The following is a 112,060-nucleotide window of genomic DNA, read 5'->3' on the forward strand; positions in this document are numbered from 1 at the left end:
CGCAACCAAACATCAAAAAAGGCTGCTCGAAAGAGTGGCCTTTTTTGTATCTGTGGAAAAAGTCCTTTCGCAACAATGATCTGTCACTGTGCAGTGAACCGCTCAGGATCTTCAGACCCGCCGAGTTGCGACTATGCTTGAGTCGCGGGCAAGACGTCTGCAATCCGAGACCTGCCCTCGCCGATACCCGACGAGAGGCGTAGTATTTTGTGATTATTTTTTTCTACAGGGATTGGTAACTTGGCTGGATACCCCCATCCTGTCGCGCACAATCCAAGAGGTGATTGATGCGCGCCAACTCGTCTGATCCACAAGACACCCTCACCGTGAATCCACCGATCAAGCCTGAGCGCATGCGCTTGCTGGATCGAATCAGCAAATACCGGCAACCGATTGGTCTGGCGGTCACTTTGCTGTTGTTCGCTATCGCGCTGATTGCCTGTCGCCATCTGCTCAGCGAACTCGACCTCTATGCCTTGCACGACTCGATTCTCGATGTACCGAAGCCCGCCCTGCTTGGCGCTTTCGGCGCGACCGTTGTCGGCTTCATCATTCTGCTGGGCTACGAATGGTCGGCCAGCCGCTATGCCGGCGTAACCATCCCGCCACGCACGCTCGCGCTCGGAGGCTTCACTGCTTTCGCGATCGGCAACGCCATCGGCTTGTCGATGCTGTCCGGCGGTTCGGTGCGCTACCGTTTATATGCACGACTTGGCCTGGGCGCTTCGGAAGTGGCGCACATGACCCTGTTCGCCAGCCTGTCGCTGGGCTGTGCCCTGCCGCCGCTGGCAGCGCTGGCGACCCTGAGTGACCTGCCGGCCGCCTCCCAGGCCCTGGGCCTGTCCGAGGGTCTGCTGGCCACGATTGCCTCTGCCGTGCTGTTGCTCGGCGCGATTCTGGCCATCGGCATCTACCGTCGGCGCCTGCCGGAGCAGCCTTACCGTGACAACCTGCTGGTCAAGGTCGGGCGCCGCACCCTGCGCCTGCCGGGTCGACGCCTGACGTTCCTGCAACTGGTCATCACCGCTCTCGACGTGGCCGCTGCCGCCACCGTGCTTTATCTGCTGCTGCCGGAAGCTCCGCCATTCGGCGCGTTCCTGCTGGTGTACCTGCTGGCCCTGGCTGCTGGCGTTCTCAGCCATGTACCGGGCGGGGTCGGGGTTTTCGAGGCGATTCTGCTGGCCGCGTTCGCCGACAAACTCGGCGCAGCGCCACTGGCCGCCGCCCTGCTGCTGTATCGCATGATCTACGTGGTGCTGCCATTGTTGGTGGCCTGCGTACTGTTGCTGATCAACGAAGGTCAGCGCCTGTTCCAGACGCAAACCATGCGCGCCGCCTCCGGCCTCGCGGCACCAATCCTCGCGGTGCTGGTGTTCCTGTCCGGCGTGGTGCTGCTGTTTTCCGGCGCGACGCCTGAAATCGACACCCGCCTGGAACACATCGCCTACCTGATCCCTCATCGCCTGGTCGATGCCTCGCACTTCGGCGCCAGCCTGATCGGCGTGCTGTGCCTGATGCTCGCCCAGGGCTTGCGCCGCCGTCTGTCGGCGGCATGGATGCTGACTACCATTCTGCTGCTGGTGGGCGCCCTGCTCTCGCTGCTCAAGGGTTTCGACTGGGAAGAAGCCACGTTGATGACCCTCACGGCAGCGCTGCTGGGTGTGTTCCGTCGTTCTTTCTATCGGCCGAGCCGTCTGACCGAAGTGCCGTTCTCGCCGCTGTATCTGGTGGCGAGCCTGTGTGTACTCGGCGCATCGACCTGGCTGTTGCTGTTCGCCTATCAGGACGTGCCGTACAGCCATCAGTTGTGGTGGCAGTTCACCCTCGACGCCGACGCCCCGCGCGGTCTGCGTTCGTTGCTCGGCGCCGCGGTGCTGTTGCTGGTGATCGCCCTGACCTGGTTGCTGCGCACCGCACGTCCGGTGATTCATCTGCCGACGCCCGATGAACTGGAGCGCGCCACGAAGATCTTGATGGCCTCCTCGCAACCGGATGGCGGCCTGGCCCTGACCGGTGACAAGGCGATGCTGTTCCACCCCAACGATGAAGCCTTCCTGATGTACGCGCGTCGCGGCCGCAGCCTGGTGGCGCTGTACGACCCGATCGGTCCTGGCCAGCAGCGGGCGGAAATGATCTGGCAGTTCCGTGACCTGTGCGACATCCACCACGCCCGTCCCGTGTTCTATCAAGTGCGCGCCGAGAACCTGCCGTACTACATGGACATCGGCCTGACCGCGATCAAGCTCGGCGAAGAAGCCCGGGTCGACCTGCATCGCTTTGACCTGGAAGCCAAGGGCAAGGAGATGAAGGACCTGCGTTACACCTGGAACCGCGGCACCCGCGACGGTCTGTCGCTGGAGATCTTTGAGCCGGGCCAGGCGCCGATGGATGAGCTCAAGGTGATTTCCGATGCCTGGCTGACCGGCAAGAACGTGCGCGAGAAAGGCTTCTCCCTCGGCCGTTTCAGCGACGATTACCTGAAGCATTTCCGCATCGCGGTGATTCGCTTCGAAGGCCGTCCGGTGGCGTTCGCCAACCTGCTCGAGACTTACAGCCATGACCTGGCCAGTCTCGACCTGATGCGCTCGCACCCGGACGCCCCCAAGCTGACCATGGAGTTTCTGATGGTCGGCCTGATTCAACACTATAAGAGTCACGGATACGCGCGCTTCAGCCTGGGCATGGTGCCGTTGTCGGGGTTGCAACCCCGGCGTGGTGCACCGCTGACCCAGCGTCTGGGCTCGATGGTTTTCCGCCGTGGTGAGCAGCTGTACAACTTCCAAGGCTTGCGCCGCTTCAAAGACAAGTTCCAGCCTGACTGGGAACCCCGTTATATGGCGGTGCCCGCCGGACTCGATCCGCTGGTGGCACTGGCCGATACTGCTGCCCTGATCGCGGGCGGCTTGACTGGATTGGTGAAACGCTGATGATTCAACGCTCCCTGAAGTACATCCTGGCCGCACTGATCGTGCTGGCCGTGATTGCCGGCGGCGGTTACTGGTACCTCAAACGCCCGGCACCGGAACCGACCCTCGAACAGCTCACGCCGGCTGACGGCACCGTCATGACCCGGGTCATCCCCGGCACCAAGCCCAAGGCCCAGGTGCTGGTGGCGGTCGAGGACGACAAGAAACTCTCCGACAATCAGCTGACCACCCTGAGCCGCAGCGCCTCGGCGCAGATCGTCCAGGTGATTCTGCCCAAGGACTGCCTGCTGCAAAGCCGCGCACTGCAAAGCGGTCTGCGTGAACTGAACGGCCCGGCGACCCTGGTCAGCGGCATAGGCCCTGGCGCGGTGCTGGCTTGGCGCTGGCTGTCCGAACAGAAAGACGACAAGGCCCAGGCCGTGTCGGTCGACCTGGCGCTGGAAAAAGGCGGCTGCACCCACCTGCTGCCGAAATCAGCCGCCCACGGCCACTGGCTGGTGGCCTGGAACGACAACCCGGACGACACCAGTGCCGGTTTCGTGCGCGATCAACCGAACGCCGAAACCAGCATCAGCGACTACGACATCAACCTGCCGCAAGTGCTGAACAACGAACTGCGCAAGATCCTCGTCGGTGGCGACAAAGCCGCTGGCGGTCTGCAAATCCCGGTTGTGGAAGTCCCGGCCGGCCAGGCCAAGGACACCGTGACCCTGTTCCTGTCCGGTGACGGCGGCTGGCGTGACCTCGACCGCGACGTGGCCGGTGAAATGGCCAAGATCGGCTATCCGGTCGTCGGCATCGACACCCTGCGCTACTACTGGCAGCACAAGAGCCCGGAACAGAGTGCGCTCGACCTGACCGAACTGATGCAGCACTACCGCCAGAAATGGGGCACCAAACGCTTCATCCTGACCGGTTACTCGTTCGGTGCCGACGTCCTGCCCGCGATCTACAACCGCCTGCCGGACACCGAGCAGCAGCGCATCGACGCAATCATCCTGCTGGCCTTCGCCCGCACCGGCAGCTTCGAAATCGAAGTCGAAGGCTGGCTCGGCAACGCCGGCAAAGAAGCCGCCACCGGCCCGGAAATGGCCAAACTGCCACCGGCCAAGGTCGTGTGCATCTACGGTGAAGAAGAGACGGATGAAAGCGGCTGCACCGACAAGACCGCGGTGGGCGAAGCGGTGAAGCTGCCTGGCGGCCACCACTTCGACGAGAACTACCCAGCGCTGGCCAAGCGCCTGGTGGATCTGATCGAGAAGCGTCAGGCCAAGGATCAGCCGGCAGAGTGATCTGAAGCGCCCCAACGAAAAGCCCCCGCAACCTCACGGTTGCGGGGGCTTTTTCATTCCCGTAGTCACAAAGAGAACTACGCGGGATTCAATTAACTGTCAGCTCTTCCTGCCAGTACCTTGCCCGCATGTCGTCATGACTGATCGCTTGAGCCGGATCGAAATTGATCAGTCGTGCTTTTACTACCGCTTCAATCCGAAGATTCTCAAGTTCATCCAGCATCTCTTGTTCCGGTAATTCCGTCATACAAACCGACCTCGCGCACCGTAATGACTCCGTGAGAACTAGCCTACCAGCTCCCATAGTGGATTGGCGCCTGGAACAGGTTTCGTACAGCGACACAAAAAAGCCCCCGCCAGCCACAAGGCCGACGGGGGCTTTTCAATTAAGGCGGAGCCTACATCTCCACCTGCGTCCCCAACTCAATCACCCGGTTCAGCGGCAGATTGAAGAACCGCAGGTTCCCGTTGGCATTCTTCAACATGAACGCAAACAGCGCTTCACGCCAACGGGCCATGCCTTCGAGTTTCGAGGCAATCACCGTTTCGCGGCTGAGGAAGTAGGTGGTGCGCATCGGGCTGAAGTCCAGGTCATCCAGATGGCAGAGTTTCAGCGCCTGTGGCACGTCCGGCTCATCGGTGAAGCCAAAGTGCAGGATCACCCGGAAGAAGCCTTCGCCGTGGGCTTCGACTTCGAAGCGTCGGGATGGCGGGACGCGCGGGATGTCTTCGTAGACCACCGTCAGCAGCACCACTTGCTCGTGCAAGACCTGGTTGTGCAGCAGGTTGTGCAACAGCGCATGCGGGACAGCGTCGGAGCGCGCAGTCAGGAACACGGCGGTGCCCTGCACGCGGTGTGGTGGCTGCACGCGGATACTGCTGATGAAGATCGGCAGCGGTAATGCGCCTTCGTCCAGGCGCTCGACCAGCAGTTGCTTGCCGCGCTTCCAGGTGGTCATCAGCACGAACAGCGCAATACCGGCGATCACCGGGAACGCACCGCCCTGTACGATCTTCGGCACGTTGGCGGCGAAGTACAGACCGTCCACCAGCAGGAAGCCGATCAGCACCGGCACGGCCAGCACCGGCGGCCATTTCCACAGCAGCAGCATGACCGCCGACACCAGAATCGTGGTCATCAGCATGGTCCCGGTCACCGCCACGCCGTAGGCCGAGGCCAGGGCGCCGGAGGACTCGAAACCGATCACCAGCAAGACCACGCCGACCATCAGCGACCAGTTCACGGCACCGATGTAGATCTGGCCCTGCTCATCGCTGGAGGTGTGCTGGATGTACATGCGTGGAATGTAACCGAGCTGGATCGCCTGACGGGTCAGGGAGAACGCGCCGGAGATCACCGCTTGCGAGGCGATCACCGTGGCCAGGGTCGACAGACCGACCAGCGGAATCAGCGCCCAGCTCGGCGCCAGCAGGTAGAACGGGTTGCGCGCCGCTTCCGGGTTGTCCAGCAGCAAGGCGCCCTGACCGAAGTAGTTGAGCACCAGCGCCGGCAGCACCAGCAGGAACCACGCCCGGGCAATCGGCTTGCGGCCGAAGTGGCCCATGTCGGCGTACAGCGCTTCGGCACCGGTCAGCGCCAGCACCACGGCGCCGAGGATCGCCACGCCCATGCCGGCATGCACCATGAAGAAACGCACGGCCCAGATCGGGTTCAGTGCCTTCAGTACTTCCGGGGAATGGCTGATGCCGTACACGCCGAGGGCGCCGAGCACCAGGAACCAGGTGACCATGATCGGCCCGAAGAGAATGCCGATCCGCGCCGTACCGTGACGCTGGATCAGGAACAGACCCACCAGCACCACCAGCGACAACGGCACGACCCAATGGTCGATCCCGTCAAACGCCAAGCCCAAGCCTTCGATGGCCGACAGTACGGAGATCGCCGGGGTGATCATGCTGTCGCCGTAGAACAGCGCCGCGCCGATCAAGCCGCAGACCACCAGCAGCGAACGCAACTTCCTGCGCTCCCCCGCTGCTCGTCGCGCCAGCGCGGTCAGTGCCATGATCCCGCCTTCGCCCTGGTTGTCGGCACGCAGGACGAACATCATGTACTTGATCGACACGACCCAGATCAGCGACCAGAAGATCAGCGACAGAATGCCCAGCACTCCGTCGTGATTGACCGGTACGCCGTAACCGCCGGAAAACACTTCTTTAAGGGTGTACAACGGGCTCGTGCCGATGTCGCCGTAAACTACCCCGACCGCCGCGACCAGCATACTCAGCGGCTTGGTGGCCGAACCCTCGGCGCCTGCCGCGTGACTACTTGCCTGACCCATCCAACACTCCTGATTTCCAGACCGGCTTCTTTGAACGAAGCACTATGCTTTTTGATGCAGCATGCGCTGTTTTACCTGTTGTTACAGTCGTTTTGTTGACTGTAAAAAATTGGTAAAGCGTCTTGGCGCGAAGCATAGCGCAGCACTCGTCGCATTTCCCTGCATAAAGCTGGTCAAGTGCGCTGCTCATCGCTAGAATTGCGCACTTTTTGATCAGAGGCGCAGTTCAAGCGCCCGTCCGTCGATTCCCGAATCAGGCAATCGATGTCACAAAACACCGAGGTTAGACATGTCCACCACTCCTGCGCCGGCCAATCCAAAGGTTGGCTTCGTATCTCTGGGTTGCCCGAAAGCACTGGTCGACTCCGAGCGCATCCTGACCCAGCTGCGCATGGAAGGCTATGACGTGGTGTCCACCTATCAGGACGCCGACGTGGTCGTGGTCAACACTTGTGGCTTCATCGACTCGGCCAAGGCCGAATCGCTGGAAGTCATCGGCGAAGCGATCAAGGAAAACGGCAAGGTCATCGTGACCGGCTGCATGGGCGTGGAAGAAGGCAACATCCGCGACGTGCACCCGAGCGTGCTGGCCGTCACCGGTCCGCAGCAGTACGAGCAAGTGGTCAACGCCGTGCACGAAGTCGTGCCGCCACGTCAGGATCACAACCCGCTGATCGACCTGGTGCCGCCGCAAGGCATCAAGCTGACCCCGCGTCACTACGCGTACTTGAAGATTTCCGAAGGCTGCAACCACAGCTGCAGCTTCTGCATCATCCCGTCGATGCGCGGCAAACTGGTCAGCCGTCCGGTCGGCGACGTGCTCGACGAAGCCCAGCGTCTGGTCAAATCCGGCGTCAAAGAGCTGTTGGTGATTTCCCAGGACACCAGCGCCTACGGCGTTGACGTCAAGTACCGCACCGGTTTCTGGAACGGCGCGCCGGTGAAAACCCGCATGACCGAACTGTGCGAAGCGCTGAGCACCCTCGGCGTCTGGGTCCGTCTGCACTACGTTTACCCGTACCCGCACGTCGACGAGCTGATCCCGCTGATGGCCGCCGGCAAGATCCTGCCGTACCTGGACATCCCGTTCCAGCACGCCAGCCCGAAAGTCCTGAAGTCGATGAAACGCCCGGCGTTCGAAGACAAGACCCTGGCACGGATCAAGAACTGGCGCGAAATCTGCCCGGACCTGATCATCCGTTCGACTTTCATCGTCGGCTTCCCCGGCGAAACCGAAGAAGACTTCCAGTACCTGCTGGACTGGCTGACCGAAGCCCAGCTCGACCGCGTCGGCTGCTTCCAGTACTCGCCGGTCGAAGGCGCGCCGGCCAATGACCTGAACCTCGACATCGTTCCGGACGACGTCAAGCAGGATCGCTGGGAACGCTTCATGGCGCACCAGCAGGAAATCAGCTCGGCCCGTCTGCAAATGCGCATCGGCCGTGAAATCGAAGTGCTGGTGGACGAAGTCGACGAGCAAGGCGCGGTCGGCCGCTGCTTCTTCGATGCCCCGGAAATCGACGGCAACGTGTTCATCGACAACGGCAGCAACCTCAAGCCGGGCGACAAGGTCTGGTGCAAGGTGACCGACGCCGACGAATACGACCTCTGGGCCGAACAGATCTAAACGCGAAAAATACGAAAAGCCCCGCTCTCTTTTACGAGATGCGGGGCTTTTTTACGGCTATCGTTTGTGGGGGGAAGGACTCCCCTCATTCATGACAAAGAGGCTAACGGGCATGCGTCACCATTCGGTCATCCACACGCCGAAACTCAGCGATTATCAGGAACTGACCCGGGTCTGGGAGGCCTCGGTCCGCGCGACCCATGATTTTCTGCCGGACAGCTATATCGAGCTGCTGCGCAATCTGGTGCTGACCCGCTACCTCGATGCGGTGATGCTGATCTGCACCAAGGACAGTCACCAGCGCATCACCGGTTTTGCCGGCGTGGCGGCGGGCAAGATCGAAATGCTGTTCATCGACCCCGAACATCGCGGCCAAGGCCTGGGCAAAAAGCTGCTCAATTATGCGATGCAGCACCTGAACGCCGATGAACTGGACGTCAACGAACAGAACCCGCAGGCCCTGGGTTTTTACTTCAAACAGGGGTTCGAGGTGATCGGCCGGTCGGAAGTCGACGGCATGGGCCAGCCTTATCCGTTGCTGCACATGCGTCTGAAACAGCCGGAACAGCGCGCCGTACGCGGCTAAAAGCCACACGGTACAAATGCAATCGCGATTAACCGGCGCCAGGCAGGTACAATGCCCACCCCTTTTTTGTTACGGCCCTGTCATGACTGACCCGATTCGCCTCTCCAAACGCCTCATCGAACTGGTCGGTTGCTCCCGCCGGGAGGCCGAGCTGTTCATCGAGGGCGGCTGGGTCACCGTGGACGGCGAAGTCATCGACGAGCCGCAGTTCAAGGTCGGCGACCAGAAAGTCGAGCTCGACAAGGACGCCAAGGCCACCGCGCCGGAGCCGGTGACCATCCTGCTCAACGTCCCGGCGGGCGTGGACATCGACACCGCCATGCAGTCGCTGAACGCCGAAACCCTCAGCGAAGAACACCGCTACGGCAAGCGTCCGCTGCGCGGGCACTTCCTGCGCCTGACCGCCAGCGCCGACCTGCAACCCAAGGCCAGTGGCCTGCTGGTGTTCACCCAGGACTGGAAGGTGCTGCGCAAGCTCACCGCCGATGCGGCCAAGATCGAGCAGGAATACGTGGTCGAAGTCGAAGGCGACATGGTTGCCCATGGCCTCAATCGCCTGCAGCACGGCCTCACCCACAAGGGCAAGGAGCTGCCGCCGGTCAAGGCCAGCTGGCAGAACGAAAACCGCCTGCGCTTCGCCATGAAGAACCCGCAGCCGGGCATCATTGCCCAATTCTGCGAAGCGGTCGGGCTGAAGGTCGTCGGCATCCGCCGCATCCGCATCGGCGGCGTATCGATCGGCAAGGTGCCGGCCGGCCAATGGCGCTACCTGTCCGGCAAAGAGAAGTTCTAAGGCCTCTGTTGCCGCCACACATTCCGGCATCGCGCCTGCGCGGTGCCCACAGCGAAAGATCAGGACTGCAAACATGGTTCATAACGACGTATTGCGCAGCGTGCGCTACATGCTCGACATCAGCGACAAGAAAGTCGTCGAGATCATCAAACTCGGCGGCCTGGACGTGACCCTCGCCGACGTGGTGACCTGGCTCGACAAGAAAGAAGAAGACGAAGAAGGTTTCGTGCGCTGCCCGGACGAAGTCATCGCTCACTTCCTCGACGGCCTGGTGGTGTTCAAGCGCGGCAAGGACGAAAGCCGTCCGCCACAGCCAATCGAAGTGCCAGTGACCAACAACATCATCCTGAAAAAGCTGCGCGTGGCCTTCGAACTGAAAGAAGACGACATGCACGCGATTCTCAAGGCCGCCGAGTTTCCGGTGTCCAAGCCTGAACTGAGTGCGTTGTTCCGCAAGGTCGGCCACACCAACTACCGTCCGTGCGGCGACCAGTTGCTGCGCAATTTCCTCAAGGGTCTGACGCTGCGCGTTCGCGGCTGATCCCTTTCAGAACGGCGACTTCGGTCGCCGTTTTCATGCATGCCCCTCCATTCCCTGCAAAAATAGTGGCTCCGCTTTTCGCGGCCGGCGACTAGGGTGTACTGAACCCTAGCCCTCAGGATTCGCCATGCACCCGTATTTTTCCCTGCAAGGCCGCACCGCCCTGGTGACCGGCGGCACCCGTGGTATCGGCAAAATGATCGCCAAGGCGTTTGTCGAGGCTGGTGCCCGTGTGTACGTCTGCTCCCGAGACGCTGAAGCCTGTCATCAAACCGCTGAAGAACTCGGTGCATTGGGCTCCTGCCAGGGCGTGGCAGCGAATCTGGCGACCGAAGAAGGCGTAAAAGAACTGGCAGCTCGATTGGGCGAACAGATTACCCATCTGGACATTCTGGTGAACAACGCCGGCACCACCTGGGGCGCGCCGCTGGAGAGCTACCCGGTCAAGGGCTGGGAAAAGGTCATGCAGCTCAACGTGACCTCGGTGTTCAGTTGCATCCAGCAGTTTCTGCCTTTGCTGCGCAAGGCTGGCTCGGCAGCGAATCCCGCGCGGATCATCAACATCGGCTCAGTGGCCGGGATCTCTTCCTTTGGCGAACAGGCCTACGCCTACGGGCCGAGCAAAGCGGCCCTGCATCAACTGTCGCGGATTCTCGCTCGTGAACTGGTGAGCCAGCACATCAACGTCAACGTCATCGCGCCGGGGCGCTTCCCGAGCAAGATGACCCAGCACATCGGCAGTGACCAGCAAGCACTGGCCGAGGACACTGCGCTGATTCCGATGAAACGCTGGGGCCGCGAAGAAGAAATGGCGGCGCTGGCGATCAGCCTGGCGAGCACTGCCGGGGCCTACATGACCGGGAATATCATTCCGCTGGATGGCGGGTTCAGTCTGTAGACCGGCGACGCGCCCGGACGGGTTATCATGCCCGCCCTGCTCCGTTTCGAATGCAAACCATGACTTACAGCGTCTCCCCCATCGGTTTCGTCCGCTCCTGCTTCAAGGAGAAGTTCGCCATCCCGCGCCAGCCGCAACTGGCCCCCGCCGCCCGGGGCGTGCTGGAACTGGTGGCGCCGTTCGATCAGGGCGAAGCGGTGCAAGGATTGGAGCAGGTCAGCCATGTCTGGCTGCTGTTCCTGTTCCATCAGGCGCTGGAGGAAAAGCCGCGACTGAAGGTCCGCCCTCCCCGCCTGGGCGGCAACAAGTCCATGGGCGTGTTTGCCACCCGCGCCACTCACCGGCCGAACGGCATCGGCCAGTCGGTGGTGAAGCTGGACAAGGTCGAGGCCAATCGCCTGTTCATCTCCGGTATCGACCTGCTGGACGGCACGCCGATTCTCGACATCAAACCCTACGTGCCTTACGCCGACATCATCGCTGACGCCTCCAACAGCATCGCCAGTGCCGCGCCGCAACTGATCGACGTGCAGTGGACAGACGCAGCGCTGCAACAGGCGCATACGCACGCTCAGCGCCTTGCCGAACCTTTGGTCGAGCTGATCGAGCAATGTCTGGCCCAGGATCCGCGTCCGGCGTATCAGACGCCCGCGCCAGAGCGCGAATACGGTGCGCAGTTCTGGGATCTGGATGTGCGTTGGCACTATCCGACGCCGGAGCAGATCCGCGTCCTGGAAGTCATCCCCGCCAACGACTAAATCCCGGAAACGAAAAAGCCCGCGTTGCCTTCTCAGGCAACGCGGGCTTTTCTTTGGCATCGTCGGGATTACTTCTCGACGAACGCACGCTCGATCAGGTAATCACCCGGCTCGCGCATCCGCGCCGAGATCTTCAGGCCGAAGCTGTCGAGCACTTCGCTGGTCTCGTCGAGCATGCTCGGGCTGCCGCAGATCATCGCGCGGTCGTCCTGCGGGTTGATCGGTGGCAGGCCGATGTCGCTGAACAGCTTGCCGCTGCGCATCAGGTCGGTCAGACGACCCTGATTCTCGAACGGTTCGCGGGTCACGGTCGGGTAGTAGATCAGCTTGTCACGCAGCGCCTCGCCGAAGAATTCGTTCTGCGGCAGGTGCTCGGTGATGAACTCGCGGTAGGCGACTTCGTTGACGTAACGAACACCGTGAACCAGGATCACTTTCTCGAAGCGCTCGTAGGTTTCCGGGTCCTGGATCACGCTCATGAACGGCGCCAGACCGGTGCCGGTGCTCAGCAGGTACAAATGCTTGCCCGGGTTCAGGTCGTCCAGCACCAGGGTGCCGGTAGGCTTCTTCGAGATGATGATCTCGTCGCCTTCCTTCAGGTGCTGCAGCTGGGAGGTCAGCGGACCGTCCTGCACCTTGATGCTGAAGAACTCGAGATGCTCTTCCCAGTTCGGGCTGGCGATCGAGTAAGCGCGCATAAGCGGGCGGCCGTTGGGCTGTTGCAGGCCGATCATCACGAACTGACCGTTCTCGAAGCGCAGGCCCGGATCGCGGGTGCACTTGAAGCTGAACAGAGTGTCGTTCCAGTGATGAACACTGAGGACACGCTCGTGGTTCATGTTGCTCATGTACGTGGGACTCCTGGAGATTGATCTGCGCTTGCCCGGCTGGTCTTGAAGAATGCCGACGGTGCGCAATTGCATCGCATTCTAATAGCGCCGACAATATCTGTTAACTGGATTATTAAGATAAGGGTTATCGGTTATATCGATATGCGATTTACTCTTCGTCAACTGCAAGTCTTCGTCGCCGTCGCCCAGCAGGAAAGTGTGTCCCGCGCTGCGGGTCTGCTTAACCTGTCGCAATCGGCCGCCAGCACTTCCATCACCGAACTGGAGCGCCAGTCCAGCTGCCAGCTGTTCGATCGCGCCGGCAAACGCCTGAGCCTCAACGCCCTCGGCAAACAGTTATTGCCGCAAGCGGTGGCCCTGCTCGATCAGGCCAAGGAAATCGAGGACCTGCTCAACGGCAAATCCGGTTTCGGCTCGCTGTCGGTGGGCGCGACCCTGACCATCGGCAATTACCTGGCGACGCTGCTGATCGGCGGTTTCATGCAACGTCACCCGGAAAGCCAAGTGAAGCTGCACGTGCAGAACACTGCCAATATCGTGCAACAAGTGGCGCATTACGAAATTGATCTGGGTCTAATCGAAGGCGATTGCAGCCACCCGGACATCGAAGTGCAGAGCTGGGTCGAGGATGAACTGGTGGTGTTCTGCGCCCCGCAGCATCCACTGGCCAAACGCGGCAGCGCGACCATGGAAGAGTTGACGCATGAAGCGTGGATTCTGCGCGAACAAGGCTCCGGCACCCGCCTGACCTTCGATCAGGCCATGCGTCACCATCGCAGTGCGCTGAACATTCGTCTGGAACTGGAACACACGGAAGCGATCAAGCGCGCCGTGGAATCAGGTTTGGGGATTGGCTGTATTTCGCGCCTGGCGCTGCGTGACGCCTTCCGGCGCGGCAGCCTGGTGCCGGTGGAGACGCCGGATCTGGATCTGGCGCGACAGTTCTACTTCATCTGGCACAAACAGAAGTACCAGACCTCCGCCATGCGCGAGTTTCTCGATCTGTGCCGCGCCTTCACCGCCGGGGTCCAGCGCAGCGACGAGATCGTCCTGCCGACGATCGCTTAAAGCAGAATCACCGCCCACACCAGGGCAATCATGCTCAGTGCCACGAATTGCGCGGCGCTGCCCATGTCCTTGGCGTTCTTGGACAGTGGGTGCAGTTCCAGGGAAATGCGGTCGATGGCCGCCTCCACCGCGGAGTTCAGCAGCTCGACGATCAGCGCCAGCAGGCACACAGCGATCAGCAACGCCTGCTCGACACGGCTGACATTCAGGAAGAACGTCAGTGGAATCAGCACCACGTTCAGCAGCACCAACTGACGGAACGCCGCTTCGCCGGTGAAGGCTGCGCGCAAACCGTCCAGCGAGTAACCGGAAGCGTTGAGGATGCGTTTCAGGCCCGTCTGGCCCTTGAAAGGTGACATAAAGTAGATAACCGACCAAAAAGAAGTGGGGAAGCTAGATCAACGAAAGTCAAAAAAGCGTGAAGACGCCAGCTATTACTGGCTCGGAATTGACTCAAGTTGTTGCAAGAGTAAAGCTGCCTGAGTCCGGGTCCGCACGTTCAACTTGCGAAAGATCGCCGTGACGTGGGCCTTGATGGTCGCTTCCGACACGCTCAACTCATAGGCGATCTGCTTGTTGAGCAGGCCTTCGCAGACCATGGTCAGCACCCGGAACTGCTGCGGCGTCAGGCTCGCCAGGCCATCGCTGGCAGCTTTGGCCTCATCGGAGACGCTGACCGCTTCGAACGCCTGGGGCGGCCAGAACACGTCGCCGTCCAGAACTTTGCGCACGGCTTCCTGAATCACGCTCAAGTCGCTCGACTTGGGAATGAAACCGCTGGCGCCGAACTCCCGCGACTTGACCATCACCGAAGCTTCTTCCTGCGCCGAAACCATCACCACTGGAATCTGCGGGTACTGCCCGCGCAACATCACCAGCCCGGAAAACCCGAAAGCGCCCGGCATGTTCAGGTCCAGCAGCACCAGGTCCCAGTCAGCCTTTTCGGTCAGGCGGGCTTCCAGTTCGGCAATGCTCGCCACTTCCACCATTCGCACATCCGGGCCAAGGCCCATCGTCACCGCTTGATGCAGTGCGCTACGAAAAAGAGGGTGATCATCGGCAATCAGGATGTCGTATGTGGCCATTTTTCAAATGATCCTGTTTTTGATGGCAGACCCGATGCATTCGAGTCTCACCAAGGCAACTCAAGATGCCGACGCTTTTGCAGCGGCATCCACAGGGGCACGTTCAACGCCAATCACGGACAAAAACGGCGTTTCAAACCTTGGCCGCACCCCAATCGGCGCCAAGCATGCCCAGCGAAGCCGGGGTGGTCAAGCAACACGGCCACTGCTTTAGCAGTATGGGCCAGTATCAGACGGGCACCGGCTGCGCATTTCGAATGAACGGCAGCAACTCGGCATGGGCCGGCGTCGACACGTTCACATCAAGCTGCTGTTTGGCCCCCAGGTAATGCTGGCTGAACACATCGAAATAGGCGTCCAGCGCCGACGCGGCGTCCGTGTCGCCCGCCAGTTCCAGGCACAGCGCCGCCACTTCGGCGGTGCACAGGTGCTCGCTGCGGGTGGAACGACGCAGGCGATAGCGCGACAGTTTGTCGGGCAACAGACTGAGGATCGGCAAGCGGTCGAAGTACGGGCTTTTGCGGAAGATCTTGCGGGCCTCGGTCCAGGTCGCGTCCAGCAGAATGAACAGCGGACGCTTGCTGCTATCGAGATCCACGGTGTTGGTCACCCGCGAAGGCTCGACGTATTCGCCGGGAAACACCAGATATGGCTGCCATTGCGGGTCGTTCAGCAGCGCCAGCAGTTGCTCGTCCGGTTCGGTCCGGGACCAGATGAAGGCGTGATTGTCCTGCACGATGTCGGCAATCAGCCAGCCGGTATTGCTCGGCTTGAACACTTCCTTGCCGGTCATGATCAGGCAGACACCGGAACGGGTGTCGACAGTCGGGCGCCAGGCGCACAGGCAATGGCTGATGATCACCCGACAGTCACGGCAGCGCTCGGAGCGAAAGCCACGGGCCTGAATCGGCTTGATGCCCTCATCCTCGCGCTGATCGCGCAGGCGGGCCACGGCGTTGGGGGCATGGTTCATTGCGGGCGACGCCGACTGACAGGAAAACTCGACACGAACAACTCTCGGCAAGGCAATAAAGGCCGGCAGTTTATCAGAGCGACGGGCACAAGCCTGTACCCTCCCGACCGGCTCCCCTATAATTCGCCGCCACTGAACGCACAGCCACGGGGCTGGTCGAACCACCAGTCACTGAATCAGGAGAGTTTCATGCTGCGCCTTATCGTTCCTACCGCGGCCATTGCGCTGGCGTTGTCCTTCAGCGCACAGGCTGCGTCCCTGAAAGAGCAGAACCTGAACAAGGAACTGCAAAACGTCGCTGCTCAAAGCAGTGCCGGCACGCCACGAGCGATCAACGAAGACATTCTCGATCAGGGCTACACCGTCGAAGGCACCACGCTGATCAACCACCTGAGCGTGCAGGCAAGCCATGCCGACAAGATGCGTGCCGATCCCAAGGCCGTGTATTTCCAGCTGGGCGCCTCGGTCTGCAACAACCCGTCGTACCGCAAGCTGATGGCCAAGGGTGCCGTGATGCGTTACGACTTCAGCGAAGTGAAGACCAACAAGGCAATCGGTTCCGCCAGCTATCAGGAATCGGATTGCCCGAAAGCCGCACCGGCGAAGAAAAAGTAACCTTCCGCAAAAGTAACTATCTGGAATTGGCGCGCCGCTGTTCATCCTCGGCGCGCAGTTCGGCCAACAAGGCCTGCAGATAACGCGAACGGCGATCCCCTCCCGACAAGCGCCGGCAGCACTCCTCTTCGAGACTCACATGATTGGTCTCGGCCGATGCTTTCAGCATTCGATACAGCTGCGTATCGATCTCCAGAATGACTCTGGTCATGTGTCCCGCCTCCTTGCCACCCGCAAATCCTTGAAGAGCGTGCACCTTGCGTACGGTCGTTGACGCAAAGTTGTCGTACGGCGCCTTTAACTTAGTAAATCAGAGCATTCAGCCCTCGACGTGGCATCAGACGAGCGGTGAAAACACTTCGCAAAGCGACAATAAGCAGTTGCCAGGAAAGACTTTGCGGCGCAATGCTCAATGAGCGAGAAATGCTTTGAGGGTCTAGATTCAAAGTATTCCCGATCATTTTATTAACGGCAGGAAAGGAGCTGCCGGCTGTTTGTTTTCTTGCAGCGCGGCACTGACGCCGCACGTCAGGGCCGAAGGCTCTGTGCAGAAGGAGAAGTTGCATGCCTTACCAACCGAATGACCTGCTCAGCCGTCATTTTCAGGAAAGCGGCCACGACCTCACCGGCAAGGTCGAAGAACAACTCAACCTGGTTTCCCCCAACAGTCCGAATATCCCCATTTACCGCGACATGATCCTGACCGTGCTGCGCATGGCCCAGGAAGATCACAACCGCTGGAACGCCAAGATCACCCTGCAAGCCCTGCGTGAACTGGAGCAGGCGTTTCGAACGCTTGAACAGTTCAAGGGCCGGCGCAAGGTCACGGTGTTCGGCTCGGCGCGCACGCCGGTTGAACATCCGTTGTACGCCATGGCACGTGAACTGGGCGCGGCTCTGGCCAGATCAGACATGATGGTCATCACCGGTGCCGGAGGTGGAATCATGGCCGCCGCACATGAAGGGGCCGGTCGTGATCACAGCCTGGGCTTCAACATCACCCTGCCCTTCGAACAGCACGCCAACCCAACTGTGGACGGCACCGGGAACCTGCTGCCCTTCCACTTTTTCTTCACGCGCAAACTGTTCTTCGTCAAGGAAGCCGATGCACTGGTGCTATGCCCCGGCGGCTTCGGCACGCTGGACGAAGCACTGGAAGTACTGACCCTGATTCAGACCGGCAAGAGTCCGCTGGTGCCGGTGGTACTGCTGGACGCGCCGGGCGGCACGTTCTGGCAAGGGGCGCTGGATTTCATTCGTCATCAACTGGAGGAAAACCGCTACATCCTGCCAACCGATCTGAAACTGATGCGCCTGGTCTACAGCGTTGAAGAGGCGGTGGAGCAGATCAACCAGTTCTACAGCAACTTCCACTCCAGCCGCTGGCTCAAGCGTCAGTTCGTGATTCGGATGAACCACAGGCTAAGCGATCAGGCACTCGATCACATGCAGGAAGCCTTCGCCGATCTGTGCCTGAGCGACCGGTTCCATCAACACGCCTACAGCGGCGAGGAACACGACGAGGCGCAATTCAGCCATCTGGCGCGACTGGCCTTCGCCTTCAACGCCCGGGATCACGGGCGCCTGCGCGAGCTGGTGGACTTCATCAACCTGCCGGAAAACTGGGCCCAGTCCAGACCACAAACGGCGCAGCACAACCGCGAACCCTCGAAGGTAATCTGAAGGCAAAAAAAAGCGGCCCGCTATCGAAATAGCGGGCCGCTTTTTTATTTTTTGATTGAAGCTGGAGCCGATTTAATCGTCCATCCCTCTGCCGCTGAACAAGCGGTTGATCATCTCCATCGAGAACCCTCGATACGCCAGAAACCGGCCTTGTCTGGCTCGCTCCTTGGCGTCGACGGGAAGCTGTCCGGAGAACTTCCGTTGCCACGTATCCGTTAGCTGTTCCTGCCAGTTGATACCGCTCTCGCGCAAGGCAAGTTCGATATCGGCACGCTGCAAGCCGCGCTGGCTGAGTTCCTCACGAATCCGTAACGGGCCGTAACCTGAACGGGCGCGGTAGGAAACAAAGCTTTCCAGATAACGGGCTTCGGAAAGCAGACCTTCTTCCGTCAAGCGGTCGAGGGCTGTTTCGATCATCTCGGGTGGGGCGCCGCGCTGACGCAGTTTACGCGTCAGCTCGACTCGACCGTGCTCGCGACGTGCGAGCAGGTCCATTGCGGTTCGCCGCACCGCGACGAGGGTATCGAGTACGGCGGTTGTCATCGGTGCAATCAGATGTCAGCGTCAGCCAGGTCATCTTCGGTCTCTTTGACCGCAGATGCCTTGGAGTCAGCGATCACGGCTGGCGACAGCAGCTTGTCACGCAGTTGCTTCTCGAGCTTGGCCGCAACTTCCGGGTTGTCTGCCAGGAACTTGGCCGAGTTGGCCTTGCCCTGACCGATCTTGGTGCCTTCGTAGGCATACCAGGCGCCGGACTTCTCGACGAAACCGTGCAGCACGCCCAGATCGATCATCTCGCCGTTCAGGTAGATGCCCTTGCCGTAAAGAATCTGGAACTCGGCCTGACGGAACGGCGAAGCCACCTTGTTCTTCACAACCTTGACGCGGGTTTCGCTGCCGACCACTTCGTCGCCTTCCTTCACCGCGCCGGTACGGCGGATGTCGAGACGAACCGAAGCGTAGAACTTCAGCGCGTTACCACCGGTGGTGGTTTCCGGGCTGCCGAACATCACACCGATCTTCATGCGGATCTGGTTGATGAAGATCACCAGGCAGTTGGCGTTCTTGATGTTACCGGTGATCTTACGCAGCGCCTGGGACATCAGACGGGCTTGCAGGCCCACGTGCATGTCACCCATTTCACCTTCGATTTCAGCCTTCGGCACCAGTGCAGCCACGGAGTCGACGATGATCACGTCAACGGCGTTGGAGCGCACCAGCATGTCGGTGATTTCCAGGGCCTGCTCGCCGGTGTCCGGCTGGGAAACCAGCAGGTCGTCGACGTTGACGCCCAGTTTGCCGGCGTACTCGGGGTCGAGGGCGTGTTCGGCGTCGACGAAGGCGCAGGTCGCGCCGGCCTTTTGAGCCTGGGCGATCACGGACAGCGTCAGTGTGGTTTTACCGGAAGATTCAGGACCGTAGATTTCAACAATACGACCTTTTGGCAGGCCGCCGATGCCGAGCGCGATGTCCAGACCCAGAGAGCCGGTGGAAATGGCCGGAATCGCCTGACGATCCTGATCGCCCATACGCATTACGGCACCCTTGCCGAATTGACGTTCGATCTGACCCAGGGCCGCAGCCAAGGCTTTCTTCTTGTTGTCGTCCATTAAAGTCCTCACGTAATCAATAAGGCCTGACGGCCAACACCTGTATAAGTAGCCAGTATTATTCCACAGCGTTCGCGGATCGCCTACCCCTGATTTTCGATTTCTCGTGCCGCTAGTCGCAGGAGCCCCTCTAGCGCGGCCTTCACCGTTTGTCGGCGGACTTCATCGCGATTGCCGGGGAAGTGCTGCACCTCGCTGGAAACCGCATCGCCCACACCCCAAGCCAGCCATACCGTGCCCACCGGTTTGCTCGGCGAACCGCCGTCCGGCCCGGCCACACCGCTGACCGCCACGGCAAATCGCGCACGGCTGTGTTTCTGCGCGCCGCGCACCATCGCCTCGACCACCTCGCGACTGACGGCGCCCACCGTCCCGAAGAGTTCGGCGGGTACGTTCAGTTGCTGGGTTTTCTGTCGGTTGGAGTAGGTCACATAACCGGCCTCGAACCATGCCGAACTCCCCGGAATCCGGGTAATCGCTTCAGCGATGCCGCCGCCGGTGCAGGACTCGGCCGTGGTGACGTGGGCATTGAGCAACTGCAGGCGTCGGCCAAGTTCGGCCGCCAGTTGGGTGAGGTCTTTCACGGCACTCTCCGGATCAGGTGGAATGTCTACCACCGTACACGAGCCGGTTGCGCTTTCAATACACAAGCTTATTCAAAATGTGCAGGCGCCAGCGCCCTGATATAGGCCTGACAGGCTTGCAGGGCAATCAGTCCGCGGTCGCCTTCACCGGTGATGGCGACAATTCGTTGAGCATGCGCCGGGTCAAGTCGGGCGCGTACGGTTGCATGATCCACGCCGCCGGTGCCGGAGGCGGCTGGCACACCGCAGCCTTGGGCAGCGTCGCCTGCGTCGATGAGGACTGACAGGCGCAGATCAGCAGTGGCAAGGCGATCGCGCAGGCGATCCTGATCACGTTGGGCATCGCTGAGTGCTCGATAGTGGGTTTGCTCACTGGCCGTGAGCCGTTGCTCCAGGGCCAGACGCTTGTCCTGCTCGGCCTGTTGCGCAGTGGCGGCCGCCAGGGTCATTTGGTTGAGGGTTTCGGCGTGCAGCCGCGCCCGTTCAGCCAGTTGGCGGCCGTAACGCCAGTCCTGGAATTGCCAGGCCAGCGCCGCCGCTCCCGCTGCCAGCAGCACCAGGCCGAGCAGCCGCCCGATACTCAGACTGAAGGCAGGCATAACACCGCCCTCGCCCGCCCCCAAAGCTCCAGCCGATCCTGCAACCCGTTCAACCCGCCGTTGATGCGCCGGGTGATGCTGTTGAACTCATCACGGTCGGCCAGTGCGTTCAGGCCGTTCTGCTCCCAGAACCACGCCGCGGACTCGGCCGCCCATTGCGGTTGTTCCAGCAGCTCCGGCAAGGCCAGCAGTCGTTCATCGCCGAACAGCCCGAGGCTGCACTGGCGATAGTTGGTGCGGCCGGTGATCTGGATCAGCCCGCGGCCGCGATACTTCTGCCCGTCGCCATCGACTTCCGGTGTATTGCCAAGACGCAAGGCCAGCGTACCGGTGTCGTACTTGCTCAGGTATTGGTTGTTGCCCAGTTCACGCACGTACTGCAATTGGCCGGACTCATGCCCGACCTGGGCGAGAAACGCGGCAATGCGCTTGGGTGCGTCGATGCGATGGCGAGCCATGGCGTCGTTGAGCGGTGAAACAAAAACGCCCGCTTGGGAGCGGGCGTTGGGCATGATGGTTTTAAGGTTGTCTTCTGTAATTTGCATAATGCGTAATCCTCCCTGGATGCTCCGATTGAATCACGACTGACGACCGAGACCGGTCAGCCATTTCTTTGCCAGGGTTTTCAGGGTGCCATCAGGGGCACTGTCTTCTTGCGACGAAAACACCCAGCCGAGGGTGCCGAAATTCGCCATCCAGTCGATTTGCGGTGTTGGAGTGATCTCGGTGATATCGACCCAGAGCAGATCCGGGTGAAACATCTCGACCATGTTTCCGTCAGTCGAGAACAGCTCGACCACCGTGTCATTGACGATGCGGGCGTAGGTTTTCATCAGGCGTACTCGTAGATGATCACGACACCAGGGGCACCTGATGTTCCTGATTTGCCAGCCAGATTGGGGCCAATTGCGACCCCGCCGCCGCCGGATCCATATCCCGAGCCGGAGTAGCCGGGGAAGCTGGTAATGACGGTGGTGCCGAACCCGAGGCCACCACTGCCCAACGGAGAGCTGCCACCATGCCCCGCCAGCGTCGAACTATTGACCGAGATGCCCGGTGATCCCGGGGCCCCGGCTGAGTTGACGATGTTCCCGCCGGACGCAATTTCACCGGGATACCCGCCCACACAAAGTCCTGCCGACGATCCGGAAACAACACCGACCCAGAGGGAACCCTGACCTCCCGGTGCCGATACCAGCGAGCCCAGCGAGCTGGTTCCCCCGACGCCGCCGTTCGTCTGTGCGGCTCCGGCAGCCCCACCGGCACCGATCGTGACGATCTGGCTCGCACCGATCCTGTCGCTCGGCAACCGGGCCTCGGCGTAACTGCCGGAAGCACCACCACCGGAGACGGCATATTGATTCGCACCGGTCGCTGCAATACCCGCACTCCCGCCACCGCCGCCCACGACTTTGACCAATACGGATCGCATCCCCACGGTCGGCGTATAAACACCACTGACAGCAAATGTCTTCACATTCAACAAACGACCACTCAAGGCATTGCCACCGCTGGCATACACCAGCAACCAACTGTCCAGCGCGGCGCTATACACCACCGAACACACACTGCCGCCAATAATCTCGGCTGGCCGTAATGCACTCTGTGCCAGACTCAATAGCGGTTTGGGCAGAAGACCATTCGGTGCAAATGTGCTCGCTCCGGTGTTGGCATTGCCTGCGGTGAAACGCAGCGCCAGAGCGTCCTTCAACGTCGTGATGGCCGGCACATAATTGGCCATGTAGAGATTGGCAGCGCCGATATCCGCTGCGTGTTTATCTGCACCGGCCTGGCTGATTTTCCTGATCGCCTGCAGCAACTGCGTCGCATCGCTTTCGCTCGGCTCAAGTCCCGCAGACTTGACGACATTCAACAGCTCATCGGTGATGCCATTGCCCCAGGTCGCGGGGATCAACGACCCCGGCAACCCGCCAACGACGTCTTCATTGACGAACTTGCCGTTCACCAGCCCTATGCCGGGAACGCTTTTCGGGTAATCCACGTTTGTATCTCCTCAGTTTCCGTTGTGCAGCAAGCCTTCAAGCCAGTCGGGCTCTACCGGACGAGCTTGCGGATCAGGAAACTCCGGATCGTTGGGCCAGTCGCGCAATGCCTGCCGATAGGCGAGAAGCTGTTTGAACTCTTCGGCGCGCAGGGTCGTGCCGTCGCCGACTTCCAGCTCCTCAGCGTCACGCCATACCAGCCATTGGGTGTCGCGAAGAACAGCATTGCGCCATGCGCGTTCATGAGTGATCGCAGCCTCAGGGGAGATGACCGGATCGGTCAGTACGGGTTGCCCACTGGCACTGGCGCTGATGACCTTGCCCGTTGCCTGCCCGGCAAACAATTCGGCGTATTGGGCGTGGGTGATTTCTACGGCGCCTTCAGGTAACTCCGGAGAAGGGCTTTCGACCCGATCAAATCCGAGTGTCTGTGCAAAGAAATAGATCTTCATCGTTATCGCCCCCAAACCAGAATGCGGCCCATGATGCCGGGTGCCGGTCTCACACTCGTGCCGTCGACATTCCTGACCCGCGCCGCAGCTACCGATGTTGTTGAAAGGGTCGAATCAAACGCCCAGACAGTCGTGTTGCCCGCGCTCCAGCCGGACGGGTTCCCCTCATCGGCCACTCCGCCGACGATCGCCGTCTGGAACCTGACCGGCAAAGACAGGCTCATGATGCCGTTGGCGTCAGAACCACCCACAACCCATTGCAGAATCAAACCGCTGGGCAGTTTTTGATAACCGGCACTGGCTAGCTGCAAGGTAAAGGCGTTTGAATATTTCAGGCTCGCAGTGCCATGGACCGTCCAGATGCCATAGCCCTTCACGAACTGCGCGCTTTCACCGCCGTTGATCGTGATCGAACTCAAGTAAGCACCCTGCGGGCAGATTTGTGTTCCGGTTTTACTGGCGATCGTGATGACTGAGTTGCTGAGGCAATGAAAACTGAGAGTGGCACCATCGGGGACACTGGAAACCTCAGGCAGTGTCACGGTGTAAGCCGCGCTTCCACCCAGTCCGAATGCGCACCCCACATCTGCAGCCGTGAGCTGTGTCGTGTCGACCAGGCTCCGGGCACTGGCATGGTTACCCAACGCACGTTGCACGAACTCAGGCGTGGCCACCGCTTTTCCGGTATCGAACTGCGGCGGAGTCGCAAACAATCGGGAACTGCGCAACGCACCCAGCAACTGATTGTTCGACGCCTCGCTGGGCGTCATGCCAGCGGCTTGAACAACGCTGAGAATTTCCTGCGTGACACCATTGCCCCACGCCGCCGGAATCAGCGAACCGGGTTTTCCGGCAACCGGATCCTCATCGGCAAACTGTCCATTGACCAGCCCGACGCTGGGTACACTCTTGGGATAGTCCAAGGCTTATCTCCTTATCTGAAAACATGGGTTGCGTGATGGCTTCAGCCAATCGCGCCGGCCAGCCACTGCGGTGCTGAGGGCCGCGAAACGGATGACGGATATGCGCCGGAACCAGGCCAGTCGCGCAATGCCTGGCGGTACTCGAGCAGCTCCAGGTACTGCTGGGCCTTGAGCGTTGTCCCGCGTCCCAATTCCTGCTCATCGCGGTGGCGGGTGACCCGCCATTCGGTGGCTGCGAGAGCCGACTGACGCCAGGTACGCTCCGCCGCCAGAGGCTGGTTTTCCTCAACCTCGGGGGCCTTGGCGACAACAGGGTTTTGCGGTTCGTACGCAGGCTCGATGGCGGGAGCTGTCTCGTCCATCGACGCGCCGATTTCGACGTTGACGCCTTCGGGCACCGGTACCATCGCCGCGACAAACGCAGGCGCGAACAGTTGTTCGATCGCGAAGTCACCGGTGTCGATCACTTCGACCGCGACACCGTTTTCAATACGTGCATAACGGGCCATTACTCGTACTCCCAGATTTCACAGAAGGCGTTGCCACCGGCGCCGCTCACGACTGATGCGGATGCATTGTTCGAGCACGAACCACTTCCTCCCGAGCCACGAACACCGGCAATACCAATGCTGTTCACACCTATCAGCGGCGCACCGCCATCGAACGGGCTGGGGCCTCCGCCCCCGCAGAGCATTCCCCAGTTGCCGTTGTACATCGCAAAGGTGCCGGTGATGCCCCGAGCACTGCAGAGGTTGCCGCCCGTAACGACTTGCCCTCCCGAACCGCCTTGCACAAAGCCGGACGCCGTTGGGGACGTCAGGACGGTAATCGTCTGCCCGCCCATGCCTCCCGAAACACTCAGGTAGGAACCGAAAGAAGCGCCGCCACCGGCCAGGCCAACCGCGTTACGTGGGGCACCGCCGGCGCCCAGAGTGACCGGAACACCGGTCAGCATTTCCGGCGTGACGTCATACAGGCTTTCCCCATAAGCGCCCGCCCCGCCGCCACCGCCAATGCCTAAATTAGTCGCCGGGATGGGTGCACATCCGCCCCCCGAACCACCCGCCCCGACCAGCCGCACGCGAATCCGTCTGGCTCGCGGGTTCGGCTTGTAAACCGTGATCCCGACCGCGTCGATCTGCCGGACCGCCAGCAACCGCCCCACGGCATCGGTGATGCCGTAGCCCGCCAGCGTGGTCGGGGTGTTCTTCAGTTTGGTGAAGTCGACCAGGGCGCCAATGGCCGTTGCCAATTGGTTGGTCTTGGTCTCGTCCGGCGTCAGTCCGGCCGCCTTGATGGCGTTGAGAATTTCTTGCGTGACACTGTTGCCCCAGGCGGCGGGGATCAACGACCCGGGCGTGCCGGCAACGGGGTTTTCATCGATAAAACCACCGTCGACCAGGCCGACGCCGGGAATGCTTTTCGGATAGTCCATTGCGCTGCTTCCTGTGCTGCAATCAGCTGGTGACGGTTGTGCCGGGCACAGCCGGCCAGGTGATTTCGCCGGGGAAACCGGTCTGCTTTTCGATGCGGTTCAGCTCGACGCTGTAGAGCTTCCACTCAAGCAGTTGCAACTGTTCTTCGTGGCTGGCATCACCGATGTCTTCGGCGTATTGCAGGGGGGCAATGCGCAGGACGGCGTCGCGCAGCAGCGTGTCGCGTTGATTGAGGACTTTGGTAGTGAGATCCGTCCGGTGTCGTTGCTCATCGAGCACCCACGCGTTGTCCTGCCAGACATGAAACTCGTCCGGGCAAGGTTCCGCGGTGAACTCATCCGTCAGCGCACCCAATTCGCTCCAGGTCTGCTGGGCACCGTTGTCCTTGCGGTACACGATGCCGCGCAGATCAATCAGTTCACGCGGAACGCCGTTGGCCATCGCCCACGTGCGCCCCTGCTCTGCCGCCGGCAACTCGTAAGCCAGTTGAACGGCATTGGCAGGTAATTGAACGCCGATTCCGGGCGTCACGAAAAACTCCACCGGCCCCACCAGAGCGCCAGCGTCATCGACCAGATAATTGAACATTGAAAAGACCTCAGATGACTTTCATGCGGCCGGGATAGGCAACGTTGCGGGGACGAGATGAGAAGGAATACAAAAGCGTGTTGGCCGTATCCATCTGATAGCTGGTGCCGGCGGGGTAGATCGGGCCTCCGTTGGTAGGCGTGGAGTAGGTTTTCGTTTCGTGAGTCTGCGCGCCGACCGCCGCCAGACTGTCAGACCAACGTGAGCCAATGGCTCCCGCGCCCTGAGCCCCCATGGCATACGAGTGCACCGTACCCGCCTGGTTGCTGCCCATCATGCGGCCCGAGTCGACGTTGCGGCCTTCGTCCAGTACGCGCAGGAACTCGCCACGCAACTCCGGGCCTCGAAATGTCAGAGCACCATCACCCGGCGTCCAGTTGCCCTCGTTGCCCACGCGGGTGGCTTCGGTATTGAGCATTCCGGAGCGCTGCGCGTGGTCCCACAGCCAGGGCCATTCGGCACGATTCATCAGCGTGCCGTTCAGCGCGCCGTATCCACCGGGACTGAGCACGATGGTGGTTTCAAAAAACGGCCGCCCCAGTGGCGTGTTGTCGAAGCGCCCCACAGGCCACCAACTGCCAGCACCGTCGCTGCGCAAATGCCACCAGTCACCGCCGCCCATCAATACGAAGAATGGATAACCACTCGGCGAGAGATGGGTGTGAAAGCGTATGCGGTCAGTGCCGGAGGCCTGGATGACCATACGGTTTCCGCTGTTGTCCACGCGACGAACAATCACGTCACGCACGCCAAGAGCGACGTCGGCGGGAGGCAACACCAGCGTCAAGGCACCGGGACTGCCGTCGATCAGCACCAGGCCAAGCTCTTGCCCGGTCAGTGTTTTGGAAGCAGCCAACCGTGTGATGACCGAACGCATCGGACTGGCATTACCGACAACCGACTGAATGGCCTTGAACAACTGCCCGGTATCAGCCTCGGCGGCAGTCATCCCGGCGCCGGTAATCACGCTGAGAATTTCTTGTGTAACGCTGTTGCCCCACACCGCCGGTATCAACGACCCGGGCGTTCCCGCCACCGGGTTTTCATCGACGAAGCGGCCGTCGACCAGGCCAACGCTGGGGACGCTCTTTGGATAATCCATTGGATGTTCGTTCCTCTGTCATGACAAATGAAACGTGGCGGCGCGAAGGCTTTCGCAACGGCGCAAACGCTTCTGTTCCTGAAAATAAAAAGCCCACAACGAAGTGGGCTTGGGTGCAGCAAGTTGCGATTACCGGGTCGAGTTGCCGGTCAATTCGCGAATGGCCAGCAGTGCCTCATCAGCGGCAGCGCGAGCCTGATCCATCTGGCCCTTGCTCGCGTACGCGCGGATCTGGGTCTTGGCTTTCAGGCGCAAGGTGCGCAAGGTCAGCAGGTTCTCGCTGAGTTGGGCAGCCTTGTCGAGGATCTGCTCGGCCGACTGTTTTGCCGACCGACCCTTGGCGACCCAAGCAGCGACGGACAGCGGCACTTCCTTTTTCGGGTAACCGGCGTCCTGATAGGCCTGAGCGTCGATCGCCGCCTGGGCGTACTCGAGGGCTTTGAGCGGGTCACCGGCCAGTGCGGTGCGTGCGCTGTCGGCGACTGCATCGAGATTGACGCACAGACGTTCGGTTTCTTCCTGCTGCAGTGCGGCGACTCTGTCGTCACTCAGCTCCCACTTCTCGCCATCCCAGACATGTGCGGTGGAGGGTTGTGCAGGACGCAAGCCTTCCTCGAACTGATGCAGTTCATGAATGATGATCATCGGATCAACTCCCAGGAAAAATTCACATTGACGGCGGCGGCAAAGTTGACCGCGATGCCGCTGGCGTAATCGGCCGGACCGACGCTCTTGAGCCCCATGCTGAACAGCAATTCGTCACTGGCGGCATTGCCCGCGCCCCAGGTATGTTCGGCCTGATACGCCTGCCACAGTGAGCGCAATTCGTTATGGTCGAAGCTGGCGGTCAATGTCGAAACCGTCGTATCGCTGACCACGTTGCTGGAGAAAATAAGCGCGGCGCCACCGGCCGTTGCCCAGCCATCCCAGTTGCTGGAGGTGCCCACGGTCGGGTTGAGGAAGCAATAGTTGCCACCCAGCCATCCGCCCGGCGCGAAGTTCACACTGGTGATGCCGGTCGGGTGCGGCGTGGGATTGCCCACCACCAGACGCGCCGCTCGCGCATGTGGATCCAGCGGCAGATACACCACTCCATTGCCATTGACCGTCTGCGTCCACGACAACCGGCTTCGGTTGTAGATCAGCCTGACAGTCGGCACCGAACCGGGTCCGGCGGTGACAACCCAGGCCAGACAGATATCCAGCGGCGTCGACTGGAAGCCACCACCCGCTGCGCCATTTACCGTGCCCTTCAAACCTTCCGGTGTCGCGTCATAGACTGTGCCGCGCTGCATGTAAAAGGTCAGCGCACCGCCAATCACCTGAGCGCGCAGAAAGTAACCCGAACTCGGCAGCAGGTCGGCACTGCTCCAGGCCTGAGTGGTGAACGTACGCGAACGCCCCAACTGCCCTGCCACGACTTCCTGTCCGAGGCTGACCAATACGCCTGCCGGGATCGATACTCGGCCGCCACTGGTCGACACCGCGGCTGGCGTCACCGCCAGACGCCCGTCCGCTGTGGCCACGGTTGCCGCAGGCAAAGACCCGATCGGCAACGCCGAATCCAGATTCCAGCCCTTGGCCGTCACCGTCTGAATAGCCTGCAGCAACTGATCGTATTTCTTCTCGTCCGGGGTCAGATCCCCGGCCTTGATCACGCTGAGGATTTCCTGCGTGACGCTGTTGCCCCAGTCCGCCGGAATCAACGATCCCGGCGTTCCGGTCAGCGGGTTTTCATCGACAAACTTCCCATTCACCAGACCGGCGCTGGGCACACTCTTCGGATAATCCATTGCGTTATTCCCTAGTCATAATTGATGTGCACCTTGGTGTGCGCCGGTGCTGCCCGATGGATCATGCATTCGAGCGCCGAGCCCGGGTTCACGCCGAAGCGCTCGCCCCAGTAACTCGCACCGAAACGCCGACCGAGCAGCAGGCGGCCGCCGGTGTTGAGCGTCCACATGAACTGCGCTTCCCAGGTGCCCCAGTGCGCGGCGCCGAAACGCGAACGGCCCATGCGCGGGGCTTCGAGCTCGGTGATGGTGGCGTTGGGGTAACCCTGGCTTTTGGCGATTTCCAGGTAGTAGCCGACGGCTTGGCTGCCGACCGCCAACAAGCGGCGGCGTACAGCGAGGCGACGGTCGTCGAACAGCGGTGTGGCGCCCAGGCACGGGTCGGGCAGGTTCATCACCTGCTCCCAGTCCGGCACCAGTTCGCTGACACCGGCCGGGTCCATCTCGTTGAGCAGGTCGGCCGCGCGGGCGTCGAGGCGTGCCAGTTCGACGGCGACGCCTTGCAGCACTTCATCGAGTTCCGGCACTCGCTCCGGATCCCACGCAGGTCCCGAAGGCAGCAAGGCACGCAATTGCGCCTGGTATTGCGCGGCGGTTCTTATGCCCCCCATACGCAACCTCCGAAGGTGAGCAGTTCGCTGTCGCCTGCCGCGACGTTCGCCACCGGGGCCGAAAGCACGTGATCGGTTTCACCCGCCGCGCTGCTGATCGCTTCGCGGATATGACTGATCAACAGATCCGCGCCGAGGTCAGCCTCGCGGTTGTGCAGGTCGCGCAACTGGGTTTCGACAGCGGCGCGCACCGCGGTGGTATCGGGCGTCAGCTTCAGTTGATAGGTCACCGGTTTCTGCACTGGCGGGAGCACATGCACTTCGGCGGTCACCGGGCGCAGCGGCTCGATGTAAGCCTGCACTTCGGCCAGTTGATCGGCATTCGGCACCGGTTGCGGATCGTCGTCGCGCATGATGTAGACGCCAACGGTGCCTGGCCCGAGAAAGCCGCCCCGGCACCAGGCGCGCGTCACGCCCGGCACTTCCAGCGCCCAGGTCTCATAGTCGCTGGCCGAACCACCGTGGGGGATGACGCGATAGGAGCGGATCACCCGCGAGCGCAGCGACTCCAGGCTTTCCCGCGCCACCCCGCCATTGAGCCCCGGCGCCAGCACCACAAAGCTGTTGCCAACCACACCGGTGATCGGCTGCACTGGCGTCAGCGCCAGACCGGCCTCGACATTGCCAAGACTCCCGGCATCAAGCGCTGCGATGGAGGTGCTGTTGACGCCATTGACGGTAGTGCGCGCGGCAGTGACTTTGAAGGTGCGACCGTCGCTCGACTGCAGCAACGTATCGACGTCCAGCACCGCGCCCGCCGTCGCGTTGAAGCTGACGTTGCCGGTGGCCACCTGTGCCGGTTTGCGCGGCTGGTTCAGGCGCAGCGCGGCGATGCGTTCCAGGGTGGATTCATCGGCGGTGTCGGGCAGGATCTGCTCGGCAATCCAGTCGAGGTAGCCGTACAGGCCATAGGCGGCGCCGCCGAGTGTGCGGGCCAGGACTTGCGCATCGGACTGGCGCAGCGAATCGCCGGCCAGGTCGCTTTGGGTGCGCTTGATCAGCACCGGCAGCGAAGGGGTTTCAAACGGCATAGATCACCTGCCAACTGTTATCGGGGTTGATGTCCAGACGTTCGCCGTCGGCCAGGGTCAGGACCGTACGCAGGTTCAGGCGCTGGGCGTCGAGGCGTTCGCTGATGATGTCGATGGCGCTGCAATGGCCGTCGTCGATCAGCCACTGCAAGGCTTCGCGGGCATAAAACTCGGCGTCCATCTGGGTCTGTCGGGTCAGCTTGACCCGGCGCAGCAGCCACAACCGCGAACCGATGCGGTCGTCGGCTACGGTCGGAAAGGTGTCGCCCCACCAGCCGTAACGCTCCTCGTCGTCGAGGGCATCGTCGTCGGCCGCACGGCGCCAGGAGAACAGGCTGATCAGCACTGAACGGGTCAGCGCGGCGTGAAGGTTCTGACTGAAAAGCATCACTGACCTCCCGCCGGCGCGCCGGTCTGGCCGCTGCCCGCCTGCACGCCAACGTGCACGTGCTTGATCTGGCTGATGCCGCCAGCCAGCTGATCGCCTTTGGAAACGATCTTGCCGGTCTGGTTGATCACCGGCGTCTCGAAGTTCACGGCGGTGCTGGCGCGGATGTTGAGGGTGGAGGTTTCGATGTCGATGATCCGACCACGCTTGAAGTGAATCTTGTCGCCTTCGTCGGTGTAGATCGCCACCTCGCCGGCCGCCAGCGATTGAAGGCGATAACGGCGGTCGGCGACCACCAGGGCAATGGCGTGGGAACGATCACCGCCCAGAAACGTGACGACGCCTTCGGCACCGGCCAGCGGATGGCTGGTGAAGCCGTAGGGTTCGAAGTGCTCCATGTCGTCATTCACTTCACCGGCGGTGAGGCGCATTTGCAGCGATTGCAGCTTGGAGGCCGAACTGGCGAGCACGACAGTGCCGCGCGCCAGCAGGCGTGTCAGTAGGCTCATAGGGTTTCCTTGGAGGGCGGGGTCGGGCTCAGGTTTTTTTCGGAGGCATCGGATTGGCATCGAAGGTATGCGGCGGCGCCACTTGCAGGGTGGTCACCGAGCCTTGCGCCGACAACGAGTACGTCACCTTGGAAATCAGCATGTCTTCATCGAACCCGAGCACCGGATCCTTGACCCGCACCAGGGTGTTGTGACGCCACAGGTCACCGTTGGACTGACGCCAGCCCTGCACCTGATAAGTGGTGGTCAGCGCCCGGCCCATACGGGTTGCGCTTTCCCATTGGGCCCGTTGCTGGGCCAGTTCGAAGGTCAGTTGCGAGCCTTCGTTGATGATCGTGGTACGCCGGCGCTTGAAGCTCAGGTCGGCCGCCACCGATTCCACTTCGCTGACCGCTGCCCCGCTCTTCTTGTCGTTGCCCTTCTGCTGGCCGATCACCCGGTATTCAGAGAACACCTGGCTGAAATCCATCGGTGCATTGGCCGAGAGAATGTTCTTGCCCAGCTCCAGTGCATCGCTGGCGCGGCCGCCGCTGCCCGGTTTGGCGAGCACCAGCCGGCCTTCGGCGTCATCGGTGGAAAACACCCGGTACAGCGAGAGCAAACGGTCGATCGACTGAAACACCGTTTCACCCGGCACGATCGTGTGTTTGCTCAGGCGTGCGGTCTCGGGAATTTCGTTGACCACCATCAACGCGTACTCCATGGCCAGGGCCTGGACGATGTTCAACAACGACTGATCCTGCCATTGGCCGGGGTTGTTTCGCGCCGCACAATCCACCAGATCCTGGGTCTTGGAGCTGCCCTCGATACTCAGGCTGATCTGCCGTCCGTCATAGCTGATCGGGGCCTTGAACACATAACCGGTGAGCACCAGATCCTTGCCGATCCGCACTTCGCACGGGTCGCCGGCCTTGATCCGCTGATCCACGGTCTGCCCCGGCCATTGCCAGGTGATGTCGAGTTTGAAGGTGCGGAACTGGCGCTCCAGGTCCGCGGTGATCTGCACGCTTTTCCAGCCGCCGTATTCCATGTCGCCGACGGTCAGCGTCACGCGATTGTCAGTCTCGTTCATGGCTCACTCCCTGGAAACTTTGACTTCGTTGGGTGCGAAGCTCGGATGAGACAGACCGTTGCGCTGAATGACCTCGGTCACCCGCGTGGCGTCGCCAAACTGTTTGTAGGCCACGACCACCGCTGGAAAGGTTTCCTGGAAAGTTTTGCTGACCAGTCGCACACCGGATGAAGCCACAGCCTTGAGGTGCGCGATCAGCGCTTCCTTCACATCGGCGATGGCCTGGTAGTGCGCGGGGTCGGCCTTGTCCTGGGCCTTTTGCAGCGCTTCATTCAGCTCTTTTTGCAGCGCTTGCAGATCGTCGGTGACCGGGACTTCCTGACGAGTGATCGGCTGCTTCGATTGCTGATCCAGCGAAGGTGTCGAGTTCAGTTTCACCGGCGTCGACGCCACTGGCATCGAGGCAACCCACTGCGCGACTTTGACGATCAGGGTGTCCTGCACCAGGTTGGCCATCGCTTGCGCGGCAGCGTTGGTGTCCTTGCCGGTGGTGATTTTCGGTGCATCAGCCTTGCGGATGGCTTCGAGTTGTTGGGACACGTCGGCAATCACGCCACGGTAGCCCTCCTTCGCGAATTCCTTCAGCTCTTTGATATCGCCGAGCAGCCCCTTGAATTCCGCCGCCACTTCCTTGGGCAGTTCCTTGACGGCCCTGACCAGTTCGGTGATCTGCTTGTACTGCGCGATCAGCGGTTTGAGCTGCTCCTTGATCACGTCATACACGCCGGTCAGGCTGTTGCGCAGATTGGCGATGCCGATCCGCGCCGCCTTGATCAGGGTCATCGCCTGTTCGAAGCGCGCCACCGCCGAACCGAGCAAACCGTCGGCCTTGATCAGCAGGACTTTTTGCGTGCTGACCGTCGCCGTGGGAAACGGCAGCGGCCGGTCCGGGTAGAACTTCAGGCTGAAGGTCACCATCCCGCCATCCTGGCGGGTGTGGGTCATGTCGCACTCGCCGACCTTGACCTGCAAACGTCCCAGCCACGGGTGCACCAGTTCGCCGCTACCCTGTTCCAGCGCCTGGAGCAGCTTGTCGCGCTGCTCCAGGCAATCGGCACCGATGATGAACGCCGTCAGGTCGTGGGTCTTGGCCTGCTGGCCGAGATCCTCGAAAAACGGCAGGTCGCGTTGCGGGTATTCGTGCAACTGCCCCTTGCGACCGACCGGGGTTTTCGCCTGGTCGATCCAGAAGCCGACACCGCGAAAGGATGCCGGCAACAAACGGTCACGCCAGTTCATTGGAACCTCCTGCCGATAGCGAGCGATAGCCGATGCGCGAACTGAGCGCCAGCCCCGGTTGATTGGTTTGCGGTTGATCGGTGCGCAACCCCGCCGGTGCATTTTCGAAGCGCACCGTCAGGCCGCCTTCGAGCTGCGTACGGTTGTTGGCAGCGCTTTGCTGGATCAGTGCGCCAGAAGATTGCGGCAAAGAACCGCCCTGCAACGCACTGCCGCCCTCGGGTTTCGAGCTGGCTCCGAAGAATGCCGGCGCCAGTTCACCCTTGCCTTCGGCATTGGTCTGGCGTTGCGCCTGGGTCAGGGTTTCGACCTTGCCGGTGACCTTGGCGATCAGCCCGGCGAAGCCACCGTCGAACAGTTCCTTGATCGGAGCGATGACGGTTTGCAGCTTTTGCCACAACTCGCCGAACCACTCGGTGATCGGTCCCCAGTTCTTGATGATCTGCCCCAACGGTGTCCATTCGAACATGTTGTGCAGGAACTCCAGTACCGGTGCGGCCAGCGCCTGCACCACGCCCCACAGCGCCGAAAACACTTCGCTGATCGGCTGCCAGTACTGGGCGATCTGCTCCAGCGGCGACCATTCGAACAGGCTCTGGAAGAAGCTTTTGACCTGCTGTGCCGAGGCTTGCAGCGTGGCCCAGATCGGTTCGAAGAACGTCACGATGGCGCCCCAGTTGTTGACGATCATCCCCAGCGGGGAATAGTCGAACAAGGTGCCGAAGAAATCCTTGATGGCTTGCGCCGCCGGTTGCAGCGAGGCCCAGATCGAGGCGAAGAAGCCGGTGATCGCGCCCCAGTTGTTGATGATCATGCCCAGCGGCGTCCAGTCGAACAGACCTTTGAGGAACGACATCACCGGCACACTCAAGGCCTTGAGCAATTCCCAGATCGCCGAAAACAGACCGGTCAACGGCCCCCAGTTTTCCAGGATCAGGCCTGCGGGCGACCACGAGAAAACCGACTTGAAGAAGTCGATCACAGGCGCGGTCACAGCCTTGACCTTGTCCCAGATCCCCGAGAAGAAACCCGTGACCGGTTCCCACAGCGCCGCCAGTGCCTCCAGCGGCCGCCAGTCGAGCACCGAACGCAACGTCGCCATTGCACTCGCCCCGGCGTTTTTCACGCCCTCCCACAATCCGGTGAAGAACGCGGAAATCGGTGTCCAGTTGGCCACGATCAAACCGGCCGCCACGGCAATGCCCATGGCGATCAACATGATCGGATTGGTCTTGAGCACCATGCTCATCACGTCGAACACCTGTGTCGCACCGGTGACGGCGGTTTGCATGGCAGAAAACGCAATCGCCCCCGCTGCCAGCCCTTCGACCAGTTTCGGGTTGTCGGCCAGCAGGCTGCCGACCTGGGTCAGCACCGGTTCCAGCCCGACCACCAACGCCCCCACGGCCGGCACCAGTGCGGCGTCCACCGCGGCGGAGACCTTTTCCATCGACGCACTGAACACGTTCATGTTCTGCGCGGCGGCTTTCGGTGTTTCCGGCAGATCGACGGTTTTCGCCGTTTCGCTGACTTCGGTCAACTTGCCCTGAAACGCAGCAGCCGATTTGATGCCGTCCACGAACGGCGTAATCACGCTGCCGCCCTTGAACAGACCGCTGATGTCCAGTTTGCCGAGGCCGGTCTGTTCGAGGTTTTTCTTGAAGCTCTCGACCTTTACTCGCAGGGCACCGAGCTTGGGCGACAGTTCATCGATGCCCGTCAGCAGCACCGAGGTTTTCTCTTTCTTTTCTTCGTCTGCCATCACTGCACCTGCTGCATCGCATTGATCCGTTGCGCGTGCTCCAGCGATTCGCGGAGCACATCCAGTGGCCTGGCCATCATCTGTTCGGGGTCAACCTTCCAGAACCAGGCCAGGTCATAGGCGACCGAAATCAGGTCGGTGATGGCTCCGACGCCGCACTCATGAAAAAACTCGCAACGGCCCAGCTCAACGCGTTGAGGTCAGCCAGATCCAACTGGTTGACCGACGACGGCGGAATGCCGGCGCACACGGCGATGTATTTGGCCGCCACGTCCATGTCGAGGCTGACCTCTTCGCTCTTGTCGATCTTGTACGGCAGCGCCTTGATCGCTCGCACCTCCTGCACCGTCGGACGGCGCAGGACGAGTTCGGTCAGGGGCTCGCCGTGAGCTTCGATCGCAACTTGAAGCTTCACGGCGCCGCTCATTGCCAGGTCCCCTTGATGCCTTCGAATTTCAGTTCGATGGTGGCGTCATCGCCTTTGGAGACTGGCTCTTCGACCAGGTAGGCACCGGCCAGCACATAGACTTTGCCGTTGCTGAATTCGCAGGTGACGGTGATGTCGGTGCCTTCGATCAGCTTCTTCAGCGGGAAGTCGGCGGTGTGCAGCGCGGTCACTTTGAACGACGGCGCGATGTCGGTTTCCTTGTAGAAACCCGGCACGACGGTTTCACGTTTGACGGCCATCAGCGGGGCTTCGCAGCCGCCGTTGATAGTCAGTTGTGCACCGTCGACCTTGACGTAGCAGGTGCCTGCAATCAGTTGACCCATGGTGTTACTCCCTTCAAATAAAAAGCCCACGCGAGGTGGGCTGAAATCACAGTGTCAAACGGGCCGATCAGGCGACGTCGTCGTACTGCAGACGGAACTGGTTGAGCAGTGCGAACACGCGCAGACCGTTGATGTAATCCGGCGGGAACAGCACGTTCACGCGGCTCGGGTCCTGCACGTCGCGCTCGACGATCAGGTGCTCGGCGAACAGCTCGGCGTTTTCCACGTGGCCTTCCAGTTCGAGCTTGGCGTACTGGGCAATCAGCTCACCGCGAATGGTCGCCGGGGTGACGATCGGCTGGCCGGCGCCGAAGCGGGTGCCATCGGAAGCCAGTTTGTGGCGACCGTACTTGCTGGTGATCACGCTTTGCAGACGACGCACGATGAACGCCGACTGGTGCATGGTTTCGCTGTCCAGGTACGAGTTGTCGGCCTGGCCGTAAGCGTTCTTTTGATAGGTTGTGATCGAGCGCTGGATACGCACGTAACCGCCTTCGTAGTACGCGGTGGCGATGCCGTAGTTGAGCAGCGACTGACGCTCGGTCAGGGTGAAGCGCTCGCTGGCCGGTGCCGGATCGACACCCGGCAGGCTGCCGCTCTGGGTCGGGCGGCTGGCATCGGCCGAGATGAACACCGAAGTGCGTGCAGCCAGTGCCGCAGCTTGTACCCACACCGGTTGCGGAACGCCCGGCTCCAGCGCCTGAATGGTCATGTGCTGGTCATTGCGAGCTTGACCGGCTGCCACCAGAGTGCCGACGGTGCCGCGCTTGGCGCTGTAGACGTGACCGAACAGTTGCTTGGCCCACGACCAGCGACCGGTGCTGTCATCCATCACCGCTTGCCAGGTGTTGAGGGTCGCCAGATCGGACCATGGCAGCGTGATGAATTCGAACGGCTCATCACCCAGTGCCGCAACGGCAGCCACTTGATCCGGTACACCGACGCCGCCGGTCATGGCGGTGATCGCGGTGGTCAGACCGGCCGGGGTTTCTTCGCCGTTGCTCTTGCCCAGGCGATTGAATTGCAGGCTGATGTCGTTGCCGCTCTCGCCGGTCCATTTGGCGTTCAGGGTGACCACGCCTTCAGCGGCTGCAGCGCTCACCGGCAGATCGGCGGTGGCGTTGATTTTCTGTGCCAGGGCGGTGGCCGCCTGGGCAGCAGTGGCACCGTTGACCACGGTGGCCTGTACACGGACGCCGCCGACATACAGGTTGAGCACGCCAGCCTGAGTCGCGGTGCCGGTCAGGGTCAGCACGCCTTTGGCGATGGCACCGGTGGCGTTGTGCAGCGGCAGGCACCAGATCTCACCGATCGGGTCGGCCTTGCGGAAGGTCTCGTACATCGAGGCCAGCATCGAGCCCTGGCCGCCAATGCTCTTGGCCAGTGCCACGCTGGAAACCAGCACCAGTTTGCCGACTTCGCTCGGGGCGATGTTGTCGTTGACCTGCGCCACGATCAGGCGGCGCATGGACGAGGACGCGCTATTGGCGGCCGAGTTGTCCATTTCGGCATAGAACAGCGGTACACGAATGTCCGCAGGAATGTTGCTGAATCCGATCGCCATTATTTGGCTCCCTTTTGTTTAGCTGTTGCGGTTTTGAGGGTGATATCGCCGTCGGCCAGACGCCGGCGCCACCAGGCGCTGTCCAGCACTTCACGGCCTTCCAGTGGCAGCAGGTCGCCTGCTTCCGGGTCCGGCACGGCACGGCCAGCGGCCGGCACTACGGTGATGCGGTTGCTCATGGGGTTACGTCTCCAGAGAAAGTCATTTCCACGCGCCCGTCAGGGCCCGGGTGTTTCAGGTTGGGGTCGGCCGGGTCGATCGCATCGACCCGCACGGTGACCCCGGTAAAGGACGACAAACCGTCCAGTTCACGTTCGTGCCAACTCTCCGCAGGCTGACTTGGCAGATTGCGGCCCAGCTGGAACTCGGCAAAAAAGCGCAGCCGGTAGAACGCGCGGCTGCTGTTGATCGAGACCGTTTCGCCGCCGTCATAAACGATGGCGCTGTAGTCGGAACCGGGCTTGAAACCCACCAGCGCCCGCCACACTTCGGCGCGCAGGTCGTGCAACAGATCCAGCGCTTTTGTGGCGTCCGTGGCATCAAGCACCAGGATGATTTCGAAGCGGTCGCGGATCGGCTGGCTGGCAGAGTTCTGTGCGGTGCTGGCGCTGGCCAGATCGGCCAGCGGTAAAACATGAGCCGACGGTGTCGGCAGATTCGGGTTGCCTTGCAGAAGCGCCAGGTCGACACCTGTCGCGATATGGCCGGCAAGGCTTGGGCATTGCGCACGCAGCTGCGTGAGGATCGGGGAGATCTTCATGGGGAGCGTTCCAGGATGTGTGAGTGGCCACAGTGATGCGTGTGGCGGTGAGACCGGGGGATCAGTCCTTGGCTTTTGCCTCGGGATCCCGGCCGTTGGCTTCGATCAGGCAGCGATAGCTTTCTTCGGGCTTGCCGCTGGCAGTCACCTTCTCGATCGACCAGCGACCGCGCATGAAGTCGGGCCAGGTGTCATCGAGCACCAACAGACCTTCGGCCACCAGCAGCGGATCACCCGGGCAAGTAACTTTCAGCTTGTATTTCTCGCGCAGCATCTTGCGCACTTCGGCTTCGCCGATGGCTTTGGCTTCTTCCACACTGGCCTGTTTCTGACGAATGACCTTGTAGGGCGCCGAGCCGGTTTTCACCTCCACCTGCTTGCCGGCATTGGCGTCCCAACAGCAGACTTTGCAACCCTGATTCTGGGTGCGGGCGGTCTCTTCCAGCGTGGCGCTGATGAAGGCGTGATCGCCCGGCCGATTGTTGTGGGTCACCGACAGCCTGACGTTCGGTATCACCTGACCCGACAGGGTTTTGAGCTGCGCCGGTTTCGCCAGTACGTAGAGGTCGTTGAACGGTTTGGCTACCGCGTCGTACTTTTTCGCCAGTCGCGTGATGAAGCTCATGTCGGTTTCGTTCGACTGGTCGACATGAGCGATCCTGATCAGCGCCAGTTCGGGATCGACGCGCGGGGAGAAACCGTGCGGCTCAACCAGTTTGCGAAACAGCCCGCCAAGCGTCGTGGGGCCATGACTGGCCGTGCGCCGTTCCTTGAATCCGGTTTCGTCCTTGCCGCTGAAAGGCGCGGCGGTCGCGACCAGCGTCAGGCGCAGCGGGAACAGCGTGGGTGTCAGTCGAGTGACCTTGAAATGGCCCTTTTCGACCAGCCCGGTCTCCAGATAGCCCACCCGCAAGCCTATGATTCCGCCCAGGGTCGGCAAGCCTTCAAGGCCTTCCAGGTCGAGCACCAGCGTCAGTTGATCGGACTCCATTCCGGCGGCATCGATGTGTTCCCAACTGATCAGGCGCTGGTTCAGCAGGTCCTTGTTAGCGCCGTAGATTTCGATCGCCGGTGTAAATCCCTGTGCCATGCAGCCTCCTTAATCCCAAGCCAGAACCGGTTTGATCGCGGCCGGTTTCGAGTCGAGCTCCGGCAGCGTCACCCAGACACCGGCCGGCAGGATCGGGCCGTGCTCGGCCAGGGTCGGGTTGAGTGCCCACAGGGCTTCTTCGGCGCTGTCATCGCTGCGACCGGTTTCGCGGTAGAGCAACAGATTCACCGAATCACCGGCCACGCTTCGTACCTTACGCATTGTTGAACTCCGACAATCCGATGACCCACTTGATCACCATCGCGGTGCCGTCATCGATGACCTCGCTCTGGTTTTCGTCGATGCTGTTGATCCGCCATAAACCCCAGTTGCGACCAATGCCGTCAATCAACGGCAGCGGTACTCTCAACGCTTGCAGCGCACGCAGCTCATCGAGCCGCTCCATCGCCACGGCGTACATCGAGGTGCCGCCGATGGTCAGGGATTCGGGCTTCTGGCCTGTCTGGTGGGACCTGGGTTTGCTGTTGAGGATCTGCAGATCAGTCCAGCCACCCTCGGATTTGCGCGACAGCGTGCTGTACGCAAAGTCCCGGGACAGTCCGAAGATGAAACTGCCCAGTGCCATTTGTTGTTTCATTGGGCGACTCCATCGGTCAGGGCTGCGTCACGGCGTATGGAGAGGGCATTGCCGGCCACACCCGGGACAAATTGGGACGTGAAGTGCGACTCAAGCACCTGCGAAAGCATCGTGCCGAGCTTCTCGGAGTTGAGCATTTCGCTGCCGCTGACATGAACTGAAGGTGCGTAGGTGAATTGCGGAGGTGGCGTTGGTGTTTGCATTTGCGCCGCGGACAGGTCCTTGGCGACTTCCGCTGGCGGGGCGAGCTTGTCCTCAGGCGGCGTCGCCTGATGCTCCCCCACATAGGACCCGATTATTCCACCCAACGTGCCACCAATGAAGGTTCCGATGCCAGGCGCAATGAACGTACCGATCGTAGCGCCAATCGCCGTTCCGGCCAGTTCACCGGCCGCGCCCTTTACCGCTTTGTCATCACCTTCGCGCCAGCCTTTCAACCCTTTATAGGCAGCGTGAGCAATGGCCAGAGGTGCACCAACCTTGATGGCAGGCAATGCCTTGACAACCGACGGCATGAGCTTGCCCCCCAAACCCTCTGCCAATGACATGACTTTCGCGCCAGCCCCGCTCAGCCGACTCGGCATGGCGCTTTTGACAACATCGCCAACCATTCTGAATCGGGTGAGCGCATCGTCGAACATGGGTGCGACTCTGGCCGTCACACCACTCAAGCGACTGCTCCTGCGGGTTATGGAAGCGGTGCCGGCCGACCGTGCAGCAGAAGGGGTGCGTCGGCGTGATCCACGCCCCTTCTTCCTGCTTTTGCGACCGTCGCCATCGTTGTCATCACCGCCTATCACATTGGCAATATCCGGCGGCAGTCTCGCCGATGCCAGGCGCAATAGTTTCGTGGAAACCACGTCGAGCACCGAGGCCACGCCGGACTTCAACGCCCCCCCCACAAACGGCATGGCTGCCACGCCGAGCAGAACCAGCCCTGCCGTGAGGGCCGGGAACGTTTCTGCCGCTGCGCTCACACCGTTGACCAGTGCGGTGAGCACTACGGCGGCACCGTCAGCCAAGGGCGCAAGCGCCGTACCGAATGCAGTGGTCAACCGGGTTAGACTTGCGTCCAGCGCATTCCAGCGACCCTGCGAAGTATTGCCAAACGCCTCTGCGGACTTCGCCGCAGCACCTTCGCCCGCGCCAAGCTCCGTTGTTGCGTACTTGTGCTTGTCGGCTACCAGCGAGAAGGCGTTTTTTACATCGTCTGGCTTCTTCAGCAGTTCGAGAACTCGGGTGTCGTTTTCGCCGAACAGCGTCTTCGTCAGTGCTGCCCGCTCTTGCACAGGCTGCTCGTTAAGTGCAGCAAGAACCGAGTTGATGACAGCAGGTGCATCCTTCCTCATACCCTCAGACAGCGATTGAGGATCAAGCCCTAACTGAGTCAAGGCTGTTCGCTGCTCAGTCGATACCGCCCCGCCTTTGGCCAGCATCGAGGTGATGCCCTTAAGCGCGGCGCTGGCGCCCTCCTTGTCCGCACCACTATTGAGTAGAGCCGCCGCCAATGCGGCGACCTGTTCGGGCGTCAATCCGGCGGCAATCGCACTCTCGCCGGAACGTTGCACCACCGAACCGATGTCGGCGGCCTTGGCATCCAGACCGCTATTGCCGAGGTAGGTCGTTGCATCCGCAAGATCCTGGCTTTGATACTGATCCAGCTTCAGCGAGGAACGCCACGCAGCGAGCATTTCGCCAGCCGTCTTGACGTCCATCCTGAATGCCGATGCGTTGATTGCGGCATCATGGGAGAACCACTTCAGTTCGTTCGCCCGCTGGTCACCTTTGGCACCATCGGCAATGCCGGATCTGGCTCCGGCAAGCTGCACTTGCAACAGATCCGCGTTGGTCGCACCACTGGCGGATATCTGTTTCTCGCTGGCGAGTTCCAGAGTGCTCTGCGAGTGCGCTTGAAGCTGATCACTGCTCAGCTTGAGCAACTGATTGAGTTCGACAAGCGCCGTCTCGTTGGCCATGGCTGGTTGCATGAGCTTAGGAGGTGGACGCTGCTCGATCTCGGCCTTGAGTTTTGACTTTGGTTCGGCGCTTGCAGCCGGGGATGCAGCACTCACCTTGAACAGCGACTGCTGATTGGCCAACAGCTCTCGAAGCTTGATCTGTTCCTGGGTCAGTAAACGAATATCCGCACTGGCCATAGCCAGTGCCAGACTCAAATCCACCAGCGGTGTGCCGAGGCTGTCGGGCGCTATCGATCCGCCCGCCAGTCTGGCGTTGCCGAACGCCATGCTTCCAGTCTCGCTGGCGAGCATCGGCGCATACTTCGTATCTGCCATGCCGCTCTACTCCTGTTTCACGCCAAGGCGAGTGATCGCTATGTCGTAGCGGCGCAACGCCTTTTCGGCGTCCCACTCCAGAATTTCCGCCTCACTTACCGGGTAAATGAGCGGCACGATATCGAGGATTACTTCGATGTCGCGCTCTGAAAGAAGGCCGCCGGCTGGTTTAAAAAATCGTCGATGCGCACCTGCAATTGTGTCCAGTCCGGGACGGTCATCAGGGCCAGATCGGGGATCATCAGGCCGGTGCAATGGGCGGTGATGAACTCGGCGCGTTCCTTGGCCGTTTTCAGTTTCTTCATCACTTTGGTGGCACGCAGCGCCGGCATTTCCAGGCTCAACGAGGTGACGGTGCGGCCGGTGACGGCGAGCGGTTGCAGCAGTTGCACCTGGTCGGGATCGTCGGTTTTTTCCGCGTCTTCGACCTGGTCGAGAAAGTACGACGCCGGACGGGTCGACATCTCGTGCACGTACTGCGCAATGGTTACGTAGTCCGGACGTTTGAGCTGGTCGAGTTCCTTGACCGACAACCCGGTGGCCAGCAGCGCCAGTTCGAAGAACTGATCGTCTTCGTCATCACCGGCGCGTTCCAGCGCGTCTTTCTGGGCGGCGTAGAACAAAGGCTTGAGCTGGATCGTTGCGATCTGCGAGCCGTCGTCACCGGTGATCGGCGACAACAGGTCATGCTGGGGTGGCATCCACGACATGAAAGGAATTCCTTGGGTGTTCTTGAAGATCCCTGTGGGCGTGAGCGCCCACAGGGTGTGTGCTTGATGCGCCGAAAAGGCTTACGGCATCAGCACCGCACGACGGGCATCACCAAGGATGTCGACGCCGTTGAGCACGAACTTCTGGGTGCGCACGTCGATGTCGATCACCGGAATGCCGTTTTCCAGACGGTTGTAGGTGCGGCAGGAGAGTTCCAGCGTGGTGATGGCTTTACTGCCCATTTTCAAGGCATCTTCAGCCAGAGATTTCAGCTTGCCGCCGACGGTGTGATAGGTGAACCAGGTGTTGCCGTCCTGATCCTGACCGGCTTCACGCACGTTCAGCAGAATGTCGTCGCCCAGCTTCACGCCCATCGCCAGCAGCACTTCTGCGCCGGTGCCTTGCAGCTTGAGCGTGGCATTCAGCGGCTTGGCGCTCTTGGCCATTTCCTCGACGATGAAGCGCCCGCCCGTCATGCCTTCCATCTCGAAATCGATCTTCGGCGGGGTGAACTCTTCCACGGTCGCCGACAACGGCAGGCCTTGCAGGGTGGCCGCGATGGCCTGTCTTACGCGGTTGGTAAACATTAGAGAACGTCCTCCAGGAACTGCTCGATGATTTCATCGCGGGCGTTGAGTTGATAAACCATGTGTTCGTTCGGCGCGTAGCGACCGTAGTCGATGACCACGTACCAAGTGCCGTTCTTGTACTTCTCGACGCTGTTGAGTTCCGGGTGCAGGTAGACGCTGCCGCCAGGAATGGTTTCGTCGGCGACCAGGGTTTGCAGCCAGTCGTTGATGCGTTTGACTTCCTGATCCATGAACGACTTGGTCAGGTTCTTGGCCATGGCTTTCTGGCCGGCCTTCACCAGCTTGCGGCTGATGGCGTCTTCCAGACCGACGTAGCTGATGAACTTGCCGGTGATCGAACGGTTGCCCAGCAGCGAGAAGCCACCCAGCACGGTGCGGGCGTAGTAGCTGACGCCGTAGCGGTTGAGCAGATCGCCTTCGGTGGAGGTGTCGAGGATGTTGTACTCAACGACGCGGGACACGTCTTCGGCGTAGGTCACCTGGTTGCCCGGGCTTTCCCATTGCTTGACCTTGGCCAGCGCGGCAATCGCCAGGCTCGACGGCGCGAGGAAGACGTTTTTCTTCGCCGCTTTCGAGTACACGGCGGGCATGTTGTGCACCACCAGGCAACGGTCGAAACCGAGGTCGGCGCCGCCCAGATCCTTGCTGTACAACACTTGGTCAGCGACCGAAGCATCCTTGCCGTCCAGTACCACACGGGCCTTGATGCGCTTGCCGAACGAGGCGAACTCGCTGGCCACCGCCTTGGTGCCGGTGAAGCCCGGCGCGCCGATGATGGTCAGGTCTTCCGGGACGCTGCCCAGTGCAGCGAGACCGAGTTTGCGGCCGGTGGCCGGCTCAACGCCGCCGATTACCGCATTGACGGTATCGGCCGGGGTTGCGCCCGCTTCGACGATCACCACGTACACCGGCACCTTGACCACTTTGAGGATCTGGTAGACCGCGTGGTACAGGGTGCCCTCTTCCGAACCAGTCGGGTCGAGCAGCGCGTGGGTGGTGAAGCTATTGATGCGAAACGGTGCGTTACGCGGAATCAGCGGATCGGCCTTCGGCGCAGTGCCGACCAGACCGATGACGTTGTCACCCAGGCCACCCATGGCCTCGGGGGATTCGGTGGCATTGACGGTAATGCCGTTGTGCTCGAAGTTCAGAACCTCAGCCATAGTCAGTCAGCCTTCTTGGCAGCGGCCTTGACGGCCTTGGTGGTAGGTGTTTTCAGCTCCAGTCGACCGGCGCTGTGCAGGGCACTGGCCTCGACATCGAGCAGATCGAGTTCCTGGCCGACGCTCGACCAGTGCCCACCGCCGGTGGGGAATGGAACGAGCACGGTGTAGGTTTGGCGGGTTGCCATTTTTCGTTTCTCCATAAACGGGAAAGCCCCTCAAAGGGAGGGGCTTGGCGGGTGTTGAATGTATTGGGCGGATAAGAAAACGCCCCGGAGTGCGGGGCGTTTATTTCAGAGCTGCGAAATCAGCCTGCAAGGAATCCGGCCAGCCCTCGGCCAGCATTTCTTCTCGGTAGGTACCCGCAGAGACCGAATCAAGCAATGCTTTCTCCCGGTCAAAGCAGGCCTGTACGTGCGCTCGGACGGTCGTGGCAATCGCAATGATCTGCGTCGCGCTGATCTCGACAAAGCCGGTCATGGTCTTGAAGTTGCAGCAGTATTCAGGATTGAGGACGGCAGATAGACCGGTGCCGGCAATCAAAGCCTGGCTGTCTCGCGTCGTACCAATCGACAGTCCATCGACAACAACGCCGGTACCCTCACGTCGGTAGCGCTCTTCTGCGATCAGCAGCGCCAGTCGACTGCGCTCTACTTGCGCTGCGTCAAATCCAAAAGCGGCTTCAAGCTCTTGAATGGTGGGCTCGTGATCAAACAGAACTTCGCTTTCACTTAATACCCAGTCAGGCTCGACAAAACGCAACGACGCACCATTATTTGAATATGCTCGATACATAAGTAAATCCTAGAAAGTATAAGAGGTCACGTAGCAGTAATTGTTCGACGGGGCGTTGGTCACCGAGTAGTAGAGTGTCTGCCCACTCGTCAACACCAGGCCGGAATACGCTGCAACACTTCCCATGTTTGAAGCCCCACCAGAACCAAATAGAACTGAGCCAGAGCCTGCCGAATCCGAACACAGCGTTATATAACTACCCGCAGGATTGGTTAAGCTGGTGATCACATGGACATACCCGCCAACCGTTTTGGCATTTCGCGGAACAAAACCGATCAGCGAAAGCGCTGTGAATACGGACGCCAAACCATTGGTTAAAAATTTCTTTGCCTCAGTTGCAACCGAGCGGTCAATCTGAGTACCTGCGACCAACTGACCACTGGCATTAGTCTGCCAAACGCTAACCAACGCGCTGGAGGTATATCCCGCGGGCATATTAGTGCCGCCGTAAACTTCTGGTAAAACTGCAGTTGTCGCATTGACCCCGAGCAACTTGGCAAGCTTTGTATCCGGGTTGTAAATAACGTAGATGCCAATGGTTCCACTTATCGGGGCTGCCCCCGTGTCCATTCCCCCCGCACCGATACTTGCCAAATTGATCGAAAGATTGAGATCCGACAACTTGTATTGGGCAATGCCCGGTTGCTCGACAATCAGTTGATCAGCGGTAAGCGTTGCAACCGACGCGGCAGCAGGCAGCGATACTCTCAGGTTACGCGCGGCACCTACTTCTGCACCGTTGAGCCGAGTCAGTCTGGTCTCGGCAGCCAATGCAGCAATATCAATGCTTCCCTGATTGACCGGTGCGTTCCAGGCTTTGATGCACCACATCACCGCCAGGTTGCGCGGGCGCGCCACACCATAGTGCGCTTGAGTAAACAGCGATCCGGGAATTTGAACTCCGCTTGACGTGTACCCGCTGCTCCCAGAATAGTCAGCCATCGCCGGAAGATCCCAGCCCAAGCCAGCACGACTAGCATTGATATTATTGAGCCCGTGAACCTCGGCACCAGTGTCATCATTACCGTGAAGCAACGAACCTTTCTGATAAGTGCCAATGGCGCGACCCGCGTCAACCCCGCGACCATGATCCCAGCCACGCAGGAACTCACCGCGAGACTCCGGCAACCGGAAATTCCCGGTCCCCTCATCGCCCTTGTTGAATTTCGCACCGAGATACGCCGCCAAATCCGGATAGGTCGCAGTGCTCTGCACGCTGCCATCCAGTTCAAGGTAACCGGCAGGAACGACACCCGTCGGAAACGACAGAACAGCACCCACCGGAACAGACGATTTCAGCTGTGCGACTTCCTTGGCCAGCGCGGCTACGTCGATGTTTCCCTGATTGATCGGTGCGTTCCAGGCTTTGATGCACCACATGACGGCGAGGTTGCGGGGGCGGGCTTCGCTTCCACCGGAATTAACTGTGTTAGTGGTTGCGACCAACTGGGCGTTGTCAGCACCTGCGGAGCTCAGAAAGCCACCTTCAGCGATTGGCTGAGTGACACCATTGACGACGCCTAGTGCTGATGCCCCATAGGGGTCAATGTTGGCTCTTGCAGTGTCAAAATAGCGGTGATTATGGCTTTCGTTCTGGCCCAGTTGATAGCTGCCAATATCGCGTCCCGCGTCAATGCCGCGGCCATGGTCCCAGCCACGCAAGAACTCACCGCGAGACTCCGGCAACCGAAAATTCCCGGTTCCCTCATCGCCCTTGTTGAATTTTGAACCGATATAAGCCGCCAGATCCGGATAGGTCGCAGTGCTCTGCACACTGCCATCCAGCTCTAGAAAACCAGGAGGCACGATCCCTGTAGGAAACGCCATGACGGCACCCACTGGAACCGCAGATCCGAGGCGTGACACTTCCTTGACCAGTGCCGCTACGTCGATGTTTCCCTGATTGACCGCTGTGTTCCAGGCTTTGATGCACCACATGACGGCGACGTTGCGTGGACGGGTTTCGTTACCGCCCCGTACGCCGGTAGTGGCCATCTGTTGCCCCTCTCCGGAATACGATGGTGTGCCCGAAGAGTTAGTGCCGTGGTATGCCTGAACAACAGGGTATTCGTTACTCATGAAGCCTGGGCGATTGTTCCCGGGCGGATGGTTGTGAGACTTGAAATCGTCTGCCTGAAAGCTGCCGAGACCACGCCCGGCATCCACCCCACGCCCATGATCCCAACCACGCAAGAATTCCCCACGTGCTTCAGGCAACCGAAAGTTCCCGACACCCTCATCACCCTTGTTGAACTTGCCGCCCAGATAGGCGCTCAAGTCCGGGTAAGTCGCGCTGCTCTTGACGCTGTTGTCCAGCTCCAGGAAACCCGGTGGCGGCGTATCAACGGGGAACGCCACAATCGACCCCACCGGCAACGCCGATGCCTTGGCAATCAGTGCTTCGACTTCAGCCTTGGTGTAGGAGTCCTTGATGCCGAAACCGGCCAGCGTGTCGGGATTCGAGCCGGCCGTCGCGCGGCCGTATTCGTCGACGCTCAGACTCTTGTAAGTACCGGCAGCAATCCCCGTGCGCCCGGCCAGCATCTTGAATGTCAGCGCGGTGGTGCCGAGGGTGATCGGCGCGTTGGTGGTCAGGTGCCACAGCGAATCGCCGTTCAGCGCGCCCTCTTCCACCATCACTGTCAGGCCCGGTGTGACCTTGGCGCTGACGTTGGCATCGTTGGCCCGAACCCAGTCGCCGTTGGCGACGATCCACAGGCCGTTGTCCTTGGCCAGAGTCTGATTCGGCAGCAACACGCGGTCACCGGCAACCACCGCCACACCATCGATCTGCTGCGCACCGTTCAACACCACGTTGGTGATGGCGGCGACGCGAACCGATTGCTTGCCATCGAGTTTGCCGAGTTCTTCGGCGAGGTAGCTCATGACCCAGGCGCGGGTGGCCTTGACCACGGTGTCGTCGATCAGCAGCGTCACCAGCGAAGCATTGCTGGTCTCGAAAATCGAGCGGATGTAGAACTCTTTGCCCGAGCCGGACGTGGCCAGCACCGGTTTGAACGACTCCGGGTATTTGACGATGGCGTAGAGAATGCCGGTGTCGGTCCACAGGCCGGCTTCACGCACATACCAGCCGCCGACGGCCGGCGGAATGGTGACTTCGGCGAGCAGCCAGCTCGGATTTTTCTCGTCCTGGAACAGCGCGTTGAGCGGTCCGCGCCAGACTTCGCGCTTGAGCGCGGTAGCCGTCGCGGCCGGGTTGTAGACCGCGCCACCGCCATCACCGACGGAAATCTGCGTCAGCTTGATCGGCACGCCCGCTGCCTTGCAGGCGGTTTCGTAGGCAATCCCTGCGTTGGTTAGCAGGGTGTAATAGTCAGCCATTCAGGCCCCCTGAGGATAAATAGTGGATGTTTCGACGGTGTACAGACCAGCGGCCTTGAAGGACTCGCCGGATGTCTCGAGTCCTTCGAGGAACACCGGGTAGACCGTGGTCAGTTCGCCGCAGAACGTCGCGGCACCGATCACATGAGAGCCGAAGGCGCTGAGGCCGACGGACACCGACAGCACGTCCCGTTCGCTCTTGGCATCGGCCAGGCGTCGGTCGAGACGGGCGTCGATTTCTTCGCTGTAGGGTTGTTCGCTGAAGGCCCGCACGGAGAAGCTGTAAGGCGCGCCCGGCGGAGTCTGTTCGTACCAGGCGCGAATCTCGGGTCTCAGTTGCAACCCCTTGGCGGCGTTCTCCAGCGCCTTGCGGGTGCCGGCCTGGCGCGCGGTGGGCCAGGCCAGTTCGACGGTCAGGCGTTTTTCGGCTTCCGGTGCGTCGGTGCTCCATTCGGCCACCCCGCGATCCGCCGCGAGATACGGCAGGAACGCGACGGGCGTCGAACTCGGGTTCATCAGCTCGGGAAACGGTGGCGCGATGCGGTCAAGCAATGTGCTGAAGCCGATGTCGAGTGCCCGCTCCAGCGCCGAGCTGTTGGCCGGCAGCAAGGTCGGACGCGGTGTCTGGTCCGTCATAGTGTCTGAACCTCAACCTCGACCGCCGTGCAGTACGGCGCTTGAAACGCGGTACATACGATCGGCGTCAGCGGTTCAAGAATCTGCAATTGCACGGCACCGGCGCTGTGCAGCGTGTAGTCGATCCAGCTCGGATCGACCCGCCCTTCCAGACGATGGCAACTGTCGGCGTAGGCCTGCAAATGCTGTTGCGCGGCGACTTTGGTCAGGCCCGAATCCGGGCCGGAGTTGATCTTCGCCACGACGCGGATCTTGTAACGCTGAATGTCCGCAGCTTTGACGGTGACCTTGTCGGTTTCCGGGCAGACATCGGGCCGGGCGAAGTGGTGGCGTACGCCGTCGAGCAATGCGGCGGATGGTGTGCCGTCGGCGTCGCGGGACAGCACAGTCACCTGCACTTCACCGGGTGCGGTGCGACGACCGTTGCCATCCTTGACCTGTGCGGCGAGGCCGTCCGGGGCAAAGGTGTAGGTGACGTCGACGACGCCGGCATCGGTGGATTCGACTTTCACCGCCGGCCGTTCGCCGAGGGTGAAGACTTCGCGGCGGTACTGCATCCGCGAACCCGCCGCTGGCGCATGGGGCGCCAGGTAATAGCGCAGCCGGGCGTCATCGTCGCTTTCGTAAATCGCTGGCACCGGCGGGAATGCCGCCGGGTCGCCCGGGTCGAGCAACTGTCGCTCCAGCCCCATGTCCGCCAGCCGTGCATCGAGATTGCTGCCGGTCGCCCACCACGCCAGCATCTGCTTGATGCGGGCGTTGTATTTGCGTTCGTGGGTTTGCAGGCGAACGCAGAAAGCCTCCAGGGCCATGGTCAGCAGTTCGCTTTCGTTTTCCAGGCTGGTCTTGAGTTTCGCCGCGCTGTCCGGCGAGCGGGTGCCGACGTACTCGAGGACGAAGGCCTTGAACTCGGCGAGCAGATCCTCGAAGGCCTCGACCTTGATCAGTGAGGGTTCGGCCAGTTGGTTCTGACCAGGGATCAACATGCTCATGTCACGACCTCGAAAGTCTGTTGGCGGTTTTTCCAGGTGCCGGCAAATCGCAGCAGCAACCCTGCGCCCTGACGGCTGGCGACGATCACTTGCGGCTGGAAATCGCCGATGCCGTTCTGTGCGTTGTAGAACGCTTGCGCGGCGTGGCTTTGCGCCAGAAGCAGAACGTCATCGCCGAGGTTCTGTCCCAGCAGCGTGGGGATCAGCGACCCGTACAAGGGCCGCTTCTGCCGTGTGCCCAAAGGCGTGGTCAGGGCCCGGGTCGCGCGCTGCACGAACTGCAGCCAGTCGTCGACCGTGGCCCCGGTGTTTCTATCGATTCCGATCATGGGAGGCTCTTGATTCAGGGGCTGATGACGCGACCCTGGTGATCCACCAGCGGGCCGCTGAAGTGCACGCCCGAGGCGTCGATCGTCAGGCCGACAGCGCCCAGTTGCAGGTTGATCGCTTGCGGCGTCATCACCAGCCGTGCGGGGCCGATGCTCAGCTCAAGGGATTCGCGAGAACCGCTGAAAGCCACAGGACCGTTTTGCCAGTGCAGGGTGTGAGAGGCATCGTCGTAGCCACTTTCGCTGCCATCGACATGCACCCGTCGCGTCAGCGTGGGGACGGTGGCAGCGGGTGGAAAACGGTCACTGTTCAAGCCGAACAACGCCACGCTTTGCGCACCGCTTTCGCCGCTGCCGTAGTTGAACAGCAGGCACTGTTCGCCCACGCTTGGAATCCGCGACTCGCTTTGCGCACCGGCACTCGGGTTGAAGAACTTGATGGCCGGGGTGAGCAATCCTCCATGGCTGACCTTGCAGGTATTGCTCGCCGCATCGACTTCCTGACAAATGCCAATGCGGCAATAACTCTCGGCGCGTCGGTGCAGGTCTTCGATCTCCGCTTCCATCTCGGCCAGACGCTCGATGATCGGGCCCAGTTGCATACGCAGTAATGCGTCGAACATCGGTCAGGCCTCCAGCGAGGTGTATTGGTCGGGGTCGTCGATGTCGCTGACTTCCCAGGTGCGGGCGAATTTCGGTGTGCCGAGTGGATCGTCGAGCAGGGTCGTGCCCAGATAGAGGGTCTGGTTGAACGACAGCGTCCAGGCTTTGCTCTGTTGATCGGCACGGGTGAGCAAGGACGGCAATCCATCGATGTTCATCGGCAGATCACATTGATCGCCGGGCAGGCCCCAGCGGTTGTCGGTGATCAGGTTTTTCAGTGCGGCGATCAGGTCGCAGGCAACAAACGCCGTGGCGGAAACTGCCGGAATGACCTGCAGCGACAGCGTCAGCACATGGGCAATCCGCCCGTTGGCTGCCCGCTCTCCCGGTGCATTTCGTTCGATATCGATCAACACCCAGGCCTTGTCGCCGGGTGCCGTAAAGTCATCGCGATTGCCGACTTGCACGTTCAGGTCAACGTTATTGCGCAAGGCTGTCGCCATCGCCGTGAACAGCTGCGATGGCTGCCGGATCGGTGCGGGCATGCATGACCTCCTTTTCAAATGTCCACGCGCAGTCCCGCCGCACGGCGTGCAGCGAGACAAGAAAGTGAAGGGGTTACTGTGGGTCGCGCGGAGGTACTTCGCAGACGCCGATGCGCTTGGCGGCCCAGCGTTCGTAGAGACCGATGGCGACGTCGGCACCGGCCATGGCGGTCAGGCAGCCAAACGCGCCGGCGGCCCAGATCGACATGCCGGCGGCGTACAGCAGCATGATCGCCGAGACGCCGCAGATCATGCAGGCGCCGGAGCGCAGGGCCAGCCGTCGCAGCAGTGGCCAGCCGCGGGCGCCGTCCTTGTCGGCGCGCCACATTTCGCCGGAGACCCCGCCCGCCACGGCAAGCAGGATGACCAGCCAGATCGGCATGTCCGCCAACGCTTGTTGCTCGTTTGTCATGTCACGCCTCCTGGTGTGATGGATGAGTGGTGTGTGTTGGGTTCAAACGTTTTCTCTCGAGGCAGGCATTCCAAAAAGCCCGGCGCGGTGGCCGGGCTTTTCAGCAATGCGTTCTCGATAACTGAGCTGACAAAGCGCTTGGGACAGTCGCACCCGGCCAGTTAACATCGCAAGGCTGTCAGTAAGGAGCTACTGGCCAGACAATATTTGCCGGATAACCCGGCTGCTTATCGATGTCGCTGACGGCAATCGAGTACTGCTTGTGCGCCAACAACTGAGCCTCGTCCGCGGCCGAAGCGACGCCGAGGTCCACTTTGAACTGCAGGGAATTCATTAGCAGCCAGTTGGCGGCGAAATTCAGCAGTTGCCATTTCTGTTGCTCGGCTTCGTTGCGCAGGTCTTCGTCGGAAGGTGGGGTAAATGTCCAGACCTCATTAAAGGTCGCCGACCAACCCACGCGAATTTCGCTATTACCGGTGACATCAACCCAAAAGGACGTCGGCGAAGCTGGCGCTTCCGGGATGACCTCACTTTCTCTCAGTTGGGTGACTTTGTTGTATTCAACCAGTGCATAGAGATTCATGGTTTAACTCCTTGGTTTTTTGTTGATCCAGATGAATGCCGTGATGAAACCTGGCAGGCATTCCAAAAAGCCCGGCACTTAGGCCGGGCTCTTCAGTTGCGCACGCGCTGAGGCGAGTGACTCAGAAAGGAGCAACCGGCCAGTGGAGCGCCGTTGGATAACCGGCCTGATTGTTAATCTCGGTCAGGTCGACGATGTACTGTTTGTAGGCTTGCCACTGCGTCACCTCTGCCGGGGTTGCGGCACCCAGCTCTACCCGGTATTGCAGCGGGTTATACGTCAGCCATTCGGCTGCGGTAATAAAACGCTGCTTTTTGCGTGCAGCGGCAATGGCCAGGTAGTCCCCGTAAACAGGTTCAAAAAAGCCCGGGGCCGAGCCGGAGTACCTGTATATCAAACCAACCTGAACCTCTGGATTTGCGGTGACATCCATCCAGTAGTCCATCGCTCCTCCCTGTGTAGGAAATGGCGGTTGACTTTCAGCCTCCACGATTTGGTTGACCACATAAAAGCTGTACCCAGCCATCAACTCCATAAATGCATAACGATTCATTCCAATTTCCCTTTGTCTGTTTAACCAGGCCCTGCTCTGCACAATATTCATTGCAGGTGATCTGCTCAGAGGAGCATTCCAAAAAGCCCGGCAATGCGCCGGGCTTTTCAGTAATGCACTCCTTTGCCTTCCTTCAATCCTGTGTACGTGAAGGACGCTGACTTTTCGGCGCTACTGGCGCGGTACGAGTCCGTTCAAATTGTTTTTCCGACCGCGGTCCCTGCCCGCCGGATAACTGCTTCTGGTGCTTTACGCTGCACACCCGGGTCAGTTGCCAACCCTCTGAACCGTTGAGGCCGGTTCATCGCTGCCTGTTCTTGTGGAACTAAAGAGCTGTTGTTGCCAGCCGCTTTGTCGAGCGGCTTGGTGGCAAGAATATGCATGCATGCATATCCAGTCAATGCGTAAATGCATTTATTTGTGCACAAGAAATGCGCGGATGCATGGAAGCCCCGCCAATCAAGGGTTGTCCGCTTTTCTACTGGCGAAAAAAAACCCGCCATGGGCGGGTTTTGTCTGAGAGAGGGGTCGTTATCGGGCGTACATGCCCCACCAGAAGACGTGACCGAGGATGACAATCTGCTCCTCCTGCATATCCTGGAAGCTGTAGTCCTCGTCCGGATGCTCATCGCGATTGAAGCTGCGCAGGCGGATACCGGTAGGCAGGCGATAGAGCTGCTTCACCCGCAATTGACCATTGTGATTGATCGCATAAAGGTCGCCATCGACAATGTCGCCGATCCCGCACTTGCCCGCGTTGACACCGACAGTGGCGCCGTCACGCAGCACCGGCAACATGCTGTTGCCCCGTACGGTCACGCATTTGGCCTGGTCGAACTGCACACCATTATGGCGCAGGCTGCGCTTTCCAAAGCGCAGGCTAGAGCGTTCGCTCTCTTCGATGACGAATCTTCCTGATCCAGCAGCCAATTCAACCTCGCGAAGGAAGGGCACCGACACCTCGTCGTCATCGACGGGCGTGTCATCGTCCCACAGGCTTATGTCCTTGAGTTCGGAATGCAACTCCTCGCGCCCGCCGCCGGCGACCGGCGCAACATCTGCGCGCCCGCGCAACTGATCGGTGCTCACGGCGAAGTACTCGGCAATCTTCGAGATGTGTTTATCCGAAGGATCGACGATCTTCCCGCTGAGAATCCGCGAGAGAGTGGATTGAGGCACGCCGGTGCGACGGTGGAGCTCCGTGGGGGAGATCCCGTGCTGATCGAGCAGTGCTCTTAAGACGGAGGATACGTTGCGTTTTTGCATAACGCGCATAGTGCTTGAAGTTTTTCGGGAAGACAAATGCTGATTTGCATAAATCGTGCATAATCGAGCTTTTTGCGCCAGATAGCTGTCACCCGGCCGCGATGCCTGCGTCCGACAGACCGCCCATGGTAACCTTGCGTCCATCGCGGAAAAGCCCGGCGACTGCCCCGCTTTTGCCCCACACCTTCCAACGAGTTACCTGACAATCCGATGAATAAAGCCGTCTCCGACCTGTCCTCCCACACCCCGATGATGCAGCAGTACTGGCGCCTGAAGAATCAGCACCCGGACCAGCTGATGTTCTACCGCATGGGCGACTTCTACGAGATCTTCTACGAAGACGCGAAGAAGGCGGCCAAGTTGCTGGACATCACCCTGACTGCCCGTGGGCAATCGGCGGGGCAGGCTATTCCGATGTGCGGGATTCCGTATCACGCCGCGGAAGGCTATCTGGCGAAACTGGTCAAGCTCGGCGAGTCGGTCGTGATCTGCGAGCAGGTCGGTGATCCGGCCACCAGCAAGGGCCCGGTGGAACGTCAGGTGGTACGGATCATCACCCCGGGCACGGTCAGCGACGAGGCACTGCTTGATGAGCGTCGCGACAACCTGATCGCGGCGGTGCTGGGGGACGAGCGTCTGTTCGGTCTGGCGGTGCTGGACATCACCAGTGGCAACTTCACGGTGCTTGAGATCAAGGGCTGGGAAAACCTGCTGGCGGAGCTTGAGCGGGTCAACCCGGTCGAGCTGTTGATCCCGGATGACTGGCCAAAAGATCTGCCGGCGGAAAAACGCCGTGGCGTGCGTCGCCGCGCGCCGTGGGATTTCGAGCGTGATTCGGCGCTGAAAAGTCTTTGCCAGCAATTCTCCACCCAGGACCTCAAAGGCTTCGGCTGCGAAACCCTGACCCTGGCCATCGGCGCCGCCGGTTGCCTGCTGGCGTACGCCAAGGAAACCCAGCGTACCGCCCTGCCCCACTTGCGCAGCCTGCGCCATGAACGTCTGGACGACACCGTGGTGCTGGACGGCGCCAGCCGTCGCAACCTGGAACTCGACACCAACCTGGCCGGCGGCCGCGACAACACCCTGCAATCGGTTGTCGACCGTTGCCAGACCGCCATGGGCAGTCGCTTGCTGACTCGCTGGCTGAACCGTCCACTGCGCGACCTGACTGTACTGCTGGCGCGCCAGACCTCGATCACTTGCCTGCTCGACCGCTATCGCTTTGAAAGCCTGCAACCGCAGCTGAAGGAAATCGGTGACATCGAGCGGATTCTGGCGCGGATCGGGCTGCGTAACGCCCGCCCTCGCGACCTTGCCCGCCTGCGTGATGCACTCGGCGCCCTGCCTGAACTGCAAGTGGCGATGACCGACCTGGAAGCGCCGCACCTGCAACGTCTGGCCACCACCACCAGCACTTACCCGGAACTGGCAGCGCTGCTGGAAAAAGCCATTATCGACAACCCGCCGGCGGTGATCCGTGACGGCGGTGTGCTGAAAACCGGCTACGACAGCGAACTCGACGAGCTGCAATCGCTGAGCGAAAACGCCGGCCAATTCCTGATCGATCTGGAAGCCCGGGAAAAAGCCCGCACGGGCCTCGCCAACCTGAAGGTCGGCTACAACCGCATCCACGGCTACTTCATCGAGTTGCCGAGCAAGCAGGCTGAATCGGCACCGGCGGATTACATCCGTCGTCAGACCCTCAAGGGTGCCGAGCGCTTCATCACGCCTGAGCTGAAAGAATTTGAAGACAAGGCGTTGTCGGCCAAGAGCCGCGCCCTGGCTCGCGAAAAAATGCTCTACGAAGCGCTGCTGGAAGATCTGATCAGTCAGTTGCCGCCGTTGCAGGACACCGCTGGCGCGCTGGCTGAACTGGATGTGCTGAGCAACCTTGCCGAACGAGCACTGAACCTCGACCTGAATTGCCCGACTTTCGTCAGCGAACCGTGCATGCGCATTACTCAGGGTCGTCACCCGGTGGTCGAGCAGGTACTGACCACGCCGTTCGTGGCCAACGACCTGAGCCTGGATGACAACACCCGCATGCTGGTGATCACCGGCCCGAACATGGGTGGTAAATCCACCTATATGCGCCAGACTGCACTGATCGTGTTGCTGGCCCATATCGGCAGCTTCGTGCCGGCGGCCAGCTGCGAACTGTCGCTGGTGGACCGGATCTTCACCCGGATCGGTTCCAGCGACGACCTGGCCGGCGGGCGCTCGACCTTCATGGTGGAAATGAGCGAAACCGCCAACATTCTGCACAACGCCACCGAGCGCAGCCTGGTGCTGATGGACGAAGTGGGTCGCGGCACCAGCACGTTCGACGGTCTGTCCCTGGCCTGGGCGGCAGCCGAGCGACTGGCGCACCTGCGCGCCTACACGCTGTTTGCCACGCACTATTTCGAACTGACCGTGCTGCCGGAAGCCGAGCCCTTGGTGGCCAACGTGCACCTCAATGCAACCGAGCACAACGAACGCATCGTGTTCCTGCACCACGTGCTGCCAGGGCCGGCCAGCCAGAGTTATGGTCTGGCCGTGGCGCAACTGGCGGGTGTGCCGAGCGAAGTGATCGTGCGCGCCCGTGAACACCTGAGCCGCCTGGAAGACACTGCTTTGCCGCATGAAGCGCCTAAACCGGCCGCCAAGGGCAAACCGGCGACGCCGCAACAAAGCGACATGTTCGCCAGCCTGCCGCATCCGGTGCTGGATGAGTTGGCTAAACTGGACATAGACGACATGACACCGCGCCGTGCGCTCGAAATGCTCTATGCACTAAAGAACCGGATCTAAGCACCGACGAACCGGATATAACGCAAAAGGCTTCAAGCTGTTAGAATCTCGCGCGGTTTGGGATGCTGCTGGCTAATAGCCTGGCTGGCAGACATCGCTCCCGAACCTGGCGACCCCAACCGTGAAGGGGCAACGCTGCCGCCGCCTGAGGAGAAAATTAGAAATGACCTTCGTCGTCACCGACAACTGCATCAAGTGCAAGTACACCGACTGCGTAGAAGTCTGTCCGGTGGACTGCTTTTACGAAGGCCCGAACTTCCTGGTGATTCACCCGGATGAGTGCATCGACTGCGCCCTGTGCGAACCAGAATGCCCGGCCGTAGCCATTTTCTCCGAGGATGAAGTCCCGGAAGAGATGCAAGAGTTCATTCAACTGAACGTCGAGCTGGCGGAGATCTGGCCGAACATCACCGAGAAGAAAGAATCACTGCCGGATGCCGAAGAGTGGGATGGCGTCAAAGGCAAGATCAAAGACCTCGAACGCTGATCTGTCCCGCGTTTGAAGAAAAGGCCCCTTGCGGGCCTTTTTGCTTTTCCGGGTTTTGCTTTTCTTCAGGCAAAAAAAAGGGGCGGTTTGACCCGCCCACATTTTTTCCCTATTCCCTGTGTTCCTTTTCATCGTCCTGATGAATCGCGTCCTGCGATGTCCTTTCCCCTCTTCCTTGAAGGGCGTGTCTGTCCGTCGACACAACCCAGATACTAGAGATTTCCCTGACAGCCGCAACCGGCCTGCTCAGCTAAAACACACTGTCATAAGCACTTAATATTTAAAAATAACCATATAAATCAATCAGTTGAACATATTCAGCAAGCATAATGGACGTCTGCCGCAGTGTAAAAATAGCGAACACTTACGAAAGAGTAAGCCAGGGCTTACAACGCGAGACTACAAACCCGGGGAAGCAAACCGCTTTGCCGCAGAAAACAAAAAGCCCCGAACCAGTCGGGGCTTTTTGTGGCGATCACGCAAGGCGCTTATTGAAACAGCGACTCGCTCGACAGGCCGTTTTTCTCGAGGATTTCACGCAGGCGCTTGAGGCCTTCCACCTGGATCTGTCTCACCCGTTCCCGGGTCAGGCCGATCTCCAGGCCTACATCTTCCAGCGTGCTGCTCTCGTGACCGCGCAGGCCGAAGCGGCGTACCACCACTTCGCGTTGCTTGTCGGTCAGCTCCGAGAGCCATTGATCGATGCTCTGCGACAGATCGTCGTCCTGCAGCAGTTCGCATGGATCGGTCGGACGGTCATCCGTGAGGGTGTCCAGCAGGGTTTTATCCGAATCCGGACCCAGCGAGACGTCGACCGAAGAAACCCGCTCGTTCAGGCCCAGCATGCGCTTGACCTCGCCCACCGGTTTTTCCAGCAGGTTGGCGATTTCTTCGGGTGAAGGTTCGTGATCGAGTTTTTGCGTCAGCTCCCGTGCAGCCCGCAGGTACACGTTGAGCTCCTTGACCACATGGATCGGCAGCCGGATGGTCCGGGTCTGATTCATGATCGCGCGCTCGATGGTCTGACGGATCCACCAGGTCGCGTAGGTCGAGAAGCGGAAGCCGCGCTCGGGATCGAACTTTTCCACCGCCCGGATCAGCCCGAGGTTGCCCTCTTCGATCAGATCCAGCAGCGACAGCCCCCGATTGACGTAACGCCGGGCGATTTTGACCACCAGCCGCAGGTTACTTTCAATCATGCGCTTGCGCCCGGCGGGATCGCCACTTTGCGACAAGCGCGCAAAATGAACTTCTTCTTCCGGGGAGAGCAATGGGGAAAAGCCGATTTCGTTGAGGTACAGCTGCGTGGCATCGAGTGCCCGGGTGTAGTCGATGTACTTGTGTTGCTTAAGTGAAGCGGAGTGTTTGGATTTGGCACGAACGGAAGGTGGAGCAGCCCCTTCATCATTCGACATCGAATCCGAATCGATGCCGGTCTCCATCAGGAGAACCTCATCGTCGATGTCAAACTCCGGCACTTCTTTACTGAGAGCCATTGTTATAGTCCTTTGGTGAGTTCGACCCCAAGCTCAAGCGACGCCTTTATCCTTGGCAACGCTGGAGCCTGTCCCCTCTACGCGACGGAACAGGCTGGTCTGCAAATCAACGTCTTGGCAGGAACTGCAGCGGATCTACAGGTTTACCTTGTCGGCGAATCTCAAAATGCAGTTTCACCCGGTCTGTACCCGTTGACCCCATTTCGGCAATTGTCTGTCCGACTTTGACCTGCTGCCCCTCCCGTACCAACAGCCGACGGTTGTGTCCGTAAGCACTGACGTAGGTTTCACTGTGTTTGATGATGACTAATTCGCCGTAGCCCCTTAAGCCACTCCCGGCGTAAACCACCGTCCCATCAGACGCAGCTAAAACAGGCTGTCCCAAATCCCCGGCGATATCAATTCCTTTATTCAAACTACCGTTTGAAGAGAATTTACCAATCAGAATGCCATTAGATGGCCATCCCCAGCCGGTCGGGGCCGGGCCCGGTGGAGGCAATGGAGCCGGTGCCGGCTTGTTGGCGACGGACGGTACAACGGCCGCAGAAGTCGCCCCGGAACCGGTGGTTGTGGTGGTCGTCGTGCCATTCGCCTGGCGCCGGATTATCGTGGTTTTGCTCGACGAAGACGGCGCAGAACCGCTGTTGCTCACCACCGCGGTCGACGTTGAACCAGGGCGGCCATCGAAGCGAATCGTCTGACCCGGATGGATCGTGTACGGCGTAGGAATATTGTTCCGGGCAGCGAGGGCTTTGTAGTCCCAGCCGTAGCGAAACGCGATCGAAAACATTGTGTCGCCCGGACGGACTACATACTGCCCGGTCGTCACTGTAGGACGCTGGGCCACCGCATTGTTGCGATCGACGACCCGCACGTTGCTCGATTTGGTGCTGGAGCAACCGACCAGCAAGGTGCTCAAGACAAGGCCAGTCACCAGGCGCTGAAAGCTCGTGTTACCCATACGCTGCGCAATGACTGTGAGACTCACCCGCCGCTCCCTTTGTGGTGGCTGAAAAATGTGGAATGCCGATTCCGGCATGTAACTTCGCAAGTATAACGGGCGAAACAGGCTTTACCTTTAATGAAGCGATATCGCTCGACGCACACGTTTGCTCATGGACGATAAATCCTGTTTATACAATCGATGCCGCTGTAAGACAGGCGCTCTCGCAAGGAATTCAGCGCCGGCAAACAAATGCTCAGGCCAGCGGCCCGTTGAGCAATGGCACGAAGCGAACCGCCCCGAGAACGTGTCGGGAGAAGCCGTTTTCTTCGCGCACGATCAGCATCAATTGCTGCACTTCTCCTGAGCCGACCGGAATCACCAGCCGACCGCCGGGCGCCAGTTGATCGAGCAAGGCCTGTGGCACATCGGTCGCCACGGCCGTGACGATGATGCCGTTATAAGGCGCCAGCGCCGGCCAGCCTTCCCAGCCATCGCCCCAGCGGAACACCACGTTGCGCAGGTTGAGTTCGACCAGACGCTCCTTGGCCCGATCCTGCAGTACCTTGATCCGCTCGACAGAGAACACCCGCTCGACCAGTTGCGACAACACCGCCGTCTGGTAACCGGAACCGGTACCGATCTCCAGCACCTTGTCCAGCGGCCCCGCCTCGAGCAGCAACTCGCTCATGCGCGCGACCATATAAGGCTGGGAGATGGTCTGGTTGTGGCCGATCGGCAGCGCGGTGTCTTCATAGGCCCGGTGCGCCAGCGCTTCATCGACAAACAGATGACGCGGCGTACGGCGGATCACTTCCAGCACATTGGCGTTGGACAAGCCTTCTTCATATAACCGCTGAATCAGGCGTTCACGGGTGCGCTGGGAAGTCATCCCGATGCCGCTGCGCAACCGGTCGTCTTGTTCACGAGCCATCAGTTGAGCCCCTCCAGCCAGCCGTCGAGATTTCTGAAGGCATCATTGAAGGTGCGATCGAGCTGCAACGGAGTGATGGAAACGTAGCCCTGCATCACCGCATGGAAATCAGTGCCCGGCCCGCCGTCTTCCGCATCGCCGGCGGCGGCAATCCAGTAACCGGCCTTGCCACGGGGATCGACCACTTTCATCGGCGCTGCCGCACGGGCGCGATGCCCCAGGCGAGTCAGCTGAATGCCACGAATGTGATCGATGGGCAGATTGGGAATGTTCACGTTCAGTACCGTGCGCGGTGGCAGATCGAGCCCGGCGTGGGCCTCGACCAGTTTGCGCGCAAAGTAGGCAGCAGTGGGCAGATTGTCCACCTGCCGGGAGGCCAGCGAGAAGGCAAACGACGGGCGTTCGAGAAAACGGCCTTCAAGGGCCGCCGCCACTGTCCCGGAATACAACACGTCGTCGCCCAGATTGGCGCCGAGGTTGATGCCCGAAACCACCATGTCCGGCTCGCGCTCCAGCAAACCATTGAGCCCCAGGTGCACACAGTCGGTCGGCGTGCCATTGAGACTGATGAAACCGTTGGCCAGGTATTGCGGGTGCAGCGGACGATCCAGCGTCAGCGAACTGCTGGCACCGCTCTTGTCCTGTTCCGGGGCGATAACCACGCATTCGGTGTAATCCGCCAGCGCAGCATAAAGCGCGGCAAGACCGGGTGCGGTTACCCCATCGTCGTTAGAAATCAGAATACGCATGGGCTGTCCGTCTGCCCCACCGGCACCAGATCAACGAGTTCGCGCACCAATACGGTGGCGAAGCATCCGGCCGGGAGGACGAATTCCAGTTGCAGAATGTCAGGCTCGGGATAATGCCACGTCAACCCGCCAATGGGCAGTCGAAGGATGCGACGTTCGTGGCTCATACCGGCATTAATCAACCAATCGCGCAGATCCGCCTCGCCTGCGGCGATTGCCTGCTCCAGATCATGGACAGCGCCGGCGGCCGGTGAGTCACCTTCGCCCCACTGCGGACCGGTCGGATGCAGATCGAGAATCGCCAGGCGCGGGTCGCTGCACTCGGCTTCACCTGCCGGGAAAAAGCTGCGGCTGTCGGTGAACGCCAGCAGATCGCCGACTTGGGCGCGCTGCCAGGTGCCATCAGCCACTCGTGCCGCCAGCACCTGGTTGAACAGAAAGCTGCGTGCAGTCGACAGCAGGCGCGAACGTACATTGCGCTGCTCCGGCAGGGCCTTGCGCGCCGCCCATGAACGGGCATCGACGACGTTACCGCCATCATGGCCGAAACGCTGGGCGCCGAAGTAGTTCGGGATACCTTGCTTGGCAATCAGTTGCAGGCGCTCGTCGATGGCAGCCTTGTCACCATTGAACTGGGTCAGGCGCAAGGTGAAACCATTGGCCGAATGCGCGCCGCGTTGCAGCTTGCGCTTGTGGCGCGTGGTCTTGAGGATCTTCAGCGTGTCGTTTTCCGCCGCCGACAGATCCGGATCGGCCTTGCCCGGCAGTTGCACGCTGAACCACTGACGTGTCAGCGCCTGACGGTCTTTAAGGCCGGCATAGCTGACCGTGCGCAACGGCACACCGGCCGCCTTGGCAATGCGGCGTGCCGCTTCTTCGGTGTTCAGACCGCGCTTTTCCACCCAGACCCACAGGTGCTCGCCGTCACCGCTGAACGGAATGTCGAGGACTTCATCGACCTGGAAATCTTCGGCGATGGCTTTCAGTACCGCGGTACCGAGCGCGTCGCCATAGGCCCGTGGGCCGAGCAATTGCAGTTCGTTCATGCGCGCAGCAACAAGGCAACGGAATGCACGGCGATGCCTTCTTCGCGACCGACGAAGCCGAGCTTCTCGGTGGTGGTGGCTTTCACGTTCACTTGATCCAGTTCTACTTGCAGATCCGCGGCAATCAGCGCGCGCATCGATTCGATATGGGGGGCCATTTTCGGTGCCTGGGCAACGATGGTGTTGTCGACGTTGCCGACTTTCCAGCCTTTGGCGTGGATCAGGCTGACCACATGACGCAACAGCACTCGGCTATCGGCGCCCTTGAATTGCGGGTCGGTGTCCGGGAAGTGCTTGCCGATATCACCCAGCGCAGCCGCGCCGAGCAAGGCGTCGCTCAAGGCATGCAGCAGGACGTCACCGTCGGAGTGAGCGAGCAGCCCGAAGCCGTGTGCGATTCGCACGCCGCCCAGAGTAATGAAATCGCCTTCAGCGAAACGGTGCACATCATAGCCGTGGCCAATACGCATAAAAAAAACGCCCCGAATTTTGTCAGGGCGTGATTCTACCTGCATTAGCCCTTGAGGGCGCGTGCGTGATGCTGCAAGTGGTCGTCAATGAAGCTCGCGATGAAGAAATAGCTGTGGTCGTAGCCCGGTTGCAGGCGTAGCGTCAGCGGATGGCCCGCCTGTTTTGCCGCTTGTTGCAGCGCTTCGGGTTTGAGCTGGGTGGCGAGGAAGTCGTCGCGATCACCCTGATCGACCAGCAATGGCAGTTTCTCGTCCGCCTCGGCGATCAGCGCACAGGCATCCCACTCGCGCCACTTCGAACGGTCTTCGCCCAGATAACGGGAGAACGCCTTCTGGCCCCACGGGCAATCCATCGGATTGTTGATCGGCGAAAACGCCGACACCGATTGGTAACGCCCAGGGTTGCGCAATGCACAGACCAATGCACCGTGACCGCCCATGGAATGGCCACTGATGCTGCGCTTGTCCGAAGCCGGGAAATGCGCTTCAACCAGTGAAGGCAATTCCTGCACGACATAGTCATGCATCCGATAGTGCCGCGACCACGGTTCCTGCGTGGCATTCAGATAGAACCCGGCACCGAGGCCGAAATCCCACGCGCCATCCGGATCACCCGGTACATCGGCGCCACGGGGACTGGTGTCCGGCGCCACGATGATCAATCCCAGTTCAGCCGCCATGCGCATGGCGCCGGCCTTCTGCATGAAGTTCTCGTCCGTGCACGTCAGGCCCGATAACCAGTACAGCACCGGCAGCTTGCCGCCCTGCTCTGCCTGCGGCGGCAGGTACACGGCGAACACCATGTCGCAGCCCAACACATCGGAACGATGGCGATAGCGCTTGTGCCAACCGCCGAAACTCTTCTGACAGGAGATGTTTTCCAGACTCATGTAGGACTCCTACGCAGCCACGGCTGCACATTGGCTGCCGTGGCATCGCGATTGATCAGAAATGAATGACGGTGCGGATGCTCTTGCCTTCGTGCATCAGATCGAACGCCTTGTTGATGTCTTCCAGGCCCATGGTGTGGGTGATGAAAGTATCCAGCGGGATCTCGCCGCTTTGCGCCATGTCGACGTAGCTTGGCAGCTCGGTACGGCCACGCACGCCGCCGAACGCCGAGCCGCGCCAGACGCGACCGGTCACCAGTTGGAACGGACGGGTGGCGATTTCCTGGCCGGCACCGGCAACACCGATGATCACCGACTCGCCCCAACCTTTATGGCAGCACTCGAGGGCTGCGCGCATCAGTTGCACGTTGCCGATGCATTCGAAGGAGAAGTCGACGCCGCCGTCGGTCATGTCGACGATCACTTCCTGGATCGGACGATCGAAATCTTTCGGGTTCACGCAGTCGGTAGCGCCCAGTTGCCTGGCGATTTCGAACTTGGCCGGGTTGATGTCGATGGCAATGATGCGCGAGGCCTTGGCCTTCACCGCGCCAATCACAGCCGACAGACCGATGCCGCCGAGACCGAAGATGGCCACGGTGTCACCCGGTTTGACCTTGGCAGTGTTGATCACAGCACCGATACCGGTGGTCACGCCGCAACCAAGCAGGCAGACCTTTTCCAGCGGTGCATCCTTGGAGATCTTGGCCACGGAGATTTCCGGCAGCACGGTGTACTCGGAGAAGGTCGAGGTACCCATGTAGTGGAAAATCGTTTGGCCCTTGTAGGAAAAGCGCGAAGTGCCGTCCGGCATCAGGCCCTTGCCCTGAGTGGCGCGAATCGCCTGACACAGGTTGGTCTTGCCCGATTTGCAGAATTTGCACTGGCCGCATTCCGGGGTGTACAGAGGGATCACGTGGTCGCCGACGGCAACGGAGGTCACGCCTTCGCCGATCGCTTCAACAATGGCACCACCTTCGTGGCCGAGGATCGACGGGAAGATACCTTCCGGGTCAGCACCGGACAGGGTGTAGGCGTCAGTGTGGCAAACACCGGAAGCCACCACGCGCAGCAACACTTCACCGGCCTTGGGCATGGCGACATCGACTTCTACGATTTCCAGCGGCTTCTTGGCCTCGAAGGCAACGGCGGCGCGCGACTTGATCATGCTGACTCTCCAGTGAATCCATTGAATAAAAACCAGACAGGGAGTGTAGTCCAGCGCTGACTGATGAATAATCAGGACAAAAGCAAAACATTATTGCCATACAGGGATAATCCCCATGTCCGAAAACCGCTGGGAAGGTATCGACGAGTTCGTCGCCGTTGCCGAGTGCAGCCAGTTCACCGCCGCCGCCGAACGCCTGGGTGTTTCTTCCTCGCATGTCAGTCGACAAATCGTACGACTCGAAGAGCGACTGCAGACACGACTGCTGTATCGCAGCACCCGGCGTGTCACCTTGACCGAAGCCGGCCAGACCTTCCTGCAACATTGCCAGCGTCTGCAGGATGGTCGCGAAGAAGCACTGCGTGCGGTCGGCGACCTGACCAGCGAACCCAAAGGCATGCTGCGCATGACCTGCGCCGTGGCCTATGGCGAGCGCTTCATCGTGCCGCTGGTGACGCGGTTCATGGGGCACTATCCGCAACTGCGCATCGATATCGAACTGACCAACCGGCAACTCGATCTGGTGCACGAAGGCCTGGACCTGGCGATCCGCCTCGGGCGTCTTCAGGATTCTCGGTTGGTGGCGACCCGGCTGGCACCGCGGCGCATGTACCTCTGCGCGTCGCCGTCCTACCTCGAACGGTACGGTCGGCCACACAGTTTGTCGGAACTGAGCCGGCACAACTGCCTGATCGGCAGCTCGGATATCTGGCAACTGGAACAGAACGGACGGGAATTTTCCCAGCGGGTACAGGGAAACTGGCGCTGCAACAGTGGGCAAGCGGTGCTGGATGCGGCGCTACAGGGCGTCGGCCTGTGTCAGTTGCCGGACTATTACGTGTTGAAGCATCTGCACAGCGGCGCGTTGATTTCTTTGCTGGAGGCGCATCAACCGCCGAATACGGCGGTGTGGGCGTTGTATCCGCAACAACGGCACTTGTCGCCGAAGGTGCGCAAACTGGTGGATTTTCTCAAGGAAGGCTTGGCCGAACGGCCGGAGTATCGGATTTAACGACGGTTGGCCCAGCGCTGGCGCAACCATTCGAGGTCTTCCGGGCGGGTGACTTTCAGGTTGTCCGCGCGACCCTCGATCAGGCGCGGCGCCATGCCGGCCCACTCCATCGCCGAAGCTTCATCGGTGATCAGCGCATCGGCCACCAGACTGTCCGCCAATGCGCGGTGCAATGCTCCGAGGCGGAACATCTGCGGCGTGTAGGCCTGCCAGATCACGCTGCGATCCACGGTTTCGACCACGCGACCGTGCTTGTCGACCCGTTTCAGGGTGTCGCGCGCCGGCACGGCCAGCAAGCCACCGACCGGATCGCTCGCCAGCTCAGCCAGCAGTTTATCGAGATCGTCACGGCTCAGATTGGGCCGTGCCGCATCGTGCACCAGCACCCAATCCTCATCGTCGGCACCTTGGGCGTGCAGGTGCAGCAAAGCGTTGAGCACCGAACCTGAACGCTCGGCGCCACCCTCGACCCGCTGAATCCGCGGATCACTGACGCAAGCCAGGTTCGGCCAATAAGGATCATCGACAGCAAGACTGACCACCAGGCCCTTGAGGCTCGGGTGATCGAGGAAACAGCCGAGGCTGTGTTCGAGAATTGTGCGCCCGCCCAGTTGCAGGTATTGCTTGGGACGGTCCGCGGCCATACGGGCACCGACGCCCGCGGCAGGAATCACGGCCCAGAAGGCCGGCAGGGAATCGATCATTGGGCCAACTGGTAAAGGGTTTCGCCGTCCTTGACCATGCCCAGTTCGTGACGAGCCCGCTCTTCAACGGTCTCCATGCCTTTCTTCAACTCGCTGACTTCAGCGTCCATCACCCGGTTGCGCTCCAGCAATGCTTCGTTCTCGGCGTGCTGATCAGCAATCTGCTGATTCAGTTCGGCAACTTGCGCCAGACTGCCATTGCCCACCCACAGGCGGTACTGCAGACCAGCCAGCAGCAAGAGCAAGACGAGAAACAACCAGTAAGGACTGCGCATCGAATATCAGGTATCCAGTGAAAAAAGACAGCCACGCCAAAACTTTGAAGCATCTGATAGCACGAAGCCTGGAATATCCAGGCTTGTGCATATAAGGCATCAGATTAGTGGCAAATCCATCGCTGTCACGACTTTTCCGACACAATCCGGTGTCTTTTTACCATCTACAACTTAACCGCGAAACTCGGAGCGACCGTTGTACTTGGCTTTGCCATTCAACTGCTCTTCGATACGCAGCAGTTGGTTGTACTTGGAAACGCGGTCGGAACGGCACAGCGAACCGGTCTTGATCTGGCCAGCCGAAGTACCCACAGCCAGGTCGGCAATGGTCGAATCTTCGGTTTCGCCCGAACGGTGCGAGATCACGGCGGTGTAACCGGCAGCCTTGGCCATCTGGATGGCTTCCAGGGTTTCGGTCAGGGTGCCGATCTGGTTGAACTTGATCAGGATCGAGTTGGCGATCTTTTTATCGATGCCTTCTTTCAGGATCTTGGTGTTGGTCACGAACAGGTCGTCGCCTACCAGTTGGGTCTTCTCGCCGATCTTGTCGGTGAGGATCTTCCAGCCTGCCCAGTCGGACTCGTCCAGACCGTCTTCGATCGAGATGATCGGGTAACGCTCGGTCAGACCTTTCAGGTAGTCGGCGAAGCCTTCAGCGGTGAACACCTGGCCTTCGCCGGACAGGTTGTACTTGCCGTCTTCGAAGAATTCGCTGGCTGCACAGTCCAGAGCCAGGGTCACGTCGGTGCCCAGCTTGTAACCGGCGTTGGCAACAGCTTCGGAGATCACTTTCAGTGCGTCTTCGTTGGACGCCAGGTTCGGCGCGAAACCGCCTTCGTCACCGACAGCAGTGCTCAGGCCACGGGCCTTCAGAACAGCTTTCAGGTGATGGAAAATCTCGGTGCCCATGCGCAGACCTTCCGAGAAAGACTTGGCGCCAACCGGCTGAACCATGAATTCCTGGATGTCGACGTTATTGTCGGCGTGTTCGCCACCGTTGATGATGTTCATCATCGGAACCGGCATCGAGTACACACCCGGAGTGCCGTTCAGGTTGGCGATGTGTGCGTACAGCGGCAGGTCTTGATCCTGCGCAGCAGCCTTGGCCGCAGCCAGGGAGACGGCGAGGATGGCGTTGGCGCCCAGGGTCGCTTTGTTTTCAGTACCGTCAAGCTTGATCATCGCGTGATCCAGGGCTTTCTGGTCGCTTGGGTCGGTGCCCAGCAGCAGATCGCGGATCGGACCGTTGATGTTGGCTACCGCCTTGAGCACGCCCTTGCCCAGGTAACGGCTCTTGTCGCCATCACGCAGCTCGAGCGCTTCACGCGAGCCAGTGGATGCACCGGACGGCGCGCAAGCGCTGCCGATGATGCCGTTGTCGAGAAGCACGTCCGCTTCCACGGTGGGATTGCCACGGGAGTCGAGAACTTCACGACCTTTGATGTCGACGATTTTTGCCATTGTTGTAAACACTCCAAAGTTGACGAAAACGACGCAGCTAGAGGAAATCTTTTTACCGTCGGCAAGTGGTGTGCAGCGGGCAGCTTGCAGACGACAACGCTCATACCCGAGGGCATGAGCGACAAATCGTGCGGTACTTTACCGGAGAATTGAGGTTTACGCGGTTTCTACCGTCGGAAAACTCTTCACCAGTTCGTCCAGGGCTTTGAGCTGGGCCAGGAATGGCTCCAGTTTGTCCAGACGCAAGGCGCAAGGGCCGTCGCATTTGGCGTTGTCCGGATCCGGGTGCGCTTCGAGGAACAGGCCCGCCAGCGACTGGCTCATGCCAGCCTTGGCCAGGTCGGTGACCTGGGCGCGGCGACCGCCGGCGGAGTCGGAACGACCGCCAGGCATTTGCAGCGAATGGGTCACGTCGAAGAATACCGGGTACTCGAACTGCTTCATGATGCCGAAGCCGAGCATGTCGACCACGAGGTTGTTGTAGCCGAAGCTCGAACCGCGCTCGCAGAGGATCAATTGATCGTTACCCGCTTCCACGCACTTGTTCAGGATGTGTTTCATTTCCTGAGGCGCGAGGAACTGGGCTTTCTTGATGTTGATGACGGCATTGGTCTTGGCCATGGCGACCACGAGGTCGGTCTGGCGCGACAGGAAGGCCGGCAGCTGGATGATGTCGCAGACCTCAGCGACGACCGCGGCCTGGTCAGGCTCGTGGACGTCGGTGATGATCGGCACGCCGAAGGCTTGTTTGATGTCCTGGAAGATGCGCATGCCCTCTTCCAGGCCAGGACCGCGATAAGAGGTCACAGAAGAACGGTTGGCCTTGTCGAAACTGGCCTTGAACACGTAAGGGATACCGAGTTTTTCGGTGACCTTCACGTACTCTTCGCAAACCTGCATGGCCATGTCACGGCTTTCCAGCACGTTCATGCCGCCGAACAGCACCATGGGTTTGTCGTTGGCAATCTCGATGTCGCCGACGCGGATGATCTTCTGTGCCATCGGGGTTACGCCTTCTTCTGGTGTTGAGCCAATGCCGCTTTGACGAAGCCGCTGAACAGCGGATGGCCATCGCGTGGCGTCGAGGTGAACTCTGGGTGGAACTGGCAAGCGACGAACCATGGATGATCCGGTGCTTCGACCACTTCAACCAGCGCAGCATCAGCGGAGCGACCGGAAATCTTCAGGCCGGCCTCGATGATTTGCGGCAGCAGGTTGTTGTTCACTTCGTAACGGTGACGGTGACGCTCGACAATCACATCCTTGCCGTAGCAGTCGTGCACCTTGGAGCCGGCTTCCAGCAGGCATTCCTGAGCGCCGAGGCGCATGGTGCCGCCCAGATCGGACGATTCGGTACGGGTTTCGACTGCACCGGTGGCGTCTTCCCACTCGGTGATCAGACCGACAACCGGATGGCCGCTGGCACGATCGAACTCGGTGGAGTTGGCGTCTTTCCAGCCCATCACGTTACGGGCGAACTCGATGACCGCCACTTGCATGCCCAGGCAGATACCCAGGTATGGAACCTTGTTTTCGCGAGCGTATTGAACGGCAGTGATCTTGCCTTCCACGCCACGCAGACCGAAGCCGCCCGGTACGAGGATCGCGTCGACGCCTTCCAGCAGCGCGGTGCCCTGGTTCTCGATGTCTTCGGAATCGATGTAGCGCAGGTTGACCTTGGTGCGGTTGGTGATGCCGGCGTGACTCATCGCTTCGATCAGCGACTTGTAGGCGTCCAGCAGCTCCATGTACTTGCCGACCATCGCGATGGTGACTTCGTGCTCTGGATTGAGCTTGGCATCGACGACCTTTTCCCACTCGGAAAGGTCGGCGCCATTGCATTGCAGGCCGAAGCGCTCGACGACGAAATCGTCCAGACCCTGGGCGTGCAGCACGGCCGGGATCTTGTAGATGGTGTCGACGTCTTCCAGGGAGATCACCGCACGCTCTTCAACGTTGGTGAACAGCGCGATCTTGCGACGCGACGACACATCCACCGGATGGTCGGAGCGGCAGATCAGCACGTCTGGCTGCAGGCCGATCGAACGCAGCTCTTTTACGGAGTGCTGGGTCGGCTTGGTCTTGGTCTCGCCGGCGGTGGCGATGTACGGAACCAGAGTCAGGTGCATCAGCATCGCGCGCTTGGAACCGACTTCCACACGCAGCTGGCGGATGGCTTCGAGGAACGGTTGCGATTCGATGTCGCCAACGGTACCGCCGATTTCCACCAGAGCCACGTCGGCATCGCCGGCGCCCTTGATGATGCGACGCTTGATTTCGTCGGTGATGTGCGGAATCACCTGGATGGTTGCACCCAGGTAGTCACCACGGCGCTCTTTGCGCAGCACGTGCTCGTAGACACGGCCGGTGGTGAAGTTGTTGTTCTGGGTCATGGTCGTGCGGATGAACCGCTCGTAGTGGCCCAGGTCCAGGTCGGTCTCGGCGCCGTCGTGGGTGACGAACACTTCACCGTGCTGGAACGGGCTCATGGTGCCCGGGTCGACGTTGATGTACGGATCCAGCTTCAGCATGGTGACCTTAAGCCCCCGCGCCTCCAGGATGGCCGCCAATGAAGCCGATGCAATGCCTTTCCCCAAAGAAGAAACAACACCGCCCGTGACGAATATGTAGCGCGTCATGAAAAACCCTAGAAGTCTGCGTTAAAGCGGTCCGAGCCGCCGGGGAAAGCGAAGGAAGGCCGAAGCCCCCGATCACCTGCATTAATCACAGTGCACCTTTCAAAAAAACCGCCGCGTTGGGACAGACCGGAAGTGAAAACACCGGTACGTTGCTCGCTACACATTTTTTGGAATCGCCCAGCAAAGACTGCTTGGTAATCGGCAACTCCTGCAATTCAGGCGAATCCACAGAAGTTGTATCAAGAAGGGAGCGTAGTCTACCGGAATGCCCCCTTCATCTCAAACCTTGATCTTCGTCAGATGGCTGCCAATGCAAACGCCAGCCTTCCAACGCATTGCCGTCGAGCCCCGGCAGGTTCGCCACGGCGAGCAATTCTTCACCGCGAAACAGCAGCGGCAATCTGCCACGCACGAAGCCCGGCACCGCGCGCTCATTGAGCAAGCGCTTGAGATCGCGATGACCGCGATCCGCCAGATGCATCACCTCGCCGCCCTGCCGATAGCGGATGCGCAGCGGCCCTGCGGGAGTCTGACCGCTGAACATGACACGCCCGTTATCGGGCAAGCGTAGCGCCAGCGACGGCTCATGCCAGTCGCTGCTGACCACTGGCGCGCGCAACCATTGCCCGCTGAGCCACCACAGACGACCGGCGCTGCGGTGCAGCTCGCCATCCGCCAGACGCCAGACCGGCGAGGCATCGTTGCCGGCATCACGCAAATCGAGCCAACCCGACCAATGGTCGGTATCCGGCAGTCGGGTGAGCGGTTCCAGCCAATGACTGAGTGCATTTCTCTGGCGGGCATCGGACAACCCGGCGATGGCCGCAAACGCCAGCGATGGCAAACCCAGCCACTCGAAATCATCGGACAAGGTCGCTTGAGCCAGATCAATCTGCGCCAGCTCATCGAGCAAACCTTGCGCCTCACGCAAATGTGCCGCACTGCGGGCCATGCTGGCGTGAGCCTGCGGCCAGCGACCGGTCAGCAGCGGCATGACCTGATGGCGCAGGTAATTGCGCGAGAACTGTCGATCCTGATTCGACGGATCCTCTACCCAGCGCAGGCCATGGTCCCGCGCATAGACTTCCAGCTCGGCGCGCGTGACGTCGAGCAAGGGCCGAACCAGACTGCCCTGCCCCAACGTTCGTTGCGCCGGCATGCCGGAGAGGCCTCGGACCCCGGCGCCGCGCAACAGACGGAACAGCAGTGTTTCAGCCTGATCATCGCGGTGTTGTCCGGTCAATAACACATCGTTGGCCTGAATCGCCGCACTGAACGCCGCATAACGCGCATCCCGCGCCGCCCGCTCCAGGCTCGCCCCCGGCTGCACCTGCACACGCACCACCTGCAACGACACCGCCAGCCCATCGCAGACCACCTGGCAATGCGCCGGCCACGCGTCGGCCGCAGCCTGAAGGCCGTGATGGACATGGATGGCGCCTAGCGCCGGAAGGGATTCGGTTTTGGCGAGACCGGCCAGAAGGTGCAGCAGGACGGTGGAATCGAGTCCACCCGAGTAGGCGATGCGCCAATGGGAAGCACCGAGCCAGGGCTTGAGATGGCGCAAAAGCCTGGAAGGCAAATCAATCGTCGACTGATCCATTTCTTTCCCTTGGCACAAATCAAATGTGGGAGCGAACCGGCTCGCGATAGCGGTGCAACAGCCAACTCATTGGTTGAATGTTACCCCTCATCGCGAGCAGGCTCGCTCCCACATCGGGTATTGCGCGGTCGACTTAGAGGCCGTAGCTCATCAGACGATCGTAACGACGCTTGAGCAGCGCTTCGTTGTCGAACTTCTTCAGCATCGCCAGTTGCGAGCTCAGCTCGGCACGGATCGAGGCCGCAGCAGCCGCCGGATCACGGTGGGCGCCGCCCAGAGGCTCGCCAATCACTTTGTCGACGATGCCCAGGCCTTTCAGACGCTCGGCGGTGATGCCCATCGCTTCAGCGGCATCCGGCGCCTTTTCTGCGGTTTTCCACAGAATCGAAGCGCAACCTTCCGGCGAGATCACCGCGTAGGTCGAGTACTGCAGCATGTTCAACTGATCGCAGACACCGATCGCCAGCGCGCCGCCGGAACCACCTTCACCGATCACGGTGGCGATGATCGGGGTTTTCAGACGAGCCATGACGCGCAGGTTCCAGGCGATCGCTTCGCTCTGGTTGCGCTCTTCAGCGTCGATGCCAGGGTAGGCACCCGGGGTGTCGATGAAGGTCAGGATCGGCATCTTGAAGCGCTCGGCCATCTCCATCAGGCGGCAAGCCTTGCGGTAGCCTTCCGGGCGCGGCATGCCGAAGTTGCGGCGTACCTTTTCGCGCACTTCACGGCCCTTCTGGTGACCGATCACCATCACTGGCTGGTCTTCCAGACGTGCCACGCCGCCCACAATGGCCGCGTCGTCGGAGAAGTGACGATCACCGTGCAGTTCGTCGAACTCGGTGAAGATGTGCTCGATGTAGTCCAGGGTGTATGGACGTTTCGGGTGACGCGCCAGACGTGCGATCTGCCAGCTGGTCAGCTTGCCGAAAATGTCTTCGGTGAGCGTTTTGCTCTTGTCCTGCAGGCGGGAGATCTCATCGCCGATATTCAGCGAATTGTCATTACCGACCAAGCGCAACTCTTCGATCTTGGCTTGCAGGTCGGCGATCGGCTGTTCGAAATCTAGAAAATTCGGGTTCATAGGCGTCCGTCTAGGGTCGTGTCCCAAGTGAGCTTGGGCCGGCCGGTTGTCTATTCGCGCCCTACCTTAAGGGAGAGGCGCGCTAAGGTCGAGATTAAAAATTCAGGTTGCGGGCAGGCGGTTTGATATCACCTGCCGGTCAACGGTATTGGAGGAAGACGTTGTCTCGCCCGAACTGGTCACGCAGGGCTTGAATCAAGGCATCCGCCGGGTCGATCCGCCAGGTCTCGCCAAACTGCAGCAAGGTCTTCGCATCAGGGCTGGTGTACTCCATGGTGATCGGGCATGCCCCGCGGTGACGCTTGAGCAAATCACCCAACCAGCGTAGCTGATCGCCTTTCAGGTCCTGGGTCTGCAACTTCAGGCGCAGGCTCTCGGCCAGGTTGGTGCGCGCATCTTCCATGCTCATCACCCGCTTGACCCGCAGGCGCAGACCGCCGGAGAAGTCATCGTTGCTGACTTCGCCTTCGACCACCACCATCGCGTCGGTCTGCAGCAGCGATTGCGCGGAGTGGAACGCCTCGGCGAACAGTGACGCCTCGATCCGCCCGGAGCGGTCGTCGAGGGTGATGAAGCCCATCTTGTCGCCCTTTTTGTTCTTCATCACCCGCAGGGCAATGATCATCCCCGCCACGGTCTGGGTATCCCGGGCCGGTTTCAGGTCGATGATGCGCTGGCGGGCGAAACGGCGGATTTCACCTTCGTATTCGTCGATCGGGTGGCCGGTCAGGTACAGGCCAAGGGTGTCTTTTTCACCCTTGAGTCGTTCCTTGAGGGTCAGTTCCTTGGCCTTGCGATGCAGCGCGTAAACGTCCGCATCTTCCTCGACGAACAACCCGCCGAACAGGTCGGCATGGCCACTGTCGCGGGTGCGTGCAGTCTGCTCGGCCGACTTGATCGCCTCTTCCATCGCCGCCAGCAATACCGCGCGATTGCGGTCGATGTTGGCCTGATAAGCCTTTTGCTCGTCATGGAAGTACGGGCCGAGGCGATCCAGCGCGCCGCTACGGATCAAACCGTCCAGCGTGCGCTTGTTGATGCGCTTGAGGTCGACTCGGGCACAGAAGTCGAACAGGTCCTTGAACGGGCCTGCCTGACGGGCCTCGGTGATCGCTTCCACCGGGCCTTCGCCGACGCCTTTGATCGCGCCCAGGCCATACACGATGCGCCCTTCGTCGTTCACCGTGAACTTGAACTCCGAGGTATTCACGTCCGGCGCGTCGAGGCGCAGCTTCATCGTGCGCACTTCTTCGATCAAGGTCACGACCTTGTCGGTGTTGTGCATATCCGCCGAAAGCACCGCCGCCATGAACGGCGCCGGGTAGTGGGCTTTCAGCCAGGCGGTCTGGTACGACACCAGGCCGTAGGCGGCGGAGTGGGATTTGTTGAAGCCGTAACCGGCGAATTTCTCTACCAGGTCGAAAATGTTACCGGCAAGGTCCGCGTCGATATTGTTGGTGGCGCAACCTTCAATGAAGCCGCCGCGCTGCTTGGCCATTTCCTCGGGCTTTTTCTTACCCATGGCCCGCCGCAGCATGTCCGCACCACCGAGGGTGTAACCGGCCATGACCTGGGCAATCTGCATCACCTGTTCCTGATACAGGATGATGCCGTAAGTCGGTGCCAGGACGGGCTTGAGGCCCTCGTACTGGTAATCCGAGTGCGGATAGGCCAGTTCGGCGCGACCGTGCTTACGGTTGATGAAGTCATCCACCATGCCCGATTGCAATGGGCCCGGACGGAACAAGGCCACCAGCGCGATCAAGTCTTCCAGGCAGTCGGGCTTGAGCTTTTTGATCAGCTCTTTCATACCGCGGGATTCAAGCTGGAATACCGCAGTGGTTTCAGCTTTTTGCAGCAGCTGATACGTCGGTTTGTCATCCAGCGGGATGAACGCGATATCCAGCGGCGGTTCGTTGACCTTGGCGCGGTCGCGATTGATCGTTTTCAGCGCCCAGTCGATGATCGTCAGCGTTCGCAGGCCGAGGAAGTCGAACTTCACCAGACCGGCCGCCTCGACGTCATCCTTGTCGAACTGGGTTACCAGGCCGTCACCGGCCTCGTCGCAATAGATCGGCGAGAAGTCGGTCAGCTTGGTCGGTGCGATCACCACACCACCGGCATGCTTGCCGACGTTACGCACAACGCCTTCGAGCTTACGCGCCATCTCCCAGATTTCCGCCGCCTCTTCATCGACCTTGATGAAATCGCGCAGGATTTCCTCCTGCTCGTAGGCTTTTTCCAGGGTCATGCCGACTTCGAACGGAATCATCTTCGACAGGCGATCCGCCAGGCCGAACGACTTGCCCTGCGCCCGCGCCACGTCGCGCACCACAGCTTTCGCCGCCATGGAACCGAAGGTGATGATCTGGCTCACAGCGTTACGGCCGTACTTTTCGGCCACGTAGTCGATCACGCGGTCGCGACCGTCCATGCAGAAGTCGACGTCGAAGTCGGGCATGGATACCCGTTCCGGGTTAAGGAAACGCTCGAACAGCAGGTCGTATTCCAGCGGATCGAGGTCGGTGATCTTCTGCACATAGGCCACCAGCGATCCGGCACCCGACCCCCGGCCCGGGCCCACCGGCACGCCGTTGTTCTTGGCCCACTGGATGAAGTCCATCACGATCAGGAAGTAACCGGGGAACCCCATCTGGATAATGATATCCAGCTCGAAATTCAGTCGGTCGACATAGACCTGCCGCTTGGCTTCGTAGTCTTCAGTCGTGTCCCTTGGCAGCAGAACGGTTAACCGCTCTTCCAGACCTTCGAAGGACACCTTGCGGAAATACTCATCGATGGTCATGCCATCGGGGATCGGGAAGTTGGGCAAAAAGTGCGTGCCCAGCTTCACTTCAATGTTGCAGCGCTTGGCGATCTCGACGGAGTTTTCCACCGCATCCGGCAGGTCGCTGAACAGCTCGGCCATTTCCTCGGCGCTTTTCAGGTATTGCTGATCGCTGTAGTTCTTCGAACGACGCGGATCGTCAAGGGCCCGGCCCTCACCGATGCAGACGCGGGTTTCGTGGGCGGCGAAGTCTTCCTGCTTGATGAAACGCACATCGTTGGTCGCGACCAGCGGCGCACCGAGCTTGTCGGCCAGGGCCACGGCGCCGTGCAATTGTTCTTCGTCATTCGGACGATTGGTACGCTGGATCTCCAGGTAGAAACGATCCGGGAACACCGCCATCCATTCGCGCGTCAGGACCTCGGCCTCAGCGGGGTTGCCGCCGATCATGGCCATGCCGATTTCGCCTTCTTTCGCGGCGGACAGCATGATCAGGCCTTCGTTGGCCTCGGCGACCCATTCGCGCTCGATGATGATCATGCCGTTGCGCTGACCTTCGATGAAGCCACGGGAAATCAGCTCGGTCAGGTTGCGATAACCCAGGGCGTTCATGACCAGCAGGCTGATCCGGCTCAGCGGACCCTCCGGGTCCTTGTTCGACAGCCACAGGTCGGCGCCGCAGATCGGCTTGATCCCGGCGCCCATGGTGTTTTTATAGAATTTGACCAGCGAACACATGTTGTTCTGGTCGGTAACCGCAACGGCCGGCATGCCCATGCCGGTCAGGGCCTTGACCAGCGGCTTGATCCGCACCAGCCCGTCGACCAGGGAGTATTCAGTGTGCAGGCGTAGATGAACGAATGAAGCCGGCATAGTGATCCTGTCCAGTTACATAGAGACAACAAGGCCCGGATTGTACCGGGCCCTGAACAAAACATCAGCCTCGCCGCTAAACCTGCGTGAGGCCTTCCAGCGCTTCATAAGCCTGCCGCACCGGGGCAAACGAACGCCGGTGAATCGGCGTCGGCCCGAGGCGCACCAACGCTTCCAGATGAACGGGCGTCGGGTAGCCTTTATGGCCACCGATGCCGTAACCCGGATAGATCAATTCGAACGCCGCCATCTCGCGGTCGCGACTGACCTTGGCCAGAATCGACGCGGCGGCGATGGCCGGCACCTTGCTGTCGCCCTTGACCACGGCTTCGGAACGCATCGGCAGTTTCGGGCAGCGGTTGCCGTCGATCATCGCCAGCTTCGGCTGGATATGCAGACCCGCCACCGCGCGCTGCATCGCCAACATGGTGGCGTGGAGGATGTTCAACTCGTCGATCTCTTCGACTTCGGCACGGGCGATGCACCAGCTCAGTGCCTTCTCGCAGATTTCGTCGTAGAGCTTTTCACGCTTGGCTTCAGTGAGTTTCTTCGAGTCGTTGAGACCGAGTATCGGACGGTTCGGATCGAGGATCACCGCCGCCGTGACGACCGCACCGCACAACGGGCCACGACCGACTTCATCAACGCCGGCCACCAACTCTTCGACTTCGGCAACCAGGGTGAAATCCAGGCCCATCTGCATGCTTGTCTTGCTCATCGTGTTTGACCGATCAGGTTCAGAACGGCGTCAGCCGCTTGATTGGAAGCGTCCAGACGCAGGGTGCGGTGGATCTCGTCGAAGCCGCGTGTCTGCTCTTCGCCACCGTCGATCAGCGGCGACAAGGTCTGGGCGAGCGCTTCGACCGTCGCATCATCCTGCAACAATTCCGGTACCAGCAGTCGCTGGGCCAGCAGGTTCGGCAGGGAGACGTAAGGGCTCTTGACCATGCGTTTGAGAATCCAGAACGTCAGCGGTGCCAGACGATAGGCCACGACCATTGGTCGCTTGTACAGCAGCGCCTCGAGGGTCGCAGTGCCTGACGCGATCAGGACTGCGTTGCACGCCGCCAGCGCCAGATGGGATTTGCCATCGAGCAAGGTCACCGGCAAGTCGCGACCGGCCAGCAGCTCTTCAAGCTGGGCCCGACGCTCGGGATTGGCGCACGGTATGACGAAGCGCAAACCCGGGCGCATGGCGCGCAGGCGTTCGGCGGTATCGAGGAACAGCGCACCCAGACGACTGACTTCGCCGCCGCGACTGCCCGGCATCAACGCCACCAGCGGGCCGTCCGGCAGTCCCAGTTCGGCGCGCGCAGCAGTGCGATCGGCTTCCAGTGGAATGGTATCGGCCAGCGTATGGCCGACGAACCGCACCGGCACGCCTTTCTCTTCGTAGAATCTGGCTTCGAACGGCAGCAGCGTGAGCATCAGGTCGCAGCCTTCGCGGATCTTCAGCACTCGCTTCTGCCGCCACGCCCATACCGAAGGGCTGACGTAGTGCACGGTCTTGATCCCGGCCTGACGCAGCTTGAGTTCGATATTGAGGTTGAAATCCGGGGCATCGATGCCGATGAACACATCCGGCTTTTCAGCGATCAGCTTGGCGATCAGGTCCTTGCGGCGCTTGAGCAGTTCACGCAGTCGCCCGAGGACTTCCACCAGCCCCATGACCGACAGCCGTTCCATGGGGAAGTAGGAGCTCAGGCCTTCGGCCTGCATCAACGGGCCGCCGACGCCAATGAACTCGACAGCGGGATGCTGTGCCTTGAGGGCACGCATCAGACCGGCGCCCAGAATGTCACCGGAAGCCTCACCCGCCACCAGCGCAATACGCAGATTGGCCATGATCAGCGGGTGATGCCGCGAGACGACGACTGGATGGAGTCACGGAACACCGCGACTTCCGGGAACTGGGCGGCAGGCTCGGCCAGTTCGGCCAGGGCTTGCTCGACAGTCAGTCCCTGGCGGTAGACGGTTTTATAGGCGCGTCGCAAGGCATGAATGGCATCCTCGCTGAAACCACGACGGCGCATGCCTTCGAAGTTCATGCTGCGCGCTTCGGCCGGGTTGCCGAACACCGTGACGAACGCCGGAACGTCCTTGCCGATGGCGGTGCCCATACCGGAAAAGCTGTGGGCGCCAATGTGGCAATACTGATGCACCAGGGTGAAACCGGACAGGATCGCCCAGTCCTCGACGTGCACATGCCCGGCCAACGCGGTGTTGTTGACCAGAATGCAGTGGTTGCCGATGACGCTGTCGTGGCCGATGTGGGCGTAAGCCATGATCAGGTTGTGATCGCCCAGGGTGGTTTCCGAACGATCCTGAACGGTGCCACGGTGAATCGTCACGCCTTCACGGATAACGTTATGGTCACCGATCACCAGACGGGTTTCTTCACCCTTGTACTTGAGATCAGGCGTGTCTTCGCCTACCGAGGAAAACTGGTAGATGCGATTGTGCTTGCCGATTCGGGTCGGGCCTTTGAGGATCACGTGCGGCCCGATCACTGTCCCCTCGCCGATTTCCACACCTGCGCCGATGATCGACCACGGGCCGACCTCGACACCTTCAGCCAGTACGGCCGAAGGATCGATGATTGCGCGAGGGTCAATCAAACTCATACTTTTTGTTCCGCGCAGATGATCTCGGCGGAGCAGACCGGCTTGCCATCAACCGACGCCTGGCATTCAAACTTCCAGATCTTGCGCTTGCAGCTAATGAACGTGGCCTCAAGAATCAACTGATCGCCAGGCTTGACCGGCTGGCGGAAACGCAGTTTGTCGGAGCCGACAAAGTAGTAAAGCGTGCCATCAGCGGGCTTCACGTCGAGCATCTTGAAACCGAGAATCCCGGCTGCCTGAGCCATCGCTTCGATGATCAGGACGCCCGGCATGATCGGATGCGCAGGGAAGTGACCATTGAAGAACGGTTCGTTGATGCTGACATTCTTGTAGGCGCGAATTCGCTTGCCTTCAGTATCCAGTTCCACCACCCGGTCCACCAGCAGGAACGGGTAACGGTGAGGCAGGTATTCGCGAATCTCGTTGATGTCCATCATTTCGGGGGGAAGCCTATGTAAAGATTGGGAGCGCGACTGACGCGCACTCCTCTAGCAAATCAAGGAGGCAGTCCAGAGGCTGTGCACTCTTGATATGGAAATGGTATCAGCCTTCAGATGAAGCATTACCGCCAGGGGTCACTTCCCCTGCCCGCTTTTCCAGCTGTTTCAACCGTCGCGCGAGGTCATCGAGCTGACGGATGCGTGCCGCGCTTTTGCGCCATTCGGCAGCCGGCTGCATGGCTGTACCGGAAGAATAGGCACCCGGCTCGGTAATCGAGTGAGTCACCATGGTCATCCCGGTCAGGAAAACGTTGTCGCAAATATCGATGTGCCCTACCAGGCCAACACCGCCGGCGAGCATGCAGTGCTTGCCGATCTTTGTGCTGCCGGAAATCCCCACGCACGCCGCCATGGCGGTGTGATCACCGACCTGAACGTTGTGGGCGATCTGAATCTGGTTGTCGAGCTTCACACCGTTGCCGATCACGGTATCGGCCAACGCACCGCGGTCGATGGCGGTGTTCACGCCAATCTCCACATCGTCGCCAATGGTCACGCCGCCGATCTGGGCGATTTTCTGCCAGATGCCTTTCTCGTTGGCAAAGCCGAAGCCTTCACCGCCGAGCACTGCACCGGACTGGATCACCACCCGCTTGCCGATGCGCACATCGTGATACAGCGTCACCCGCGGAGCCAGCCAGCCACCTTCGCCGACTTCGCTGCGGGCACCGACAACGCAATGTGCGCCGAGCGTCACGCCCGCACCGATCCGGGCACCGGCCTCGATCACCACAAAGGGACCGATGCTGGCAGTCGAATCGACCACGGCGTCCGAAGCAATCACTGCAGTCGGATGGATACCGGCCGCGGATTTCGGCTTCGGATCGAACAGGTGGGAAATGCGTGCGTAAGCCAGATAAGGATCGGGCACCACCAACGCATTACCGGCATAACCTTCGGCATCAGCCGCTTTGAGCAGCAGTGCCGCCGCCTGCGAGCCAGCGAGGTATTTGCGGTATTGGGGGTTTGCCAGAAAGCTCAACTGAGCTGGGCCAGCCTCCTGCAAGGTGGCTAGCCCAGTAATTTGCTTCTCAGGGTCGCCACTCAGGGTGGCACCGAGGAACTCGGCCAACTGGCCGAGTTTGATAGTCACGGTCATGGGTTACTTCAGCTGATTCATGCGCTCGATAACCTGGCGCGTGATGTCATATTGAGGTTTGACATCGATCACTGCGCCACGCTCGAACACCAGGTCAAAACCACCTTTCTTGATGACTTCTTCCACTGCGCTATCCAGTTTCGGCTTGAGCTGCTTGAGCATTTCGCGGTCAGCAACGGCTTTGGCTTCGTTCAGTTCCTTGGACTGGAACTGGAAGTCACGGGCCTTTTGCTTGAATTCCAGCTCCAGACGCTCACGCTCGCCCTGCTGCATCTTGTCGCCACCCGCCATCAAACGATCCTGAATGCCCTTGGCGCTGCTTTCCAGCGTCTTGAGCTTGGTCAGTTGAGGGCCGAACTTCTTCTCGGCATCCACAGCGTATTTCTTGGCTGCGTCGGATTCCAGCAGTGCCATCTGATAGTTCAGAACAGCGATTTTCATGTCGGCAAATGCCGGGCCTGCCACCAGTACGGAGGCCAGGAGAACCAATTGAGTCAACTTACGCACGATGCACTCCTACAAAATCCATTGTCGTTATCTTGGGTCAGACGCTTAGAACGTCTGGCCGAGGGAGAATTGGAACACTTGAGTTTCAGCGTTATCCGGTTTCTTGATCGGTGTGGCCAACGCGAAGCTCAAAGGACCCAGTGCGGTAACCCAGGTCACGCCGACACCGACGGAACTGGCCATGTTGCTCAGGCTGATGTCGTTGCACTTGGTGCTGGACTTCGAGCCATCGGCGTTCACAGTATCCTTGCACTGCGAGTCAAACACGTTACCCACATCCCAGAATACCGAAGTACGCAGGGAGCGCTGATCCTTGACGAATGGCAGCGGGAACAGAACCTCGACACCGCCCTGAATCAGGACGTTACCACCGAACGGAAGCGGATCCTGGTCCGGGTCTGCCAAGGTGCCAGGGTTGGTACCCTTGCTTGGCGTACTGCGTGGACCGAGGGTGCTGTCCTTGAAGCCACGTACCGAGTTGAAACCACCAGCATAGTAGTTTTCGTAGAATGGCAAGCCATCAGTCGAACCATAACCGTCGCCGTAACCCAGTTCGGTATGCAGACGCAGTGTGTAGTTCTCGGTGATCGGCTGGAACAGCTGGCCACGGTAATCAAGCTTGTAGAACGACAGGTCGCTGCCAGGAATGGTCGATTCCAGGGTCAGACTCTGGGAACGGCCACGGGTTGGCAACACGCCTTTGTTCAGGGTGGATTCGGACCAGCCGGCCGACGCCTTGAAGTTCAGGTATTGGTCGCCTTCCTTCTTGACGAAGTCGAAAATCTCGTCAACGGTGTAAGTACCGGTCTTGATCTTGTCCTGCTGAGCGGACAGACCGAAGGTCAGACGCGAAGTCTCGCTGATCGGGTAGCCAACGTTCACACCGGCACCCAGGCTGTCTACCGCATAACTTGCTACGTCGACGTCGAGGTCTTTGTAGTCGGTGGTGCGATAGAACGCGTTGTAACCCAGGCTCACGCCATCGGCGGTCCAGTAGGGGTCAACGTAGCCGAAGTTGTAGCGGCTCTGGTATTCGCTTCGGGTCAGACCGACGCTGACGCGGTTACCAGTACCCAGGAAGTTGTTCTGGGTGATCGAACCACCGAGGATCAGACCGGCGCTCTGGGCGAAACCGACGCTGGCGGTGATCGAGCCGGAAGCCTGCTCTTCAACGCTGTAGTTCACGTCAACCTGGTCGTCGACACCCGGAACGGCCGGAGTTTCAACGTTGACTTCTTTGAAGAAGCCCAGACGCTCCAGACGGGTCTTGGACTGGTCGATCAGGTAGGTCGAAGCCCAGCCACCTTCCATCTGACGCATTTCACGGCGCAGCACTTCGTCTTCGGACTTGGTGTTGCCACGGAAGTTGATGCGGTTGACGTAGGCACGCTTGCCTGGATCGACAGCGAACAGGATGTCCACGGTGTGGTCATCATCGTGCGGCTGCGGAACACCGTTGACGTTGGCGAAGGTGTAGCCCTCGTTACCCAGACGACGAGTGATCAGTTCCGAGGTGGTAGTCATCAGCTTGCGCGAGAACACCTGGCCTTTCTGCACCAGCAACAGCGACTTGACCTGATCCTCAGGGACTTTCAGGTCACCGCTGAGCTTGACGTCACGAACGGTGTACTTCTCGCCTTCGGTCACGTTGACGGTGATGTAGACGTGTTTCTTGTCCGGGGTGATGGACACCTGGGTCGAAGCGATATCCATGTTGATATAGCCGCGGTCCAGGTAGTAGGAACGCAGACGCTCCAGGTCACCGGAAAGCTTTTCACGGGCGTACTTGTCGTCGTTTTTGAAGAACGACAGCCAGTTGGTGGTTTTCAGTTCGAACAGGTCGGTCAGGTCTTCTTCAGGGAAAACCGTGTTGCCCACCACGTTGATGTGCTGAATGGCAGCTACGGTGCCTTCGTTGATCTTCACTTTCAGGCCGACACGGTTACGCGGCTGCGATACCACTTCGGTATCGACGGTGGCCGAGTAACGACCTTGCGCGACGTACTGACGTTGCAGCTCGTTACGCACGCCTTCGAGGGTCGCGCGCTGGAAGATCTCGCCTTCGGACAGACCGGATTGCTTGAGGCCTTTCATCAGGTCTTCGGTGGAGATCGCCTTGTTGCCTTCGATCTCGATGCTGGCGACCGATGGACGTTCGACGACAGTGATCACCAGAACGTTGCCTTCGCGGCCCAGCTGGATATCTTGAAAGAAACCGGTTTTGAACAACGCACGAGTGGATTCCACCAGGCGACGATCATCCGCCTGCTCGCCGACGTTCAACGGCAAGGCACCAAAGACGCTACCCGCGGAGACCCGCTGGAGGCCATTGACGCGAATATCAGAGATAGTGAAGGACTCGGCGTGAACTTCGGCGATCATCAATACGGTGAGAACCGCAGTTAGCAGCAGACGTTTCATGAAGTCCTTTCTTATTCCAACTGGCAATAAACAAACTGCCGCAAAATGCGGCAGATTCGCAATTCAGCGAAGCGTTACAGTCGACCCAGATCGTTGACCAGAGCAAGCAACATCACCCCGACCACCAAACTGATACCGATCTGTATCCCCCAACCTTGCACCCGATCCGACAAGGGACGACCACGCGCCCACTCGATCAGATAAAACAACAAATGCCCCCCATCCAGTACAGGAATGGGCAGCAAATTCAGAACCCCCAGGCTAATACTCAGATAAGCAAGGAAATTCAGGAAATCAGCGACACCCGACTGGGCAGAAGCGCCCGCCACTTTAGCAATGGTTATCGGTCCACTCAAGTTTTTTACCGAGAGCTCGCCGAACAGCATTTTCTTCAGTGAATCCAGCGTCAGGACACTCATGGTCCAGGTACGCCGGGCACCCTCGCCAATCGCGGCCAAAGGACCGTAACTGACCTCGCGGATCATCTCCGGCGGCCAGTCGACAGCTTTCACTCCCGCCCCCAGATAACCACTTGGCGATTTGCTCTCGCCGCGCGCAGCCAGGGTCACAGGGACGTCGATTTGAGCACCGTCGCGCTCAACGTGCAGCATGATTTTGGTATCAGGACGCGTACGAACGGTGTCGACCACTTGCTGCCAGTCATCCAGTGCCTTGCCATCCAGCGCCAGCAGACGGTCGCCGGTTTTCAGCCCGGCTGCCTGAGCCGGGCCTTTCGGATCGAGTTCAGCGAGAATCGGCGGCAATGCCGGACGCCACGGGCGAATACCCAAGGAGCGAATCGGATCCGGCTCGTCGGCACCCTTCAGCCAGTGATCGAGTGCAAGTTCACGTGGCGAATCGGCCGTGGAGCCCTGCTCGCGCACCAGCACCTGCAAGGAACCACTTTCCCCCAGACGACGCACCAATTGCAGATTGACCGCAGCCCAGCCAGAAGTCGGCTCGCCGTCGATGGCAATGATTTCCTGGCCCGCACTCAGCCCGGCCTTTGCCGCGAGACTGCCGGACTCGACCGCACCGATGACCGGACGCACCTGTTCGCTGCCCAGCATGGCCAGCACCCAGAAGAACACCATGGCCAGCAGGAAGTTGGCGACCGGGCCAGCTGCAACGATGGCAATACGCTGACGAACGGACTTGCGATTGAAGGATTGATGAAGCTGATCAGCGGGCACTTCGCCTTCACGCTCGTCGAGCATCTTGACGTAGCCACCCAGCGGAATGGCCGCGACAACAAACTCGGTACCCTGCTTGTCATGCCAGCGCAGTAATGGCATGCCGAAGCCTACGGAAAAGCGCAAAACCTTGACGCCACAGCGACGCGCGACCCAGAAGTGGCCGAATTCGTGAAAGGTGACCAGCACACCCAAGGCGATCAGGGTGCCGGCAATCATATAGAGCGCGCTCATCTACTTTCTCCGCAATCCTGTTCTATGCCGCGTGGAGCCTGTACCGCAGGGTCTATCGACCGTGACGGGTCAACCATTGCCCGGCCAGAGCGCGTGCTGCCGCGTCCGCCGTGAACACCGCATCGAGATCATTCAGAGCAACCACTGGCTCGAGATTCAACACTTCCTCGATGATACTCGCGATTTCCAGGTAGCGAACCCGCCCGTCGAGAAACGCTGCCACTGCCACTTCATTCGCGGCATTGAGCATGGCCGGAGCACTGTTGCCGGCCTCAGCCGCCTGACGCGCAAGTCGCAGACACGGGAAGCGCTCTTCATCGGGCGCTTCGAAGTCCAGGCGCGCGATGGCAAACAGGTCCAATGGCGCCACGCCGGAATCGATGCGCTCAGGCCAGGCCAGCGCATTGGCGATCGGGGTGCGCATGTCGGGATTGCCCAACTGCGCCAGCACCGAGCCGTCCACGTAATCAACCAGAGAATGAATCACGCTCTGTGGATGGATCACCACTTCGACTTGCGACGGCCTGGCATCAAATAACCAGCAGGCCTCGATCAATTCGAGGCCCTTGTTCATCATGCTGGCCGAATCCACGGAAATCTTGCGGCCCATGGACCAGTTCGGATGAGCACAGGCCTGGTCGGGTGAAACATGCACCAGTTCGGCCATCGGCGTCTGCCGGAAAGGACCGCCGGAGGCTGTCAGCAAAATCCGACGTACGCCGACAGTACTCAAGCCACGGGCAAAATCCTGCGGCATGCACTGGAAAATCGCATTGTGCTCGCTGTCGATTGGCAGCAGGACCGAACCGCTCTTGCGCACAGCGTCCATGAACAAGGCGCCGGACATCACCAGCGCCTCCTTGTTGGCCAGGAGGATCTTCTTGCCTGCCTCGACCGCCGCAAGGGTCGGACGCAGACCGGCGGCGCCGACGATGGCAGCCATTACGGCATCCACCTCAGGGGCAGCCGCGACCTGACACAGGCCCTCCTCCCCCACCAGCACCCGAGTCGACAGCCCCGCGGCACGCAAGTCGTCCTGCAAGCCACGAGCGGCGCCGACTTCCGGCACTACAGCAAACTGAGGGACATGGCGCACGCACAAGGCAAACAGCTCACTGAGACGAGTAAAGCCGCTCAGTGCAAAAACCTGATATCGCTCAGGGTGACGAGCAATGACATCGAGGGTGCTCAGACCGATCGAGCCGGTTGCCCCCAGCACGGTAATCTGCTGCGGGCGACTCACGGCGCAGCCATCCACAGCAACACCGCGAATACCGGGATCGCCGCTGTCAGACTGTCAATGCGATCCAGTACGCCGCCATGACCAGGCAGCAGATTACTGCTGTCCTTGATGCCGGACTGGCGCTTGAACATGCTTTCCGTCAGATCGCCCACCACCGAGATGAACACGATCAGCGCAGCGCCGATCAAACCCTTGAACAACTGCGCCACCGTCCAGTCACGAAACAGAGCGACCAGCGTGGTGATCACCAGGCTCAGCGCCAGACCGCCATACACGCCTTCCCAGCTCTTGCCCGGGCTGACTTGCGGGGCCAGCTTGCGCTTGCCGAAAGCGCGGCCGGAGAAATAGGCACCGATATCGGCGCCCCAGACCAGCACCATCACTGCCATGATCAGCCAGTTGCCCAGCGGGTATTGCTTGATCTGGACCAGCCCTTGCCAGGCCGGCAGCAGAATCAACAAACCGATCACCAGTTTGCTGGCGGCGCTGGCCCAGCGCTCACTGGAGCGCGGATAGGTCAGCACCAGCCAGGTCGCCACCGCCCACCAGATCACCGAGGCGCCGAGCACCCAAGGCGCCAGCCCCGGCAGGATGTACATGACGAACAACATCAGCGCGACCACTGCCGCATAACCGACGCGGAACGATTGCGCAGTAAAGCCGGCCAGGCGCGCCCATTCCCAGGCACCCAGACTCACGACCAGCCCGATGAACAGCGCAAAACCGGAACCCTCGAGCAGGAAAAACCCGCCCAGGGCGATCGGCAGCAGGATCAGCGCAGTGATGATTCGTTGTTTAAGCATTAAACCCGGGCTCCAGCTTCGATCTGCTCGCTCGTTTTACCGAAACGACGCTGACGCGAAGCGAAATCGGCCAGCGCAATACGCATGGCATCGTGTTTGAAGTCCGGCCAGAACAGGTCGGAGAAGTACAACTCGGCATAGGCCAGTTGCCACAGCAAGAAGTTGCTGATGCGGTGCTCGCCGCCAGTGCGGATGCACAGATCCGGCAGCGGCAGGTCACCGGTCGCCAGACAGGTTTGCAACAGATCCGGCGTGATGTCTTCCGGACGCAGATGCCCGGCCTGAACCTCACGAGCCAGACGCTGCGCCGCTTGCGCGATATCCCACTGACCGCCGTAGTTGGCAGCGATCTGCAGGACAAAACGATTGGCGCCCGCGGTCATGGCCTCGGCTTCGCGCATGGCAGCTTGAAGCTCGGGATGGAAACGCGAGCGGTCGCCAATGATGCGCAGACTGATGTTGTTGTCGTTGAGGCGCTTGGCCTCACGACGCAATGCCTTGAAGAACAGATCCATCAAGGCACTGACCTCATCGGCCGGGCGCTGCCAGTTCTCACTGGAAAAGGCGAACAGGGTCAGCACCTCGACCCCGGCCTCGGCACACACCTCGATCACCGCCCGAACAGCGTCCACGCCCGCTTTATGCCCGGCGACACCCGGCATAAAGCGTTTTTTCGCCCAGCGATTGTTGCCATCCATGATGATCGCGACATGGCGCGGCACCGCGGACGGCGCAGTCTGCTTGGTCTTATCCATTTAAAGCTCGACCCTTATACGGCCATCAGGTCTTTTTCTTTCTCTGCCAGCTTCGCGTCGATTTCAGCCACGAACTTCTTGGTCAGGTCGTCGATTTCGCCAGTGGCACGACGTTCTTCGTCTTCACTGATTTCTTTCTCTTTAACCAGATCCTTCAGCGAGCTGTTGGCATCGCGACGAATGTTGCGCACGGCAACACGAGCATCTTCAGCCACGTCACGCGCCTGCTTGGTGAAACCACGACGGGTTTCTTCAGTCAGGGCCGGCATGCTGATCAGCAGCAGTTCACCGAGGTTGGTCGGGTTCAGGTTCAGACCCGCGCTACCAATCGCCTTGTCGACAGCACCGAGCATGTTGCGCTCGAACGCAACCACTTGCAGGGTACGGGCGTCCTTGACGGTGATGTTGGCCACTTGCTTGATCGGGGTATCGGAACCGTAGTACGGAACCATTACGCCCTCCAGGATGCTTGGGTGCGCTTGACCGGTACGAATGCGGCCGAAGTTGTGAGCCAGAGACTCGACGGACTTCGTCATGCGCTCTTTAGCGTCTTTCTTGATTTCGTTGATCATTGTTGACCTTCCTCGATCAGGGTGCCTTCAGCGCCGCCATGGACGATGTTCAGCAGGGCACCAGGCTTGTTCATGTTGAATACGCGCAGCGGCATCTTGTGGTCGCGGCACAGGCAGATGGCCGTCAGATCCATTACACCCAGCTTGCGATCCAGTACTTCATCATAAGTCAGATGATCGAACTTCTCGGCATGCGGGTCTTTGAACGGGTCGGCAGTGTAGACGCCGTCGACCTTGGTCGCCTTGAGCACGACGTCCGCATCGATTTCGATTGCGCGCAGGCAGGCTGCCGAATCCGTGGTAAAGAACGGATTGCCGGTACCGGCCGCGAAAATCACCACGTCCTTGGAGTTCAGGTGACGCATGGCCTTGCGACGATCATAGTGATCGGTCACACCGACCATGGAGATGGCCGACATCACGATGGCCGAGATATTGGCACGTTCCAGCGCATCGCGCATGGCCAGGGCGTTCATCACAGTGGCCAGCATGCCCATGTGGTCGCCCGTGACCCGATCCATGCCGGCCTTGCTCAGCGCTTCACCGCGGAACAGGTTGCCGCCACCGATCACCAGACCGACCTGAACACCGATACCGACCAACTGGCCGACTTCCAGCGCCATGCGATCCAGCACTTTCGGATCAATCCCGAACTCTTCCGAGCCCATCAGGGCCTCGCCGCTAAGCTTGAGTAGAATGCGTTTATAGCGAGCCTGATAACCACTGCCCTGCTGAGCCATTGCGAATCTCTCCTGCGGCGTATTTAAAAATTCTTTGCGAGCTGTTTACAGCTGGCGTTCACTCTAGCTTGGCGCTGCTTCAGCGCCATCGGAACATGGCTTTGTAAGTCAGTTCCAAGGGGAAACCAATTAAAAATTGGTAACCCTATCTGAAAAGAGGCTGCGCGCGTGAGCGGGCAGCCTCTTTCGGGCGACAGTTGAAAAACCGTCTTATTGCTTGGCGGCAGCCAGCTGGGCAGCAACTTCTTCAGCGAAGTTGTCGACCGGCTTCTCGATGCCTTCGCCTACTTTGAAGTAGGTGAAGGAAACGATTTCAGCACCGGCTTTCTTGGCCAGATCGCCAACCTTGACTTCAGGGTTCTTGACGAACGCCTGCTCAACCAGGCTCGCTTCTGCCAGGAACTTGCTGATACGGCCTTTGACCATGTTCTCAACAATGTTTTCTGGCTTGCCTTTGATCTTCTCTTCGTTCAGCTGCAGGAACACAGCCTTCTCGCGCTCGATCGCTTCGTCGGAGACTTGCGAAGGCAGCAGGAACTCAGGGTTGCTTGCAGCAACGTGCATCGCGATGTCTTTGGCCAGCTCGACGTCACCGCCTTTCAGGACAACAGCAACACCGATCTTGTTACCGTGCAGGTAGGTGCCGACAACGTCACCCTCTACGCGTACCAGACGACGGATGTTGACGTTCTCGCCAACTTTGGCAACCAGAGCTTCACGAGCCGATTCCTGAGCGGCGATCAGCGGAGCTGCGTCGGTCAGTTTTTCGTCGAAGGCTTTTTCTACGCTGGCAGCAACGAAGTTTTTGAAGTCGTCTTGCAGGGCCAGGAAGTCGGTCTGCGAGTTGACTTCCAGCAGTACGGCTGCCTTGTCGTTCGACTTGATGGCGATTGCGCCTTCAGCGGCAACGTTGCCAGCTTTCTTGGCAGCCTTGATCGCGCCCGAAGCACGCATGTCATCAATGGCTTTTTCGATGTCGCCGTCAGCCTTTTCCAGGGCTTTCTTGCAATCCATCATGCCTTCGCCGGTACGCTCGCGCAGTTCTTTAACCAACGCTGCAGTAATTGCTGCCATTTTCAAATTCCTCTTGGATAGGTTTTCAACCATTCCACCCGATCGAACGGGCGTTCAATTCTTCCCGAGCCACCTTGTAGCCGCTGCACGTTACAAATGCTGTAGCTGCGCTGCCGACAAGTTGGTTTTCGAGGTGGCAAAAAGGGGGCCAAGCCCCCTTTTTGCTTACTGAGTCAACGCCAGGGCGTCAATTACTCAGCTGCAGCCTGAGTTTCTTCAGCTGCGAACTCAACAGTACCGCCAGCAACGTTGTTGCGACCGCGGATTACTGCGTCAGCCATCGAACCCATGTACAGCTGGATAGCGCGGATTGCGTCATCGTTGCCTGGGATGATGTAGTCAACGCCTTCCGGGCTGCTGTTGGTATCGACAACGCCGATGACCGGGATGCCCAGCTTGTTGGCTTCGGTGATCGCGATGCGCTCGTGGTCAACGTCGATCACGAACAGTGCGTCTGGCAGACCGCCCATGTCCTTGATGCCGCCCAGGGAGCGATCCAGCTTCTCAAGATCACGGGAGCGCATCAGCGCTTCTTTCTTGGTCAGCTTGGCGAAAGTACCGTCTTCGGCTTGTACTTCAAGGTCACGCAGACGCTTGATGGAAGCACGGATGGTTTTGAAGTTGGTCAGCATGCCGCCCAACCAGCGGTGATCGACGTACGGCGAACCGCAACGTGCTGCTTCTTCAGCAACGATCTTGCCAGCGGAACGCTTGGTGCCGACGAACAGAATCTTGTTTTTGCCCTGGGCCAGACGCTCTACGAAAGTCAGAGCTTCGTTGAACATTGGCAGGGTTTTTTCAAGGTTGATGATGTGAATCTTGTTACGCGCGCCGAAAATGTATTTACCCATTTTCGGGTTCCAGTAACGGGTTTGGTGACCGAAGTGCACACCGGCCTTCAGCATATCGCGCATGTTGACTTGGGACATGATAGTTCCTTGATAAGTCGGGTTGGGCCTCCACGTATCCCAATGACCAACCCCTGATCCGAGGATCAAAGGCACCCAGGTCATCGTGTCGACACGTGTGTGGGTTAATGCTCCCGGAGCTATCCCCGGAAAGCGGCGCATTTTATATCACAGGAAGGGCGCAAACGGAACCCGGAATCTGTAATCGCGTCAGGGACATGGGCGCCAGCCCCTTGGAATCGCCCTGCCGCGCACTATTGTATAGGTCGAAGCGATGCACGCAGGCGCGGATTTGCGCCTTTGGTCTGTTAGAATCGCGTTTTTCAGGGCCACCAGGCGAAAACCGCCGCCCTGCCCGTATCAACAAGCGCCGCCGAGCGCAGAGAGAGCCTGTATGACCGTCACCCTCAAAACCCCCGAGGACATCGCCGCCATGCGTGTCGCCGGCAAACTGGCCGCCGATGTGCTGGAAATGATTGCCGAACACGTCAAGCCGGGCGTGACCACCGATGAGCTGAACCAGATCTGCCACGACTACATTGTCGACGTGCAGAAGGCCATCCCTGCCCCGCTCAACTACAAGGGCTACCCGAAGTCGATCTGCACCTCGATCAACCACGTGGTCTGCCACGGCATCCCGAACGACAAGCCACTGAAAAACGGCGACACCCTGAACATCGATGTCACCGTAATCAAGGACGGCTACCACGGCGACACCAGCCGCATGTTCCACGTCGGCACCGTGCCGGTCTGGGCCGAGCGCCTGTCCCAGGTCACCCAGGAATGCATGTACAAGGCGATCGAGATCGTCAAACCCGGCTGCCGTCTCGGCGACATCGGCGAGATCATCCAGAAGCACGCTGAAAAGAACGGCTTCTCCGTGGTGCGCGAGTTCTGCGGTCACGGCATCGGCAAGGTGTTCCACGAAGAGCCGCAGATCCTGCACTACGGCCGCGCAGGCACCGGCATGGAACTGAAGGCCGGCATGACCTTCACCATCGAACCGATGATCAACCAGGGCAAGGCCGACACCAAGGTACTGGGCGACGGCTGGACCGCGATCACCAAGGATCGCAAGCTGTCGGCACAGTGGGAACACACTTTGCTTGTCACCGACACCGGCTATGAGATCTTCACCCTGCGCAGCGATGACACGATCCCGCGCGTATCGGCCTGATCCCGACACCGCTCCCAGCCTATAGAAGGAAAGCCAATCGATGCCGCAGGTGGATCCCGAACTCTTCGACCGCGGCCAGTTCCAGGCTGAACTGGCCCTGAAAGCGAGCCCTATCGCCGCCTTCAAGAAGGCGATCCGCCAGGCCCGCGAAGTGCTCGACGCACGTTTTCGCAGCGGCCGCGACATCCGGCGACTGATCGAGGATCGCGCCTGGTTCGTCGACAACATCCTGCAAAAGGCCTGGGACCAGTTCAACTGGAGCGAAGACGCCGACATCGCGCTGGTCGCGGTCGGCGGCTACGGTCGCGGTGAGTTGCACCCCTATTCCGATATCGACCTGCTGATCCTGCTGGACAGCGCCGATCACGAAATCTTCCGCGATTCCATCGAGCGTTTTCTCACACTGTTGTGGGACATCGGCCTGGAAGTCGGTCAGAGCGTTCGTTCGGTGGACGAGTGCGCCGAAGAGGCCCGCGCCGACCTGACGGTGGTCACCAACCTGATGGAAAGCCGCACCATCTGCGGCCCCGAGCGTCTGCGCCAGCGCATGCTCGATGTCACCAGCACCGCCCATATGTGGCCGGCCAAGGAGTTCTTCCTGGCCAAGCGCGCCGAGCAGAAGGCCCGCCACCACAAGTACAACGACACCGAATACAACCTGGAACCCAACGTCAAAGGCTCGCCCGGCGGACTACGGGATATTCAGACGATTCTGTGGGTTGCCCGTCGCCAGTACGGCACCCTGAACCTGCGCGCCCTGGCAGGCGAAGGCTTCCTGGTCGAGAGCGAAAACGCACTGCTGGCGTCGTCCCAGGAATTCCTGTGGAAAGTGCGCTATGCCCTGCACATGCTGGCCGGCCGCTCCGAAGACCGCCTGCTGTTCGATCATCAACGCACCATTGCGGGGCTGCTGGGGTTTGAAGGTGACGACGCCAAGCAGGCCGTCGAAAACTTCATGCAGCAGTATTTCCGCGTGGTGATGAGCATCGCCCAGCTCAGCGACCTGATCATCCAGCACTTCGAGGAAGTCATCCTCGCACCGGAAGACGAAGCGCCACCGCAGCCGATCAACTCGCGCTTCCAGCTGCACGACGGTTACATCGAGGCACGCAACGACAACGTGTTCCGCCGTACGCCGTTCGCCATGCTCGAGATCTTCGTGCTGATGGCTCAGCAGCCGGAAATCAAAGGCGTGCGCGCCGACACCATTCGTCTGCTGCGGGAAAACCGTCACCTGATCGACGACAACTTTCGCAACGACATCCGCAATACCAGCCTGTTCATCGAACTGTTCAAGTGCAAGATCGGCATCCACCGCAACCTGCGGCGAATGAACCGCTACGGCATTCTCGGGCGCTACCTGCCGGAGTTCGGCTTCATCGTCGGGCAGATGCAGCACGACCTGTTCCACATCTATACGGTCGATGCGCACACGCTGAATCTGATCAAGCACCTGCGTAAATTGCAGTACACCCAGGTGTCGGAGAAATTCCCGCTGGCCGCCAAGCTCATGGCCAAGCTGCCCAAGCCCGAACTCATCTACATGGCAGGCCTGTATCACGACATCGGCAAGGGCCGGCATGGCGACCACTCGGAGATCGGCGCGGTCGATGCCGAGGCGTTCTGTCAGCGCCACCAACTGCCGGTGTGGGACAGCCGCCTGATCGTCTGGCTGGTGCAAAATCACCTGGTGATGTCGACCACCGCCCAGCGCAAGGATTTGTCCGACCCGCAGGTGATCCATGACTTCGCCCTGGCGGTCGGTGATGAAACCCGTCTGGATTACCTGTACGTGCTGACCGTGGCCGACATCAACGCGACCAACCCGACCCTGTGGAACTCCTGGCGCGCGAGCCTGTTGCGCCAGCTCTACACCGAGACCAAGCGCGCCCTGCGCCGCGGACTGGAAAACCCGGTGGATCGCGAAGAACAGATCCGCCAGACCCAGAGCGCAGCGCTGGATATTCTGGTGCGCGGTGGCACCGATCCGGACGATGTCGAGCAGTTGTGGGCGCAACTGGGCGATGACTATTTCCTGCGCCACACTGCCGGCGACGTGGCCTGGCACAGCGATGCGATTCTCCAGCAGCCGGCCGACGGCGGGCCGCTGGTGCTGATCAAGGAAACCACCCAGCGCGAATTCGAGGGTGGCACGCAGATCTTCATTTATGCGCCGGACCAGCACGACTTCTTCGCTGTGACCGTGGCCGCGATGGACCAGCTCAACCTGAACATTCACGACGCCCGGGTCATCACCTCCAGCAGCCAGTTCACCCTCGACACCTACATCGTGCTCGATACGGAAGGCGAATCCATCGGCGACAATCCGACCCGGGTCAAACAGATTCGCGACGGCCTGACCGAAGCCCTGCGCAACCCGGACGATTACCCGACCATCATCCAGCGTCGGGTGCCGCGCCAGCTCAAGCACTTTGCGTTCGCACCACAAGTGACGATCCACAACGACGCCCAGCGTCCGGTGACGGTGCTGGAACTCACCGCACCCGACCGTCCGGGCCTGCTGGCACGGATCGGCGGGATTTTCCTGGAGTTCGATCTGTCGCTGCAGAACGCCAAGATCGCCACCCTGGGCGAGCGGGTGGAAGACGTGTTCTTCATCACCGACGCCCACAATCAGCCGCTGTCCGACCCGCTGCTGTGCAGCCGTTTGCAGGATGCCATCGTCGAGCAGCTCAGCGTCAATCAGGAACCCGATATCAAACTGTCGCGTATCAGCATTTGACTGAGCGCCCGGATTCAACCGCTTTGCACGAGACCCAGCACCGATGAACAACGCTCTGACCCAGTTGCAGCCCTACCCGTTCGAAAAGCTCCGCGCCCTGCTCGGCAGCGTCACGCCGAACCCGGACAAGCGCCCGATCGCGCTGTCCATCGGTGAGCCGAAACACCGTTCGCCAAGCTTTGTCGCCGAGGCGCTGGCCAACAATCTGGATCAGATGGCGGTGTACCCGACCACCCTCGGCATCCCGGCCCTACGCGAAGCTATTGCCGCCTGGTGCGAACGTCGCTTCAACGTACCGGGCGGCTGGATCGATCCGGCGCGCAATGTGCTGCCGGTCAACGGCACCCGTGAAGCGCTGTTCGCCTTCACCCAGACCGTGGTCAACCGTGGTGACGACGCGCTGGTGGTCAGCCCGAACCCGTTCTATCAGATCTACGAAGGTGCGGCGTTCCTCGCCGGCGCCAAGCCGCACTACCTGCCATGCCTGGATGAAAACGGCTTCAACCCGGACTTCGACGCGGTGTCGCCGGAGATCTGGAAACGCTGCCAGATCCTGTTCCTGTGCTCGCCAGGCAACCCGACCGGCGCGCTGATTCCGGTCGACGTCCTGAAAAAGCTGATCGCCCTGGCCGACGAGTACGACTTCGTGATCGCCGCCGACGAGTGCTACAGCGAGCTGTACTTCGACGAGCAAACGCCACCGCCGGGCCTGCTCAGCGCTTGCGCCGAACTGGGGCGCAAGGACTTCAAGCGTTGCGTGGTGTTCCACAGCCTGTCCAAGCGTTCGAATCTACCGGGCCTGCGCTCCGGTTTCGTTGCCGGCGACGCCGATATCCTCAAGGGCTTCCTGCTGTATCGCACTTACCACGGCTGCGCGATGCCGGTTCAGACGCAACTGGCCAGCGTTGCCGCGTGGAACGATGAAGTGCATGTACGCGCCAACCGTGCGCTGTATCGCGAGAAGTTCGACGCCGTGCTGGCGATCCTGAGCCCAGTGATGGATGTGCAGCGTCCGGACGGCAGCTTCTACCTGTGGCCGAACGTGCAAGGCGATGACGCAGCGTTCTGCCGGGACCTGTTTGCCGAAGAACACGTGACCGTGGTGCCGGGTTCGTACCTGTCCCGGGATGTCGACGGGGTCAACCCCGGTGCCGGTCGTGTACGCATGGCGCTGGTTGCGCCGCTGGCGGAATGCGTGGAAGCGGCCGAACGCATCCGCGATTTCGTCCTGCGCCACAAGTAATGCCTGAACGCCCGCGCCGGGCAATCCGGCACGGGCGCCTCATACAACAAGTTACAGATCCTCCAACTATTTACCCCACTTGCCGTCCGGCCAGACGTTAGTCTTGAGCCGCGCATATCTCTGCGCCTAAAACGAACTCAAGACTTTAACTTCAAGGAAGAAGTGAACATGAACAACCTGCTGGATTGCCAACTTATTCAATGGCCCGATGATCAAGCTGCGTACACGGCGGCCATCAATGAAAACCCCACCAATGCAGGCGCAAATACTGGCACCCGACGCAAACGTTCCGTCATTGACTATTCAAAGCTATGGGCCAACGGCCGAACCTTGAAAGTGGCTTTCATGGATTCACCCGATACCGATCACAAGAACAGGATTATCGCTGCGGCCAGGCAATGGCTGCCGTACATCAACCTGAAGTTTGAATTTGTCGACAATTTGAAAGGCGACATCCGTATTGCAACAAAGAACAATGACAACAGCTCGATGCTGGGCACCGATGCCCTGTTGATCCACCCCGACCATCCCACCATGAACCTGGGGGTCAAACCGGAACATGAAGACTTCGAGGTGATCGTGATCCACGAATTCGGCCACGCATTGGGTGCGATGCACGAACATCAGCACCCCAAGGCCAATATTCCGTGGGATAAGCCGAAGGTGTACGAGTTCTACAAGAACCGTGAAATGAACCCGCTGACCGAGGAACAGGTCGACAGGAACCTGTTCGCATCCTTCGACACACTGGACGCGATCTATACCTCCTACGACCGAAAATCGATCATGCATCACCCGGTGGCAAACACATTGACAGTGGGTAACTGGGAGGTGCCGATCAACCGCAAGATCAGCAAGAAAGACAAACGTCTGATGAGATTGCTCTATCCCAAGTAACGCTTTTCCTATTTGACCTGCCCCAGATTCGCCTCACTCAAATCCAGCTCGCCCAACACTTCACGCAGCACGTCATCGCCAATCTGGTGCTGACGGCTGAGGCTGTACAACTCAAGGCGTTGCGCGCGCAGCGCCTTGAGACGCAAGCGGCGCTCAAGCAGATCCATCTGGAATGCCAGCGCCTGGGCTTCAGCCGAATCGTTGAACACCTCCAGTTGATGGCGATACTCGGACATGATCCGCGCCTTGAGCTCCGCCGACAGTGCCGCTTGCGCAGCATCCTGTGGGTTGACCTCCTCGACTTCCAGCGCGTGGATCGCCGCTTCGGCGGTCTTGCGCCAGGCGTCACGGACTTCCTGGCGGCGTTTGTCGTCGGGGCTTTTCTGGATTCCGCGCAGCAGCAACGGCAAGGCGATGCAGGCTGCAACCAGCGACATCAGAATCACCCCGGCGGCGATGAAGATCAGCAAATCACGCTCGGGAAACGCCTCGCTGCCCATCAGCATCGGCACCGACATCACGCCCGCCAGGGTCACCGCACCGCGCACACCGCCGACGGTCAGCAGCCAGCAGGACCGGGCAGTCGGCACTTGTGTCAACTCACCCTTGCCGCGCAAGCGACGCAGCAGCACCGACAGGCGCCAGATGCTTTGCACCCAGATGAAACGCAACAGCACCAGCGCCAGGAAAATCGCCACCACGTCGAGGCAGCGGTAGAACAGCGTCGGCCACAACGAGGTTTCGTGGCTGACCACAGCCTTGATGATGTCCGGCAATTGCAGGCCGAGCAGCAGGAAAATCAAACCGTTGAAGGCGAACTCCAGCAACGACCAGACGCTGCGGTTGAGCAAACGGGTGCTGGTCTGGCGCGGCAGCAGATCGAGCCAGCTCTGCATCATCCCCGCCGCCACCGCCGAAAGAATGCCCGAGGCGCCGAGCCGTTCGGCCAACACGTAAGCGGCAAACGGCAGCAGCAACATGAACACCACGTGGGTCGCCGGGTCGTCCCAGCCCCGGGCGATCATCCATGCTCGCAATCGGCCGACCAGCCAACTGAGTGCCACACCGACCGCCAACCCGCCGACCGCCACCAGCACGAACGTCAGACTGGCGTTGGCCAAGGAAAACGCGCCAGTGACCGCCGCCACCAGGGCGAACTTGAACGTCACCAGGCCCGAGGCATCGTTCATCAGCGCTTCGCCTTGCAGCATGTGCATCAACGGCGTCGGCAAGCGGTTCTGCGAAATGGCCGACACCGCCACGGCATCCGTCGGCGACAACACCGCCGCCAGCGCGAACGCCACCGGCAATGGAATCGTCGGCAGTAGCCAATGAATGAAGTAGCCGGCACCGACCACGGTAAACAGCACCAACCCGACCGCCAGCGTCAGCACCGGCCCGCGCAGACGCCACAATTCGCGCTTGGGCATGCGCCAGCCATCGGAAAACAGCAGCGGCGGCAGGAACAGAAACAGGAACAGCTCGGGATCCAGAGCCACGTGCAGGCCGAGAGTCGGCCAGGCCAGCAAAGCCCCGGCGGCGATCTGTACCAGCGGCAGCGGCAACGGGATGACCCGTCCGACCAGACGCGAAACACTGACCAGCATCAGCAGGATCAGGACCGTATAAGCGGTTTGCATAAAGCGGAAATCTCAGACAATCGACAGCGTTGAACTGCCATATTAGCCGCTTAGGCTGTGGCTGACCGTTGCACCTATGTCGCAGCCCCCGTCCGGGAAATCAACCTCGGCCGCCGCGAAACGGTTTGGTCATGGCATAATCCGACACCATTTTTCTCCAGCACCTGTAAAGGGGGCGATTCCTTGACCGTTTCAAGCAAAACGTTGCACCTTTTCGGCATCAAAGCCTGCGACACCATGAAAAAGGCACGCACCTGGCTCGATGAACACGCTGTCAGCTACGACTTCCACGATTACAAAACCGCCGGCATCGACCGTGAACACCTGACCCAATGGTGTGACGAACACGGCTGGCAAACGGTGTTGAACCGCGCAGGCACGACCTTTCGCAAACTCGACGACGAACGCAAAGCCGATCTCGACCAGTCGAAAGCCATCGAACTGATGCTCGCTCAACCCTCGATGATCAAGCGCCCGGTGCTCGATCTCGGTGACCGAACCCTGATTGGCTTCAAGCCAGATATCTACGCGGCCGCCCTCAAGTAAGCAGCCCGTCACTTTTTGCAGAGGTATTCACATGTCCAATTCCCTGTTCAGTATTGCCTTCGGCGTCGGCACCCAGAACCGTCAAGGCGCATGGCTGGAAGTGTTCTACGCTCAGCCGCTGCTCAATCCTTCGGCCGAGCTGGTCGCCGCTGTTGCACCGATCCTCGGTTACACCGAAGGCAACCAGGCCATCACCTTCACCACCGCACAAGCCGCCCAACTGGCTGAAGCCGTGAAAGGCATCGACGCGGTACAAGGCAAGCTGCTGACCCGCCTGGCCGAAAGCCACAAGCCGCTGGTCGCCACCCTGCTGGCCGAAGACGTGCAACTGACTTCCACGCCTGAGGCTTACCTCAAGCTGCACCTGCTGTCCCATCGTCTGGTCAAGCCGCACGGCGTGAGCCTGGCCGGGATCTTCCCGCTGCTGCCAAACGTTGCCTGGACCAGCCAGGGCGCGATCGACCTGAGCGAACTGGCCGAGCTGCAACTCGAAGCCCGTCTGCGCGGCGAGCTGCTGGAAGTGTTCTCGGTGGACAAGTTCCCGAAAATGACCGACTACGTGGTTCCGGCCGGCGTGCGTATCGCTGACGCCGCACGTCTGCGTCTGGGCGCCTACGTGGGCGAAGGCACCACCGTGATGCACGAAGGTTTCATCAACTTCAACGCCGGTACCGAAGGCCCGGGCATGATCGAAGGCCGCGTCTCCGCTGGCGTGTTCGTCGGCAAGGGTTCGGACCTGGGCGGCGGCTGCTCGACCATGGGCACCCTGTCGGGCGGCGGCAACATCGTGATCAAGGTCGGCGAAGGCTGCCTGATCGGCGCCAACGCCGGTATCGGTATCCCGTTGGGCGACCGCAACACCGTCGAGTCGGGCCTGTACGTGACCGCCGGCACCAAGGTGGCGCTGCTGGACGAGCACAACAACCTGGTCAAAGTGGTCAAGGCCCGTGAACTGGCCGGTCAGACCGACCTGCTGTTCCGTCGCAATTCGGAAACCGGTGCCGTGGAATGCAAGACCCACAAATCGGCGATCGAACTGAACGAAGCGCTGCACGCTCACAACTAAGCGCCGCGTAATCCTTCTGTGGGAGCGGGCTTGCTCGCTTCCACAGGGTTTGGCGTACACCCGCCCAAGTTCACCAGGGCTCGAAAGCATGATGATTCCCTCCCCCTGGCGCGCCGATTTCCCGGCCATCGCCGCCCTGCAACGGCAAGACCAGACCTATCTGGACAACGCCGCCACCACGCAAAAACCCCAGGCCCTGCTCGACGCGCTGGCGCATTACTACGCCAATGGCGCAGCCAACGTGCATCGTGCCCAGCATCTGCCCGGCGCCCATGCCACGCAGGCGTTCGAGGACAGTCGCCTGAAGGTTGCCCAGTGGCTGAATGCCGGTGACAGCGGGCAGATCATCTTCACCCACGGCGCCACCAGCGCGCTGAATCTCCTGGCTTACGGCCTGGAACATCTTTACCATCCGGGCGATGAAATTGTCATCAGCGCCCTGGAGCATCACGCCAACCTGCTGCCTTGGCAGCAACTGGCACAACGTCGCGACCTCAAACTGGTGATCCTGCCGCTGGACGATGATGGGGTGATCGACCTCGCCGCCGCTGTGCACCTGATCGGCCCGCGTACCCGGTTGCTGGCGGTCAGCCAGTTGTCCAACGTGCTCGGAGCCTGGCAACCCTTGCCGGCATTGCTGGCGATGGCCAAGGCGCAAAACGCGCTGACCGTGGTCGATGGCGCTCAAGGCGTGGTCCATGGTCGGCATGACGTGCAGGCCCTGGGTTGCGACTTTTACGTATTTTCCAGCCACAAGCTGTACGGTCCCGATGGCCTTGGCGTGCTGTTCGGGCGCAACGAAGCGCTCGAGCGACTGCGCCCATGGCAGTTCGGTGGCGAGATGGTGCTGGAAGCCAATTACCACGACGCGCGCTTCCGCCCTGCCCCGCTGGGCTTCGAGGCGGGCACACCGCCGATTGCCAGCGTGATCGGCCTTGGCGCGACCCTCGACTACCTCGCCGGTCTGGATCTGGACGCCGTAGCCGCCCACGAAGCCGCGCTGCACGATTACCTGTTGCGTGGCCTCGCCGCCCGCAATGGCATCCGTCTGCTGGGCAAGCCACAACTGGCGCTGGCCAGTTTTGTCGTCGAAGGCGTGCATAACGCCGATCTGGCGCATTTGCTGACTGAACAGGGCATTGCCGTACGTGCCGGGCACCACTGCGCGATGCCGCTGCTCAAACGCTTTGAGCTGGCCGGCGCGATTCGTGTGTCGCTGGCGCTGTACAACGATTCCGAGGATCTGGAGCGGTTCTTTGAAGCGCTGGATCAGGCACTGGAGTTGTTGCGATGAGCCTGCCGGCCGAGGCCACCGAAGCCCTGCAAACATTTCAGAACGCCGCCGGCTGGGAACAACGGGCGCGGCTGTTGATGCAGTTCGGGGATCGTCTGCCGCCGTTGAGCGATGCGGACAAGTGTGATGCCAACCGGGTGCATGGCTGCGAAAGCCAGGTGTGGCTGGTCGGCGAGTTACGCGACGGTCACTGGCAGTTCGCGGCGAGCAGCGATGCGCGGATGATTCGCGGGTTGGTGGCGTTGTTGCTGCTGCGGGTCAACGGTCTGACCGCCGGCGAGTTGCAGCAGGTCGATCTGCCGGACTGGTTCAATCAGCTGGGGCTGTCGCGACAGTTGTCGCCGTCGCGCAGCAATGGCCTGAATGCCGTACTGCAGCGGATGCGTGAACTCGCCCCTGACTGATCGTTCCCACGCTCTGCGTGGGAATGCAGCCCGGGACGCTCTGCGTCCCATGCCGAAGCGGACGCGGAGCGTCCGTTGAGGCATTCCCACGCGGAGCGTGGGAACGATCAGTCAGGCGGGTTTCACTCGATCCGCCGGGCGCCGGACGCCCGCCACAATCTTGTCCACCGCCTTGGTCGCCGCGACCATGCCGAACGTCGCCGTCACCATCATCACCGCGCCAAACCCACCGGCGCAGTCCAGCTTCACGCCGTCGCCGACAAAACTCTTTTGCAGGCAGATGCTGCCGTCCGGTTTCGGATAACGCAGCTGTTCGGTGGAGAACACGCACGGCACGCTGTAGTGACGGGTCACGGTGCGCGAGAAGCCGTAGTCGCGGCGCAACGTAGAACGCACTTTCGAGGCCAGTGGATCGTTGAAGGTGCGGTTGAGATCGCAGACCTGAATCAGCGTCGGATCGATCTGCCCGCCGGCACCGCCGGTGGTGATGATCTGGATCTTGCGGCGTTTGCACCAGGCAATCAGCGCCGCTTTGGCGTTGACCGCATCGATGCAGTCGATCACGCAGTCGATGTTCGGCGTGATGTATTCGGCCATGGTGTCGCGGGTGACGAAGTCCGCCACGGCGTGCACCTTGCAGTCCGGGTTGATCCCGCGCAGACGCTCGGCCATCACCTCGACCTTGGGTTTGCCGACCGTGCTGTCCAGCGCGTGCAGTTGCCGGTTGGCGTTGCTGACGCAGACATCGTCGAGGTCGAACAGCGAAATCTCGCCCACCCCGCAACGGGCCATGGCTTCCGCCGCCCAGGAACCGACGCCGCCAACGCCGACAATCGCCACGTGGGCGGCGCGCAAACGCGCCATCCCCTCAACGCCATACAAACGGGCGATGCCTGCAAACCGCGGATCTTCTGTACTCATGACCATTACCCCAAAAACCGGCGCGCATTATAGGGCCGTCGGCGGCCAAGAGCATCTTTGCGCTATGAACGGTGAGCCTGCCTGCTTTAATTAAAGCTGCACGTAACAAAGATTTGCCTTACATGCTGAAACGAAAGAACTTAAGTCGGGTTGGATTGCCCAACGTCCGGCATTTCCCTGTCTGTTGTAGGACTCGGCGAACTGCCGGTGTAGGATGCGCGCCCTCAGGCGTCAACCAGCCGACCCTTCGTTCCACAGACCTTGGAACCCGACACAGCTATGTCATCGCGTAAATTTGGACTCAACCTGGTGGTGGTTCTGGCAATCGCCGCCCTGTTCACCGGTTTCTGGGCGCTGATCAACCGCCCCGTCTCCGCGCCGAACTGGCCGGAGCAGATCTCCGGCTTCTCCTATTCACCGTTCCAGCAAGGACAGTTCCCGCAGAAGGATCAGTATCCGTCCGACGATGAAATGCGCCGCGACCTGGAGATCATGAGCAAGCTGACGGACAACATCCGCATCTACTCGGTCGACGGTTCCCTGCAGGACATCCCGAAACTGGCTGAAGAGTTCGGCCTGCGCGTGACACTGGGGATCTGGATCAGCCCGGACCAGGAACGCAACGAGCGCGAAATCACCCGCGCCATCGAACTGGCCAATACCTCGCGCAGCGTGGTGCGCGTGGTGGTCGGTAACGAAGCGATCTTCCGCAAGGAAATCACCGCCGAACAACTCAGCGTGCTGCTCGACCGCGTACGCGCAGCGGTGAAAGTGCCGGTGACCACTTCCGAACAGTGGCACGTCTGGGAAGAGCACCCGGAGCTGGCCAAGCACGTCGACCTGATCGCCGCGCACGTTCTGCCCTACTGGGAATTCATTCCGGTGGACAAGGCCGGGCAGTTCGTTTTCGACCGCGCCCGCGACCTGAAAAAGATGTTCCCGAAAAAACCGCTGCTGCTGTCCGAAGTGGGCTGGCCGAGCAACGGCCGCATGCGCGGTGGCGCCGATGCGTCGCCGGCGGATCAGGCGATCTACCTGCGCACGTTGGTCAATAAGCTCAACCGCCAGGGCTTCAACTACTTCGTGATCGAAGCATTTGACCAGCCGTGGAAGGCCAGCGACGAAGGTTCGGTCGGCGCTTACTGGGGCGTGTTCAACGCCGCGCGCCAACAGAAATTCAACTTCGAAGGCCCGGTGGTGGCGATCCCGCAATGGCGCGTGCTGGCCATCGGTTCGGTGGTGCTGGCGCTGTTGTCGCTGACCCTGCTGATGATCGACGGCTCGGCCCTGCGCCAGCGCGGCCGGACCTTCCTGACCTTTATCGCGTTCCTGTGCGGTTCGGTGCTGGTGTGGATCGGTTACGACTACAGTCAGCAATACAGCACGTGGTTCAGCCTGACGGTGGGTTTCCTGCTGGCGCTTGGTGCGCTCGGGGTGTTCATCGTGCTGCTGACCGAGGCCCACGAACTGGCCGAGGCCGTGTGGATTCACAAACGTCGCCGTGAATTCCTGCCGGTGGTCGGCGATTCCGACTACCGCCCGAAAGTCTCAATCCACGTGCCTTGCTACAACGAGCCGCCGGAGATGGTCAAACAGACCCTCGATGCCTTGGCCAACCTCGACTATCCGGACTTCGAAGTCCTGATCATCGACAACAACACCAAGGATCCGGCGGTCTGGGAACCGGTGCGCGACTACTGCGAAACCCTCGGCCCGCGCTTCAAGTTCTTCCACGTCTCGCCCCTGGCCGGCTTCAAGGGCGGTGCGCTGAACTACCTGATCCCGCACACCGCCAAGGACGCCGAAGTGATCGCGGTGATCGACTCCGACTACTGCGTGCACCCGAACTGGCTCAAGCACATGGTGCCGCACTTCGCTGACCCGAAAATCGCCGTGGTGCAGTCGCCGCAGGACTACCGCGACCAGAACGAAACCACCTTCAAGAAGCTCTGCTACGCCGAATACAAAGGCTTCTTCCACATCGGCATGGTGACCCGCAACGACCGCGACGCGATCATCCAGCACGGCACCATGACCATGACCCGTCGCTCGGTGCTCGAAGAACTGGGCTGGGCCGACTGGTGTATCTGTGAAGACGCAGAGCTCGGTCTGCGGGTATTCGAGAAAGGCCTGTCGGCGGCGTATTACCACGACAGTTACGGCAAGGGTCTGATGCCGGACACCTTCATCGACTTCAAGAAGCAACGTTTCCGCTGGGCCTACGGTGCGATCCAGATCATCAAGCGTCACACCGGCAGCCTGCTGCGCGGCAAGGACACCGAGCTGACCCGTGGCCAGCGTTACCACTTCCTCGCGGGCTGGCTGCCGTGGGTCGCGGACGGCATGAACATCTTCTTCACTGTCGGCGCGCTGTTGTGGTCGGCGGCAATGATCATCGTGCCGCAACGGGTCGATCCGCCGCTGCTGATTTTCGCAATTCCGCCGTTGGCGCTGTTTGTGTTCAAGGTCGGCAAGATCATCTTCCTCTACCGTCGCGCCGTGGGCGTGAACCTGAAGGATGCGTTCTGCGCGGCACTGGCCGGTCTGGCGTTGTCGCACACCATCGCCAAAGCGGTGCTGTACGGCTTCTTCACCAGCAGCATTCCGTTCTTCCGCACGCCGAAAAACGCTGACAACCATGGCTTCTGGGTGGCGATTTCCGAGGCCCGGGAGGAGCTGTTCATCATGCTGCTGTTGTGGGGCGCGGCGCTGGGGATCTTCCTGGTGCAGGGCCTGCCGAGCAACGACATGCGCTTCTGGGTGACCATGCTGCTGGTGCAGTCGCTGCCGTACGTGGCGGCGCTGATCATGGCGTTCCTGTCGTCGCTGCCGAAACCGGCGCCGACGCCTGAACCGGCACCGGCCGTCTAAATCCTCTGCGATGCACTAAACGGCGGCCAATGGTCGCCGTTTTGCTTTAAGATAACCGCCATTTTGCGGGGCTTGGCGTGATATCCAACCCTGTGAGAGCGAGCCTGCTCGCGATGGCAATGTAACAATCAGCCTTTATGTTGACTGACACACCGCCATCGCCAGCAGGCTGGCTCCCACATTGGCCCTTGCCCAATTTCAAGCATCCGGAGTTTTCCATGACGGCCCACGCCGACCTTTCGCCGACCCTCCAACTCGCCATCGACCTGATCCGCCGTCCGTCCGTGACGCCGGTCGACGCCGATTGCCAGAAGCAGATGATGCAGCGCCTGGGCGATGCCGGTTTCACCCTGGAGCCGATGCGCATTGAAGATGTGGATAACTTCTGGGCGATCCACGGCAAACACGACGGCCCGGTGCTGTGCTTCGCTGGTCACACCGACGTGGTGCCGACCGGTCCGGTGACGGCGTGGCAGATCGACCCGTTCAACGCAGTGATCGACGAGCACGGCATGCTCTGCGGCCGTGGCGCGGCGGACATGAAAGGCAGCCTGGCATCCATGACTGTAGCCGCCGAGCGCTTCGTCGCCGACTACCCGGATCACAAGGGCAAGGTTGCGTTCCTGATCACCAGCGACGAAGAAGGCCCGGCGCATCACGGCACCAAGGCTGTGGTCGAGCGTCTGGCAGCCCGTAACGAGCGTCTGGACTGGTGCATCGTCGGCGAGCCATCGAGCACTACCCTGGTGGGCGACGTGGTGAAGAACGGTCGTCGCGGCTCCCTCGGCGCCAAACTGACCGTGCGCGGCGTGCAGGGACACGTGGCCTATCCGCACCTGGCGAAGAACCCGATCCACCTCGCTGCCCCGGCTCTGGCCGAGCTGGCCGCCGAGCATTGGGATCACGGCAACGACTTCTTCCCGCCGACCAGTTTCCAGATTTCCAACGTCAACTCCGGCACCGGCGCGACCAACGTGATTCCGGGCGATCTGGTGGCGTTGTTCAACTTCCGTTTCTCCACCGAATCGACGGTCGAAGGCCTGCAAAAGCGCGTCGCCGACATCCTCGACAAGCACGGCCTGGACTGGCACATCGACTGGGCGCTGTCCGGTCTGCCGTTCCTCACCGAGCCGGGCGCGCTGCTCGACGCGGTGTCGTCGAGCATCAAGCAGATCACCGGTCGCGAGACCAAGGCGTCCACCAGCGGCGGCACCTCCGATGGCCGTTTCATCGCGACCATGGGCACGCAGGTTGTTGAGCTGGGCCCGGTCAACGCGACCATCCACCAGGTCAACGAGCGCGTGCTGGCGGCCGACCTCGACGTGCTGACCGAGATCTACTACCAGACCCTGATCAAGTTGCTCGCCTGATGCTCGCGTGCCCGATCTGCAGTGAACCGCTGAACGCGGTGGACAATGGCGTGGTCTGCCCCGCCGGCCACCGCTTCGACCGTGCGCGCCAGGGTTACCTGAACCTGTTGCCGGTGCAGCACAAGAACAGCCGTGATCCCGGCGACAATCAGGCGATGGTCGAGGCTCGCCGCGACTTCCTGAACGCCGGCCATTACGCGCCGGTAGCCAAGCGTCTGGCGGAACTGGCGGCGAGTTATGCGCCGGCCCGCTGGGTCGATATCGGTTGTGGCGAGGGTTATTACACCGCGCAGATCGCCGAGGCCTTGCCGGATGCTGACGGTTACGCGCTGGATATTTCGAAGGAAGCGGTCAAGCGCGCCTGCAAACGCAATCCGGCGCTGACCTGGTTGATCGCCAGCATGGCCCGGGTGCCTTTGGCTTCCGGCAGTTGCCAGTTTCTGGCCAGCGTCTTCAGTCCACTGGATTGGGAAGAAGCCAAGCGTCTGCTCAGCGTCGGCGGCGGCCTGATGAAAGTCGGCCCGACCAGCGGCCATCTGATGGAACTGCGCGAGCGCCTGTACGACGAAGTGCGCGAGTACACCGACGACAAGCACCTGGCCCTGGTGCCGGAAGGCATGGCGCTGGCGCACAGTGAAACCCTCGAATTCAAGCTGACGCTGGACAAGCCCGAGGATCGCGCCAACCTGCTGGCGATGACACCCCACGGCTGGCGCGCCAGTGCCGAACGCCGTGCCGCAGTGATCGAACAGCCCGAGCCGTTCGTGACCACTGTGTCGATGCGCTACGATTATTTCGTTCTTCAATAACTTTTGGTCCCGGGCAACGACCCGGGGCCGGCTAAATCCGCGAATGGATTTTTCAGACCCGCAGTGAGGATATCCATGCGCCAACCGGACATCGAGATTTACCTGAAAGACGCCGACGTCGACCACAAGGCCATTTCCGCCTGGCTGGGCGCCGCCCTTGGCCCGTGCAGCGACTGGGTACAGAAAGGTCAGACCTACAAGTGCAAGGCCGGCAACATCCCGGTGACCTGGCTGCCAAAAGCCGTGGGCAAGTGGAACAGCCTGTACCTGGAAAGCGATGCGACCCCATGGGACGACGACATCGCCTGCGCCCGCGCAGCCTTTGCCGCGCTGAACGTCGAAGTGCGCTGCGCGCCGGGGACGTGGGTCGAGGAAGAAGGTGAGGAAACGGCGGATCGCTGGATTCGGATCAGCACCGATGGTGAAGAAGAGATCACCTGGAAAACTGCCTGAACAATCGGGCGCCATGTCTATCCTGCGACGGACACGGCGCCTGATTTTTGTCCTAGATCCCTTGATCGCCAGCGGAGTAACTGAAAATAGTTGCTGCGTTAGGTGAGACTTTAATGACAGGGATACGCCTGCCTGTGCTTTTCAGAAAGTCCCGCTGAATATTCTTCGCTCCTTCCACACCGACCGCCCTGCTTGCCGTATTGAAGTAGATGAACGCCTTGATCGGCAGATTCGAAGTGTTCTGCGGCCAAGTCTGAATCATCACCTCGTTTTGTCGCCACGCGGCCAGTTCACCCGCTGGATTTTCTCGCGAAAGCAAACTGAGTTCGAACCCCGCCTTATCCACACCAAAACTGCATTGATGGTGATAGCGGTTAGTGCTGTTGGCTGGATATTGCTGAAAATGCGCACGCCAGCCCGCCAGCGTGGTGAGACCTTGAGCGGCACATGGGCCACTGTTGCTCGGGAAATTGCTCGCGGCCCCGCAGCCGGCCGCGCCGCGAATCAGAGTTCCCGCATCATAGGGATATGAACACAGGACTCGAAGCGGATAGCCCCCATTGGCGGTAAAGTTCTGCCCCGTTTCCAGGACAAAACCCTGGGTTCGGCTGCCTTGCAGTTGATTCATGCCAATACCCGTCTTCATGTAACTGAATGACACCGCGCCTAATTTGACGGCACCCGGACTAGGATTCCAGGCTCGAAATGCCGTCGAATCATCGACGGTGCGGATCAACACACCGCTGCAGTACCATGCGCCCTGGTTCGGACTATTTGGACAGGTATTGCTAACTGTTGAATATTGCGCGTTCAACTCATTGGCGACACGTTGGCCGTCGCCCGGAGCGGCAACCCCTGTCACCTTGATCGGTAAGGGCGATGAAGTGATCAGGTTCCCGACGCCTGCAACTTTATAGGTGTACGTCAGGCTGACCGTGCGCCCCTTGTTCTCAACGAGCCATGCCTTGGGCAGCTTGAAGGTCTGAACGCCCACAGTGGAAACCGTCTGAATGGGCGCGTCATGCAATGCCACACCTGTCAGTCGAATGCCGACGGTGTCTTTCACCGCCAGGCTTGGATAGCTGACTTGCACGTTGGCTTCAGCGCCGAGCGTATCGGCGTTCAGCTCGCCAGCCGGTGCTTCGACCACCTTGAACACGCTCTGTCCCTGAGCGCCCACCACGCGGATGCTCAATGGCGCTGAAGTGATCAGACTGCCGGCACCGCCAACCTTGTAGGTGTACG

At 60.5% G+C, this 112,060-nt stretch carries 113 protein-coding genes and 1 pseudogene (1 of these 114 only partly in view); 26 read left to right on the plus strand and 88 right to left on the minus strand.

Translation table 11 applies throughout. The annotated features are described in order from the left end of the window. The first annotated feature begins 287 nt into the window (after positions 1-287). Positions 288-2,927 carry a bifunctional lysylphosphatidylglycerol flippase/synthetase MprF gene (mprF, locus tag AC07N4_RS08615; RefSeq protein ID WP_096819555.1) on the plus strand — a complete coding sequence of 880 codons (2,640 nt, stop codon included), beginning with the start codon at positions 288-290 and terminating at the stop codon, positions 2,925-2,927. Continuing rightward, positions 2,927-4,219: a virulence factor family protein gene (locus AC07N4_RS08620; RefSeq protein WP_096819556.1), complete on the plus strand. Its 1,293-nt coding sequence runs from the start codon at positions 2,927-2,929 to the stop codon at positions 4,217-4,219. The genes mprF and AC07N4_RS08620 overlap by 1 nt, the downstream gene beginning before the upstream one ends. Positions 4,220-4,307: 88 nt before the next feature. On the opposite strand, the gene AC07N4_RS08625 is transcribed toward AC07N4_RS08620, so the two are convergent. Together AC07N4_RS08625 and AC07N4_RS08630 are read right to left on the minus strand one after the other, a co-directional pair. Beyond that, positions 4,308-4,466, minus strand: coding sequence for a hypothetical protein (locus AC07N4_RS08625; protein WP_167443761.1), 159 nt, complete (start codon positions 4,464-4,466; stop codon positions 4,308-4,310). A 151-nt stretch (positions 4,467-4,617) separates the two neighbouring features. Beyond that, positions 4,618-6,459 (minus strand): potassium transporter Kup, encoded by a 1,842-nt coding sequence (locus AC07N4_RS08630; RefSeq protein WP_371858323.1) that lies wholly within the window; start codon positions 6,457-6,459, stop codon positions 4,618-4,620. Between the two features lie 349 nt (positions 6,460-6,808). On the opposite strand from AC07N4_RS08630, the gene rimO reads away from it, so the two are divergent. From rimO to tsaA, 6 genes are all read left to right on the plus strand, one after another. Further along, positions 6,809-8,146, plus strand: a complete 1,338-nt coding sequence (rimO, locus tag AC07N4_RS08635) for a 30S ribosomal protein S12 methylthiotransferase RimO (RefSeq protein ID WP_096819558.1) — start codon at positions 6,809-6,811, stop codon at positions 8,144-8,146. A gap of 112 nt (positions 8,147-8,258) precedes the next feature. Next, positions 8,259-8,732, plus strand: a complete 474-nt coding sequence (locus AC07N4_RS08640) for a GNAT family N-acetyltransferase (RefSeq protein WP_096819559.1) — start codon at positions 8,259-8,261, stop codon at positions 8,730-8,732. An 82-nt stretch (positions 8,733-8,814) separates the two neighbouring features. Beyond that, positions 8,815-9,525, plus strand: coding sequence for an rRNA pseudouridine synthase (locus AC07N4_RS08645; RefSeq protein WP_102621517.1), 711 nt, complete (start codon positions 8,815-8,817; stop codon positions 9,523-9,525). A gap of 73 nt (positions 9,526-9,598) precedes the next feature. Continuing rightward, entirely contained in the window at positions 9,599-10,066 is a 468-nt protein-coding gene (locus AC07N4_RS08650; protein WP_096819561.1) for a YehS family protein, read from the plus strand. A gap of 127 nt (positions 10,067-10,193) precedes the next feature. Next, positions 10,194-10,964, plus strand: a complete 771-nt coding sequence (locus tag AC07N4_RS08655; protein ID WP_102621518.1) for an SDR family oxidoreductase — start codon at positions 10,194-10,196, stop codon at positions 10,962-10,964. A 59-nt stretch (positions 10,965-11,023) separates the two neighbouring features. Beyond that, the gene (gene tsaA, locus AC07N4_RS08660; RefSeq protein WP_493065382.1) at positions 11,024-11,722 is read left to right on the plus strand and encodes a tRNA (N6-threonylcarbamoyladenosine(37)-N6)-methyltransferase TrmO; all 699 of its coding nucleotides are present in this window, start codon (positions 11,024-11,026) and stop codon (positions 11,720-11,722) included. Between the two features lie 68 nt (positions 11,723-11,790). On the opposite strand, the gene fpr is transcribed toward tsaA, so the two are convergent. Then, positions 11,791-12,570, minus strand: a complete 780-nt coding sequence (fpr, locus tag AC07N4_RS08665; RefSeq protein WP_007908723.1) for a ferredoxin-NADP reductase — start codon at positions 12,568-12,570, stop codon at positions 11,791-11,793. A 144-nt stretch (positions 12,571-12,714) separates the two neighbouring features. Between fpr and AC07N4_RS08670 the strand changes: the two genes are divergently transcribed. After that, positions 12,715-13,641 carry a LysR family transcriptional regulator gene (locus tag AC07N4_RS08670; RefSeq protein ID WP_085729869.1) on the plus strand — a complete coding sequence of 309 codons (927 nt, stop codon included), beginning with the start codon at positions 12,715-12,717 and terminating at the stop codon, positions 13,639-13,641. Here the strand turns inward: AC07N4_RS08670 and AC07N4_RS08675 are convergent. The 3 genes from AC07N4_RS08675 to AC07N4_RS08685 form a co-directional block, all read right to left on the minus strand. Further along, positions 13,638-14,000, minus strand: a complete 363-nt coding sequence (locus AC07N4_RS08675) for a diacylglycerol kinase (protein ID WP_003222276.1) — start codon at positions 13,998-14,000, stop codon at positions 13,638-13,640. The two genes, AC07N4_RS08670 and AC07N4_RS08675, sit on opposite strands and share 4 nt — an antisense overlap. Positions 14,001-14,075: 75 nt before the next feature. Continuing rightward, positions 14,076-14,726 (minus strand): response regulator transcription factor ErdR, encoded by a 651-nt coding sequence (gene erdR / locus AC07N4_RS08680; RefSeq protein WP_085647827.1) that lies wholly within the window; start codon positions 14,724-14,726, stop codon positions 14,076-14,078. Between the two features lie 229 nt (positions 14,727-14,955). Then, positions 14,956-15,699: a tRNA-uridine aminocarboxypropyltransferase gene (locus tag AC07N4_RS08685; protein WP_273539933.1), complete on the minus strand. Its 744-nt coding sequence runs from the start codon at positions 15,697-15,699 to the stop codon at positions 14,956-14,958. Between the two features lie 189 nt (positions 15,700-15,888). On the opposite strand from AC07N4_RS08685, the gene AC07N4_RS08690 reads away from it, so the two are divergent. After that, entirely contained in the window at positions 15,889-16,314 is a 426-nt protein-coding gene (locus tag AC07N4_RS08690) for a PA3611 family quorum-sensing-regulated virulence factor (RefSeq protein ID WP_096819565.1), read from the plus strand. A 16-nt stretch (positions 16,315-16,330) separates the two neighbouring features. Here AC07N4_RS08690 and AC07N4_RS08695 read toward each other — a convergent pair whose 3' ends face one another. Beyond that, entirely contained in the window at positions 16,331-16,525 is a 195-nt protein-coding gene (locus AC07N4_RS08695) for a hypothetical protein (protein WP_096819566.1), read from the minus strand. Positions 16,526-16,878: 353 nt separating this feature from the next. Between AC07N4_RS08695 and AC07N4_RS08700 the strand changes: the two genes are divergently transcribed. Next, the gene (locus AC07N4_RS08700; protein ID WP_096819567.1) at positions 16,879-17,997 is read left to right on the plus strand and encodes an LOG family protein; all 1,119 of its coding nucleotides are present in this window, start codon (positions 16,879-16,881) and stop codon (positions 17,995-17,997) included. Between the two features lie 72 nt (positions 17,998-18,069). Here the strand turns inward: AC07N4_RS08700 and recX are convergent, their stop codons facing one another. From recX to AC07N4_RS08935, 47 genes are all read right to left on the minus strand, one after another. Then, complete coding sequence (gene recX / locus AC07N4_RS08705) at positions 18,070-18,540, minus strand: recombination regulator RecX (protein WP_305837031.1); 471 nt, start codon at positions 18,538-18,540, stop codon at positions 18,070-18,072. An 8-nt stretch (positions 18,541-18,548) separates the two neighbouring features. Next, positions 18,549-19,607 carry a recombinase RecA gene (recA, locus tag AC07N4_RS08710; RefSeq protein ID WP_003222269.1) on the minus strand — a complete coding sequence of 353 codons (1,059 nt, stop codon included), beginning with the start codon at positions 19,605-19,607 and terminating at the stop codon, positions 18,549-18,551. Between the two features lie 83 nt (positions 19,608-19,690). Further along, positions 19,691-20,191, minus strand: coding sequence for a CinA family protein (locus AC07N4_RS08715; RefSeq protein WP_493065381.1), 501 nt, complete (start codon positions 20,189-20,191; stop codon positions 19,691-19,693). A gap of 68 nt (positions 20,192-20,259) precedes the next feature. Then, entirely contained in the window at positions 20,260-20,790 is a 531-nt protein-coding gene (locus tag AC07N4_RS08720) for a lysis system i-spanin subunit Rz (protein ID WP_493065380.1), read from the minus strand. Further along, positions 20,772-21,335 (minus strand): glycoside hydrolase family 19 protein, encoded by a 564-nt coding sequence (locus AC07N4_RS08725; protein ID WP_096819571.1) that lies wholly within the window; start codon positions 21,333-21,335, stop codon positions 20,772-20,774. Before AC07N4_RS08725 ends, AC07N4_RS08720 begins: the two co-directional genes overlap by 19 nt. A 33-nt stretch (positions 21,336-21,368) precedes the next feature. Beyond that, complete coding sequence (locus AC07N4_RS08730; protein WP_096819572.1) at positions 21,369-21,623, minus strand: hypothetical protein; 255 nt, start codon at positions 21,621-21,623, stop codon at positions 21,369-21,371. Next, positions 21,623-22,792 (minus strand): glycine-rich domain-containing protein, encoded by a 1,170-nt coding sequence (locus tag AC07N4_RS08735; protein WP_493065379.1) that lies wholly within the window; start codon positions 22,790-22,792, stop codon positions 21,623-21,625. Before AC07N4_RS08735 ends, AC07N4_RS08730 begins: the two co-directional genes overlap by 1 nt. Before the next feature lie 12 nt (positions 22,793-22,804). Further along, a complete protein-coding gene (locus AC07N4_RS08740; protein WP_493065378.1) occupies positions 22,805-23,245 on the minus strand; it encodes a phage tail assembly chaperone in 441 nt (146 codons plus the stop codon). Between the two features lie 2 nt (positions 23,246-23,247). Beyond that, entirely contained in the window at positions 23,248-24,168 is a 921-nt protein-coding gene (locus tag AC07N4_RS08745) for a gp53-like domain-containing protein (RefSeq protein WP_096819575.1), read from the minus strand. A 41-nt stretch (positions 24,169-24,209) separates the two neighbouring features. Then, the gene (locus tag AC07N4_RS08750) at positions 24,210-24,677 is read right to left on the minus strand and encodes a phage tail assembly chaperone (protein ID WP_096819576.1); all 468 of its coding nucleotides are present in this window, start codon (positions 24,675-24,677) and stop codon (positions 24,210-24,212) included. Further along, the gene (locus tag AC07N4_RS08755; protein ID WP_102621395.1) at positions 24,677-25,603 is read right to left on the minus strand and encodes a glycine-rich domain-containing protein; all 927 of its coding nucleotides are present in this window, start codon (positions 25,601-25,603) and stop codon (positions 24,677-24,679) included. Before AC07N4_RS08755 ends, AC07N4_RS08750 begins: the two co-directional genes overlap by 1 nt. 22 nt (positions 25,604-25,625) lie before the next feature. Next, on the minus strand, positions 25,626-26,192 hold the full coding sequence (locus AC07N4_RS08760; protein WP_102621396.1) for a tail fiber assembly protein: 567 nt from the start codon (positions 26,190-26,192) through the stop codon (positions 25,626-25,628). A gap of 10 nt (positions 26,193-26,202) precedes the next feature. Further along, on the minus strand, positions 26,203-27,294 hold the full coding sequence (locus AC07N4_RS08765) for a phage tail protein (RefSeq protein ID WP_102621397.1): 1,092 nt from the start codon (positions 27,292-27,294) through the stop codon (positions 26,203-26,205). Between the two features lie 129 nt (positions 27,295-27,423). Beyond that, positions 27,424-27,939, minus strand: coding sequence for a phage tail protein (locus AC07N4_RS08770; RefSeq protein ID WP_493065377.1), 516 nt, complete (start codon positions 27,937-27,939; stop codon positions 27,424-27,426). Beyond that, a complete protein-coding gene (locus AC07N4_RS08775; protein WP_493065376.1) occupies positions 27,936-29,087 on the minus strand; it encodes a phage tail protein in 1,152 nt (383 codons plus the stop codon). The genes AC07N4_RS08770 and AC07N4_RS08775 overlap by 4 nt, the downstream gene beginning before the upstream one ends. A gap of 11 nt (positions 29,088-29,098) precedes the next feature. Continuing rightward, complete coding sequence (locus AC07N4_RS08780) at positions 29,099-29,698, minus strand: YmfQ family protein (protein ID WP_096819582.1); 600 nt, start codon at positions 29,696-29,698, stop codon at positions 29,099-29,101. Continuing rightward, complete coding sequence (locus tag AC07N4_RS08785; RefSeq protein ID WP_493065375.1) at positions 29,686-30,729, minus strand: baseplate J/gp47 family protein; 1,044 nt, start codon at positions 30,727-30,729, stop codon at positions 29,686-29,688. Before AC07N4_RS08785 ends, AC07N4_RS08780 begins: the two co-directional genes overlap by 13 nt. Further along, on the minus strand, positions 30,719-31,117 hold the full coding sequence (locus AC07N4_RS08790; RefSeq protein ID WP_096819584.1) for a phage GP46 family protein: 399 nt from the start codon (positions 31,115-31,117) through the stop codon (positions 30,719-30,721). The genes AC07N4_RS08785 and AC07N4_RS08790 overlap by 11 nt, the downstream gene beginning before the upstream one ends. Further along, positions 31,117-31,626 carry a phage baseplate assembly protein V gene (locus AC07N4_RS08795; RefSeq protein ID WP_096819585.1) on the minus strand — a complete coding sequence of 170 codons (510 nt, stop codon included), beginning with the start codon at positions 31,624-31,626 and terminating at the stop codon, positions 31,117-31,119. The genes AC07N4_RS08790 and AC07N4_RS08795 overlap by 1 nt, the downstream gene beginning before the upstream one ends. A gap of 28 nt (positions 31,627-31,654) precedes the next feature. Further along, the gene (locus tag AC07N4_RS08800) at positions 31,655-32,698 is read right to left on the minus strand and encodes a phage baseplate assembly protein (RefSeq protein WP_493065374.1); all 1,044 of its coding nucleotides are present in this window, start codon (positions 32,696-32,698) and stop codon (positions 31,655-31,657) included. A gap of 3 nt (positions 32,699-32,701) precedes the next feature. After that, a complete protein-coding gene (locus AC07N4_RS08805; RefSeq protein WP_493065373.1) occupies positions 32,702-33,937 on the minus strand; it encodes a DNA circularization protein in 1,236 nt (411 codons plus the stop codon). Continuing rightward, positions 33,924-35,699 carry a phage tail tape measure protein gene (locus AC07N4_RS08810; RefSeq protein WP_493065372.1) on the minus strand — a complete coding sequence of 592 codons (1,776 nt, stop codon included), beginning with the start codon at positions 35,697-35,699 and terminating at the stop codon, positions 33,924-33,926. Before AC07N4_RS08810 ends, AC07N4_RS08805 begins: the two co-directional genes overlap by 14 nt. Positions 35,700-35,829: 130 nt before the next feature. Beyond that, a complete protein-coding gene (locus AC07N4_RS08815; protein ID WP_003222226.1) occupies positions 35,830-36,126 on the minus strand; it encodes a phage tail assembly protein in 297 nt (98 codons plus the stop codon). Then, complete coding sequence (locus AC07N4_RS08820; protein WP_007908779.1) at positions 36,123-36,470, minus strand: phage tail tube protein; 348 nt, start codon at positions 36,468-36,470, stop codon at positions 36,123-36,125. Before AC07N4_RS08820 ends, AC07N4_RS08815 begins: the two co-directional genes overlap by 4 nt. 67 nt (positions 36,471-36,537) lie before the next feature. After that, complete coding sequence (locus AC07N4_RS08825; protein WP_096819589.1) at positions 36,538-38,034, minus strand: phage tail sheath subtilisin-like domain-containing protein; 1,497 nt, start codon at positions 38,032-38,034, stop codon at positions 36,538-36,540. Continuing rightward, positions 38,034-38,213 (minus strand): DUF2635 domain-containing protein, encoded by a 180-nt coding sequence (locus AC07N4_RS08830; RefSeq protein WP_007954893.1) that lies wholly within the window; start codon positions 38,211-38,213, stop codon positions 38,034-38,036. Before AC07N4_RS08830 ends, AC07N4_RS08825 begins: the two co-directional genes overlap by 1 nt. Further along, complete coding sequence (locus AC07N4_RS08835) at positions 38,210-38,794, minus strand: phage tail terminator protein (protein WP_102621403.1); 585 nt, start codon at positions 38,792-38,794, stop codon at positions 38,210-38,212. The genes AC07N4_RS08830 and AC07N4_RS08835 overlap by 4 nt, the downstream gene beginning before the upstream one ends. A 61-nt stretch (positions 38,795-38,855) precedes the next feature. Continuing rightward, entirely contained in the window at positions 38,856-39,884 is a 1,029-nt protein-coding gene (locus tag AC07N4_RS08840; protein WP_102621404.1) for a phage tail protein, read from the minus strand. Positions 39,885-39,893: 9 nt separating this feature from the next. Continuing rightward, positions 39,894-40,106 (minus strand): tail protein X, encoded by a 213-nt coding sequence (locus AC07N4_RS08845; RefSeq protein WP_102621405.1) that lies wholly within the window; start codon positions 40,104-40,106, stop codon positions 39,894-39,896. Next, complete coding sequence (locus AC07N4_RS08850) at positions 40,099-40,482, minus strand: phage tail protein (protein WP_102621406.1); 384 nt, start codon at positions 40,480-40,482, stop codon at positions 40,099-40,101. Before AC07N4_RS08850 ends, AC07N4_RS08845 begins: the two co-directional genes overlap by 8 nt. Continuing rightward, positions 40,479-42,776, minus strand: a complete 2,298-nt coding sequence (locus tag AC07N4_RS08855; protein WP_493065371.1) for a phage tail tape measure protein — start codon at positions 42,774-42,776, stop codon at positions 40,479-40,481. The genes AC07N4_RS08850 and AC07N4_RS08855 overlap by 4 nt, the downstream gene beginning before the upstream one ends. Before the next feature lie 128 nt (positions 42,777-42,904). Continuing rightward, complete coding sequence (locus AC07N4_RS08860) at positions 42,905-43,486, minus strand: phage tail assembly protein (RefSeq protein WP_102621408.1); 582 nt, start codon at positions 43,484-43,486, stop codon at positions 42,905-42,907. An 81-nt stretch (positions 43,487-43,567) separates the two neighbouring features. After that, positions 43,568-44,074 (minus strand): phage major tail tube protein, encoded by a 507-nt coding sequence (locus AC07N4_RS08865; protein ID WP_096819596.1) that lies wholly within the window; start codon positions 44,072-44,074, stop codon positions 43,568-43,570. After that, the gene (locus AC07N4_RS08870) at positions 44,074-45,240 is read right to left on the minus strand and encodes a phage tail sheath protein (RefSeq protein ID WP_192559916.1); all 1,167 of its coding nucleotides are present in this window, start codon (positions 45,238-45,240) and stop codon (positions 44,074-44,076) included. Before AC07N4_RS08870 ends, AC07N4_RS08865 begins: the two co-directional genes overlap by 1 nt. A 2-nt stretch (positions 45,241-45,242) precedes the next feature. Then, complete coding sequence (locus AC07N4_RS08875; RefSeq protein WP_039771239.1) at positions 45,243-45,428, minus strand: hypothetical protein; 186 nt, start codon at positions 45,426-45,428, stop codon at positions 45,243-45,245. A gap of 100 nt (positions 45,429-45,528) precedes the next feature. Further along, on the minus strand, positions 45,529-46,035 hold the full coding sequence (locus AC07N4_RS08880; RefSeq protein ID WP_493065370.1) for a DUF4376 domain-containing protein: 507 nt from the start codon (positions 46,033-46,035) through the stop codon (positions 45,529-45,531). A gap of 9 nt (positions 46,036-46,044) precedes the next feature. Next, on the minus strand, positions 46,045-49,377 hold the full coding sequence (locus tag AC07N4_RS08885; protein ID WP_493065369.1) for a tail fiber protein: 3,333 nt from the start codon (positions 49,375-49,377) through the stop codon (positions 46,045-46,047). Further along, entirely contained in the window at positions 49,378-50,013 is a 636-nt protein-coding gene (locus AC07N4_RS08890) for a phage tail protein I (protein WP_493065368.1), read from the minus strand. Next, on the minus strand, positions 50,010-51,005 hold the full coding sequence (locus tag AC07N4_RS08895; protein ID WP_493065367.1) for a baseplate J/gp47 family protein: 996 nt from the start codon (positions 51,003-51,005) through the stop codon (positions 50,010-50,012). Before AC07N4_RS08895 ends, AC07N4_RS08890 begins: the two co-directional genes overlap by 4 nt. Further along, positions 51,002-51,334 carry a phage baseplate protein gene (locus AC07N4_RS08900; RefSeq protein WP_102621413.1) on the minus strand — a complete coding sequence of 111 codons (333 nt, stop codon included), beginning with the start codon at positions 51,332-51,334 and terminating at the stop codon, positions 51,002-51,004. The genes AC07N4_RS08895 and AC07N4_RS08900 overlap by 4 nt, the downstream gene beginning before the upstream one ends. Positions 51,335-51,348: 14 nt before the next feature. Continuing rightward, positions 51,349-51,957, minus strand: a complete 609-nt coding sequence (locus AC07N4_RS08905; protein ID WP_493065366.1) for a phage baseplate assembly protein V — start codon at positions 51,955-51,957, stop codon at positions 51,349-51,351. A gap of 3 nt (positions 51,958-51,960) precedes the next feature. Then, positions 51,961-52,482 carry a hypothetical protein gene (locus AC07N4_RS08910; protein ID WP_493065365.1) on the minus strand — a complete coding sequence of 174 codons (522 nt, stop codon included), beginning with the start codon at positions 52,480-52,482 and terminating at the stop codon, positions 51,961-51,963. Between the two features lie 73 nt (positions 52,483-52,555). Continuing rightward, the gene (locus tag AC07N4_RS08915) at positions 52,556-52,894 is read right to left on the minus strand and encodes a phage holin family protein (protein WP_096819604.1); all 339 of its coding nucleotides are present in this window, start codon (positions 52,892-52,894) and stop codon (positions 52,556-52,558) included. Between the two features lie 178 nt (positions 52,895-53,072). Beyond that, a complete protein-coding gene (locus tag AC07N4_RS08920; protein WP_273539891.1) occupies positions 53,073-53,477 on the minus strand; it encodes a tail fiber assembly protein in 405 nt (134 codons plus the stop codon). Positions 53,478-53,598: 121 nt separating this feature from the next. Beyond that, positions 53,599-54,030, minus strand: coding sequence for a tail fiber assembly protein (locus AC07N4_RS08925; protein ID WP_273539892.1), 432 nt, complete (start codon positions 54,028-54,030; stop codon positions 53,599-53,601). Between the two features lie 194 nt (positions 54,031-54,224). After that, positions 54,225-54,413, minus strand: a complete 189-nt coding sequence (locus tag AC07N4_RS08930; RefSeq protein ID WP_134825654.1) for a hypothetical protein — start codon at positions 54,411-54,413, stop codon at positions 54,225-54,227. Between the two features lie 148 nt (positions 54,414-54,561). Next, positions 54,562-55,296 (minus strand): LexA family transcriptional regulator, encoded by a 735-nt coding sequence (locus AC07N4_RS08935; RefSeq protein ID WP_102621452.1) that lies wholly within the window; start codon positions 55,294-55,296, stop codon positions 54,562-54,564. A gap of 210 nt (positions 55,297-55,506) precedes the next feature. Here AC07N4_RS08935 and mutS point away from each other — a divergent pair, with 210 nt between their 5' ends. Beyond that, a complete protein-coding gene (gene mutS / locus AC07N4_RS08940; protein ID WP_096819609.1) occupies positions 55,507-58,089 on the plus strand; it encodes a DNA mismatch repair protein MutS in 2,583 nt (860 codons plus the stop codon). 163 nt (positions 58,090-58,252) lie between these two features. Beyond that, entirely contained in the window at positions 58,253-58,576 is a 324-nt protein-coding gene (gene fdxA, locus AC07N4_RS08945; protein WP_007908827.1) for a ferredoxin FdxA, read from the plus strand. Between the two features lie 488 nt (positions 58,577-59,064). On the opposite strand, the gene rpoS is transcribed toward fdxA, so the two are convergent. The 8 genes from rpoS to AC07N4_RS08985 form a co-directional block, all read right to left on the minus strand. Further along, positions 59,065-60,072 carry an RNA polymerase sigma factor RpoS gene (gene rpoS, locus AC07N4_RS08950; RefSeq protein ID WP_007954831.1) on the minus strand — a complete coding sequence of 336 codons (1,008 nt, stop codon included), beginning with the start codon at positions 60,070-60,072 and terminating at the stop codon, positions 59,065-59,067. 106 nt (positions 60,073-60,178) lie between these two features. Next, positions 60,179-61,060, minus strand: coding sequence for a peptidoglycan DD-metalloendopeptidase family protein (locus tag AC07N4_RS08955; protein WP_096819610.1), 882 nt, complete (start codon positions 61,058-61,060; stop codon positions 60,179-60,181). 211 nt (positions 61,061-61,271) lie between these two features. Next, positions 61,272-61,907 (minus strand): protein-L-isoaspartate(D-aspartate) O-methyltransferase, encoded by a 636-nt coding sequence (locus AC07N4_RS08960; RefSeq protein ID WP_173861377.1) that lies wholly within the window; start codon positions 61,905-61,907, stop codon positions 61,272-61,274. A gap of 41 nt (positions 61,908-61,948) precedes the next feature. Beyond that, complete coding sequence (gene surE / locus AC07N4_RS08965; protein WP_096819612.1) at positions 61,949-62,698, minus strand: 5'/3'-nucleotidase SurE; 750 nt, start codon at positions 62,696-62,698, stop codon at positions 61,949-61,951. Beyond that, positions 62,686-63,744, minus strand: a complete 1,059-nt coding sequence (gene truD / locus AC07N4_RS08970; protein ID WP_493065364.1) for a tRNA pseudouridine(13) synthase TruD — start codon at positions 63,742-63,744, stop codon at positions 62,686-62,688. The genes surE and truD overlap by 13 nt, the downstream gene beginning before the upstream one ends. Then, complete coding sequence (gene ispF / locus AC07N4_RS08975) at positions 63,741-64,214, minus strand: 2-C-methyl-D-erythritol 2,4-cyclodiphosphate synthase (RefSeq protein ID WP_007954821.1); 474 nt, start codon at positions 64,212-64,214, stop codon at positions 63,741-63,743. The genes truD and ispF overlap by 4 nt, the downstream gene beginning before the upstream one ends. Before the next feature lie 44 nt (positions 64,215-64,258). Further along, positions 64,259-65,104: an S-formylglutathione hydrolase gene (gene fghA / locus AC07N4_RS08980; protein WP_114881646.1), complete on the minus strand. Its 846-nt coding sequence runs from the start codon at positions 65,102-65,104 to the stop codon at positions 64,259-64,261. A 55-nt stretch (positions 65,105-65,159) separates the two neighbouring features. Then, a complete protein-coding gene (locus AC07N4_RS08985; protein ID WP_065259207.1) occupies positions 65,160-66,272 on the minus strand; it encodes an S-(hydroxymethyl)glutathione dehydrogenase/class III alcohol dehydrogenase in 1,113 nt (370 codons plus the stop codon). A gap of 115 nt (positions 66,273-66,387) precedes the next feature. Here AC07N4_RS08985 and AC07N4_RS08990 point away from each other — a divergent pair, with 115 nt between their 5' ends. Then, positions 66,388-67,284 (plus strand): LysR substrate-binding domain-containing protein, encoded by an 897-nt coding sequence (locus AC07N4_RS08990; protein WP_493065363.1) that lies wholly within the window; start codon positions 66,388-66,390, stop codon positions 67,282-67,284. Here AC07N4_RS08990 and ispD read toward each other — a convergent pair. From ispD to rpsB, 23 genes are all read right to left on the minus strand, one after another. Further along, complete coding sequence (ispD, locus tag AC07N4_RS08995; protein WP_102621421.1) at positions 67,281-67,988, minus strand: 2-C-methyl-D-erythritol 4-phosphate cytidylyltransferase; 708 nt, start codon at positions 67,986-67,988, stop codon at positions 67,281-67,283. The genes AC07N4_RS08990 and ispD overlap by 4 nt on opposite strands. Continuing rightward, on the minus strand, positions 67,985-68,263 hold the full coding sequence (gene ftsB, locus AC07N4_RS09000; protein ID WP_003222158.1) for a cell division protein FtsB: 279 nt from the start codon (positions 68,261-68,263) through the stop codon (positions 67,985-67,987). Before ftsB ends, ispD begins: the two co-directional genes overlap by 4 nt. A 171-nt stretch (positions 68,264-68,434) precedes the next feature. Next, on the minus strand, positions 68,435-69,724 hold the full coding sequence (eno, locus tag AC07N4_RS09005) for a phosphopyruvate hydratase (RefSeq protein ID WP_007954808.1): 1,290 nt from the start codon (positions 69,722-69,724) through the stop codon (positions 68,435-68,437). A 156-nt stretch (positions 69,725-69,880) separates the two neighbouring features. Next, positions 69,881-70,726 (minus strand): 3-deoxy-8-phosphooctulonate synthase, encoded by an 846-nt coding sequence (kdsA, locus tag AC07N4_RS09010; RefSeq protein ID WP_007954807.1) that lies wholly within the window; start codon positions 70,724-70,726, stop codon positions 69,881-69,883. Between the two features lie 5 nt (positions 70,727-70,731). Beyond that, a complete protein-coding gene (gene pyrG, locus AC07N4_RS09015) occupies positions 70,732-72,363 on the minus strand; it encodes a CTP synthase (protein ID WP_096819617.1) in 1,632 nt (543 codons plus the stop codon). Between the two features lie 274 nt (positions 72,364-72,637). Next, entirely contained in the window at positions 72,638-73,966 is a 1,329-nt protein-coding gene (tilS, locus tag AC07N4_RS09020; protein WP_493065362.1) for a tRNA lysidine(34) synthetase TilS, read from the minus strand. A gap of 133 nt (positions 73,967-74,099) precedes the next feature. After that, complete coding sequence (locus AC07N4_RS09025; RefSeq protein WP_085748116.1) at positions 74,100-75,047, minus strand: acetyl-CoA carboxylase carboxyltransferase subunit alpha; 948 nt, start codon at positions 75,045-75,047, stop codon at positions 74,100-74,102. 139 nt (positions 75,048-75,186) lie between these two features. Then, on the minus strand, positions 75,187-78,708 hold the full coding sequence (dnaE, locus tag AC07N4_RS09030; RefSeq protein WP_096819619.1) for a DNA polymerase III subunit alpha: 3,522 nt from the start codon (positions 78,706-78,708) through the stop codon (positions 75,187-75,189). A gap of 76 nt (positions 78,709-78,784) precedes the next feature. After that, positions 78,785-79,411: a ribonuclease HII gene (gene rnhB, locus AC07N4_RS09035; RefSeq protein ID WP_085712847.1), complete on the minus strand. Its 627-nt coding sequence runs from the start codon at positions 79,409-79,411 to the stop codon at positions 78,785-78,787. Positions 79,412-79,422: 11 nt separating this feature from the next. Continuing rightward, a complete protein-coding gene (gene lpxB, locus AC07N4_RS09040) occupies positions 79,423-80,553 on the minus strand; it encodes a lipid-A-disaccharide synthase (RefSeq protein ID WP_273541363.1) in 1,131 nt (376 codons plus the stop codon). A gap of 2 nt (positions 80,554-80,555) precedes the next feature. Next, complete coding sequence (gene lpxA / locus AC07N4_RS09045; RefSeq protein ID WP_085712845.1) at positions 80,556-81,332, minus strand: acyl-ACP--UDP-N-acetylglucosamine O-acyltransferase; 777 nt, start codon at positions 81,330-81,332, stop codon at positions 80,556-80,558. Beyond that, positions 81,329-81,769, minus strand: coding sequence for a 3-hydroxyacyl-ACP dehydratase FabZ (fabZ, locus tag AC07N4_RS09050; RefSeq protein WP_016771469.1), 441 nt, complete (start codon positions 81,767-81,769; stop codon positions 81,329-81,331). Before fabZ ends, lpxA begins: the two co-directional genes overlap by 4 nt. A gap of 106 nt (positions 81,770-81,875) precedes the next feature. Next, entirely contained in the window at positions 81,876-82,931 is a 1,056-nt protein-coding gene (gene lpxD / locus AC07N4_RS09055) for a UDP-3-O-(3-hydroxymyristoyl)glucosamine N-acyltransferase (protein WP_493065361.1), read from the minus strand. Positions 82,932-82,934: 3 nt separating this feature from the next. Beyond that, positions 82,935-83,438: an OmpH/Skp family outer membrane protein gene (locus AC07N4_RS09060; RefSeq protein WP_003222140.1), complete on the minus strand. Its 504-nt coding sequence runs from the start codon at positions 83,436-83,438 to the stop codon at positions 82,935-82,937. 45 nt (positions 83,439-83,483) lie between these two features. After that, positions 83,484-85,859: an outer membrane protein assembly factor BamA gene (bamA, locus tag AC07N4_RS09065; RefSeq protein ID WP_096819622.1), complete on the minus strand. Its 2,376-nt coding sequence runs from the start codon at positions 85,857-85,859 to the stop codon at positions 83,484-83,486. A gap of 74 nt (positions 85,860-85,933) precedes the next feature. Beyond that, positions 85,934-87,286: a sigma E protease regulator RseP gene (gene rseP / locus AC07N4_RS09070; protein WP_493065360.1), complete on the minus strand. Its 1,353-nt coding sequence runs from the start codon at positions 87,284-87,286 to the stop codon at positions 85,934-85,936. A 52-nt stretch (positions 87,287-87,338) separates the two neighbouring features. Further along, positions 87,339-88,529 carry a 1-deoxy-D-xylulose-5-phosphate reductoisomerase gene (ispC, locus tag AC07N4_RS09075; RefSeq protein WP_493065359.1) on the minus strand — a complete coding sequence of 397 codons (1,191 nt, stop codon included), beginning with the start codon at positions 88,527-88,529 and terminating at the stop codon, positions 87,339-87,341. Further along, entirely contained in the window at positions 88,526-89,332 is an 807-nt protein-coding gene (locus tag AC07N4_RS09080) for a phosphatidate cytidylyltransferase (protein ID WP_096819625.1), read from the minus strand. Before AC07N4_RS09080 ends, ispC begins: the two co-directional genes overlap by 4 nt. Further along, positions 89,332-90,087 carry a polyprenyl diphosphate synthase gene (uppS, locus tag AC07N4_RS09085; RefSeq protein ID WP_096819626.1) on the minus strand — a complete coding sequence of 252 codons (756 nt, stop codon included), beginning with the start codon at positions 90,085-90,087 and terminating at the stop codon, positions 89,332-89,334. Before uppS ends, AC07N4_RS09080 begins: the two co-directional genes overlap by 1 nt. Before the next feature lie 14 nt (positions 90,088-90,101). Next, a complete protein-coding gene (gene frr / locus AC07N4_RS09090) occupies positions 90,102-90,659 on the minus strand; it encodes a ribosome recycling factor (protein WP_096819627.1) in 558 nt (185 codons plus the stop codon). Continuing rightward, complete coding sequence (gene pyrH, locus AC07N4_RS09095) at positions 90,656-91,399, minus strand: UMP kinase (protein WP_003222124.1); 744 nt, start codon at positions 91,397-91,399, stop codon at positions 90,656-90,658. Before pyrH ends, frr begins: the two co-directional genes overlap by 4 nt. 210 nt (positions 91,400-91,609) lie before the next feature. Next, a complete protein-coding gene (tsf, locus tag AC07N4_RS09100; protein ID WP_096819628.1) occupies positions 91,610-92,473 on the minus strand; it encodes a translation elongation factor Ts in 864 nt (287 codons plus the stop codon). Between the two features lie 191 nt (positions 92,474-92,664). Beyond that, positions 92,665-93,402 carry a 30S ribosomal protein S2 gene (gene rpsB, locus AC07N4_RS09105; RefSeq protein WP_003222119.1) on the minus strand — a complete coding sequence of 246 codons (738 nt, stop codon included), beginning with the start codon at positions 93,400-93,402 and terminating at the stop codon, positions 92,665-92,667. A gap of 373 nt (positions 93,403-93,775) precedes the next feature. Between rpsB and map the strand changes: the two genes are divergently transcribed. From map to AC07N4_RS09125, 4 genes are all read left to right on the plus strand, one after another. Further along, positions 93,776-94,558 (plus strand): type I methionyl aminopeptidase, encoded by a 783-nt coding sequence (gene map, locus AC07N4_RS09110; protein ID WP_096819629.1) that lies wholly within the window; start codon positions 93,776-93,778, stop codon positions 94,556-94,558. A 40-nt stretch (positions 94,559-94,598) separates the two neighbouring features. After that, positions 94,599-97,301 (plus strand): [protein-PII] uridylyltransferase, encoded by a 2,703-nt coding sequence (locus AC07N4_RS09115; RefSeq protein ID WP_096819630.1) that lies wholly within the window; start codon positions 94,599-94,601, stop codon positions 97,299-97,301. A 43-nt stretch (positions 97,302-97,344) separates the two neighbouring features. Next, the gene (gene dapC / locus AC07N4_RS09120; protein WP_102621427.1) at positions 97,345-98,544 is read left to right on the plus strand and encodes a succinyldiaminopimelate transaminase; all 1,200 of its coding nucleotides are present in this window, start codon (positions 97,345-97,347) and stop codon (positions 98,542-98,544) included. Positions 98,545-98,712: 168 nt separating this feature from the next. Next, a complete protein-coding gene (locus AC07N4_RS09125) occupies positions 98,713-99,441 on the plus strand; it encodes a M12 family metallopeptidase (RefSeq protein ID WP_493065358.1) in 729 nt (242 codons plus the stop codon). 8 nt (positions 99,442-99,449) lie between these two features. Here the strand turns inward: AC07N4_RS09125 and AC07N4_RS09130 are convergent, their stop codons facing one another. Next, complete coding sequence (locus tag AC07N4_RS09130) at positions 99,450-101,081, minus strand: Na+/H+ antiporter (protein ID WP_085729801.1); 1,632 nt, start codon at positions 101,079-101,081, stop codon at positions 99,450-99,452. 183 nt (positions 101,082-101,264) lie between these two features. On the opposite strand from AC07N4_RS09130, the gene AC07N4_RS09135 reads away from it, so the two are divergent. From AC07N4_RS09135 to AC07N4_RS09150, 4 genes are all read left to right on the plus strand, one after another. Continuing rightward, positions 101,265-101,627, plus strand: coding sequence for an ArsC family reductase (locus AC07N4_RS09135; protein ID WP_003222107.1), 363 nt, complete (start codon positions 101,265-101,267; stop codon positions 101,625-101,627). A 31-nt stretch (positions 101,628-101,658) separates the two neighbouring features. Next, on the plus strand, positions 101,659-102,693 hold the full coding sequence (gene dapD, locus AC07N4_RS09140; RefSeq protein WP_493065357.1) for a 2,3,4,5-tetrahydropyridine-2,6-dicarboxylate N-succinyltransferase: 1,035 nt from the start codon (positions 101,659-101,661) through the stop codon (positions 102,691-102,693). An 88-nt stretch (positions 102,694-102,781) separates the two neighbouring features. Beyond that, the gene (locus tag AC07N4_RS09145) at positions 102,782-103,987 is read left to right on the plus strand and encodes an aminotransferase class V-fold PLP-dependent enzyme (RefSeq protein ID WP_493065356.1); all 1,206 of its coding nucleotides are present in this window, start codon (positions 102,782-102,784) and stop codon (positions 103,985-103,987) included. Further along, positions 103,984-104,391, plus strand: coding sequence for a SufE family protein (locus AC07N4_RS09150; RefSeq protein WP_493065355.1), 408 nt, complete (start codon positions 103,984-103,986; stop codon positions 104,389-104,391). Before AC07N4_RS09145 ends, AC07N4_RS09150 begins: the two co-directional genes overlap by 4 nt. A gap of 111 nt (positions 104,392-104,502) precedes the next feature. Here the strand turns inward: AC07N4_RS09150 and tcdA are convergent, their stop codons facing one another. Further along, positions 104,503-105,318 carry a tRNA cyclic N6-threonylcarbamoyladenosine(37) synthase TcdA gene (tcdA, locus tag AC07N4_RS09155; protein WP_493065354.1) on the minus strand — a complete coding sequence of 272 codons (816 nt, stop codon included), beginning with the start codon at positions 105,316-105,318 and terminating at the stop codon, positions 104,503-104,505. A 273-nt stretch (positions 105,319-105,591) separates the two neighbouring features. On the opposite strand from tcdA, the gene AC07N4_RS09160 reads away from it, so the two are divergent. From AC07N4_RS09160 to AC07N4_RS09175, 4 genes are all read left to right on the plus strand, one after another. After that, a complete protein-coding gene (locus AC07N4_RS09160) occupies positions 105,592-108,183 on the plus strand; it encodes a glycosyltransferase (RefSeq protein ID WP_249485210.1) in 2,592 nt (863 codons plus the stop codon). Between the two features lie 218 nt (positions 108,184-108,401). Further along, on the plus strand, positions 108,402-109,553 hold the full coding sequence (gene dapE, locus AC07N4_RS09165; protein ID WP_096819639.1) for a succinyl-diaminopimelate desuccinylase: 1,152 nt from the start codon (positions 108,402-108,404) through the stop codon (positions 109,551-109,553). After that, a complete protein-coding gene (locus AC07N4_RS09170; RefSeq protein WP_096819640.1) occupies positions 109,553-110,362 on the plus strand; it encodes a putative RNA methyltransferase in 810 nt (269 codons plus the stop codon). The genes dapE and AC07N4_RS09170 overlap by 1 nt, the downstream gene beginning before the upstream one ends. A 75-nt stretch (positions 110,363-110,437) precedes the next feature. After that, positions 110,438-110,815 (plus strand): hypothetical protein, encoded by a 378-nt coding sequence (locus AC07N4_RS09175; protein ID WP_102621432.1) that lies wholly within the window; start codon positions 110,438-110,440, stop codon positions 110,813-110,815. A 52-nt stretch (positions 110,816-110,867) separates the two neighbouring features. Here AC07N4_RS09175 and AC07N4_RS09180 read toward each other — a convergent pair. Continuing rightward, a pseudogene (locus AC07N4_RS09180) lies at positions 110,868-112,060 on the minus strand (hypothetical protein) (its annotated part continues 287 nt past the right edge of the window); the annotation flags it as partial.

It is taken from the genome of Pseudomonas sp. GW821-FHT09E04, assembly GCF_059416185.1.

What these genes read in the sequence shown, in the direction of transcription:
- dapE (WP_096819639.1), top strand. Translation starts at nt 108,402, where the DNA reads ATGACGGCCCACGCCGACCTTTCGCCGACCCTCCAACTCGCCATCGAC.
- AC07N4_RS08670 (WP_085729869.1), top strand. Translation starts at nt 12,715, where the DNA reads ATGCGATTTACTCTTCGTCAACTGCAAGTCTTCGTCGCCGTCGCCCAG.
- dapC (WP_102621427.1), top strand. Translation starts at nt 97,345, where the DNA reads ATGAACAACGCTCTGACCCAGTTGCAGCCCTACCCGTTCGAAAAGCTC.
- AC07N4_RS08865 (WP_096819596.1), bottom strand. Translation starts at nt 44,074, where the DNA reads ATGTTTACCAACCGCGTAAGACAGGCCATCGCGGCCACCCTGCAAGGC.
- mprF (WP_096819555.1), top strand. Translation starts at nt 288, where the DNA reads ATGCGCGCCAACTCGTCTGATCCACAAGACACCCTCACCGTGAATCCA.
- tsaA (WP_493065382.1), top strand. Translation starts at nt 11,024, where the DNA reads ATGACTTACAGCGTCTCCCCCATCGGTTTCGTCCGCTCCTGCTTCAAG.
- bamA (WP_096819622.1), bottom strand. Translation starts at nt 85,859, where the DNA reads ATGAAACGTCTGCTGCTAACTGCGGTTCTCACCGTATTGATGATCGCC.
- fdxA (WP_007908827.1), top strand. Translation starts at nt 58,253, where the DNA reads ATGACCTTCGTCGTCACCGACAACTGCATCAAGTGCAAGTACACCGAC.
- rnhB (WP_085712847.1), bottom strand. Translation starts at nt 79,411, where the DNA reads ATGCAGATGGGCCTGGATTTCACCCTGGTTGCCGAAGTCGAAGAGTTG.
- AC07N4_RS09115 (WP_096819630.1), top strand. Translation starts at nt 94,599, where the DNA reads ATGCCGCAGGTGGATCCCGAACTCTTCGACCGCGGCCAGTTCCAGGCT.
- AC07N4_RS08815 (WP_003222226.1), bottom strand. Translation starts at nt 36,126, where the DNA reads ATGAGCGGCGCCGTGAAGCTTCAAGTTGCGATCGAAGCTCACGGCGAG.
- AC07N4_RS08630 (WP_371858323.1), bottom strand. Translation starts at nt 6,459, where the DNA reads ATGCTGGTCGCGGCGGTCGGGGTAGTTTACGGCGACATCGGCACGAGC.
- AC07N4_RS08910 (WP_493065365.1), bottom strand. Translation starts at nt 52,482, where the DNA reads ATGCCCGCACCGATCCGGCAGCCATCGCAGCTGTTCACGGCGATGGCG.
- rpoS (WP_007954831.1), bottom strand. Translation starts at nt 60,072, where the DNA reads ATGGCTCTCAGTAAAGAAGTGCCGGAGTTTGACATCGACGATGAGGTT.
- AC07N4_RS08990 (WP_493065363.1), top strand. Translation starts at nt 66,388, where the DNA reads ATGTCCGAAAACCGCTGGGAAGGTATCGACGAGTTCGTCGCCGTTGCC.
- AC07N4_RS08860 (WP_102621408.1), bottom strand. Translation starts at nt 43,486, where the DNA reads ATGTCGTGGATGCCACCCCAGCATGACCTGTTGTCGCCGATCACCGGT.
- ispD (WP_102621421.1), bottom strand. Translation starts at nt 67,988, where the DNA reads ATGATCGATTCCCTGCCGGCCTTCTGGGCCGTGATTCCTGCCGCGGGC.
- AC07N4_RS08730 (WP_096819572.1), bottom strand. Translation starts at nt 21,623, where the DNA reads ATGAAAACCTACGCCCGCATCGTCAATGACACGGTGGTCGAGCTGTTC.
- AC07N4_RS08700 (WP_096819567.1), top strand. Translation starts at nt 16,879, where the DNA reads ATGCCTTACCAACCGAATGACCTGCTCAGCCGTCATTTTCAGGAAAGC.
- pyrH (WP_003222124.1), bottom strand. Translation starts at nt 91,399, where the DNA reads ATGGCTCAGCAGGGCAGTGGTTATCAGGCTCGCTATAAACGCATTCTA.
- tcdA (WP_493065354.1), bottom strand. Translation starts at nt 105,318, where the DNA reads ATGGTCATGAGTACAGAAGATCCGCGGTTTGCAGGCATCGCCCGTTTG.
- AC07N4_RS08835 (WP_102621403.1), bottom strand. Translation starts at nt 38,794, where the DNA reads ATGAAGATCTCCCCGATCCTCACGCAGCTGCGTGCGCAATGCCCAAGC.
- AC07N4_RS08800 (WP_493065374.1), bottom strand. Translation starts at nt 32,698, where the DNA reads ATGAACGAGACTGACAATCGCGTGACGCTGACCGTCGGCGACATGGAA.
- AC07N4_RS08820 (WP_007908779.1), bottom strand. Translation starts at nt 36,470, where the DNA reads ATGGGTCAACTGATTGCAGGCACCTGCTACGTCAAGGTCGACGGTGCA.
- AC07N4_RS08805 (WP_493065373.1), bottom strand. Translation starts at nt 33,937, where the DNA reads ATGAACTGGCGTGACCGTTTGTTGCCGGCATCCTTTCGCGGTGTCGGC.
- AC07N4_RS09150 (WP_493065355.1), top strand. Translation starts at nt 103,984, where the DNA reads ATGAGCCTGCCGGCCGAGGCCACCGAAGCCCTGCAAACATTTCAGAAC.
- AC07N4_RS08925 (WP_273539892.1), bottom strand. Translation starts at nt 54,030, where the DNA reads ATGAATCGTTATGCATTTATGGAGTTGATGGCTGGGTACAGCTTTTAT.
- pyrG (WP_096819617.1), bottom strand. Translation starts at nt 72,363, where the DNA reads ATGACGCGCTACATATTCGTCACGGGCGGTGTTGTTTCTTCTTTGGGG.
- AC07N4_RS09125 (WP_493065358.1), top strand. Translation starts at nt 98,713, where the DNA reads ATGAACAACCTGCTGGATTGCCAACTTATTCAATGGCCCGATGATCAA.
- lpxB (WP_273541363.1), bottom strand. Translation starts at nt 80,553, where the DNA reads ATGGCCAATCTGCGTATTGCGCTGGTGGCGGGTGAGGCTTCCGGTGAC.
- AC07N4_RS08915 (WP_096819604.1), bottom strand. Translation starts at nt 52,894, where the DNA reads ATGACAAACGAGCAACAAGCGTTGGCGGACATGCCGATCTGGCTGGTC.
- fpr (WP_007908723.1), bottom strand. Translation starts at nt 12,570, where the DNA reads ATGAGCAACATGAACCACGAGCGTGTCCTCAGTGTTCATCACTGGAAC.
- AC07N4_RS08620 (WP_096819556.1), top strand. Translation starts at nt 2,927, where the DNA reads ATGATTCAACGCTCCCTGAAGTACATCCTGGCCGCACTGATCGTGCTG.
- AC07N4_RS08795 (WP_096819585.1), bottom strand. Translation starts at nt 31,626, where the DNA reads ATGAGCCTACTGACACGCCTGCTGGCGCGCGGCACTGTCGTGCTCGCC.
- AC07N4_RS08960 (WP_173861377.1), bottom strand. Translation starts at nt 61,907, where the DNA reads ATGACTTCCCAGCGCACCCGTGAACGCCTGATTCAGCGGTTATATGAA.
- frr (WP_096819627.1), bottom strand. Translation starts at nt 90,659, where the DNA reads ATGATCAACGAAATCAAGAAAGACGCTAAAGAGCGCATGACGAAGTCC.
- AC07N4_RS08645 (WP_102621517.1), top strand. Translation starts at nt 8,815, where the DNA reads ATGACTGACCCGATTCGCCTCTCCAAACGCCTCATCGAACTGGTCGGT.
- AC07N4_RS08845 (WP_102621405.1), bottom strand. Translation starts at nt 40,106, where the DNA reads ATGCGTAAGGTACGAAGCGTGGCCGGTGATTCGGTGAATCTGTTGCTC.
- fghA (WP_114881646.1), bottom strand. Translation starts at nt 65,104, where the DNA reads ATGAGTCTGGAAAACATCTCCTGTCAGAAGAGTTTCGGCGGTTGGCAC.
- AC07N4_RS08685 (WP_273539933.1), bottom strand. Translation starts at nt 15,699, where the DNA reads ATGAACCATGCCCCCAACGCCGTGGCCCGCCTGCGCGATCAGCGCGAG.
- AC07N4_RS09170 (WP_096819640.1), top strand. Translation starts at nt 109,553, where the DNA reads ATGCTCGCGTGCCCGATCTGCAGTGAACCGCTGAACGCGGTGGACAAT.
- AC07N4_RS09145 (WP_493065356.1), top strand. Translation starts at nt 102,782, where the DNA reads ATGATGATTCCCTCCCCCTGGCGCGCCGATTTCCCGGCCATCGCCGCC.
- AC07N4_RS08850 (WP_102621406.1), bottom strand. Translation starts at nt 40,482, where the DNA reads ATGAAACAACAAATGGCACTGGGCAGTTTCATCTTCGGACTGTCCCGG.
- AC07N4_RS09080 (WP_096819625.1), bottom strand. Translation starts at nt 89,332, where the DNA reads ATGCTTAAACAACGAATCATCACTGCGCTGATCCTGCTGCCGATCGCC.
- AC07N4_RS08885 (WP_493065369.1), bottom strand. Translation starts at nt 49,377, where the DNA reads ATGGCTGACTATTACACCCTGCTAACCAACGCAGGGATTGCCTACGAA.
- AC07N4_RS08625 (WP_167443761.1), bottom strand. Translation starts at nt 4,466, where the DNA reads ATGACGGAATTACCGGAACAAGAGATGCTGGATGAACTTGAGAATCTT.
- AC07N4_RS08775 (WP_493065376.1), bottom strand. Translation starts at nt 29,087, where the DNA reads ATGGATTATCCGAAGAGTGTGCCCAGCGCCGGTCTGGTGAATGGGAAG.
- AC07N4_RS08695 (WP_096819566.1), bottom strand. Translation starts at nt 16,525, where the DNA reads ATGACCAGAGTCATTCTGGAGATCGATACGCAGCTGTATCGAATGCTG.
- AC07N4_RS08875 (WP_039771239.1), bottom strand. Translation starts at nt 45,428, where the DNA reads ATGGCAACCCGCCAAACCTACACCGTGCTCGTTCCATTCCCCACCGGC.
- AC07N4_RS09160 (WP_249485210.1), top strand. Translation starts at nt 105,592, where the DNA reads ATGTCATCGCGTAAATTTGGACTCAACCTGGTGGTGGTTCTGGCAATC.
- AC07N4_RS08895 (WP_493065367.1), bottom strand. Translation starts at nt 51,005, where the DNA reads ATGAGCATGTTGATCCCTGGTCAGAACCAACTGGCCGAACCCTCACTG.
- AC07N4_RS08810 (WP_493065372.1), bottom strand. Translation starts at nt 35,699, where the DNA reads ATGGCAGACGAAGAAAAGAAAGAGAAAACCTCGGTGCTGCTGACGGGC.
- dnaE (WP_096819619.1), bottom strand. Translation starts at nt 78,708, where the DNA reads ATGCCGGCTTCATTCGTTCATCTACGCCTGCACACTGAATACTCCCTG.
- AC07N4_RS08905 (WP_493065366.1), bottom strand. Translation starts at nt 51,957, where the DNA reads ATGTTCGACGCATTACTGCGTATGCAACTGGGCCCGATCATCGAGCGT.
- AC07N4_RS08650 (WP_096819561.1), top strand. Translation starts at nt 9,599, where the DNA reads ATGGTTCATAACGACGTATTGCGCAGCGTGCGCTACATGCTCGACATC.
- AC07N4_RS08825 (WP_096819589.1), bottom strand. Translation starts at nt 38,034, where the DNA reads ATGGCGATCGGATTCAGCAACATTCCTGCGGACATTCGTGTACCGCTG.
- AC07N4_RS08655 (WP_102621518.1), top strand. Translation starts at nt 10,194, where the DNA reads ATGCACCCGTATTTTTCCCTGCAAGGCCGCACCGCCCTGGTGACCGGC.
- AC07N4_RS08640 (WP_096819559.1), top strand. Translation starts at nt 8,259, where the DNA reads ATGCGTCACCATTCGGTCATCCACACGCCGAAACTCAGCGATTATCAG.
- dapD (WP_493065357.1), top strand. Translation starts at nt 101,659, where the DNA reads ATGTCCAATTCCCTGTTCAGTATTGCCTTCGGCGTCGGCACCCAGAAC.
- ftsB (WP_003222158.1), bottom strand. Translation starts at nt 68,263, where the DNA reads ATGCGCAGTCCTTACTGGTTGTTTCTCGTCTTGCTCTTGCTGCTGGCT.
- AC07N4_RS09130 (WP_085729801.1), bottom strand. Translation starts at nt 101,081, where the DNA reads ATGCAAACCGCTTATACGGTCCTGATCCTGCTGATGCTGGTCAGTGTT.
- truD (WP_493065364.1), bottom strand. Translation starts at nt 63,744, where the DNA reads ATGAACGAACTGCAATTGCTCGGCCCACGGGCCTATGGCGACGCGCTC.
- AC07N4_RS08930 (WP_134825654.1), bottom strand. Translation starts at nt 54,413, where the DNA reads ATGCATATTCTTGCCACCAAGCCGCTCGACAAAGCGGCTGGCAACAAC.
- AC07N4_RS08890 (WP_493065368.1), bottom strand. Translation starts at nt 50,013, where the DNA reads ATGACGGACCAGACACCGCGTCCGACCTTGCTGCCGGCCAACAGCTCG.
- lpxA (WP_085712845.1), bottom strand. Translation starts at nt 81,332, where the DNA reads ATGAGTTTGATTGACCCTCGCGCAATCATCGATCCTTCGGCCGTACTG.
- AC07N4_RS08720 (WP_493065380.1), bottom strand. Translation starts at nt 20,790, where the DNA reads ATGCCTGCCTTCAGTCTGAGTATCGGGCGGCTGCTCGGCCTGGTGCTG.
- recA (WP_003222269.1), bottom strand. Translation starts at nt 19,607, where the DNA reads ATGGACGACAACAAGAAGAAAGCCTTGGCTGCGGCCCTGGGTCAGATC.
- AC07N4_RS08785 (WP_493065375.1), bottom strand. Translation starts at nt 30,729, where the DNA reads ATGCCGTTTGAAACCCCTTCGCTGCCGGTGCTGATCAAGCGCACCCAA.
- AC07N4_RS08985 (WP_065259207.1), bottom strand. Translation starts at nt 66,272, where the DNA reads ATGATCAAGTCGCGCGCCGCCGTTGCCTTCGAGGCCAAGAAGCCGCTG.
- rimO (WP_096819558.1), top strand. Translation starts at nt 6,809, where the DNA reads ATGTCCACCACTCCTGCGCCGGCCAATCCAAAGGTTGGCTTCGTATCT.
- AC07N4_RS08880 (WP_493065370.1), bottom strand. Translation starts at nt 46,035, where the DNA reads ATGTATCGAGCATATTCAAATAATGGTGCGTCGTTGCGTTTTGTCGAG.
- ispF (WP_007954821.1), bottom strand. Translation starts at nt 64,214, where the DNA reads ATGCGTATTGGCCACGGCTATGATGTGCACCGTTTCGCTGAAGGCGAT.
- AC07N4_RS08790 (WP_096819584.1), bottom strand. Translation starts at nt 31,117, where the DNA reads ATGCTTTTCAGTCAGAACCTTCACGCCGCGCTGACCCGTTCAGTGCTG.
- rseP (WP_493065360.1), bottom strand. Translation starts at nt 87,286, where the DNA reads ATGAGCGCGCTCTATATGATTGCCGGCACCCTGATCGCCTTGGGTGTG.
- AC07N4_RS08830 (WP_007954893.1), bottom strand. Translation starts at nt 38,213, where the DNA reads ATGAGCAACCGCATCACCGTAGTGCCGGCCGCTGGCCGTGCCGTGCCG.
- AC07N4_RS09175 (WP_102621432.1), top strand. Translation starts at nt 110,438, where the DNA reads ATGCGCCAACCGGACATCGAGATTTACCTGAAAGACGCCGACGTCGAC.
- map (WP_096819629.1), top strand. Translation starts at nt 93,776, where the DNA reads ATGACCGTCACCCTCAAAACCCCCGAGGACATCGCCGCCATGCGTGTC.
- AC07N4_RS08780 (WP_096819582.1), bottom strand. Translation starts at nt 29,698, where the DNA reads ATGGGGGGCATAAGAACCGCCGCGCAATACCAGGCGCAATTGCGTGCC.
- tilS (WP_493065362.1), bottom strand. Translation starts at nt 73,966, where the DNA reads ATGGATCAGTCGACGATTGATTTGCCTTCCAGGCTTTTGCGCCATCTC.
- recX (WP_305837031.1), bottom strand. Translation starts at nt 18,540, where the DNA reads ATGACAACCGCCGTACTCGATACCCTCGTCGCGGTGCGGCGAACCGCA.
- AC07N4_RS08770 (WP_493065377.1), bottom strand. Translation starts at nt 27,939, where the DNA reads ATGATCATCATTCATGAACTGCATCAGTTCGAGGAAGGCTTGCGTCCT.
- fabZ (WP_016771469.1), bottom strand. Translation starts at nt 81,769, where the DNA reads ATGATGGACATCAACGAGATTCGCGAATACCTGCCTCACCGTTACCCG.
- AC07N4_RS08675 (WP_003222276.1), bottom strand. Translation starts at nt 14,000, where the DNA reads ATGTCACCTTTCAAGGGCCAGACGGGCCTGAAACGCATCCTCAACGCT.
- AC07N4_RS08760 (WP_102621396.1), bottom strand. Translation starts at nt 26,192, where the DNA reads ATGTTCAATTATCTGGTCGATGACGCTGGCGCTCTGGTGGGGCCGGTG.
- AC07N4_RS08755 (WP_102621395.1), bottom strand. Translation starts at nt 25,603, where the DNA reads ATGGACTATCCGAAAAGCATTCCCGGCGTCGGCCTGGTCGACGGTGGT.
- AC07N4_RS09025 (WP_085748116.1), bottom strand. Translation starts at nt 75,047, where the DNA reads ATGAACCCGAATTTTCTAGATTTCGAACAGCCGATCGCCGACCTGCAA.
- rpsB (WP_003222119.1), bottom strand. Translation starts at nt 93,402, where the DNA reads ATGTCCCAAGTCAACATGCGCGATATGCTGAAGGCCGGTGTGCACTTC.
- AC07N4_RS08920 (WP_273539891.1), bottom strand. Translation starts at nt 53,477, where the DNA reads ATGAATCTCTATGCACTGGTTGAATACAACAAAGTCACCCAACTGAGA.
- AC07N4_RS08690 (WP_096819565.1), top strand. Translation starts at nt 15,889, where the DNA reads ATGCTGCGCCTTATCGTTCCTACCGCGGCCATTGCGCTGGCGTTGTCC.
- eno (WP_007954808.1), bottom strand. Translation starts at nt 69,724, where the DNA reads ATGGCAAAAATCGTCGACATCAAAGGTCGTGAAGTTCTCGACTCCCGT.
- AC07N4_RS08740 (WP_493065378.1), bottom strand. Translation starts at nt 23,245, where the DNA reads ATGAAGATCTATTTCTTTGCACAGACACTCGGATTTGATCGGGTCGAA.
- erdR (WP_085647827.1), bottom strand. Translation starts at nt 14,726, where the DNA reads ATGGCCACATACGACATCCTGATTGCCGATGATCACCCTCTTTTTCGT.
- tsf (WP_096819628.1), bottom strand. Translation starts at nt 92,473, where the DNA reads ATGGCAGCAATTACTGCAGCGTTGGTTAAAGAACTGCGCGAGCGTACC.
- AC07N4_RS08900 (WP_102621413.1), bottom strand. Translation starts at nt 51,334, where the DNA reads ATGATCGGAATCGATAGAAACACCGGGGCCACGGTCGACGACTGGCTG.
- lpxD (WP_493065361.1), bottom strand. Translation starts at nt 82,931, where the DNA reads ATGACCGTGACTATCAAACTCGGCCAGTTGGCCGAGTTCCTCGGTGCC.
- AC07N4_RS08855 (WP_493065371.1), bottom strand. Translation starts at nt 42,776, where the DNA reads ATGGCAGATACGAAGTATGCGCCGATGCTCGCCAGCGAGACTGGAAGC.
- AC07N4_RS08935 (WP_102621452.1), bottom strand. Translation starts at nt 55,296, where the DNA reads ATGCAAAAACGCAACGTATCCTCCGTCTTAAGAGCACTGCTCGATCAG.
- AC07N4_RS08840 (WP_102621404.1), bottom strand. Translation starts at nt 39,884, where the DNA reads ATGGCACAGGGATTTACACCGGCGATCGAAATCTACGGCGCTAACAAG.
- AC07N4_RS08725 (WP_096819571.1), bottom strand. Translation starts at nt 21,335, where the DNA reads ATGCAAATTACAGAAGACAACCTTAAAACCATCATGCCCAACGCCCGC.
- AC07N4_RS08765 (WP_102621397.1), bottom strand. Translation starts at nt 27,294, where the DNA reads ATGGATTATCCAAAGAGCGTCCCCAGCGTTGGCCTGGTCGACGGCCGC.
- surE (WP_096819612.1), bottom strand. Translation starts at nt 62,698, where the DNA reads ATGCGTATTCTGATTTCTAACGACGATGGGGTAACCGCACCCGGTCTT.
- kdsA (WP_007954807.1), bottom strand. Translation starts at nt 70,726, where the DNA reads ATGGCACAGAAGATCATCCGCGTCGGCGACATCGAGATTGCCAACGAC.
- AC07N4_RS08750 (WP_096819576.1), bottom strand. Translation starts at nt 24,677, where the DNA reads ATGGCCCGTTATGCACGTATTGAAAACGGTGTCGCGGTCGAAGTGATC.
- AC07N4_RS08870 (WP_192559916.1), bottom strand. Translation starts at nt 45,240, where the DNA reads ATGGCTGAGGTTCTGAACTTCGAGCACAACGGCATTACCGTCAATGCC.
- uppS (WP_096819626.1), bottom strand. Translation starts at nt 90,087, where the DNA reads ATGGATAAGACCAAGCAGACTGCGCCGTCCGCGGTGCCGCGCCATGTC.
- mutS (WP_096819609.1), top strand. Translation starts at nt 55,507, where the DNA reads ATGAATAAAGCCGTCTCCGACCTGTCCTCCCACACCCCGATGATGCAG.